Consider the following 115343-nt stretch of genomic DNA (forward strand, 5'->3'; position numbering starts at 1 on the left):
TGTTTGAGCCATGATTAGGGACAATGAATCTGAAGATTAATACCTTAGAAAAAATAAAAAACCTGAATAAAAAGACTACGCTACGGCATCTAAGTTCAAAAACCATTTGTAACATTTTGCTTTATACGTAATCAAAACATTTCAGCATAAACAACGAATATGAAATAAATATGAAAGTAGTGAGGACTCACACTTCGAACAAGAAAGAAAATATAACTTTAGTCATTCAAAATATTCACGTTTAATCCAATGAAAACAGATAGATAACGTGCTTCATTATCATTCACTCATTTCATCAAAAAAATATTCTTTAACAATTTCTCACCATCAACAATCAATGAAATAAATTCAACTCGAAGAATAAACAGATTTATAAAATTATCACGGAATCAATTAAAACGATATGATAATGTACCCTAAATCAGATATTTAAAACCAGAATCATGTGGATACAAAAAGAAATACAAATAAAACAAAAATCTCGCGGTTTTCATATTATTACCGATGAAATACTAAACAAACTCATAGAAATAAAAGACATTGAAGTTGGTTTAATGAATGTTTTCATCAAGCACACTTCTGCATCATTAACTATCAATGAAAATGCAGATCCAACGGTGCGTCAGGATTTCGAATCCTACTTCAATAAAGCAGTCCCAGAGAATGAGCCGTATTACAAACATACGCTTGAGGGTTCAGATGACTTACCTGCTCACTTAAAGGCTAGTATTCTCGGCAGCAGCCTAAACATCCCTATTACAAATGGCAGACTCAATATCGGCATCTGGCAAGGTATTTACTTATGCGAACACCGTAATATGGGCGGTTCCAGAAACCTTTTGATAACCCTGTCAGGCCAGAAGTCTGAAAATTAATACTTTTTTGTGAGAATTCATGATCAGGTTCTCGCAGTACATACATAAACGAAGCACTTAAGAAGAGAACTTGGATTAGCTACTCTCAAGTCACTCACGATATCTTTCGAAAACAGCTCAACAATACTTTGCGAAAGCCTTTTCAAACACTCTGCTTAAAGCTAAATTAAATTCACACCCCCCTACTTTGGAGCCTTTTTTTATAAAAACTTAATTTATAGTCAGCCTTAAATGCGCCTGCACTCGACCCGTTTTTACTGCATATAAAATTCTGAAGAGAAATTAATTTAACAGCTAGTCGGAATCCACTTTACCCATACAAAGCGAATATTTTAAAATCGGGATATATTCTATTCAATAATTCTAATAATAAATGGGTACCGCAAATGGACTTCAAAAAATACCTCCGCATTCTTGTCAAAAATGATGGTTCAGATCTTTACTTAACATTTAATGCGCCACCTTCTGCTAAATTTAATGGCGAGCTTAAAGCTTTAAGTCGAGAAAGAATGACTTCAGAACAGCTCCATGAAATTGCAGAGTTTCTAATGAATAAGGAACAGCTGGATCAATTTGAGCATAAACCTGAAATGAATCTCGCTCTGGATGAGCCAGACATTGGTCGCTTCCGTATCAATATATTCAAACAGCGTACAAATCTTGCGATGGTTATTCGTAATATTAAAGTCGAAATTCCGAATGCAGATGATTTAGGTCTCCCACAAGTACTCAAAGAACAAATCATGAAAAAGAGAGGCTTAATTCTCTTTGTTGGTGGTACAGGCTCAGGTAAATCTACTTCATTGGCCGCACTAATTGATCATAGAAATTCTAATTCTGCAGGTCATATTGTTACTATTGAAGACCCGATTGAATACGTTCATCCCCATAAAAAGTCTCTAGTCAGCCAACGAGAAGTAGGTGTTGATACAGATACTTATGAAGATGCCCTCGAGAATACTTTACGTCAGGCTCCTGATGTTATCTTAATCGGTGAGATTAGAACTGAAGAAACCATGGAACATGCCCTAGCGTTTGCTGAGACAGGTCACTTATGTCTATCGACCTTACATGCAAATAATGCGAATCAGGCACTTGATAGAATTATCAACTTCTTCCCTGAAGAACGTCACAGCCAGTTATTAATGGATATTGGTTTAAACATTCAAGCGTTTATTTCACAACGATTAATTCCGACTGTTGATGGTAAGCGGGTTGCAGCTATTGAAATTTTAATCGGCACTCAAACCATTCGTGACTTAATCATGAAAGGTGATGTATCAGCGATTAAAGAGATCATGGAAAAGTCGGAAGAACTAGGTATGCAAACCTTCGACAGCCACATCTATAAACTACATAAACAAGGCATTATATCTCTTGAAGAAGCACTCAAAAATGCCGATTCACCGAGCAACTTACAAGTTAAGCTGAATTTAGAAGACAGTACCTATTCTAATATGACTAGCGATGAAGACACGACTGAAGAAGAACAAGCTGCTATAGACCTGGCATTTGGTGATCTGGCATTAGAAGAAATGGATGACGGAAAACCAAAAATAGATGAAGAAAACAAAATTCTAAAAACACCACAAGAGCTGATGGAAGAAAAAATTGCCAGGCGCTTGCAAGAAGATGCTAGAAATGCAGAAGAATTAAAAAAGATGGAAGAGATTCTTCAAAAGAATATGTAAAACATAATTCAAAAATTTATATTCAAATGATGCTTACAAAAATTATTTCATATCAATAGCTGCAGAAATTAACCGATCCAATCTTGCAGTAACACCGCGGTGTTGCTGCATGAATTGCTCTGATTTTTGAACAAATTCAACTTTCTGTTGATTTGATAAATTTTCATCCAACCATTTACGTACTTCTTCTGTAAGCTCACTTTCAGTATCACAGACTGTCATCAAACCTTCATCCGCAAGTTGATGCGAGATATCATCAAAATTAAACATGTGCTTGCCGCTCACAACAGGAACATTCAATGCTGTCGCTTCCAATGGGTTATGTCCTCCTGTATTTACCAGGCTTCCACCGATAAAAACAACATCAGCCGTAGCGTACCAGGACTGTAATTCACCCATGGAATCTCCGAGTATCAAACTCACATTATTACCATCATAACTTTTCTTCAAACTATGACGCATATAACTGTTTTTATTATCAAAAATACTCATACAGAGTTGATCCACATCGTCAAAACGCTCTGGGTGCCTCGGGACGATAATTAACAATAACTCTGGCAGATCTTTTAGCAAACTCTGATGAATACGTAGAATTATCTCATCTTCACCTTTATGAGTGCTTGCTGCCACCCATACCGGTCGATTAGCACCCCAATACTGTTGTCGCTCCTTTCCAGCTTTGATTTGTTGCTGATTAAGCTGAACATCGAACTTTATGTTTCCAACAACTTCTATCTGCTCTGGTTTTGCGCCTAATGCTTTAAATCTTTGTGCATCTGCTTCTGCTCTTACTGCAATAGTATGTACTCTTAACAATGTCTCTTCGACCAATCCCCTGATTTTTGAATAAGACTGGGTAGATCGATCTGATAAGCGTGCATTCGCAATAATAATCGGGATAGATCGTTGCTGGCATTTTGCATATAAATTTGGCCAGATTTCAGTTTCCATCACAATCAATAAATCAGGTTTCATTGTGCGAACAAATCGAGCAACCGCGTCGGGCAAATCATAAGGAAAGTAAACATGCGACACTCTACTAGCAAACATTGATATAACACGATCAGAACCGGTCGGTGTCGTTGTGGTCACCAATAGTCGATGAGTGGGGTATTTTTCAAGCAGCAACTCAATCAGCGGCTTTGCTGCTATCGACTCACCTACTGATACAGCATGCAACCAAATAACAGGCAATTCTGATTGATTAGTGACAAAACCAAGACGTTCAGAAATACGTTTTCTGTAGGCGGGATTGGACCTACTGCGCCAGAATAATCTTAGGATAACAATCGGAAGAATCAGGTATAAAAAGACTGAATAAAGCGCGCGCCTAAACGACATTGAAACAAATCCCCAAGCTGTGCTTCAAAAAAATAAAAGGATACCACGTAACACTATAAATTAAGACGGATTTATGGCAGACTTCGTTCCCTTTAAAATCTCTGCGGAACGACCATGAAAATTAGCGACAATAAAATTGCTTCACTTACTTACACACTTAAAAACGACGACGGAGCAATATTAGATAAAGCTGACAACGAATCACCTTTTTTATATATGCACGGCACTGGCGGAATCATTAAAGGCCTAGAAAAAGCTTTAGAAAACAAAGAGGTAAACGATAGCTTTAATCTTATTGTTGCACCTGAAGACGCTTACGGTGAACGCGACCCTAACTTGACTGAAGCTGTTCCACGCACAATGTTTGAAGGCATCGAAGATGAAAATCTAGTTGCTGGCGCACAATTTCATGCACAAACAGCTCAAGGCACTCAAATCATCACTATTGCTGATGTAGAAGGCGATATGGTAAAAATTGATGCGAATCATCCATTAGCAGGCGAAACATTGCACTTTGATGTTGCTGTTTTAGACATACGTGATGCGACTGAAGAAGAAATTGCACATGGTCACCCACACGCTCCAGGCGGGTGTGGACACGATCACGCTTAAATAATAACTAACAAATGGATATGTTAATTTATTAACTCATCCATTTATTTTTAAATACACCCCCCTACTTATAGCGGTTTTTTTTGCATGAACGTTGCAATTAAAATCATATAAATAGTGGGGTGTATTTTTTTGCATTGGAATAACCCAATCCATAAAATTTTATTAATCTACATACGGTAACGCAATAACGTTATTGTTGGTTTCATCGCTAATTCTTAGAAATTCTTTTTCCAAATGCTCAAAGTCAGGCAATTTTTTCATACCTTGCCGATGAATATAGACATATCCTGCAGCAGCCCCGGCAACAAAACCAATCGGATTCTTTACCCCAATCAACGCTCGCGCACCAATACCTGCAGAATAAATCAACTTCCCGCGCTGTGACTGACTGCTCTTATGCCTACCTGAAATACACCACTCAACAAAGTGTTCACAGTTATTGTGTAAGATATGATATTGAGATTCGCCTAATCTTAAAGAAGCGCGAATAATTGCCTCATCTACTAGATACTTTCTATCCAAATGGGGTTTGATATGAATATCTTTATTTTGCGAAAACTCTTCTATCGTTATTTCCTCAATGACACCAGGCACAGTCAAATCATTTGCTAATCCAGAATAATGAATCACTTTATCGTCACCGATACCTAAACCGTGATGCGTATAAGATCCGGAAGCTTTTTTGATATATAGATGCTGTCCTTTAAACATAAGAATGAAATATCGATTTATTAAGATTTTGTTAAGTTGGTGTTAGGTTTTCTTCTAGTACAATCATATGATAAATAATGGTGTTTTTACGTCATTCTCTCATAATAAATAGAAATTAAAAAATAAGCCGACGTAACAGTATTTGCATGACTCAAAAGCCAATCATATCTTATATATTTGCACTTGCCGTGTTGATTTTAACACTACTTGCGGTTTATCTAGGCTCACCTATAGTCCCAAAAGTTATCACCACCGAAAGCGTCAAAACACAAATAAATTCTGTTATCTACAATGACAATTACTCCCTTAAATTAACTAACGAGGAAAAAGAGTATTTAACAGAAAACCCTGTTATTAAATTAGGTATAGACAGAGCATTCCCTCCTTTCGGATCAATCACTGCTGATGGAAATTACATTGGCTTCTCAGCTGACTATATGAGGATCCTCGAGCATCGCTTAAATATAACATTTGATATTTACAAAGATGCTCCATGGGCTAAAACCATGCAATTGGCAAAAGCTGGACAAGTCGATATGGTATCCGCTTTGGTAGAAACCAGAGAGCGCTCAGATTATTTAACCTTTACTCCACCTTTTGTACATAACCCAACCATTATTATTAACAATGGCATTAAAAACGGTTACATCGGCTCTCTTGATAATTTAAGAGGTAAAACAATAGCCATCGAGAATGGCTCTTATGCTTCAGGAGAAATTAGTAAGAAGTATTCAGATATTGATTTAATTCTCGTAAAAAACACGGCAATGGCACTTAGCCTTGTTTCTACAGGACAGGCCGATGCTTACGTTGGTAATGCAGTCACCGCGAGCTATGAAATAAAAAAACTTGGACTACAGGACTTATCTTTCTCAGGTGAAACTGAATACTCAAGCGACCATAGTGTTGGCATCAATAAAAACAAACCTATCTTAGCGAGCGCGATAAATAAAGCACTCTCGTCAATATCAAGAAATGACCGTGCGGCGATTAAAGAATACTGGTTTGGCATGGATATACTGCCCCAGGTTACGATTAAAACCGCTGTCTCTATCGGCTCAATACTGTTAGGCATCTTGTTTTTGCTACTTGCATGGTTAGTTAGTTTAAGGCACTCCCAATACAAACTTAAAAAAAGCCAGGAACTCATTAAAACCCAATCTGAAATTGATCATTTGACGGGGCTGGCTAATCGAAGAAAATTTTATAACATTCTTGAGTCATACATTAAAAGTAAACAAGAATTTACCCTGTTCTTCCTTGATCTGGACTTATTTAAAGAAGTTAATGATTCTTTAGGACACGCCATGGGAGATAAATTACTGGTAGAAACTGCTTCGCGAATAAACACCTGCATCAGAGATGGTGATACTAATGCAAGATTAGGTGGTGACGAATTTATGGTTATCCTACCAGGTATCACCGATGTGGATAAAATTGAAAATATAGCCAGCAATATCAGAACCAGTCTGAGCAAGCCATTTACTATTCAAGACAATCAAATCAACATTACAACCAGTATTGGCATAACAAGTTATCCCAATGATGCGAATAATGCAGAGCAATTAGTCATCTACAGTGACCAGGCAATGTACCACTCGAAGAAGAAAGGCAGAAACTGCTATTCATACTTCGATCACTCTATGCAGTCAGACTTACTCAATAAGAATAGCCTGATCAATGATCTAAAAGTGGCATTAGACAGGCAGCAGTTTGAGCTTCATTATCAACCGATTGTTAATCTCGATAATAATACAATTTCTAAAGCTGAGGCGTTGATTCGATGGAAACACCCAGCGCGCGGCTTCGTTTCACCTGAAAGGTTTATTCCGCTTGCTGAAGAAATCGGGCTTATCAACGATATTGGTGAATGGGTATTCCTAGAGGCCATCATTGAAACTGTTGAGGTTGTAAAAAACAATAAAAACTTCCAAATGAGCATTAACACCTCACCGCTGCAATACCGTAAAAATGGCATGAATATCTCTAGCTGGTTTAATCAATTACATGCATACGGATTAACGGGCAGAAATCTAGTACTTGAGATTACTGAGGGCGTTTTAATGGAGACCAGTGCATCGGTTAGAAAAAACCTTCATCAACTTAAAGATCTTAATATTGAAGTCGCTATTGATGACTTTGGAACGGGTTATTCATCGTTATCTTATCTCAAGAAATTTGATATCGATTACTTAAAAATAGACAAATCCTTCATCCAAAATTTAACTGAAGAGTCGGATGATATAGCGTTAGTAGAAGCTATTATAATGATGGCGCATAAACTTGGCTGTAAAGTCATCGCTGAAGGCATAGAAACAGAAACTCAAAAAAGAATTCTTGCTGATGCTGGCTGTGATTACGGTCAGGGATACTATTTCTCAAAACCCGTAAATGCTACACAATTTCACAAATTACTAGAAAGCTGGAATAGTAAGGAAGAACAATTATCGCGAGACACTAAAACCTTACCCTTATTTAAGGATAACCTGACACCTATCTCACGCAACCTTTGAATCAGGATTCACTCTGGGTTTGTTATACAAACCAAACCTGATTCGTCATCTGGCAATCTAATGAATCCAACGCCATATGTATCACTAAACCAACACCTATTAACCGTGTTTTGGGTATAAAACACATTCCAATATACACTACTATAGGCAACATCCGATGCAAAGGATGAAAGCCAATACTACAACGTGTAGCGTCATATATTGGAGTAGCCAGCAGATGATCAACATCAACGATCATAGTCATCATCATAATTGCATAGGCCATCTTCCAGTTCGATCGAAAGAACAAAAGTGTCACAATTGCAGGGACTATGAAATGCAAAGCCATGTGCATGATAAAAACCTTTCTTAAAAAATCCGCTGTAAGTAGGGGGTGGCTAAATAGTATTGAAGATTTATAAGTTACTTGAGCGCTAAACCTATTATTTTGTATAGCTCATCTTTAATATAAATAAATGGCATACGGTCTCTCATCCAGGGAGGTACACCCTCTTCCTGAAAAAGATTTTTTACACTTAAGTTGCCACGATTCGGTATTCTGATTTTCTCTCCGCCTTGACGAAATTTAACCGTAACACAAGAAGTATCCTCTGGTATTACGCCTGATAATTCATCGGGCTGTATGGTTAAATTTAAGGAATCAATGACTAAAGGCGCACTGAGATCCCATTTAATGACAATACTGGGATCATGATTTATTAGCGGCTGAGAAATATAGAGGTAATTCTGAAAACGCCTAAGCTGAACTCCCTGCCATTCCAACAAAGGTTGTGTATCATGATTGGCTTCAATCACATCTGAAAACAAATGTTGGAGTTTATTTTCTGAAGGATAAGAAAATCCATTTTCCGCAATCCAATAGCGCAAAACCAGTTTCTGCTTTGCTTTTGACAGCTTTTGTAATTGATCAATAGATAGGGCATTTTTGTTAAAATCACAAACGTGTTTTAATGTGACTTCAGCAATCTCATTTAAAATCTCTTTTGCTTCTGCCTGTATGGCAGCTGATCGAGAAATAGATTTATCAATACTCGGCCAGCGATTAGCCAACTCAGGTAGAATACGTTGCCGCAAGTAGTTACGATCAAACGACTCATCAAGATTACTTGGATCTTCTATGACGTTTAATTGATGTTGTTTTGCATAGGACCCCAAGGTACTTCTACGGCATGAAAGAAGCGGCCTAAGTAATTGGCGTTCTGATCCAGCAGGTCCGAATAATCTTGAAATAGGCATTGAAGCCAAGCCATCAACCCCTGCCCCACGAAATAAATTCAATAAGAAGGTTTCAGTTTGATCGTTTTGATGATGAGCTGTAAGTAATGATTCATTTTTGCCTAAAGACTGATGAAGCGCCTCATAGCGAGCGATTCGTGCAACTTCTTCTACACTTTGTCCTTTTTGAACACTGAGCTTGAGTGAAATTTGCGCGAATGGAATACCCAATGCCCGACATACTGTTTCGCAATGGCTAGCCCAGCTTTGCGAAGCTAATTGCAAACCGTGATCGATATGAATTGCCCTGACTTGACTTTGAGCATTTGGAATTTGCGAAAGTAAGTGCAACAGCACATGAGAATCAAGACCTCCACTATAAGCTATAACGAAAGTCTTTTCAGGAGCAAGCATCCTTAGTTGTCGATAGATTTCACTAACACTTATCATGACATAATCCTGCAATATAGCTTCAGAAAGCGCTTAAAACTATATTGCAGTTGATAGATATTTTACTGATAGATGATAAAACCAACTATCACAAATTAAGAATCAAACTGACCAAAACTCATAAGTTTCTGATAACGTTTTTCAAGAAGCTGATCAGTGCTCAATGCGCGCAACTCCCTTAAACTTGCTTCTAATGCTTCACGGATACTTGATGAGACAGCATCGTAATCTCGATGCGCACCACCCAATGGCTCTGTAATAATACGATCAATCAGGTTTAGTTTGCTCAGCTTGTCTGCCGTTATACCCAAGGCTTCTGCAGCTTCTGGCGCTTTTGCTGCATCTTTCCATAGAATAGATGCACACCCTTCCGGAGAAATGACAGAATAGGTACTGTATTGCATCATCATGACTTTATCTGCCACAGCAATAGCCAATGCTCCACCAGAACCACCTTCACCCATAATAGTAGATACGATAGGAGTTCTTAGCTTAGCCATCTCAAATAGATTTCTGGCGATAGCCTCACTCTGACCACGCTCTTCAGCACCGATACCTGGATAAGCACCAGGAGTATCGACAAATGTGATAACGGGTAAGTGAAATTTTTCAGCCATTTTCATCAAACGCAAAGCTTTACGATAACCTTCAGGACGAGGCATACCAAAATTACGTTTAATGTTTTCTTTAGTATCACGACCTTTTTGATGACCAATAACCATCACCGGATTGCCTTCAAAACGAGCCATTCCACCTATGATAGCTTTATCATCACCATAGGCTCTGTCGCCATGCAACTGTTGGAAATCGGTAAATATGCGATCAATTATATCAAACGTATAAGGACGTTTTGGATGTCTCGCTAACTGACCTATTTGCTTTGAGGTTAGTTTAGAGAAGATAGACTTTGTAAGTGTATTTACCTTCTCTTCTAAGCGCTCAACTTCGTCACCTAGGTTAACATCAGAGCTACTTACGTAGCGCAACTCGTCTATTTTTGCTTCTAATTCAGCTATTGGCTGTTCAAAGTCAAGAAAATCTGGATTCATATTATTACTTTTAGGTGTTGCGGTTATTTTTGTTCTTGGCTAGCAATTTCTTCGTGTACTTTTTTCATATCTACTTCTTGTACTTTGCTGATTACATCTTCTAATTGCTCTGCATTTAACATGCCTGGCTGAGAGAAAAGAACAACCTGCTCACGGAAAATCATCAACGTCGGAATTGAACGAATTTGAAAATGCCCTGCTAATTCTTGCTGAGACTCAGTATCGATCTTTCCGAATACTATGCCTTCGTGTTTATTTGAGACTTCCTCGTAAATAGGTGAAAAAGACTTACAAGGTCCGCACCATTCTGCCCAAAAATCGACAATAACAATATCGTTCTTCTCAATAGTTTCTTCAAACGTCTCAGCTGTAATATCGATGGTCGCCACAATGCGCTCCTATTCTAGTAATAAATTAATATGCTGGGGAATATAAGGTTTAGCGCAAGGAATAGCAAGTTGCCGTATGGCTTGCTAGTCTTTTATTTAAAATCACTTACGATCCCCAAACAGGTAAAATTTCATGAGGTATTTCCAGATGCTCAAGTATTCTGGCTACCATAAAGTTTATGATATCTTCAAGAGACTCAGGTTTATAATAAAAACCGGGGTTTGCAGGCATTATGACTACCCCCATTCTGGAAAGTTTTAACATATTCTCCAGATGTATGTCCGAGAAAGGTGTTTCGCGTACAACCAGTATGACTTTCTTGCGCTCTTTTAGCGCAACATCCGCGGCTCGCTCCAATAGGTTTTTACTACTTCCCATCGCGATAGACGACAAAGTCCCTGTCGTACACGGGCAAACCACCGTAGCATCTGCTACGCCGCTACCGCTAGCAACAGGCGCCATCCACTGCTCTTTCTCATACACCTTTATTTGATCAGGCTCCGCACCATATAGTTCACTAAAAAATACCTCAATCTCCGCAGCTCTTGAGGGGATTTTAATATCAGTTTCAGTGTTTATTACGATTTGCGCTGGCCTTGAAAGTAATAGCGTTATATTTTTTTTTGCTTTTACCAATTCTTCTAGTAAACGCAAACCATACTGGGCACCAGAAGCTCCAGTCATAATTAATGTAACGGATTGAGTTGGCATTAGTTTTTTAGGCTTTCTAATTGCTGTAAAAGTTTATCGTGAATACCGCCAAAACCACCATTACTCATAACAAGAATATGATCTCCAGCCTGGATAGTTGGGATAAAAGCCTTAATTAACTGATCAATATTACTATGCAAACTCGCCTTATCACCTAAAGCATCAATAACATCATGCATATTCCAATCAACGTTTTCAGGTTGAAACAGAATAACCTGATCAGCTTCTTCTAATGATTTTGCCAAGGTTAGTTTATGAACGCCCAATTGCATGGTGTTAGATCTAGGCTCAAGAATCGCGATTATTTTCTTGTCTGAAACATGCTGCCTTAAACCTTTTAAGGTAGTTTCTATGGCCGTGGGGTGATGGGCGAAATCATCATAAACTCTGACACCATTCACTTCCCCACGAAGCTCCATACGGCGCTTTATACCTTTAAATTCAGACAATGCTTCGATTGCAAATTTCGCCGGAACACCAGCGTGCCTAGAGGCAGCAATAGCTGCCAAAGCATTTGATACATTATGCTTACCTAGCAATGACCAATTCACAACACCTTGTTGCTGCCCATCAAAAAACACCTTAAATTCACTACCATCAGTATTAATATATTCCGCGGTCCAGCCTTTATCTGACGCAGTATCAGTGCCGTCATCTGCAGAAGCTGAAAAAGCTTCTAAGGACGTCCAGCAACCCTGCTCTAAAACATCTGAAATGTTTTCTTCTTCATCATTTACTACAATCAAACCATTCTGAGGAATCACTCGAATAAGATGATGAAACTGGGTTTTGATCGCATTCAAATCAGGAAAAATATCTGCATGATCATATTCCAGATTATTTATCACCAAAGTACGGGGGTGGTAATGGACAAATTTAGAACGCTTATCAAAGAAGGCAGTATCGTATTCATCTGCTTCTACAACAAAAAAAGGTGAATCTCCACTAAGCCTTGCAGAGACCCCAAAATTCTCTGGCACACCACCAATAAGAAATCCAGGACTCAAGCCCGCATATTCGAGTATCCAGGTAAGTATACTTGCTGTTGTCGTTTTACCGTGAGTTCCTGAAACAGCTAGAACCCACCTATCCTTTAAAATATTTTCATACAGCCATTGCGGGCCAGAGGTATATGGTAAATTCTGATTGAGTACATACTCAACCACGTCTTTACCTCTACTCATGACATTACCAACGACAACCTGACTTTGTTCACCAGCATCTAATTCAGATTCTAATTCGCTTAAATGTTCTTGCTTAAAACCTTGATCTAGCTTGATACCTTGTGACTCAAGCATGGTACTCATAGGCGGATAGACATTTTCATCCGAGCCACTCACTTTAACACCAGATTCTCTCGCCAATAAAGCAATACCACCCATAAAGGTACCGCATATTCCTAAAATGTGAATACTCATATTAAGATTAAGCCCTATCTAATCTACAGATCATCTAAACTTTCCAACCGATCGATTAAATCTGAAGCCGAATCTTTAGAGGATTTACCATCGGTAATTAAATAATCACGGCGTTGCAACCAGGCATCCCTAAGAGCCACATATTGGTCATTCGAGATATTCTCAAATGCTTTTTCCTCATTTAAGAGATCTGCTCTTTTATCAATCATTTCAAGCGCAAAATAATACAGGCTTTCATCAGAGTAATTAGTTACATCAGTCAATCTATCAACGGTAAATTTTGCACTTGCATCACGAACCGTTGATGGGCCTAAGAAAGGCAGCATGATATAAGGACCAGATCCTACCCCCCAACGCGCCAGTGTTTGTCCAAAATCCTCATTATGCTTTTCTAAGCCAGCTGCGGAAGCCACATCAAGCAACCCGGCAAAACCAAATGTAGAGTTAAACACAAATCGCTCAGTATCATTGATTGCATCACTGACTTTAAATTGCAGTAGGTTGTTGATTGCATTACTGACATCACCCAAATTTGAAAAGAAATTTGTGACACTGGTATCTACAAATTCGGGGGTAACAGCCTTATAACCCTTTGCAACCGGCTTTAAGAAGTAGTTATCCAGACCAACATTGAATGAATAGATACTACGATTGAATTTTTCTAAAGAATCTTTGTTTGATGGATTATTAGATGCAGAAACAACAGCAGAATCGGTAGAACTTACACCTTCGGCTTGTGTCGTTTTAGTTTGGCTACATGCCGTTAAAGACATTAGTAAGGCAACACTCAAAATGACTTTTTGAGTTGCGCTATTATTATTTAATCCCATTATTCTCTTCCTTAAGAGATAAGATTCATTTTCAATAAGTAGAGAATGAAATCGTAATTGTTTAATTAGGGGATTATAAATAATTTTCGTATTAAAGTATTATTATATTAAAAACTTAAGCTTTTAATTTGCTACCTTATCATCCACATGACTATCTAGCATGTGGTTTCTGATTACTATTTCCAATGGTCCAGGGCGTGCAATTTCATAACCTTGACCGTAATCAACACCCATTTCTCGCAACAGATGGATGATTTTCTCGTTTTCGACATACTCAGCAATTACTTTAAGGTTCATTGTATGCCCAACCTGATTAATGGATTGAACCATTGTTTTGGCCACTTCATCGTTGGCAATATTTTTCACAAAACTACCATCAATTTTAAGATAATCGACATCAAGAGATCTTAAATAACCGTAAGAACTCACACCTGTTCCAAAATCGTCTAATGAGAACTTACAACCCAATGCTTTCAAAGACGCCATCAATGCATTGATTAAGGTTAAATCTTCTACAGCCACTTGCTCAGTAATTTCAAAACATAGCATCTGTGGATCTACACCTGAGGCTTTAATCTCCTTCGTTACAAAGTCAAGGAAGTGAGGATCATTCAAACTTTGTCCTGATAAATTAATCGCAAAGACTGGCAGTGGGCTTTGTTCTGGTAATGCGCTGATTTGTTTCAATACATTTCTGATCACCCATTTATCTAACTCAGGCATCATAGAATAATATTCAGCTGCAGAGATAAATTCATCGGGAGCGATAGGATTGCCTTTCTCATCTGACAATCTAATCAAAAGCTCATAATGATAAAAAGGCTTTTTATATTCACTCGCTTTCAATGGGTGAATGGGCTGTGCATGCATGCGAAAGCGGTTTTCCTGAAGAGCTTTTTTGAGGATCATCACCCACTCAAGATTTCCTTCCATTTTCTGAATTTCAGAATCTTCTGACTTATAAGCTGAAACACGATTACCACCGCGTTTATTGGCCAAGTTACATGCAGTATTAGCCTCTGAAATTGCTCGAGTTGAAGAGGTAGTTTTCTGATCAACAACCACAAAACCACAACTCATTGTTATTGAGTATTGCTGACCTCGTGACATGAATTTGTATTCTGAAACATCAGTTAAAATCTCTTGAATTGTTTTTATCGCAGAAGTTAATTTACGCTCGCAGAAAACCACTGCAAATTCATTTGCCCCTACTCTTCCGACAATATCCAAGGGAGTAAACAAGTGATTCTTGATTTGCTCCCCCATGCTAGTGATTAGATTATCACCACTAGCGTAACCAATTGTATCGTTGATTACTTGAAACTGATCAATAGAGAAATAAGCCAATACATGTTTAGAGCTATGCTTGTGTGCATTATCGATGAGTTGCTTTACTGCTGCATCAAATGATTTACGATTTAACATACGTGTTAAACCGTCATAAGTTTCAAGGTTAGATAATTTTGACTCTAAAGCTTTACGCTCTGTAATATTATTAATGACAAGCAAAATATGATCTTGCTCTTGATCAGCAAAACGCCTCAATGGAATAAGATTTAGCTCGATCGAGACAGTCTGATTCATTGTTGTCTGCAATATACAATCTCGTGTCATTCTCTCAGTCAGGAATGCAGCATCACCACCTAAAACACCTTGCAGAACCCTTCCTGTATTGGGATTCAATAGCGTAAAAACATCACTGCAATCTCTACCCATCACACGTCTAAGCTTGCAACTGAGCATATTTTCAGCTTCAGGATTCAAGTATATGATTTTATTATCTATATTGAGTATAACGATAGGCTCAGGCAATAATTTATATGCATCTTCCTGACAATTATCTGTTGATTCCTCGAACTGAGGCTTGTGCTTTTTATAATAAAAAAACATATAAAGACCCAAAGCAATAATGATCAGCATCAAGCCGATTATCACTAGGGAAAGTATATTTATTTCTGTATTAGGCACGAATTTATTTTTATTTTTTATTAGAGACTAAATATCTCAATTTTATGATTATGTGCCCATATTTTCGCATAAGCTATCTGAATCCAAGCTGAAGTTGCACGCCTATTCATTGGAACTCAATTAGTTTGCATCAAATAAAAGCTAACAAATATGTAGACATAAAAAAGCCGCCTGATAGACAAGGCGGCTTCTTCAAAAAGTAAATAATTATACTTTTTCTTTGATTCTTGCTGCTTTACCAGTAAGACCACGTAAATAGTAAAGCTTTGCGCGACGCACATCACCTTTACGCTTCACTTCAATACCAGCGATAGTCTGACTATAAGTCTGGAAAACACGCTCAACACCTTCACCGTAAGAAATCTTACGAACAGTAAACGCAGAATTCAAACCACGGTTTCTAATTGCGATAACAACGCCTTCGAAAACCTGAATACGCTCACGCTCCCCTTCTACAACCTTTACTGAAACAGCAACTGTATCTCCAGGGTTAAAATCAGGAACTTCTTTGCTCATTTGTGCGGCTTCAATTGCCTGAATAATCGTACTCATTTATATACCTCTAAACCTATGTATTATTTCTTCAAATATTCATCAAGTAATTTCTGATCTTCATCACTCAATGCTCTGTTTTCTAATAAATCAGGACGTTTTTCAAAAGTTCTTCCTAACGCCTGTTTTCTTCGCCAAATAGCAATCGCCTTATGATCACCACTCTTTAAAACTGCTGGCACATCCAAGTCTTCTACAACCTCTGGCCTAGTGTAATGGCCATGGTCTAATAAATTATCGCTAAATGAATCCTGTTCTGCTGACTCATTGTGCCCTAACACCGATGGTAGTAGACGAGTTATTCCGTCTATTACTACCATTGCACCAAGTTCACCACCACTTAAAACATAATCACCTATCGACCATTCCTCGTCGACTTCCAACTCGATTACGCGTTCATCAATACCTTCATATCGACCACATAACAAAATCAGCGATTGCTCATTAACCGAAGTATCTAGCAACATTGATTGTTCTAACGGTTTACCTTGGGGACTCAAGTAAATTACTTTCGTCTTTTCAGGTGCACTTTTTTTAACTTCGCGAATTGTTTTCAACAAACAATCTGCTTTCATGACCATTCCTGGCCCACCACCATAAGGACGATCATCAACCGTTCGATGAACATCTTCTGTTTGATCCCGAGGGTTCCAACAGTGCAGCTCAATTAAATTACGTTTTTCTGCCCTTCCCGTTACACCAAACCCTGCAACAGTTTCAACCATTTCAGGCATCAGAGTAATCACGTCAAAGCGCATGGGAACCTAAAACTCTGGATCCCAATCAACAATCATCAAAGATTTTTCAAGGTCAATAGACTGTATAACATCACCCATTAAATAAGGCAGCATACGTTCTTTAACCTCTACACCGTCAGTATCTTTAACAACAAAAACGTCATTACTGCCAGTATCGAAAAGCCAGTCAATTTGACCTAACTTTTCACCTTCTATTGTTTCTACTGAAAGACCTATCAGGTCTCGCCAGTAATACTCACCTTCGGATAGTTTCTTTAATTGATCCTTGTGGATTGCAATTTCAGAACCTACAAAAGCTTCAGCTTGATCGCGATATTGGGTATTTTCGAGCAAAGCGATAATATTCTTACCTTGCTTTTTACCATCAATAATCTTAATCGATTTCCAATCATCGCCTCTTCTCTTGATAAACCACTCTTTATATTCAGTGATTTGCTCACGAGGAGACGTATGAGAAAAAATCTTAACCCATCCTTTAATTCCATGTACTCCTGAGATTTCGCCCAGAGTGATGTAATCGCTAGATTGGCTCATATAGCCTATCTATTAAGCAGCAGCTTTAGCTGACTCTTTCAATAAAGTAGCAATACGTGTAGAAAGTTGTGCACCTTCTTTGATCCAATGATCAACACGGTCTTGCTTAAGTTCTAAACGAACTTCCTGACCAGTAGCACGAGGATTAAAGAACCCTAGTCTTTCGATGTATCCACTGTCACGTGGTTTACGTGAATCAGTAACAACAATTTTGTAAAAAGGACGTTTCTTAGAACCGCCACGAGCCATACGGATTGTAACCATAATCTTAAAATCTCAATAAAATGTTAAATACTAAAAATATTTATTTACCTGTTTAAATAACCGACAAATAAGATACTCGAGCAACTAACTATATCACCCTAAGGCAACAGAAAAATAATCGCGCAATTCTACGCTTTTAAATAAAAAAAGAAAGTATATTTTGTACTGATTCAAAGAAAGTTAACAGTTTTCTATATTACTGGTCATTTTACGCATAAAAAAGACCTCTAAAACTGAAAACTCACATCGCATTACATACCGGGAAAACCACCGCCACCGCCCATTCCTGGAGGCATTTGACCTTTCATGCCACGCATCATTTTCTTCAAGCCACCGCCTTTAAATTTCTTCATCATTTTACTCATTTGCTTATGTTGCTTGAGTAAACGATTTACATCTTGAATTTGAAGACCGCAACCAGCTGCGATACGTTTTTTGCGTGAACCCTTAATGACCGCAGGAAAACGTCTTTCCTTTGGTGTCATCGAATTGATGATAGCCACCATGCGATTAACTTCTTTATCGCCAGCACCATCTTGAACAGCCTGAGTCATTTTACCCATGCCAGGCAACTTATCCATTAAGCCACCCATTCCGCCCATTTTCTGCATTTGAAGCATTTGATTACGCAAATCCTCCAAATCAAACCCCTTACCCTTATTTAGCTTTTTCGCTAATTGCTGGGCATCTTTATGATCAACTTTGCGCTGAGCTTCTTCTACCAAAGAAAGTACATCACCCATACCAAGAATACGTGATGCCATTCTTTCTGGGTGGAATGGCTCTAGCTCATCAATCTTTTCACCCATACCGATGAACTTGATTGGCTTACCAGTCACTTCACGAACAGATAAAGCTGCACCACCACGCGCATCACCATCAGCTTTGGTCAACACAACACCTGTAAGCGGTAATGCATCTCCAAACGCTTTAGCCGTGTTAGCAGCATCTTGACCCGTCATCGCATCAACGACAAACAGCGTTTCTACCGGTTTAACCGCGGCATGGATTAATTGAATTTCATCCATCATGTCTGCATCGACATGCAAACGACCAGCTGTATCCACTAACAATACATCGATATGATTACGCTTGGCATAATCTAAGGCAGCAATTGCAATATCCACAGGAGACTGTTCAATATCACTTTCAATGAAAGTTGCCTCAACCTGACCCGCGAGGGTTTGTAACTGCTTGATTGCCGCAGGTCGATAAACATCACAACTCACCATTGCGACTGTTTTCTTTTCTCTTTCTTGCAGAAGCTTGGCTAATTTACCCGCGGTAGTCGTTTTACCTGCACCTTGCAAACCCGCCATTAATACAACAGCAGGTGGTTGAGCATTTAAATCAAGAGACTCGTTGGCCTCACCCATGATTTTGACAAGCTCGTCATTAACGACCTTAACCAGTGCCTGACCAGGAGACAAACTCCCCTGCACTTCAACACCAATGGCGCGTTCTTTAACTTTATCAACAAAGGTTCTAACGACTGGCAACGCAACATCAGCTTCCAATAACGCCATGCGCACTTCACGCATAGCCTCTTTAATATTATCTTCTGTTAGTCGCGCCTGACCTTTCAGCTTCTTGACTGTATGGGAAAGACGATCACTTAAATTCTCAAACATTTATAAATACTCTTTTATGTTTTGTTCTTTTCTTTAAAATAGGCCTTTAGATTAGCCTTAAACAACTCTATAAATAAAAAGTTATTCTTTAATTAATTTTTTAAACGACAAGTAATCGCCTAGTATAACATTAGCTTTCATTACTCTATAATGAATATCTTAGTCGACACGCATTATAATTAGAGACGAACAAAATTTCATCCCGGTTAATCAAAGATATTTTTAAAGAGATCAAACAGACGATAACTCATGACAGCTAACTTATTGAACTTTGCGGCGATTATATTCTATTTAATCAGTTGGTACATGATAACTGCCTGTGTACGTGCCAGCATTGAAAACCCAGAGAACTGTAAGGAGAAAAGAAAATACTTTTTCTTAATATGGTTTGTGGCGTTAGCTATTCATATTACCAGCATTCATTTACCCGTAATGAACGGCGAACCCTTATCGTTTAGCTTTTTTACACTGTCATCCTATGTGATGTGGTTTATCAGTTTATTACTATTCATCACAACCATTAGCAGAAAGATTGAATCACTAGCGATCATCATATTACCGATCACTATACTTAGTATTCTTTTAAGTACCACCATTGGTTCAGGCTCCGAAAGAGTCGTGCACATGCACAGCGGTCTGGGCATTCACATTTTAATCTCGCTTTTGGCATACAGCGTATTAATGCTGGCATCATTCCAGTCGCTTCTACTGCATACCCAAAACAAACACTTACACAATCGTCAAAATAACGGCTTCATTCGCTCACTCCCATCACTGGAAGATATGGAGCACTTTCTATTTAGGTTGATCACCATTGGCGTGATTTTGTTAACAATCAGTTTAATTTCTGGTTTTTATTATCTGGAAAACCTATTCGGCTCCAATGTGGCGCATAAAACCATTTTGTCGATCATCTCATGGGTGATTTTTACTTCCCTGCTTGTTGGACGATGGAAATATGGCTGGCGCGGAAAAACAGCCGTGCGCTGGACACTCGCTGGCTTTCTTGTCTTGGCCTTAGCCTTTTTTGGCTCTAAATTCATTCAGGAATTTGTCATCGATAAAGACATCGCACAGATTGGCACCCCCCTACTTATAGACAGAAATAGTTAAAGCCTGTGAACATCAATGAAACTCCGATAGGAGTATTATTTCTATTGCTCGTGATTTTGTTTCTCATGTCGGCATTCTTTTCCGGAACAGAAACGGCATTAATGTCGTTAAATCGCTACAAGCTCAAGCACCTATCGAAAAAAAATAAAGGTGCGAAACTCGCGATGCAGTTACTGCAAAAGCCTGATCGACTGATTGGCGTGATTTTAATTGGCAATAATCTGGTCAATATACTGATTACCCAGTTAGCCACCTATCTAGGGTTTCGTCTCGGCGGAAGTGCAGGCGTAGCAATCGCCACCGGCTTATTAACACTGGCATTATTAGTCTTCGCCGAAGTAACTCCCAAAACCATCGCAGCGTTGCGTTCAGAACAAATCGCCCTGCCCGCATCCTATATTTATGTGGTCATGCTGAAGTTTGCCTACCCACTGGTTTGGGTAATCAATATCATTGCAAATACCGTCGTGCGTCTTGTGGGGGTAGACCCAAACGTCACCGACAATCAATCACTCAGCCCGGAAGAACTCAAAACCGTCGTCAACGAAGCCAGCGGATTAATCCCCGAAAACCATCAAGACATGCTAATGCGCGTGCTCGATATGGAATCAACCACTGTCGAAGACATCATGATTCCACGTACCGACATCAGCGGCATTGATCTTGCCGACGACTGGAATGATATTGAAGAACAAATTCTTCGCAGCAACTTTACCCGCCTCCTGATGTATCGAGGCAGCATTAATAATATCGTTGGCTTTTTACACTTACGTCGCATCTTGCCACTATTTCACGAAGGTAAAATGGATCGTGAACGTTTTGAAAACCTCATATCTCCTGCCCACTTCACCCCAGAAGGTGTTCCTTTGACGCAGCAATTGATTAACTTTCAAGACGAACGCAGACGTATGTCATTGGTGGTCGATGAATACGGAGACATTCAAGGGCTTGTCACGCTCGAAGATATTCTCGAAGAAATCGTTGGCCAATTCTCAACATCACCCGCCAACTTCGATTATGAAGCTAAAGTAAACGAAGACGGTTCAATCTGGATCGAAGGTGCGATGCATATCCGTGACATTAATCGTCAACTGAATATGGAATTACCTACCGACGGGGCAAAAACAATTAATGGACTAGTCACCGAAGAACTCGGCCAGATTCCCACCCCGGGAACCAGCATTCTGATTAACGACTACCCAATGGAAATCAGAAAAACACAGAATAATGTGATTAAAACACTGATTCTTTATCCACGCATAAATGATCACAAACGTACTGAAGAAACAGAATAATAAAACTACGATTTAAATCGACAACATTTACCCACAACATACACCTAAGAACACATACCAAAAAATAAGAGCAACACTCATGGCAAAACCTAAGACTGAATACCATTGCACCTCCTGTGGCACCGTTCACATTAAATGGGAAGGTCAATGCGGCGAATGCAAGGAATGGAACACACTTGAAGAAAGCGCCGTACAAAGTAGCTCAGCTGCCGGTACTGTGGCAGCCAAAGGCAGTCGCTTTCAAAGTTATTCGGGTGATGTCGGACAAATAAAATCGATTAAAGATATCGACCTGAAAGCCGTACCTAGAACCAAAACAGGCTTATCAGAACTGGATCGCACATTAGGCGGTGGATTAGTCCAGGGTTCCGTTACATTGATTGGTGGTGATCCTGGTATTGGCAAATCAACCATCCTGATTCAAACACTCGCCAGCCTGACTGACTTGCGCACGCTCTACGTCACAGGTGAGGAATCCTTACAGCAAGTATCGATGCGCGCCACGCGATTAGAACTCCCGACAGAGCCATTACGCCTTCTCACCGAAACCTGTGTCGAGCGTATTATCGAACACGCCATGCACGAAAAACCCGATGTGATGGTTATCGACTCGATTCAAACCATCCACACCGAAGAACTTAACTCTGCGCCAGGTGGTGTCAGTCAGGTGCGTGAAGCTACTGCAAGATTGACTCGCTTTGCCAAACAAACCAACACCTCATTATTCATCGCAGGTCACGTCACCAAAGAAGGTACCCTCGCAGGACCACGCGTGTTAGAACACATGGTCGATACGGTACTCTATTTTGAAGGAGACCCCGGTGGACGCTACAGAATTTTACGCGCCGTAAAAAATCGTTTTGGCGCAGTCAATGAACTCGGTGTTTTCGCGATGACCGAAAAAGGCTTGATTGGTGTAAACAACCCTTCCGCCATTTTCCTCTCACGTCACGAAGAACCAGTTGCAGGCAGTGTGATCATGGTTACTCGAGAAGGCACACGTCCACTGTTAGTTGAAGTACAGGCGCTCGTTGATGACAGCCACGGGCAACAAGCAAGACGAGTCGTCATCGGCCTAGAACAAAACCGCATCAATATGTTACTTGCGGTTCTGCATCGCCACGGCGGTGTATCCATGTTCGATCAAGACGTCTTCATCAATGTCGTTGGTGGCATGAAAATTACTGAGACTGGCGCCGACCTCGCAATGATACTTGCCGCGTTATCTAGCTTCCGCAATAAACCACACCCATCAGATTTAATCGTCTTCGGAGAAATCGGCCTAGCCGGAGAAATTCGTCCCGTACCGAATGGCGAAGAACGCCTCAAAGAAGCCGCCAAGCACGGCTACAAACGCGCGATTATTCCAAAAGGTAATATGCCGCAAAAGGGCATTCCGGGAATGAAAATCATGACTGCGCAACGCTTGGAAGATGCTTTGGATTATCTTTAGAGGGGCTTTGGGGCACTTTTACTTATTTAACAGTTTCGATTCCATGCCATTAATATCTATAAGTCTCTTATTAAGCTCTATATTTGTTACAGAAGAAGGATCATGAACTAATTTATTTCTAAAACTCGTCAATTTTTTGAAATCTTTATATACCCTGCTATTTTCTGGATCATTATCCATTAAGACTATAAGTGCATGCTGATGCCTAAATACATTGGCTTCATATTTCTTAGCCAAATCAATTATTTTATTTTGAAGTTTAGTCCATCGTTTTAAGAAATCACCGAGAGACTCAGATCCAATTACATTAACAGTTAAATGAGATTTGATTTCATCACAAATAATTTTTAAACCGTCATTATCTGGATATAAAGCTGTTTCAGGAATTCGGTCAAAACCATTCCCCCAGAATGAATCAGTATTAGGAATTTCAAATTTTGCAATTAATCTACGATTAAGGTCTAACTCATCCTTTGAAAGATAGTCAGTTGTTATATCTTCTGTACCTATCAAGAATCCTTCTTGAAAATATGGTCTTAATGCGGAGGGGGGTGTAATACTAAGCAGCCTTATATTTACCAAATCATGCTCTGAATTAATTGATATCCTGTTAGTGTAATAAGGCAAACCAAAAACATAAACATACGCCGTATTATTTCTATTATCTAATTGAGCGAAAGAACAAGCAACACGAAGGGACTGCGTAACATCTGATAGGGGAGTATCAGTCACCTCATAGTGCTGAAGTACACTCCATTGAATATACTTCTTTCTGTTTAATTCTTGATACCCCTCAATTTCTCTCGATTTAAATTCGTAACAAAGCATCTTGCTAGCACTTTCAAGTAAATCAAAACGATATTCTAATTCTTCCTTAGATAAAGGGTCTCCTCTATAAATTGTTGGATAAAAAGTTGAAGAATCAGCTTTATTTTTATAATCAGCCTTTTGCCCTCTATAAAACAATAAAAAGTCTTTGTTTTTATATGACAACTTAGCAACCTGTTTAACTAGCTCTTCATAAGATTTGACTTTGTAACCAGCATCAACACCTACAGTTTTCACAGTTGTATGGGCCGATAACTCTATTGTTAAATTGCCGTGAATTTTTCTCATTATTAAAGCCTGCTTTTAAGTTTTCTTAAATACGATCCATAAAATTAGATTATATATAACCTACAGTATAAATTTACAAGGTAAGAAATAATGGATCAGGATGAAGGTTGTTTCAGCGAAGAATGAGCGAGTTTCCTTCAGCCCCATTATTTCCCCCCTTCACTTAAAACTATGATGTTTTAAAATTAACAGCATTTCTTTGGTTACTTTCTTTTTGCTGTATTGAAAAGAAAGTAACTCGATGAGGTGAACCAATAAACGAGGAGAGCAATCAACCAACAAAGCAGCGAAAAAAAACCACTCAAGACCTAGTAACAAATTTAGCTTTCAAGATCGACCATCGTACGTCGACGATTCCTTACGGAATCTACGACGGACTTTCTTGGCTCTTGATGAGCCTAAGAAAGCCACCTCCCCACTTACAGGCACTTTTTTATGCAATGATTATCTAATCTTTAATTTCATTACCGCTCAATCACCAAGCATTAACTCTATAACATAACACCAATAATCTGCTTAAGCGCCAGCACAGAAAGCAGCACCAGGATTACCCGATCAAACACGACTGCATTCATTCGTCTGCCAATCATTTCACCGACAGGCAAACCTGCAAACAATGGAATAAAGGCAAGCAAACCTACGACAAAGGTTTGAACATTCATCAAGCCGTAGGCTATTAGTAATGGTATTTGAGCGACGCACATTGCGATGAAGAATACCGATATCGTAAAAATAAACACCGACCGGTTTAACTTAATAGCGTTAAGAAAGGTAAGCGATACAGGGCCTGAGATACCGAGGGCTCCTTGCAACACTCCTCCACTCAGACCTGCAAACCAGGCTAATTTTTTTGCACGTTCAAGCGGCAGTTGGAACACGGGCTTGGTCAGCCTTAATACGATATAGGCGATTACAATGAGCGCCATTAAGATATTCAGTTGATCTATTGGCACGTAGGCAAGCATCATCGTACCTAGTGCCGCGCCTAATAATCCGGCAATAGCGAAATTACGTGTGAATTTGGGTTCCAGATTGTAGTTTCGGTATTTATAAATCTGCAGTGTATTACTGAGGATGTTAGGAACAACCAGAATAGTGACCGCAAGACGTATATCATAGAACGCGGTGATCACGGGTATGGCAACTATGGGCATTCCCACACCCGTTGCGCCTTTAAGGACTCCACCTAAAAATATGGCAAAAAATATTGCCATAACCCCAAAAGAGTCTGTATTTGAAAGATTAGAAAACATTTTATTTCACTAGATTCTCTTAACAACATATTCGTTTTGCAGCTAAAACAGATTGTTTTATTTTAGATACAAATACTATCGTAGTAGCTATCCGTTGATTCCGTGGTTTTTTATATACATTTTTTTATTAACGTTTTTTATATACCGCTTTTTTATATACGGAAAGTACGACCTTAATACGTAGAGCTTCGCTTTTTTGATTATGCGATGAAAGTAGCAAGCTGAACGAGTCTGCCAGCATTTGCCGGTGACTCTGCCGCTATGAGCTCTGCATTCATGCCATCACTGGTCATAACCCTTTGTAAAGCCTGTTCTTCACTTAAACCAACGTCCACATGACGTTTCATCAATCGTCGCTTACATTCATCCACAGAGACATTCAGATACCATGCTTCATCAAATACTAAATCTCGTAATTGACTCCAGGGATCAGCATCCAGAAGCAAATAATTTCCTTCGACCAGCACAATCCGATGGGGTTTCAACAGCTTTATATCATCTTCAATAGGATCGCCGATGCGATGATCAAACGAGGGAAAGGAGCCCTCGCCCGAACGTTTAGCCTCAATGAGCTCATTGGTGAATCTGGCCGAATTGAACGTAAAAGGCGCACCCCTTCGCATGTGAGCCTCTGCGGGGTCATCCATTTGATCCAACTCGCTTCGATAGTAATGGTAGCCATCAAGAGGAATGACGAGCAACAAATCCACTAGGCGTTTTTGTAATTCTGCAGCAAGCGTGCTTTTCCCACTACCTGGGCTACCTGCAAGCCCTATCCACAGCTGTTCTCCTTCGACCATTTTATTGGCTCTGTCTCCAAGCTCTGCTGCTAGCTCATCATATTCTTGCATGTGTTCCAGACTCCTTTTTAATTGAAGAATAGTTGAAAAGCTTAAGAACACTGTTAAATTTTTTACGATTTTATTAATTAATAATAAAAATCCCCCCCCTTTTTTTAATAAAACACACCCCTCTGGTTTCAGGCGTTTTTTTTCTAAGCTATCATTCTGCAATCACTTAAACCAATGATAGATAAAACCAATGGCCCATTCCGATAGACCCAACCCTGAAACAATTACTCTGGAAAACGGCAACTTAGCCGCAACGCCCGATCAAGTGATCGCCGCTATTGAAGCGTTAAACTTCGAACAGGAAACCAAAGTCCACGAACCACTTTTTACTGTGGAACAATCCAAAAAAGTGACTTTCGACAAACCCGGTGCAAAAACCAAAAACCTATTCTTACGCAATAAAAAAGGTCGTATGGTTTTATTAGTGGTAGAACAAGATTGCATGATTGAGTTAAAAGAACTGCGCGACAAATTAGAACTCACTGGCGGACATTTATCGTTTGCCAGCACTGAACGTTTGGGTCAATATCTTGGCGTGGTGCCTGGTTCAGTATCACCGCTAGCGTTAATCAATGATCATTCAAACAGCGTACAAGTCTTTATTGAGAAGGCTTTAATCGAACAGGGATGGATTTATATGCATCCTTGCAGAAATACCCACACTACAAGAATGCGTTGCGATGATTTGCTCACATTGCTTGAAAGCTGGGATCATCCGGCTGGGATAATAGAATTTTGAATCAGCTGTTCTTGATTATCACTTTCCATTAATCGGTTCAAAAGGCGCAAACTTTTAATCACGGTATAATAAAGACTAAAATAATAACAAGGCGCTCGTCACGCCATAACTCGCTATGCCATATATAGAAAAACACAAACTAACCGCAATCGGAATTTACATCATCGTTGTATTATTCGAATGGTTTAGCGGCGGACAACAAAATGGATTGGCAGCCGCAGCCGTTTTGGGATTACTGCTTGTATTGATTGTATTCAGCGGTGTTTTTGCGTTTCTGGGAAGTTTTGGCTTTATGGAATCTTTCGCTAGCGATCACCGCGAAGGGCTTTCGACAAACTCGGTTTCATTCCTGGGCTGGATACTGTTTCTTATCGGATGCGCTTTTTTCCTGTTTAACTGGAATACTTAATCAGCGTTAATGTCTTAATTCGACGCATAAAGTGTTGAATCCACTCTTTTAAGTAAATACAAATTTAACAAACACACCCCCCTACTTTGAGGCGTTTTTTTACAAAGCATTTTTACAGAGATTTTTTGCAGAGCCATTTTGAAGACCTTTTTTAAAGAACCTGTTTACAGAAAGTTTATATACAGCTCTTAATTCATAATTATTTATTTGCATTTGCGCTATTGATTAGCACGACATAAAGTGTCGCTTCATTATCTCGAATTTCATTATGTCGAATATAAAAGCCGAATATAAAAACAGCCCACTGAAAAACATGCGATTACCTCCCTCAAAATTCTTTCTTTTTTTATTGTTTTTCAGCTTATGTTTGATGGTATTGCTTAGCATTATTGGACATTATTACGAAGAACAAATAATACAAAGCATCGGCGAACAACAAGCGGCTAAAATGGCAAAGCTTATCTTCGTTGTTATCGGAGGCATGTTTGCTATTTCCAGCATGACTTTGTTTATCCGTAACTTTCCCGGGAAGATAATAAAAGTCATCAGGATTGAAAACCCGGAATTGGCGACGAAATTATCAGCGTTATTGAACCCCTTGCGCTTAGACCGTTTTGCATTCTTGTTTAATGTTTTTATTATTTTGGGCTTACTTTATATCGCTTATGCAATCCAGAATGGAACTGTATAAATAGTATTTGGTAATAGCTTTTTTAGTTAGTGACTTTAAACGAAACTAGATGACAAACACCAGATAATGGCGCAATAAAAAAGACACCTCCCAACTTTTAAGCTGTTTACATGGGAGATGAAGCCCAAAAGCCGGAAGGTGTCATATTTATTCAAACCTGAACAGGTACCCTTTAGACCCATTCAAATTTGAATAAAACGGAAAGTTACGTGGATTCACATAACCTTTAAAACTTGCTATCTACAAAATTTTTTTATCAGAGAAACGAAAAATCAATCTGTCACGATTAATTTCTACCTCTGGAAATACGTTTAGCAACGTCAACCAAACCAACACGCTGTGCCACTTTGATGGCTGTCTCACCTGATTTATTTTTATGCGCCAAATCAAACTGTTTGGTTTCTATCAATTTATTGATGATTCTTTTATTTCGTCCTTCAAGCGCATGAAACAAGGCATTGTTACCAGAAGCATCAATCGCTGCTAAGTTGCCACCGCTTTTGAGAATCTGTTTGAACAGTGTCTCGTTTCCTTTTTTTGCCGCATAATGCAATGCTGATGCACCTTTGTTATCCTGCATATTGATGTTTCTGCTTTTCTGAATCAGCAAAGATGCAATCTCCTGTTTATTCGTTTTGATCGAATAAATTAGAGGTGTGGTTCCGGTGTTATCTGCCACATCAACCTTGGAACCGTGCTTTATCAAGCTTTCAACTATAGCGACCGTGCTAGTGTCTACTGCATGCATTAATGGTGTCGTGTTATAAACGGAAACATCCAAATTAGGATTTACGCCATTTCGTACTAAAGACTCGACTAATGGCTTATTCTGCGTTTGAATTGCATTGAGCAATTCGTCTGCTTTTGTGAAAGCAGAAGCGTGAGTATTCAGCGCAAAGATCAGTGATGCTGCAAGCATTTTAATTTTCATTTTATGATTCCCCAATCATGTTATTTGTCCATATTATGATCCTCCCACAAACCACAATTAGATTCTTGAGTGCAATCACTAGTGATTGCTGACAAGTTAGTAGTTGCCTATTTACATTAGGTTCATTTTAATTTTTTATAGGTGGGAGACTCTTGAAATCAGGGGTGTTTCTATTTTTCGATATTCTAAGTTTCATGTTATTTATCCGGTTTCAATGCGACGTAAACACAAGAATGATTAATGCTCTACTGAAACGACTTTTTTAAGGTAACCTTGTTAATCATATGAATAACACCCACAGCACGCATAAAAATCAACCGTTACTGCTTCTCATCGATTTACAAAAAGCCATCGATCATCCCGATTGGGGCGAGCGCAATAATCTTGATGCTGAAGAAAACATAGCAACGCTTTTAGCGCACTGGCGAAACAACGATTTGCCCATCATCCATATAAAACACACCTCTGTGGAACCCGATTCTCACTATCGGCCGCATCAGGAAGGGCATGATTTTAAAGCGGTTGCCCAGCCTGAAACACACGAAGAAGTTATCGAAAAACACACAAACAGTGCTTTTATAAATACACCTTTAGAGCAGATTTTACGTGCGAGAAATATTGAAGATGTCGTCATTATCGGTGTGATTACCAATAACTCGGTAGAAGCGACAGCGCGTATGTCGGGTAATTTAGGATTTAATACAACGGTCGTTTCAGATGCGACTTTTACTTTCGGTAAAAAGGACTATTCGGGAAAGTGGCACGATGCTCAGCAAATTCACGATATATCATTATCGAATATGGCTGGTGAATATGCGCAGATTATGAGCACCAAGGAATTACTTAGTTCTATGGATTAAAAACGAATGCATTTTAGATGACGACCTGATTCAGTCACTATTTTGCAGCGCTTCCAGACAGAAACATAAAAGGTATCGCTAACGGACCAAACACTAGGCCCATCACTGTCCAAAAAGCGGTATTTGCTCCTCGGTTTTTGGCTAAATAATGACAAACAACGCCACTTATTAAAAAGGGAATCGACCCTATCAGGTAAAACATAACACCTCTATTGCGTTTGATTTATGCACTTAAACTGCTCGGAATAATCGCTTCAGGATATCACTTAACACCACGATATCGGGATCTTGTTTGCGTTTCGTTTGATAGGCAAAGCCAACAGGTAGCTTGAATGAAGCCCCGGGCCAGACACAGATTTCACCTCTATCAAGCATGGGTTGTGCTTCTTCTTCCATAATTAATGCCAAGCCCGCTCCTGACTTTATTAACTCATTCACATAAATTTCAGAGGTCGCTTCCGTATTCCATTCGGGTGATTTCTCGATGCCTTCAAACAACCTATCCAATATATCAAGATAAGGACATTGAGGCGCAGGATAGATCCAGGGCAGATTAGCGAGACTTTCGATATCTTCATTCAATAACTGATCTTGCCATTTAATTGAACCAGCGATGTGAATAGTCGTTTCTGTTAGCTGGATACTTTCCAGATCTTTATCATCGTTTTGACCGAAGAAGAACGTCCCATCCAGAGAGCCATTGGATAATTGCTCCATAAGTACGGGGGTGTTACCCGCCACAATATTCGCTTTAACACTGGGGTGATGGGTGCGCAATTCGTCGATGAGTTTACCCAGCTTTAAAAACACCGCGTCAGCATTCAAACCAATACGTAATTGCGTTGATACTTTGTTTTGCAGCATCTTGGCCTGCAAACGAATCTCGTCACTCGACTCTAAAATCTGCAAGGCTTTAAGTTTTAGCGCTTCGCCATTTTCAGTCAGCTGCATACCTGTTGAAATTCGATTAAACAGTTTGATATCAAACTCTTCTTCAAGCGCTTTTATATGCGCACTGAGTGCAGGCTGACTGATAAATAAACGATCAGCGGCTTGAGTGAGATTGCCAGTTTCGGCAATCGTGATAAATGATTTTAGTTGATAAAGTTCCATTTGCTCATAGTGTCATCATTTTTTAAAGCGGACAATCGCATTTGCTGATCGGTGCGTTTTGAATTGCTTATTGATGTCGCTATTAATAAAACAGTTATGCCCCTACCGTTATGCCCCAATAAATGTACATCGACGATTCCTTACGGAATCTACGATGGACTTTTCTGGCTCTTGGTGAGCTCTCATTCCGAAAAAATTCGAGTCAGAATATGCATTAGTCTTATATCAATCAATGTACATCGACGATTCCTTGCGGAATCTACGATGGACTTTTCTGGCTCTTGGTGAGCCTAGAAAAGCCACCCACCTACTTTGGGGGCATTTTTTAATTCTCTCTCCGAAGATTCCGTTTATACTTAACAGCTGACTGATACCATTAGATCAAAACTAATGATTAGTATCGAATTAATAAAGATTTGAGAGAGCAGTATCCGTGAAATTAAGCGCAGAAGAATTTAACAAACTAGAACATAAGTCGATCACCCTATTGGGAATGTCGGGCGTGGGCAAAACCTTTTTGTCGAATATTTTACGCCAGAGCGGCTGGTTTCATTACTCCGGGGATTATCGTATTGGAACGCGTTACCTAAGCGAACCGATTCTGGATAATATTAAAATTCAGGCGATGCAGGTTCCTTTTCTGCGCGATCTATTGCGTTCGGATTCGATCTACATCAACAATAATATGACCTTTGAAAACCTCGATGCCGTGTCGACTTTCTTAGGCAAAATTGGTGATCCTGAGTTAGGTGGTTTATCGCTGGAAGAATTCAAGCGCCGTCAAAACCTGTTCTATCATGCAGAGCATGCTGCAATGTCAGATGTGCCGGAATTCATGAGCAAAGCACGTCAAATTTATGGTTTGAATAACTTTATCAACGATGCTGGCGGCAGCCTGTGCGAAATAGAAGATGACGCGCTACTTGATATGTTGGCAGACAACACCATAATTTTGTACATTCAGGCGAATAAAGATGATGAAAAACGTCTTATCGATCGTGCCAATGCATCACCTAAACCGATGTATTACCGCGCCGAATACCTGGATGAACAACTTGCCATTTATATGGAAGAAAACCAGCTAGAATACGTAGCGATGATAGACCCAGATGAGTTCGTACGCTGGGTATTTCCACGCCTATTCTACAATCGCATTCCCCGCTATGAAGCGATTGCACAAAAGTACGGTTACACCATTAAAACGGAAGATTTATACCAGATTAAAACCGAATCTGATTTTTTAGAATTAGTGAAAAAAGCCATGACGGAGCAGGCTTAGCCTTTATTAATCTACCGCGTTTTAACGATACCCGGTTTTATAAAGTAGCTAGCCAACAACAAAAATGCCATTAGTCGAACATAGTAAATTACCCACGTTTCAACGCCTTCGCGATGAAGGACAAGTTGTACTGCGCCCCGGACAAGCATCTAAACAGGATATCCGCGCACTGCATATTGGTATTTTAAACATGATGCCTGATACGGCTATGCAGGCGACTGAACGTCAATTTTATCGTTTGATTGGTGAGAGCAACCCAATCGCACAATTTCATGTTCATCCATTTAGTTTGCCCGTTTTCGAACGAGGCAAAAAAGCACAAAAACACATTGATAAATACTACAACACCTTCGAAGAAATCAAAGAAGCGGGTATTGATGCACTGATCATAACCGGCGCAAATGTCTCTCAACCCAAGCTTCCACTAGAACCTTTTTGGGAGCCACTGAGCGAAGTATTTCAATGGGCGCATGAAAATGTAACATCGACACTATGCTCGTGTTTGGCAACCCATGCCGCGCTCGAACTGCAATACAATCAGGCTCGTTATGGTTTGGGTTATAAGCGCTGGGGTGTATTTAGTCATCGCGTTACAGACAAAAATCATCCTTTGGTTAAGGGCATTAATACGCGTTTTGATGTGCCTCATTCACGCTTTAACCAAATCGACCGCTCTCAGTTTGAAGCGGCTGGTTTACATGTTCTGGCTGAAAGCAAAGAAGCCGGCGTACAAATGGCGGTTAGCCCGGATGGGTTCCGTACCGTCTATTTTCAGGGACACCCTGAATACGACAGCATTAGCTTATTGAAAGAATACAAACGTGAAGTCGGTCGTTTTGCTGAAGCAATGCGAGCAGGAGAACAGCTGGATTATCCCCCTTTTCCGCTGAATGTTTTTGACATCCACACGCAGGCGATATTGAATGAATTTCGTTATCGCTTGATTGAATCGATCAATAATAACAAGGAATTACCTGCTTTTCCTGAAGCATTAATACTCGATCATATTGATAATAGCTGGCACGATACTGCTGCGGCTATCCTCGCTAACTGGATGGGTTTGGTGTATCAGGTGACAAATGTCGATCGCAGATTGCCATTCATGGACAGTATCGATCCAGATAATCCGCTGTCACTTAAAAATATCTCTGACACTAAATAATCTATAGGCTACGCTTTATTCTTTAGCCTTTTCGAACCTAATTTTCATATCTATCTGCCTATCGTTTTTCTGTATTTTCTGGATTACATTTTGCACCTAGTTTTATAAGAGTAATTGTTGTGAACGCTGTACCTTTTAAAGCAAACCATACCGCCAAATGGCACTTGATCATTCTCGTCTCTTTAATGTCCATGGTTGGCCCCTTTAGTATCGATACCTACCTGCCTGCTTTTGAAAGCATGGAAGCTGATTTAGGTGTAAACAGGATTTTGATGACCAAAACCCTGGGCGCTTATCTGATGGCTTTTGGTGCTTCGACATTGGTTTGGGGTGCAATCACCGACTGGATTGGGCGCAAACCGGTGATGATTATTTCACTCGGTAGTTACTTTATTTCATCAGCAGCTTGCGCATTAGCCAGTGATTTCGACCATTTATTATGGTTAAGAGTATTTCAAGGCTTAGGGGTTGGCGGCGCACTTATCGCTGGTCGTGCCATGGTACGCGATGTACTTGATACCAAAGATGCACAAAAGGCGATGGCCTATGTGATGATGTTATTTTCTGCCGCGCCTGCACTCGCACCAGTAATTGGTGGGTGGCTGCACGATTTCTTTGGCTGGCGTTCTATATTCTGGTTTCTAGCCATTTACGGCATTGTGGTAATGGCTTATGCCGTGATAGTTGCGCGCGAATCTCTGCCTCATGAAAACAGAAGCTCAATACGAATTCAGGAAGTTAGCCGTGTTTATTTAAGAACTTTACAAAGCCCTCGCTATTTACGTTTGGTTTTTATTCTCGCGTTTGCCTTCGCTAGCTTCTTTGTGTTTATTGCCGGAGCACCGACACTATTATTTGATGTATTAGGCTTAGAAGCGAGCAGTTTTTACGTGTTGTTTGTGCCGATGGTTTCAGGAATTATGCTCGGCGCGGTAGTGTCCAATCGTCTGATTCACTTTTTAAGCTCAATACAAATACTGACTATTTTCATTACCTTGATGCTGGCAATATCCATTTTTAACTGGAGTTTAAATTACTTCGCTGAGATATCCATAGTGCGCGTGATCGCCCCTCTCGCGCTGTATTCATTCGGTCTTGCCGTCATCATGCCTGTTTTAACCATCGAAATTATCAATTGTTTTCCAAATAATCGTGGCTCTGCAACCGCAATGCAGAGTTTTATTCAAATGGTTTTCAATGGTATTACCGCGAGCTTTATCGTCGCCAGTCTGGGAACAGTACTGAGCAACTTTATTATCACGCAAATCGTATTAATACTGGCTGCGGTGGCGCTCTGGTTGTACGAACTCAGAGTGAGATAACATCGAACATGACACCTCACGTTTGAATGATAACTCGTTTTTCAATCGTTAAAACGTAAATTGAAAACATACGGAGTTAGTCACTTTGCTTTCATTCATTGTCATCTTAAAATAATCAAAAATTTCATTTCCAGTTCACAAAATTTTTACAGTCATCAGCATACTCTGCGTAGGCGGTACGAAGATTCGTACACTAACTATACGGAGATACATGAAATGAAAAACAAGTTAAAGTCAGGTTCAAAATCAAAGATAAATGCCAAACTATTAACAGCAGCAATTGCGACCCTATTTGTATCCGTGCCAATGATGGCATCAGCGAGTGATTGTGACTATTCGAAAAAAATGAAGTCTGCACAATCCAAGCAACATTCGATGCAAGGACAATACAACCACGCAGTAAATAAAAGCCCAATGGCTCAAGGTAGTTTTATTAAAGTCGGTGCACACAGCCCAAAAGCAGACATTGTTGATACTGCAGTTAAAGCAGGAAGCTTTAACACCTTAGTTACAGCGGTTAAGGCAGCTGGATTGGTAGACACGCTTAAAGGTAAAGGACCATTTACGGTCTTCGCCCCAACCGATGAAGCCTTTGCAAAAATACCAGCAGACGTACTGAATGGCTTACTCGCAGACAAAGAGGCATTAAGAAAAATGCTGCTTTATCACGTAGTCGCCGGAAAGGTAACAGCCGACCAAGTAGTTAAAGTGAAATCAGCGGCAACTGTTCAAGGTTCAGATGTGATGGTTGATGCGTCTAATGGCGTTATGATCAACAACGCGAAAGTAGTCAAAACCGACATCATGACGAGTAATGGTGTAATTCACGTCATTGACACGGTATTAATGCCAAAATAAAACGCATCAAGCTCTACACAAAAGGCTCTCTTGAATTTATTTCTCGAGGGCCTTTTTTATGAGAGTAATTTAACAGCGACTATCCTTAAAGTTCATCCAGCCTAAACCTTCATTTGTAGTCGCTCTTGGGCGATATTCTGCACCTACATAACCCGTATATCCCAATTCATATAACCAGCTTAATAATCGGCCATAACACACTTCACCTTCATCGGGTTCGTGTCGTGATGGCACTGCGGCAATCTGAACATGTTGAATATATTCAAGATATTGCTCGAGTTTCTTCATCAAATTTCCTTGCGCGACTTGAATGTGATAACAATCGAACATGATTTTGATATTAGAACGACTTAAGCAGGCAACGGTTTCTACAGCCGTTTCAATATCTGAAAGATAATAGCCCGGTATATCCTGACGGTTTATAGGTTCTATCAATATACCGATGTCGTGATCAGCCGCGAGGTCTGCCGCGTAATTTAAGTTACTCAAATAGACATCAAAACAGGATTCCAAATAACCATTAGACACCCCCCCACTTTGGAGCACTTTTTCTGGTATCTTGCCCGACATCACATGGACGTGTTGTGCGTTTATCTGTGCAGCGTAATCAACAGCTTGCTTAATGTATTGACGAGCTTCGTTTTCTCTTTCTGGAATAGCGCATACGCCAAAGTCGCCTGCGCTAAGATCGCCTGGTAATGTATTTAAACTCAACATTGGCAAACCTGTCTCTTCCAAGGCTTGCTTGACGTCTTCTGCGGGAGTTTCAAACGGCCAGTGACATTCCACTGCATCAAAACCTGCGTTAGCAGCAGCATGAATACCTTCTACCAAGCTGAGTTCCTGCCAAAGAAAGCCAAGATTTGCTGATAGCTTATTGGAAGGATTAATGGACTGATTTATTGATTGATGTGTAGTTGTCTTAATCAAGTGAGAATCCTATTAACTTGTTTGTGTTTTCCATGGGTGACTCTTACCCAACTTTAATTTTAAAACGACACCAACTAATAACAACAATGATGCCCATGCAATAACCGCAGGAACCATATCGTGACTGTGCGAAATCTGCCCCTGAACATCAATGTTAAACGCTGAAATGAGGTAATCAACAAGAAATCCTGTGATTAAAGCAACAATCGTTACCCCAGATAAATAAGCAATCAATGAGCGTCTACCCAGCTCTTTGCCAATTACGCCAAGCGTTGAGATATTGGTCGCCGGACCCGCCATTAAAAACACCATCGCTGTACCCGGAGAAACTCCTGCAAGCAACAAACCTGCTGCGATAGGTGTCGAAGCGGTTGCACACACGTACATCGGAATGCCGACGACTAGCATCAACAACATTGCAGGTAAGCCACTTCCCCATTCTGCGAGGAAAGTTACCGGCACAAAGGTTTGTACCAGCGCCGCAAATACCAAACCAATCACCAACCAGAACAACACCTTATCAAACAGTTCTGTAAATGAGTAAACAACACCATTCCACGCTTTGTGTATAAAACTGTCTGGATGAGATTCCATGGGGATCTCATTAGAAGATCCATTTGATGAATCACAGCATGACTTTATTTCTTTTGGCGGTTTTGAAGCTTCATCGCTACTGCTACAACATGAAGTTGTTTTTTCTACAGGTTTAGATACTGCCTCGCTGCCACCGCAACATGACACTTTTGCAACTACCTTTTCTGATTTTTCTGATCCACAACAGCTAGCTTCCGCTGAACTCGTAGTAGCGATAGAAGCCGCCATATGAGATTCGTTTTCTTCTGCCTTACCCACCAAAAGACCCGCTGTGATAGCTGATATTATCGCTGCTATAGGTCTGACAATTGCCATAAATGGGCCCAGTAAAGCGTAAGAAACACTCACTGAATCGATCCCTGTTTCAGGTGTTGCAACCAAAAAAGAAACGGTTGCCGATTTTGAAGCACCTGCACGACGTAATCCCAATGCAGCAGGAATGACACCACAAGAACACAATGGCAATGGCGCACCAAACAACGCTGCTTTGACGATCGATGGCGCACTATTTCCACTCAGATGCTTTTGCAATAAAGATGTCGGTATCAGCGCTTTAATCAAGCCACCAATCACTAAACCCAAAACTAACCACGGGGCTGCTTCTAAGCATAATTCTAATAAATTGTTTAAAAATTCCATAACCTATCCTTGTTCCTCAAACTAAGCTTAAGCAAAACGTTAGTCGTCGGTATTGTCTAATGCGTTTAAAATCGTACACGAGGTTGCAGGTTCTGCCCCACCACAACACGCATCAGTAATTTTATGTAATGCATCACGCATTTTATTTAACTCATTGATTTTACTTTCTATCTGCTCTAGTTTTTGCTCTGCGATAGTTTTAACTTCAGAACAACTATGTTGATCCCTTTCGACACGCAAAGTGAGTAACTCTGAAATCTCATTCAATGAGAAACCCACTGACTTCGCCTGTTGGATAAAGTGCAACTGCTTGAGAGATTCCTGATCGTATTCACGATAACCCGACTCGGTTCTTCCTACAGGCGCTATCAAACCCTGCTTCTCATAGAAACGTAGTGTCTCAACTTGAAACCCTGTGTTTTTCGAAAGCTCACCAATTCGCATTTTAATAACCTTAATTACTATTTATGTTTTTAGTATAAACCCTAAAGTCTACTTTAGGGTCAAGCGTAGACTTGAAATAAGCATTTATTAGATACAGATCAATTTACTGCATGGAATTCAATTAGTAATTCCCCTATCGAATAAGTGCAGCCACATACAATTAGCTTAAATATTTGGAGAAAAACAGATGGTTTGGGATGTTAACTTAGGATGAGATATAGTTTTTTTTACTATCAAAAAACGGGCTGAAAGGTGGGGGGGTGCCTTTTTCATTCAGAATAATAGCTCGTTTGAATGAGTCATTAGAACAGACTCTATATTCAACGTTCTAAAGTCATTTACTAAAATCAAATATTACAAATAGTTTTCAACGAGTTCTTTATAAAGTTCAATATCACTCTCATAAACGGCAGATTCATATTTTTCGACAAAATCAGAATCAACGAAGGGGGAAAAAACCGTGAATATTTGTATGGGTGGTTCAGGCAAATTAAGCACCTTGAATTTATCCTCCATACCCAGTTTGGTTATTTCACTGGTGAGTGAGATATAACAGGGTAAATAGACCGCATCTAAACGGTTAAACGCTAATTTTTGAAGGTTCTTTCCTGGCGACTCTACGCCCGGCAAAGGTTCTAGATCAACCGCATTTCTGGTTAACATCGGGGAGACAAAAGAATTCTGGATAGTACCAATCTTGAATCCTGTTAAATCAGCTTCTGATGACACCTGATTTAATGCAGAGGATGAATTTACCACTATGCCTGATTTGATTTCTGAATATGGGAGTTTGGGGTATTGAAAGATTAATTCTCTTTTTGGATTTTTTGCCAAAAACAGAGCAGCATCCAGTGACGCCTCTTCCAGACGTTGCACTAAGCGGCTTAATGGATACTCTTCAAACACATAGTCTGTCAGGCCCATACGCTTTGCGACGATTTTGAAATAATCAATGGCTGCGCCTTTCGGCTCGTGATTTTCATCCAGAAACATATGTGGATGTAAATTAACAATACCAAGCTTTAATGTCTCCGCCTGAAGACTTGTCGATAGCACCAAAGACAAACCGAATAACAAACGTGTAATAAGCGTTAAAAATAATCGCGGTAATTTATAGGCAACAGCTGAAATATCGACAGATTCTCTGCGGATTAATTTTGTGGAATAGTTGTACAGATTGATAAAAACACCCTCTCCTAGTAGCTTAAAATAACTTTTAAAATTGAGGCTTAGATGTGCTTTTTTGGGCCATAGTTAAATGTAAGCGATAATATTTTTTATTTTCTCCCACTTATTATTATTTTTATTATTTTGTGAAGAAGTTATACCTATCACAATCGACTTTATAAAACGCCTTGTTTATATGGCTCCTTATAAAATGACATCATACTGATAGACATACAGTTTATACCTATTCACTATACTAGAAATATAATTGCAGACAAATTATTTTTATTTATCATGAGCTTTATTAATTTAATTAATTGATTGTCAATAAAACCTCTTGTAAATCATAAATCGTTAGCGAGAATCTGATTTCTATTCAGAGACTCTCTTCATTCACAACGCTTTTTACGACGCTTTTTACAAGACTGTTTGCATTTTCAATATTCTCTGATCAAACCGTAAATTACCGTTAGTCAATCAAATTGGTATGAACTTCATATAAAGATTCTAATACCAACGTTAAGTAATGCCAGACGGTTTAGCGTTTTTAACCTACACTTATGGCGTTTAAAATTGTTATGGGCAAACATTCATTCCGCCCCACATATATTCAAAGGAGAACAAAATGGACGCTATTGATACGATTAAGATATTAGGTAGTCTTCTTGGCAACGGTGCATTATCAAAAGGCTCAGGAGGAAATGTCTTAGGCAGTATCCTTGGTTCAGCGTTAGGTGGAGCACAAAACCAGCAAACACAGGGCGGCGGCGCACTAGGTGATATTCTGGGTGGTCTAATTGGTGGAAACCAACGCACTACTAGCGGCGGCGGTATGGCTGATATTCTGGGTGGTTTACTCGGTGGTCAACAACAGCAACAACAAGGCGGTGGTCTTGGTGATTTATTAGGAAGTCTAACTGGTGGTGGACAAAGTGGCGGCGGACTAGGAGACTTACTAGGCAGCTTGGCAGGTAGTCGCCAACAGCAGGCACCACAAAGCGGTGGCATGGGCGATTTACTTGGTGGATTACTCGGCGGCGGTCAAAGCGGTGGCATGGGTGGCGCTGGTGGACTAGGTGGTCTTCTTGGTGGAGCGCTCACTAAATACGCTCAAAACCAGAACAGCACTGCCCCTAACCCGGGTGTCGATGATAGTGACCTTTTGCCAATGGGTATTGATCAACGAGAAGCAACAGATCAGGCAACCCTTATCATTCGTGCAATGATCAATGCAGCTAAGTCAGATGGTAGCATCGATGAAGCTGAGCAGGAAAAAGTGATCAATAAATTGGGCGATGTGACTCAGGCAGAAGCTGACTTCGTACGTAATGAATTCCGTCAGCCACTTGATGCAGCAGCATTTGTACGTTCAATCCCACGTGGCATGGAACAACAAATCTACGCTGTATCGTTGATGGCGATTGATCTGGACCACAATAAAGAAGCTAAATATCTTGATGAATTAGCACGTGGTCTTAATATTCAACCTCAACTTGCTAATCAGATCCACGAGCAGTTAGGTGCTCCAAAGTTATATGCATAAGCAAGTAGTGTATTCGTAAGAATTACTCAACAAAAAAAAGCGACTCATCGAGTCGCTTTTTTTTGTTTGTGAATCAGCTAATTAATCAATTTAGCAAAGCTTTGGACTTCTTCTCTTTATATTCTGCCCAATCCGTAAAGCCAAAAGGAGTCTTTTGTTGACCCGTAATTCTGCGTTTAAGTGCTATCAACTGGATATTCAATTCCGATGAAGATTTAACAAAATGAACCTGCTTACCGCTATCTACATGTCCTTTAAAATAGATCATGGCGTTATTTTTATAAGCGATATGATCAATATAGAATGTGACTTGTTTTCCCTGATGTTCAATCTGAATACCTGCTTCATAATCATCATCCAGAGATTTGTGTAGATCATTAATCCAAACTACAACGTCTGTGTTATTAATGTTTTTAATTAATTTAGCACTGATTAAAATCTGACAATTAGAAACCGCTTCCTGACTTTTTAATCGGATCGTATTAATAATATCTTCTTTTTCAAAAATTCTACAAGTAGCATCCATGCCATCATCCTTACTTATTATTCTTCCTATCTAAGTAAGTGAAACAAAACCACGCTAAGTTCATAATTTTTATTAGAAAATTAGTTTGTTTACCCTGTAGCACCATAACATAGCGTAAAAATGCACTAGTTAGGCATTCATTCTTTTAAATTGCTGCCTGTTATTCCTATACATTTCTCCATTGGCTAGTTACTTGCTCTATTTTATAGCATTTAATCCTGAGTCTTTTAACCTGCTCTTAAGTCTAATTATTTCTGATACCCAAGCTACTAAACATAATACGCTATAGCTCTAATTCATTGAGAAGATTGGTAATTTCTACCTAAATTGCTAAAAAATGGTATAAAAAGTCCTCTTTTTATCCAGCTTTATATTAAATCGTTTGTGGCAATCTCAGGCCATTGCCGATAGCTCATTGAATATATTAAATTTCCCATGCTACAATCGCGCCTTTTTTCGCTGAGCTGGCTAATCACATAGCGCTAATCGATTGTTCTCATTGAAGGTATTCCCTTGTTCTCTCTCACAAAATTATCACTCATAACCCTTTTATTACTATCCTGTATCAACCCGGCATTTGCATCATCCGCTGCCAGTATGATTCCGCATGATTTCACAACAAAAACATTAAGTTGGGTGGCTATTGCAATCTTTGTTATAGCGTATACCTTTGTAATTCTGGAAGATGTGATTCACCTAAGGAAATCAAAGCCTGTCATTGTGGCAGCCGGTTTAATCTGGATCATTGTTGCAATGTCTTACGCGGGCATCGGACGCTCTGATCAAGTCGATGCTTTTCTTAGCCATAACGTTCTGGAATACGCTTACCTGTTCTTATTCCTGCTGGTGGCGATGACCTACATCAATACCATGGAAGAACGTGGTGTGTTTGATGCGCTCCGAGGTTGGTTAATCTCCAAAGGTTTCACCCTTAAAGGTATTTACTGGATTACCGGCGCACTGGCTTTTGTAATCTCGCCGTTAGCAGATAACTTAACAACGGCATTATTGATGGCCGCGGTAGTTATATCAGTCTCGGGGGGTCGCTCAGCGATCATGGCAGACAAAACTTTAAAAGGTTTTGTGGTATTAGCCTGTATCAATATTGTGGTAGCAGCGAATGCAGGCGGCGCATTTAGCCCGTTTGGTGATATCACCACCTTAATGGTGTGGCAAGCAGGTAAAGTGCCTTTCGGTGGCTTCCTCGGTCTAATGCCAGCTGCCTTGGTAAACTGGTTGATTCCGGCAGTCATTCTTTCTTTCTTTTTACCTAATGCCAAACCTGAGCCTAAAAAAGAAGAAACGCGCCTCAAATACGGTGCATTTGTCGTCGTTGGTTTATTCATCTTCACAATCGCGCTTGCCGTTACCTTCCATAATGCGTTCCATCTTCCTCCGATGCTGGGCATGATGACTGGCTTAGGATTTTTGCAGTTGTATGGTCATCACCTTAAAAACACCGATAAATCACACGTTGATGATAATCGCATTGGTCGTTTTGATATCTACAACCAGTTACAACGCTCGGAGTGGGACACCTTGATGTTTTTCTATGGCGTTATCTTATGTGTGGGTGGTTTAGGCGCATTGGGCTATCTTGCGCAAGTTTCAGGTCTACTTTATGGCGTTTTAGGACCTACCTATGCCAATATTCTAGTGGGTGTGATGTCAGCGATTGTAGATAACATTCCGGTAATGTTTGCCGTGCTCAGCATGAACCCTGAACTAACACAAGGTCAGTGGTTATTGGTGACATTAACCGCTGGTGTTGGTGGATCATTACTTTCTGTTGGGTCTGCAGCAGGTGTTGCACTTATGGGTCAAGCACGTGGCATATACACGTTTATGTCACACCTTAAATGGGCATGGGCAATTGCTTTGGGATATATCGCCAGTATTGGCGTTCACATGGTTATTTATGATCTTTCGTTTTAATAGTTGGGTATAGATAAAAGTAGTAAACCCACCCCCCTACTTTAAGCGACATTTTTGTAACAAAATAAAATCACAGCGCTAAACGAGAACCTCTACAGTAATCGTATAGCGCTGTTTATTTTTTTATTTCCGTGCATCTTTTATATACATAACCGAGCCATCATTCCTCATTTCTATATCAAATAACTCGCTGGCTCTTATCAAATCACCTAGCTTTCTGTAGCCATAGTTTATGGATGAGAAGGAGCTGTTATTGGAAATATAGTGACCGACGTGACTCATGTGTGCCCAACCATCATCTTCTGATGATTGCTCAACAGCGGTTCTTAATAACTTCACCAGTGCGTTATCACGTCTAAGTTCAGCTTTACTTTTCTTGGCCTTTTTAGTGGAGGTATTGTCTGTTTTCTCTTTTTCTTCTTGGGCTAGATTTTCTGTGAAGATAAATGGCGAACATGCATCAACGAATGGCTGCGGCGTTTTCTTTTCACCAAAACCATAGACAGGTAGGCCACTCTCAAGGATTCTTAGCACCAATGGGGTAAAGTCACTGTCGCTAGTCATCAACGCAAACGCATCGATACTGCCACTGTAGAGCAAATCCATCGCGTCGATAATCATCGCAGAGTCAGTCGCGTTTTTACCTTTGGTATAAGCAAATTGCTGCATCGGCCTTATGGCATTTGGATGTAAACGATTAATCCAGCCAGATAACGATGAGTTGTTCCAGTCCCCATGTGCATGTCGCACATTGACCATACCGTACTTCGCTAGTTCTTCTAAAACCCCTTCTATTGAATTGTGACTTACATTATCGCAATCGATAAGTAATGCTATTCTTTTTCTTTCTGACACAAAAACTCCCAGTGTACACACTCTAATGATTAAACATGACGCACAAACAGTCAGTTTGTTACGTCATCTGATTGTAAACACATCCCCACTGCTTTTGAAAGACAACTCGTTTTTAGTTAGTAAAAACGTGTTGAATTTATACAGAGTCAGAGGCTTGTTTCATCCTAATCATTAGAATTTTCATTCTTTTGATTGTTTTTCTTATGCTCATTGTTGTCATCAGAAGACGAATCGTCTCCTTCATACACCACAATTTCTACTGGCTTATGGTAGATCAAATTACTAACATCCACGGTATCACCATATTTTTCTTTGATTGCCTTGATGGCTCTAGCGCGCTTGTCGAAGAAGTGTGCAGCACCGATTTTCTTATATAAACCAGAACGTTTCAGTGCATCTTCTACTTTGAATTTAATCCGTGAAATATAGAATTCGATGCCCGCTTCAGCTAACCGTTCAGACATATGGCTCAGCATTTCTTCACCCGTTGCATCAATCTGATCAACCGCTTCCAGATCTAACACCAGTACTTTCAGCTCAGGTTTATCTGCGACTGCATTCAACATTTTACGTTCGAGATAACCAGCATTGGCAAAATACAAATCGCCGTCATATCGATAGAAGGCAACCGTCTTACTGGTTTTAAGCGCATTCAATCTGGCATCACGATAAACACCTTCTTCGGTGAGTGACACCTCGGCAAAATGAGGTGTCATGGTGCGGTATAAATAGAACAACAGTGATAAACCGATACCAATAAAGATGCCCCATTCAAGATGCGGTGCAAAATAAAGCGTAGAAGCAAACACCGCCAGCGTGACAAAACCATCGTGCGGATTGACTGTCCATGCGTGTTTGAAAGGCTGTAATTGAATCAGGCCGATAACCGCGATAATGATTACGGCTGCCAGCGTAGCAACCGGCAAATGGTATAAAAGTGGTGTTAAGAACAACAAGGTAATACCAACAATAATACCGGACACGATTGCGGCAAAACCCGTTTTTGCACCGGCATCAAAAGCCACTGCCGTACGTGAGAAAGAACCAGAAACCGCATAACCCTGGGTTACACCAGCGACCAGATTTGCCAGACCTTTACCAACCATTTCCTGATCAGCTGATAAATGCTGGCGCGTTTTAGAAGCCACCGCTTTTGCAATAGAAAATGCTTCAACAAAGCTCAATAAAGCAATCATAAATGCAGGTAAAAGTAAGTTAGATAAATGATCTGGATTGATTGATGGCGCTTTAAAAGCGGGTAAACCACTGTTAACTTCAGCGACAATTTTACCGCCCATGCCTTCAAAACCAATCGCCCATGAGACTAAAATCGAGATCACTACCGTGAATAAAATACCGGGTAATCGTGGTGTGAATTTCTTGAATCCGAGTAACAATAATAAAGAAAACGCACCCATCATTAAGGTCGGCATATGTGTTTCATTGGGAATCGCTTTCAATAGATTCCACAGGGTTTCGTACAAATGACTACCCGATTCGACATCGATACCAAGTAATTTGCCTAGTTGTAAACTACTTATCACTATCGCAGCCGCATTGGTAAAACCAATCACCACCGGATGCGACAGGAAATCCACCATCACGCCCAGGCGCAATAAACCTAGAACAACTTGCATAATGCCCGCAAGAATCGCAATCATCGCGGCATAGGCAATATATTGTTCGGGCTCTAATCCCAGTGGGATCAGTGCAGCTGCAGTCATCAATGAGATGATAGCCACCGGGCCATTTTGTAATTGCCGAGATGAGCCAAATAAAGCCGCTACTATAGGCACCAGGAATGCAGCATATAAACCCATTTGCGGTGGCAAACCGGCTAACTGCGCATACGCCATGGACTGGGGTATCAACACTAGGGCAACGGTAATGCCAGCGATTATATCTGCCCTTAATATCTCTGGTTTCTTCAGTTCAAAGATCCAGTCCAGAAACGGCACAAAACGCTTCTTACCATCGTTTACTAACTGTATTAAATAATCGTTCATTATTCCCCTATACGGTCTCTTTTATTATCTTTGCTGTACTTTAGTTAGTACTTTAATTAGCACTTTAAATAGTACTTTTTTTGAGTGAGTCAAAAACTATGATTCATAGTATTTCATTATAATCATAAAGATAGCAGAATCTGATTAACAGTTTTCTATAATCTATTTTATTTATGGATTAATTAATCATATTTAAGGCTATTCAAAACAATAGCATCACATTTAAGTATCACATAAGAGGAAAAAGTGCCCCAATGTACGGGGGTGGCTTAATAGCTAAACGATAAAAATCCTTATTGTCTATCAGGTCTTAACAATGTCTTTGCGAAACTTATCGCTGTCGTTAATGACAGTCATGAACTGGCAGGAAGTAAAAACATTCGTTTAGCCGAGTTAAAAAATGAAAAGTTTATTATTTATTAATAGAGATCAAGCACTTGGACTATTTGATGAAACCCTCTCACTATGCAAGGAATCCGGTTTTTCACCCAATATCATTAGCCAGCCCCCGATACATGCAAACCTTAGTCACAGAAACAGCGGCAGGTATAGGTGTAGCGATTGCCCCCCTTTTGTATGAGTAAGTTATATAGCCAAGGCTGTCACTTTCTTAACTTAGAAAAAATAAATATGAAAATTCCATTATAGCTTCAATATAATAAAAATAACCACGCCGCAACAATCAAAGCATTTGTGGATATAGCTTTAAATGCTAAGGTCGAAATACAACAAAGCATGAAACATTAAGGCTTAAAAATTCAATAACCAACTAAGAGTTAAGTAATATGAAATCAGGCTTATCTATTCAAACAACTATCATTTCAAGTTTATTTGCAGTTTCGATATTCTTTATTTTTGCAAGTACACCTGCTTCTGCAGAAACTCATAACATATCTAATACTTCAAACACATCTGCAACAAAATCCGACTCTATTAATAGATCGATAGATTTATTTGGGCTTAAATTAGGTCAATCCATTACTGAGGTAAAAAGTATTCTGACAAATACCTTCAAAATCAAAAAAGAAATGATTAAAGAAGGCCGTTGGTTTCAACCAGAAATTGAAGGTTTAGATGTTGATGCTTTAACTATTAGTAATATCGAGCTACCGTTACAATTTAAACCTGATAGTCCCCCTATTTCAGTCAAATTAGAAAAACTTGAAATATTATTTACCTTGAAGCTCCCGATATCTGAGCCCAGAAGATCTGCATCAAAATTTATTGTGTTCTGGTTTGAGAAAACCCCTGAGGTACAAGCCTTGGTTAAGGATTACGCATTAAATAAACTGGGTAAGCCTTTAATTGATAATGAAGACGGTTATCAGTGGTGTAATTATATAAGCGAGGACAAACAGTCTTGTATCACCAGTTGTGATTTATCTAAGCCTGATCAATTTTGTCCACCCAATCCGTCCATTGGCTTGATGGAAGCTTCGTCTAAAATTTATTCACTCGCTATTACAGATTACTCTATGGATACTAATACAGGAAATGCTTTGAAGGTATTGAAATCTAAATCAAAATAATTAGTTTAACCCTAAACTTAGCTTGTTCAATTCATCTGCAGAAGAATTAAAAAAATGCCCGTAAGTAGGGGGGTGTAAAAAAACCGTCATTATTATTCTTTTTACGAGGCTAATGTGCGTTTAACCATTCATGAACAATAATTAATGTAAAAGACCCATTTTTGTGTCCAATTCAACGCCAAAATAGTATCTAATCTTTCATTACAAAATCATCAATAATCGCCGAATAAAGGTCTGATTATTTCAAAACTTATATACCCTGTTTAAAGGTAAATCATGACAACATTAAAAGAACAAACCGACGCTAAGATTGAAGAGTCTCGCCGAGCTAACCCTGAGTTTATGAAAGGCGTCGAAGATGTTATTAAGCAGGCAAAAGACTTCCAACAAGGTAGCAACGCTGTTGAAACGGGTACGCAAGCACCTGGTTTCGAATTACCAGATCCAGAAGGTAAATTAATATCGTTGCCTGATTTACTGGCAAAAGGCCCTGCCGTAGTGACTTTTTATCGTGGTAGTTGGTGTCCTTACTGCAATTTACAGCTTAGAGCTTTGCAAGCACGTTTAGCTGATATTCATGCGCTAGGTGCTGAATTAGTTGCTATTAGCCCACAAGTACCTGATGGGTCGATGACAGAGAATGCGATTAGTGAAATGGACTTCATCGTACTCTCTGACCAAAACGCCAAGGTAGCTGCTGAATATGGTGTGGCTTGGGAAGTTCCAGAATTTCTTGTGGAGCATATGAAAGTAGACCGTCAGCTTGATCTCGAAGAAATCAATAATGGAAATGGCAGCATACTTCCAATTCCTGCCACTTTTGTTTTAGATACTGATGGTGTCATTACATGGCGCTTTGTCGATGTTGATTACCGCACGCGCTCTGAGCCTGAAGATATTATCAAGGCGCTACAGAAGTTGTCTTAAGCGATTCTTACGACCTCATTAGAATACAGGTTTAATAGTTACCTCATTGATCGCCAACCCTATGAAACAAATTACCGATATTACACTGATAGAAAGCCAATCTGCTCAAAGCGCTTTGTTTATTCTCTTTGGTGGTCCATCTTGCGGCGTTTGCAAAAGTATTCGCCCACAACTTGAGTCTATGCTGAAAGAACACTTCCCTGAAATTCAAAGCGCTTATATTGACTGCGAAACATCACCTGAAATCTGCGCGCAATTCAGTGTATTTAGTCTGCCAGTGGTGAAAGTATTTATTGAAGGTAAGCTAGTCGCGGAAGAGTTTGGTGCTTTTAGTCTTTCTCAACTACGCGATAAATTAGAAAGATACTATTCTATGTGGCTTAGCCAATAATGTGGCTTGGCGAATAGTATGGCTTAGCGAATAGTCGTTGATGACAATCAAGTGCGCTAAGTTTATATTACCCGTTATTTTAGCCAGCTAATTTCAAAATAAGGATACTCAAATGACAGACACTCAATCGCGACCGCCATTACCGGATAGACTTTCGGGGAATCCTCGCAGCCCTCATCATGTAGAAGAAATCTTCCAGCACGAGATAGGCATTTTATTTAACAAAAAAGAACGCAACGATGTTGAAGAATACTGCATTAGTGAAGGCTGGATAAAAGTGGCTTCGCCTAAAGCTCTGGATCGTCGTGGACAACCACTATTGATTACATTGAAAGGAACGGTTGAAGCCTTTTATCGTTGAGTTTTCCTCCCGCTTTCGGTCTTGATATCCCTATCTATAAGACATCCTCGTAGCCAAAATAAGTAATAAGTGCAGAAATAAGTAGAAGTTATAAGTAGAAGTAATCAATAAATGTTTGAAGTTTTCATTTTAGCCATTGCCCTGAGCATGGACGCTTTCGCCGTTTCTATCGGCCTTGGTTCTAAACACTTAACAAAAACAAAATCACTTTCGATTAGAGCTGCGATCTACTTTGGTGTGTTTCAAGGCATTATGCCTTTGATAGGGTTTATCGGCGGCAAAAGTGTTTTCGGATGGATCAATCATTATGCGCACTGGATCGCTTTTTTACTGCTGATTCTGATTGGTGGAAAAATGATTTATGACTCACTCACTGATGGCATCGAAGAATTTATCTCCGATATTACGCACAAAGTTCTACTCGCTCTGGCTATCGCAACAAGCATCGATGCCATGGCAGCGGGCTTCACCCTAACGCTGCTTGAAGTCAATCCTTTCCTCGCTTGCATAATTATTGGCTTCACCACGTTTCTCTTTAGTGGGCTTGGTGTCTTTATTGGCGCCAAGAGTGGCACCTGGTTAGAAAGTAAGGCAGAGCTTGTTGGTGGTACTGTCCTTATTTTAATCGGTTTTAAAATACTACTCTTTTAGATGACGTAAAAAAGTGCCTATAAGTAGGGGGGTGCCTTAAATCATAAGAAAGAGAATCGCAGTAGAAATCATTAGGCTAATCATTAAGGGGATGTATAGGCTGGTTTTTCAGCACCATTAAATGTTATGTTTGTCGCCATGATTATCGCTAGATAAGTCTTTATAAACGCGAAATCATTCCAGAAAAACGAGTGCACTTATGAACAAAGGAACCTTAACTTTTTTCTGCGGGAAAATGGGCGCAGGAAAATCTACCCAATCGATTGCGATTGCACAACAAAGTAATGCCATCCTACTTTCTGAAGATGAATGGTTAAGCTCACTATTCCCAAATAAAATTTCGACTCTAGAAGATTATATAAAATACTCAAATCGACTGAAGCCACAGATTAAAAAGCTTGTTCAAGCGCTATTAAATACAGGAACAGATGTGGTTATGGACTTCCCTGCGAATACCGTTTCTCAAAGAGATTGGTTTCGCCGTATTTTTGAAGAAGTGGATGCTCAGCACAGAATGATTTACATCGACCTACCCGATGAAGTCTGTTTAAAACACATAGAAAAAAGACGTTTACAACAGCCTGAAAGGGCGCAAACTGATACTGAAGAGATGTTTCATCGAGTGACTCAATATTTTGAAGCCCCAGATTCGTCAGAAGGCTTTACTGTTGAAGTCAGTCAATAGAAAATATCAGGAACACTTAAAAGCTTAGCCAAAAGGACTTGGCAAAGAATCAATAATTTATCAATCGTCAGGAAATCAGATGAGCAAAGATTTTTTTAAACAAAAAGCGGGCATTTACGAGACAGATGAAAAGCGTGTTTCCAATGTCGATAATATCGCCAATACCGTGCTTGAAAATGTCAGCCTGAATCAGACTATGCATTTGATGGATTTTGGCGCTGGTACTGGCCTACTGCTTGAACGCATTGCACCGTATGTTAAAAAAATAACGGCAATCGATATTTCGAAGTCGATGATTGAGCAGCTCGAAAAAAAGCAAGACAGTCTTGAGTGTGAAATAGATATTCGACAGATTGATTTAGTTACAGAAAATATCAGCGATTCATTCGATGGCATCATATCGTCGATGACGATGCATCATGTGGATGATATTGAGGCAATGTTCTCCAAATTCTATAACTTATTAGAAGATGGTGGAGTCATTGCCATCGCAGATCTTGATGAAGAAGACGGCAGCTTCCACACGGAAGATACAGGCGTTTATCACTTTGGTTTCAAACGCGATGTCATTGCAAATGCCGCCAAACAAGCAGGCTTCCAAGACGTTGCAGTCATTGATGCGAGCGTGATGCACAAACCTTATGGTGATTTCCCGATCTTTTTACTGACCGCCGGAAAACCACCCTGCATAGCTTTAGGCATCTCGTTATATAGATTAAGTGATTAGCTTTTCAACTAAATGACTTCTTCAATAATACTTACCAATAACGCTTTGATTTCTTTGGTTTCCGGAGCTCTCGGATCTGGCTCTCTAAAGCTAAGATAAACCGTTTCTGGCTCGTCATGCAAAACATAGATAGCAATCGCATAAGGGCATAACACGATGTTGTGTGGATTTGCACCTACCAAGGCGTGTGATAAATTCGCCTTACAAAACAGTAATATTTCGGCATCATCATAGACAGGGGTAGTTACACCAGCGATTTCAGCGGTGTTTTCTAACATGGTTTTAGCATGCGATGTGTAACTGATTACTAAACCTTCCGCCGATATGGCAGCCAGTAAATCTTCTTTAGCATCAGCAAAACTGGATTCTGTACTGAAAACATTGGCAAATTCAGGGTACTTAGCCTTCTCGCCTGATGCAGACTCGGTTTTTGATGGCGTTGCCGCATTTACAGCTGCATCACCGTTTAGGTTTTTAAATAACTCCGATGCTGCGATACCGCACACAACAAACAAAACCAAGATGAATATTTTTTTCATTTAACTACCCTATTCCAACATAAATCATGTTTTTCTATCAATTTATAAGTATAAACCTAACGCATCCAGGCTGTTTAAACATTTTTTTGACACCCCCCACCTTTGGGGCTTTTTTTTAAATCGAATACCTATATAACTATTGATAATTAGTGATAACTAGCGAGAACAGCTAACAATTCATTAAATGATATATATCACTGATCCGCCGCTTATAACTTTTCAGCCTGAATAATTAAGCGCAAGATAGAATTATGAAGAAGGTAGAGAAAATTCAACTTAAGCGCTGTTTGAGTTTAAGCGAAATCGTTATCTATGGCGTTGGACTAATACTAGGCGCTGGCATCTATGTGCTGATTGGTTCTGCGGCAGGTATTGCAGGCAATATGTTGTGGTTGTCTTTCACCTTGGCGGCAATTGTGGCGAGTTTTACGGCGATGAGTTATGCCGAACTCGCCGCTATTTTCCCCGAGGCCGGGGCTGAATATATCTATGCCAAAAATGCGTTTGGCTGGGATAAGATGGCGTGGGTGTTTGGCTTTATCGCTATTGTGATTGGCTTTACAACTGCAAGTGCGGTAGCCCTTGGTTTTGCGCGTTACCTCTCCTATTTCATCCCGATGAATCAGGTGATACTGGCCATTGGTTTGTTAGTGCTAATGACTGGCATCAATTTCTGGGGTATCAAAGAATCCGCACGTTTTAATGCATTAGCGACCACGATCGAAGTCGGCGGTTTGGTATTGCTGATTGCCATTGGTGGTTACTTCATCTTCAAGGGTGATATCCCGTTAGCAAACCTGACTGAATTCCCCCCTCTACAGGAAGGTAGTCCTATAAGCTGGTTACCTGTGGTGTCTGCCAGTGCCTTGATTTTCTTCGCTTATATGGGTTTTGAAGATATAGCGAATATTGCCGAAGAAGCAGAAAACCCGGCGCAAACCTTACCCAAAGCTTTTATTTATGCCTTATTAATTTCAACCATCATTTATATTTTGGTGGCAGTTGTTTCTGTGAGCGTTATCCCCTTTTCTGAGTTGGCTAAAGCTGAGCAACCTTTGTCGATGATCATGTCAAAATTAATCGGTGGTTTCAGCCCTGAACTCATCGCTTTGATCGCATTATTCGCCACGGCAAACACCGTGTTAATTACACTCATTGTGTGTGCCAGAATGATGTATGGCATGGCAAAATCAAACTCTTTTCCTCGGATCTTAGCCAGCGTGCATAAGACCCGTCAAACGCCTTATGTTGCGATCATAGTGACAGGTTTTATTTCAATTATCTTTTTATTTTTCAAAAAGGTAGAAGTCCTTGCTGCGATTTCAGATGTCGGTATTTTTATTCTATTCTTCATCGTTAATCTTAGTAATATTGTGTTGCGATATCGTCGACCCGATATCCACCGAGTGTGGCGAGCACCTTTCAATATTGGACGTTTACCGGTGCTCTCAGTGCTCGGTGTTCTGAGCTGCCTTTTCATGCTGGTCAATATCAATCACCCTGTTCATCTTGGCGATAAAACCTACTCAGCGCAGTTGGTAGGTATGTGTATATTTGCCTTGGCTATTCCCTTGTCATTTGTCTTTAACCGTAGACCCAAAGTCTAAAAACGTATTTATCTGTTTTTTGATTTTTGTCTGGATGCTCAGAATAGTCTGCTGATAAACTAAAATCATAAATAATAAGAGGACTTAAGAATGCCTTCAAAACTAAGAGAGTGGTTCGACGAATTAGGTCATTTAAATCATTTAGACAAGAAAGATATTACCTTGCAGAGAGCCTTTGCAGTGGTGATTTATCATGTTATCAACGCCGACAAAGTAGAGACTGAAAAAGAGAAAAAACGCTTCAGTAGCTTCTTTAAAAACGATTTTTCTCTGGATAATCTAGAAATCGATCAATTGCATCGGGAAGCTTCACAATTCGATAAAGATTTCGACACGTATCTGGATGTCTTAAAAGAGAAAATTGGCGCTTATCCAGAAGTTGAATTGAAATTGATGCAAACCTTAAATTCCATCATGGTGACTGAGGGTTTTAATGAAAAAGAATTTTTAGAATTTGAAAAGATTCGGGATGCTTTGTTTTAAATATTGTTTTAAATATTTTTTTAAAATATTTAAATTAACTTTAACTGAATTTAATTGCCTTTAAGCCCCTTTTTAGCGCGTTTATTCAGTTCTATTCATTATCAGTTAAGTCACGAAGAGTTAATATCAGGCAATCCAATCCAATGACAAAAATAAGGATTCCGTTGCGATGAAATACTGGTTTGACAAAAGTGCTACAAAAAATAATATCGTTATTCTCACGAGTAAAGCACTTGTAGTAGCATCTGCGGATGAAGCCTCTCAAGATAATGTTGAAACTCAATTAAAAGCCAATAGTCATCCCAAAACGATATTTGGCCCAAAAGGTTTTAAAATTATTTCATTTGTCGCGATTAAGGATTTAAAAAGTATCAGTGTCGATGGCAACCTGGAAATAAGTTATCAAACGCCGAAACAACTGATCACAGAAAATATTAGCTTTGATAGTGCCAAATCAAAATTAGAGTGCATGGGTTACATTAAAAAGCTTACGCTTAAAAACGACGCATCCAGTGAAAGCAATAAATCGTCAGAGGCTAAAAGTACCCCGGAAGCAAGCCCAGAAAGAGATAAAGATGGAATACCAACATCTACCGCATTCACAGTAAAAACCAATAAAGAAGTCAAAAAGAAGCCTAGATTCAATATCAACTTTCAACCGCTTATATTGCCATTAATTAGTCTAGCTATGGCAATTGGAGCCGCCTTCCTCCTCTACCCCAAGTTAAACGTCATTGCATATGCGCTCGGTGGTATTTGGGCATTGGCTAGCTTGTTTTTCTTATATCTTGGCTTCAAAAAACCATCAGAAGATGATGAAACTTATGTTGAACCGGCAAAAGATGATGAAGCAAATCAATCAGCACTGGCAAAACTATCAGAGAAGATATTCAGCGTATTAAAACCAGCCTATGTTTTAGGACTAGCCGCTATCGCCGTTGGCGCGCTATATTTTGTTATACCTGATGAACTACGCGGACCTTCATCACTTTATCAAGCCGTTCAAACGCGATTAACCAGCGGTGCAGATGGGTCATCTATTCAGAGTTATTTAGACAAAGGCGCTGATATCAATTACATGGCTGAGGATGGCTCGACACCACTTATTACGGCATTAAATTTCAGTGAAGAGAATTTAGCAATCGAGCTAATTAACAGAGGTGCTGCCTTAAGCACCCAATTCGTGGGTCAAACACCCTTGGATTTAGCGATTGAAGCTTCTTTAGATAAAGCCGTAAAAAGCATGCTTAATAAAGAAATGGTCACCAGCAACCCACAAGATTTATTGATACGTGGCATTTCAAGCGGATTAAACTACGAAAACCTTAAGATCATTGCTGATTCGGGCATGGATATGAATCATATGGATGAGGAAGGTTTAACCGCATTGGGAATCGCACTTCTATTCGGGGCAGAACCAAAGGTTGTGAAATTACTTCTGGACCGTGGCGCATCTATTGACATTAAAGTCGGCGACATTACCCCTTTAGAATTTGCAAAATTACGCGGATATACCGAAATCACTGCGATGCTGGAACAACATAGCTCTTAATCTAGTTCTTACGCTAGTTAATAACCCAGATATTCATTACGTAAAAAAAGTGCCCCAAAGGTGGGGGGTGCCTTTGTATTTAATTTAATTTAATTTAATTTAATTATTACTAGTTAAACTAAACCTTAGCAGCAGTCAGAAATGATTCTAAACCAATGACTTCTATACCATTTTGTCGCGCTATCTGCTGTTGACTGGAAGTATTGTAACCCCAATCCACCAATTGCAGTTTGACTGACGATAAGGCGGGATTTTCTTGAACACCTAATAAAGTTGGCAAGCGGTCCTCGACAAAGATAATCTCTCTTTCGGGATATTTTTCAACCAGCTTTTCTAGCACCGCCTGTTTTGATAGTTTTCTATCTAAACCAAACAATCGATCATCAGCCAATTCGATATGATTGCCTTGCAGGGTTTTCTTTACGAAGCGCTCTTGTTTGGTGGTGATGATTAACCAGTCTTCCTTATTCAAGTTTCTTAATTTATCTGCAACGCCATCAAACAAAGGATTCTTTGATAACCACTGCGTTTCGTCCTGTTCAATCAAATTATCGCGGATTCTGCCAAACAGCATTTGTAACGCATCTTTATTGAAGTCATTTTCTGTCAGTAGATTTTGCATTTGCGCATGATAATTACTGCATTCCACATCCAAATCGATATTTTGATGGAGTAAACGCATAATCAAAGGCGCTTCGTATCCAACTTCCAGACATGGGCGCATTTTCACAAACGCTTCAATACGGGCTTCTGTAATGGCTTCATCTTGCATATCAGGCCATAGCGCTTGAGCTGCCATCCATGAAGTACCAGCTGTTTCAATTGCGCTGTGGCAAATGACCCCGTCAAAATCGAGGGCGTAAAGTGTATTTGAATTCATACTAATAATTATAGAGTGGTCGATAGATAATGACACCCCCCTACTTTGGGGCACTTTTTTTATTTTAGAAACAGAAGTATTGTTTACATTGTAAGAATTCGCTGGTGAACTGAATAACCACGTGATTTAACAACGAATTGATCAAACAGCTAATTGATTAAACAAATGAGAGTCTTTTTTGTTAATCTGGTCAGTAACCTACTCATTAGAAACCCTATGAAAGTGACTCAATGATAAAAAACACAACCACAAAAATGTTTATTCATTCCTTTTTGCTGTTTGGACTCATTTTATTACTATCATCTTGTAAAACTGACACAGAAACACAGACTATTCCCAGAGTGGTCGCTGAGAAACAAACTTACGATTTTCAGCAACACGTTAAACCCATCATCGAACACAAATGTATCTCTTGTCATGCCTGCTATGACGCTCCCTGTCAGTTAAAAATGCAATCTGCAGAAGGAGTTGATCGTGGCGCTAGCAAAATTAAAGTCTATGATGGCGGACGCTTAGAAAATGAATCACCTACCCGTTTATTTGTTGATGCTCAAACCACTGAAGAATGGCGTAACAAAGGGTTTATTTCTGTTTTGGAAAAAAGCATATCTGCAGACAAGACACAAAATAATTCGTTATTGCGCAATATGATTGAGCTTGGTCAGAAGAACCCACTACCTGCGAATAAGCAAATACCAGATTCGATCGAACTAGGCTTAAAACGCAAGAATTTTTGCCCAACGACAGGTGAGTTTTCAGAGTACGCCGATGATAATCCACATGGGGGAATGCCTCTGGCAGTGACAGGGCTCTCTAAAAAAGAAACGAATATCCTGACCACCTGGCTTGATGAAGGCGCCAAAGTTACGCCTTTATCCATAAAAATTTCTGAATCTGAAAAAGCATTGATCCAGCAATGGGAGACATGGCTTAACAGTGACGACAAACGTACTAAATTAGTGGCGCGTTATGTATACGAGCATTTATACCTTGGCCACTTATATTTGCAAACAGATGACACAGAGACTGATACTACTAATCAAACCACGCAGTTTTATACCTTAGAACGCTCTTACACACCCAGTGGTGAAGCCGTTATACCGGTGAAAACAGTGAGGCCGTTTGATGATCCCGAAAAGCCTTTTTACTATCGATTGACTCCGATTACAGAAACCATCGTGCATAAAACGCACATTATCTACCCATTTGATCAACAGCGTTTACAGCAGTATCAAGACTTGTTTCTTCAAGCTGAGTGGACGGTAAATAAGCTCCCTGGTTACAGTTATCAGGAGAAGTCGAACCCCTTTATCACCTATCAAGCGATACCCGCCAAACTCAGGTATCAGTTTTTATTGAATGATGCCGAATATTTTGTACGTAACTTCATTCGAGGTCCCGTTTGCCGCGGTCAAATAGCCACCAACGTTATTCGCGATCAATTCTGGGTGATGTTTGAAAACCCCAAATACGAGATTTATACCAATAATGACGAATACCAAAACTCAGTAAATTCATATCTGGGTTTACCGGGTGAAAAAACATCTCTTAGTGACTTAGGCACAGAATGGTTTAAATACAGTGAAAAGCGCAATAAGTATCTGAATACCCGGGAAAAACAATACCGCAAAACCTATCCTGAAGGTGCGACGACACAACATATCTGGAATGGAGATAAAACCAACGAAAATGCATTCTTGAGTATTTTTCGACACCATGACAGCGCATCGGTAACGACAGGCTGGTTAGGTGAAATACCGCTAACCACATGGATGATGGACTACCCTTTATTTGAGCGCACCTATTATGAATTGGTTGCCAGTTTCGATGTCTTTGGCAATGTTTCTCATCAGGCACAAACGCGTCTTTATTTTGATTTAATTCGCAATGGCGCAGAAGTGAATTTTTTACGATTACTTCCTCCAGAATCCCGCGAAAAAACCTACGAGAGTTGGTATCAGTCAGCGGCGAAAATTAAAACAGAAATCACCTATCATGAACTTGATGATAAATCACCGACGGCCATTCGTTACAAGACTAAAGATACTTACTCAGAAGTTTTGCAGTCACTATTAGATCAATACCCTCGATTAACCCAAAAACAGGATACGATTAACCGCTGTGATACAGCGTGTAGAGATGCGTTAAGTAAAAAATCAACAACAGATAAAATCAATTTAAGTTTGTCTCAAATTGCAGCAAAGCCAGCCAAAAAACTGGCTGCTATTGAATGGCTACCAGAGGTGAGCTTTGTTCGGGTAGAACTGCCTGATCAACAAGTGCAAAGCTATTCACTATTAAGAAATCGACGCCACAGCAGCGTGTCATTCATGCTTGGTGAGGAATTACGTTATCAGGAAGAATTAGATACGTTAACCATTTTACCCAAGCTCATTGGTAGCTATCCAAATTTGATGTTCAATCTCAAAAGCACCGAGATTGATGCGTTCGTCGCACAACTCGAAAAAGTAGGCTCGGAAAAAGCCTTCAATCAACTGATAGAAAAATGGGGAGTGCGACGCATGAGCCCTGATTTCTGGAATGTGTTACACGGATTCACCGAGAACATGCTAACAGAGCAACCCTTAGAGTCAGGCATTTATGATATTAATCGCTATGGTCGATGGTAACGAGTGCCTAAGATTTACTCCCTTTTTTACTCTTTTTAGCCTCAACCTCTTCGCCTTTTTTATCGGGAACATAGCTAATCACAACACTGAAATCATCTGCATCCAGATCTTTATCCCACGGATATAATTGCACGTGCCCTGCTTCATCCAGAGCCGCTATTAGCATCGTTCCTTCTGGTTTGTCTTCTAACACATTATCGATACCGTACTTTTCTGTCAGCGGGGTACTTTCAAACTGCCAGCCATGCGCAAACGAATCTCTAAATTCTTCATAAGAGATTTGACCATCAAACAAACAATCACCACGAATTGATTGACTAGGCACTTTCCTCGAGTCTTTTTCCTTGCCATCCCCTTCTCGTACAATATTTTTCCAACCCATTTCATAGACATTATGATGACCGAGTTCCGGCGCAAAGCGACTACAAATCAAGGTGTTATATGCTTCATTGGGGGTTACAGCGACCAGTTTGGTAATATTAGATAATTCCAGAACCTCTTCGGTGGTTTCAGATAATATTTCGCCATAATGGGTGGGTATATTTTGCATTCTGGCAGCTTTCAAATGTTTCCAGCGGGTATCAATCAACATCACTGGAACATCGTTTTTCTGTAATTCAGCGGCCAAGCCTGTACTCCAGAGTGAAGCTCCAACAATCAAGATTCCATCAGGGTGTGCCGAAGCCAGATTCAATTTACGCGCAATCCAGCCAATGCTTAGACCGTGCATGGTGACGGTTAAAATGATCAGAGCAAAAACCAGAGGCAACAAGAGTTCTGCACCTTCATACCCTTTTTGCGCCAGTTGAGAACCAAATAAACCTGCAACCGCTGCGGCAACAATGCCTCGTGGAGCAATCCACATAATCAATAATCTTTCTTGTTTACTAATATCTGTGCCAATGGTTGAAATATAAATAGCCAAGGGTCTAAATACAAATATCACCAGCGCCAGTAACACCCAGCTTTGCCAACCCAAACGTTGTAAAATTTCAGGCTGGATATCGGCGGTAAGAACAATGAAAGTCGAAGACACAAGCAAGATGGTGACATATTCTTTGAAGCGTTTCAGTTCATGCAAGGTGCTCAAATTCTGATTCGCAAGCGTGATTCCAAGTATCGTGGTTGCCAATAGACCTGATTCGCTTTGTACTCTATTAGCGATGGTATAAACCAAAACAACAGCGATTAAAATCAACGGTGACTTTAAGTATTCGGGCACACTTCCCTGTCGAAAAGCTCGCGCGATAAACAAACCAATGCCAACACCCAAAGCGACGGAAACGACAAGGCTAATTGCCAGTCCACCCAGAATACCTGTAGCTAAGGTATCACCTTCCGATTGCACGTAATAGCCATAAATCAGCACCACTAGCAACGCACCAATGGGATCGTTAACGATGCCTTCCCAGCGTAATAGTGCCGCTGGTTTTTTCCTGAGATTTGCCTGTTTTAACAAAGGCATGATGACGGTAGGCCCAGTGACAATGATAATGGCACCAAACATTAACGCCACCGTCCATGACAAGCCGACCAGATAATGTGCAGCCAGACTACCAAACAGAAAGGTTAAAACGACATTCCACGTGACTAGACGATATATAACATGGGTGTTCGCCTTTAATTCATGCCAACGTAAATTCAAGCCACCTTCGAATAAAATAACGGCAACACTCAATGAAATCATGGGTTGCAGTAAATCACCAAAATCTTCACTGGGTTTCAGCCAGCCAGTCAAAGGCCCCATGATGAAGCCTGCAATTATCAACAAAATCAGCGCAGGAATTTTTAAGCGCCAACCTATCCATTGCAGAGCAATTCCTACGATAAGTATAGAAGCGATAATTTCAGCGAGATGATGATGCATAGAGTTAAGTTAACTGATTATAGCGAAGCTGTGATAGTAGCCGCTTAGTGCTTTTATGATAAAAAACCCCTCAAAGTGGGGGGGTGTATTTTCAATGATCTACATACTGATCTTACAAAATGCTATTATTTTTTTATCTTGTAGACGTATCTCGTCCACTAAAGAAATGCTTTACTCGTTAGGTGCTTGTTCACTCAACAGGTTTTGCTGATCGCCTTCAGCAAACTCCTCTTCTATTTGATCGATAGCGGTATCATCTGGCTTTAAATCAACCGTTTCATCACTAATACGTTTAGCTTTAGTTGCAGGTTTTATTGTTTGTTTTTTCTTGGTTGATGATGCGCTGGTATTGTCTGTCATCCGCACCTGATAAATTGGTTCTGGCATAATGATATCGGCATCATCGAAGGCCTGTTTTGATTTCTTAATCGCTTCACTGCGGACCTTGGAAAAACTGAAATGATCCTGATCGACCCAGCCATATATGCGCAAAAGAACATTAAAGTCACCTAATTCTTCGATTAACGCCATTGGCTTAGGATCATCAAGAACGCCTTCTATTTGAATCAGGGTATTAACCGCTAGTTGTTGTGCTTCAGTTAAATCCTGAGCTGCATCGACACCGATATCAAATGTAAAACGCCTTTCCGAATTTCGGGTAAAGTTTACAATCACCGCTTTATACACTTCAGAATTTGGTATGCGTAAATGATTTCCATCAGCTGTAATCAAGATGGTCGCTCGAGAAGTTAAGCGCGCAACGCTCCCCTGATTACCATTGATATCCACAAAATCTTTAACCTGAAACGGATTTCTCAAGCTTAATAAAATACTGGCAATATAGTTTTCAACAGTGTCACGAACGGCAAAACCAATGGCCAAACCAAAGATACCTGCGGCCCCCATAATGGTGCCCAGTAAAGCTGTCGCATCGAGTAGAGACAATGCCAACACCAACCCAATGACGATAAAAATCAGGTGAGTAATCTGACCTAAGAGATTGGCAATAAAGGCATTTTTGGTGAAGTAGCTATATAACTTTTCCCGGCGAGATATCCACCGTCCAATAAACCACATTATGATGAAAACCGTAAACGCCAAGACTAATAATGGCAATGCGGTGATAATTTTATTACCTAATGCGGTACTTTTATTCCAGGTGGTTTCCAGACGTTTTTCAACGCTTTGGGTGACGGTAATCTCATTTTCAACTTCGACAACGCCTTCAACTTTTTTTGCAAGGCTATTGGCTTTTGCCTCAACCGTAGAAGAAGAAACTTCACCGCTGAGTGTTACTACACCTTTATTGACGTCTATGTTTAATTTATCGAGCGTTTCCAGTTCTGCAAAAATTTCACTTAAACGGCTGCGGATTTTTCTATCACTGACACGGGTATCATCAGTAGTTATGACTTTAGTACTGGTTTCTTCCTCACTACTCGTCGCTTTTGCACCACCCAGTAAATCATTGATAGCATCCGCGTGTATTGAGCTTGCTGAAAATGTTAAGCCTAGAAATATAACGATCAACAAAATACAGCGAGATAAAAAGGAATGTGTGGTTTCTGTCATATAAGAAGCTAGTTATAAAAGAAGATCATTATAAAAGATCAGTTAATAATGTTTGTGATAAGCGTTAACTGTAATTGGTAAAAGCCCCCTACTCGTGTCATACAAGTAGGGGATTAATTGTTGTAAAAAATTATAACTATTTTGTATTGGTCTACTAGTTATTGGTCGATTTACATGCCACCTTTTTCATAATCTTTAACTTTGCGATTGAAAACACTCCGTTTTATTACTTTATTCTTATTGTAATTATTACGCGGTACATATCGGGCACGATGCACGCTATGGTTTAGATAAGGCTTATCTCTTGATTTTACTTTTACTTTTACGCGTTCCTTATGATTCAAACGATAGTTTTTAGGAACACGTTTAGTACGCTTCCAAGACTTACGACCTGGGTAGTAGTAATACCCGGATTTTGCATTGTAATAAACCCTTGATCCCGGGTAATAGTAATAATCGTAAGTGCTTTTTACCTTAACCTTAGTGCGATTCTTGTATTTGTTTTTATCACGGTAATAACGCTGGTCACGATTATATCTGCGTGGTACATATTTCTTGCGGTGTTCACTATGCCTAGCATAAGGACGGTCTTTCGACTTGATTCGAATCTTTACACGATCTCTACGATCAAGGTGATAACTACGAGGAAGTGACCTGACTTTTCGCCAGCGGTTTTTATAAGGGTAAAAATAATAACCCGTTGAAATATTCAGATAGATTCTGGATTGTGGGTAATAGTAGTAATCGTAAGGCTGATAATAAGACGAGCCATAAGAAGGCGATCGGACCGTTGTGTCATCACACGCTGTTACTCCAAACAACAGAATAACTGCCAGTAATGTAGTACTAAGAGATTTAAACCACTTATTCATACTTCCTCCAACTTCGAATTTGATAAACGAGACTGTAACATCGATTAAACTTGTTCTCTTCTACATGTTCTCTTCTACTTGTCTCCTCTAATAGCTTAGATGAAAATGTAATTGATTTGTAATTTACTTTTTATAAATAACTGTAACGCCTAACGATTCAAGTGTGAAATCGATAATTTCTTCACAACATCTAACTAACCCGACTCTCTACAAAATCGGATTAGTCTATGAAAAGATGACATATAAATGACAAATAAAAGTCGAATAAAAGATCTAGTTTTAACGCCTACGGTAGTTTTTGTACCTGTTAAGATTGGCATTACGTTCAATTCTATCTCTTCTAGGATCAACCCGTACCCTTGAACGTGGAACATATTGTTTGCGATGAACATTATGGAATCTATACGGTGGTTGATTCGTTTTTAATCTAACCGTTACGCGATTTACTGGGTTTAAACGAAAATGAGGGGGTAACGTCCTAACCTTAATCCAGTTAGTTCCATCCGGGTAATAGTAATAACCCGTTGAAATACTGAAATAAACTCGAGAATAAGGGTAATAATAATAGTCGTATGGATAATAATAAGGAGCAGGCGCAGCGGCTGTCACGACGGTGCTACCGCTACCATTACTACAACCAGTCACAGCGCCAAGCATCGTCGCAGCGATTAAACCACCGCCCATAAGCTTAACCACCGTGGTCGTTATTTTAGTATTTTTGGTATTAGATATGGGTTTATCAAGAAATTGTTTTTTCATCATTAAATCCTCTACTTTTCAGACCTACAATCGGGTACTGAATAATTAAAGGATAGCGCCACTAAAGGTTTTAAAAAATGACAAATGTCTATAATCGGTAGATTAGTCTGTTGCAAAATTATTGCTTCTATTCAGTACTCTGCCACCAATTTGCAATGACCTGACTGACTTTATGATTGATAAGATAGCCGTAGGAACGGTGACAATTTAAACCTGACTCATCATGAAAATAGTTATAAACACCTTCTGACTGGTCTTCAATGGCTTCTAATATTCCGTAATCGACCATTCTTTTATAATCATTAGCCAGAAAGCGATCAAGCGCAATCAAGTCGCCGTCTGCAGCGATATTTATCCAATAGCGAATATTGCTAGGGTATTTATGCTCGCCAGACATGTGATTACCCATTAAACGGGATTGCACATAATTCATTCCCAATGGACTGCCCAGGGTTAAAAACAAATCAACCTTGCCCGGCAAATGTTCCAGATTAGACAATGCCCACAGTGTGTCATAACTAATGATGGTGCCCATACTATGGCCAATGAGTAATACCTTATGACCCTTTTCTAATAATGGCCTAAGTTCTTCTTTAAGTTGTTCGCGAATATGACTCGCTATTTTGTCTTCATTTTCAAAATAACGATTCGTGTCTAGCGCTGTCTCTTTTAATTTACCCCGCAACAAGCGTAGTAAAACTGGCGAACTGTCCACCGTGTTGTACATAAACATATCAAGACGATGTCGCCAGGCATTTGCCTGTTCTATATCCAGATCACTGGGGCCGCCCTTCTCCAGCATTTTCTCAACCCAGGGTCTATGTGTTTCGATATCTTCGCGGCTTTGATAATAAGTGTAATTCCAGTTGATGAATTTGAAATATTCATCGTGTGCAGCTAGATCTTCAGCCACATCTGGTTCCACTCTTCTGACGCCTTCGACCAATGTTTGCCAAAGCAAATTCTGATGAAGATCAGCAGGAGGTTTAGGATTCTTCCCCGGTACAAAAACAATATGTCGCTTACTCATTCATAACCAACTACATTTAAAATTATTATTAAATTGCCCATACCTATCTGTCATTTAATTTTCTGGCTTAAATCGATAGGTCATTAAAATAGATCATTAAAAATAGATCATTAAAAATAGATCATTAAAAATAGATCATTAAAAATAGATCATCAAAAACGGTGATTAAAAACAGTATAGAACCAGATTAATAAAAAAGGCAGAAAATCAATCGATCTCAGGATTAAATGGCTCAGAAATACTTATAAACTGTTTGAGTTTTAAAAACGACCTGAGCGTTTAAGCAGATTCTGATTTGTTTAACTTGAAAAAATTAAATACGTTAAATACGTAATAAAGGTCGAACACTAAACCACAAAACCTTATTTACAAATATCCAGGTCTTTCTCAGGTAAGGTTTTTGCCATATCTTCAGTTTTCTTAGCCAATGCATAAATATCATTCACATCCGCTTGCGCCGGTTTGTTATCAAAAGACGTTAACTGTTCTACGATTTCGTTGGTGTTATCTCGATACGCCTGAGATATCTGGCGCTGCTTCTCACACTGATCAATAGCAAATTTAGGGATGAGGCTTAAGGCGCCATCTATCTGGCTAATCCCGAGCTGATGCTTACTAGGATTAGTAATCATGCCATCTTTAGACAAAGCTTCCTGTAAATTTTTACCACTCTCATTGAGCATTACTGAGCCTGCAAGAATGTATTCTTTGCGCGAAGGTTCTAATACTGAAATAGCATTTGAGATAGATGCCGAAATGATACGTGAAGCCTGTGTGATTTCATTTTTTTGTTGGCGAATACTATTGTCATTACTGTTGCGGGTGTAAATCTCAATTGTTTCTGGTTTGGCTAGTTGCTCCAGTGACTCTTTGAAGGGTTTGATATTATTATTTCTAAAAACCAATTCGAGAGAATCATAAATAGCTAACACATCTTCGTTGATACTCGCAGCGGCGTGATTACTCCATAAATTTACATCGCTATCACTCGCCTGACTACTCAAAAACGTCGATGTATTGCGATAACTAATCGTAGCCGCATTAATTTTACCCAGCGCAATCAGTGCTTCGATTTTGTTAATGGCAGGGTGATCTTCTGATACAAAACCAAAATCCTGACCATGCCAGGTTTTTATTTCATTTGGATCATTGTGTTTTTCTGTGTTGTTATTGCTCTGATCTGTAGTCGAATTAACAGATGTGGATAGTAAAGATTGAGGCTTGGCGGTGTGACTATCAGAGTCTGCGCTACTATCATCATTGTTGCAGGCACTTATCAAAAGTGCAGACAGGAATATGCCCAAAATATGGCCATTCTTTATTCCTTTAATTTTTTTATTATTAATTAACATCTGCTGAAGTTTTACCAAAATCCCTGTGATTTTTTATATTTGTCGTACAATATAATCTTAGTGATTGATTTCAGTGGATTTGTTCACAGAATGTTGTTTTTTTTCGACTAAACCTCAAATTAATTAAATAATTCAATAATTAAGCAAGGGAGCGATATGAAATACCACCCCCCTACTTACAGCTGTTTTTTCTATAGGTATCTGAATTTGATAATAAATTATCTATTCAACGCCAAGTAATTCAACGTCGAAAATCAAGGTAGCATTAGGCGGAATAACGCGCCCGGCACCACGTGCGCCATAACCCATTTCTGGTGGAATAATAAGGGTTCGTTTTCCGCCAACTTTCATTCCTTCAACACCTTGATCCCAGCCTTTGATAACGCGACCGCCGCCTAAAGGAAACTGAAATGGTTGACCACGATCTACAGAGCTATCGAATTTCGTGCCATGATTATCAGAAGCGTCAGGCTCGAATAACCAGCCAGTGTAATGAACAGAAACTGTTTGCCCTGCGGTAGCGACTGACCCATCACCCACGACAACATCTATTTTTTGAAAGCTGGCAGAGCTATTAGCTGTAGATGCTTTTTGCGTAACAACCTGTTTGATTTCATCCGTTTTAGTGCCACCACAACCGATAAGTAGCACACTAATAGCTAGAGCTGAGATAAGCCCTTTTTGTGAATTAAGCTTCATTTGATCCCCTTTTATATCAAAATATCCATTAAATTAATTCCCGAGATTATGCCCATAATTACTTATTTTTACAGTATTTATATACTTAATCTATTTTTACAATCCGACAGCGCGAATACACCCTGTATTTATGAGCTGAAAATAACCGAGCGGGAAATATAGAAAAACAGCTTAGAAAAGAGGTTTTGAAATGAGTTAGAAAAGGATTAGAAAAGGATTAGAAAAGGATTAGAAAAGAGGCGTATCAAAAATAAAATACACCTCTTTGTTTTAAGTAAACCTCAATGAGTGTTTGTATTGCAGTGTTTGTATTACATCTTTTACTTGAGGCTTAACTTTCTGAAACGTCTGATTAACAGTAATCCCAATAATGAAATCAAACCCATAGTATTCAGGCTTCCTCCGCCAGAACTACTCGACTCCGAATCCGAATCCGAATCCGTTGTATTTGAATCCGCTTTTACAGAAATAGTAAATACAGCCTCATCATTACAACCATTGCTATCCGTAACGGTGTAGTTGAAAAAATCCGTTCCCACAAAATCTATTGCGGGCGTATAAGTAAAGGTACCGTCGCCGTTATTGGTAATCGTCTGACCATTAGCCGATGTCGTATCAGCTGTTGATACGGTTAATGTATCACCATCAGTATCGGTGTCATTCGCCAATACACTGGCAGTTGTTAGAATAGTATTTACCAATGTGTCATCGGCATCATCAACGGCAACACATGTTTCTGCCGGGCTTAACTTAGGTGAATTAGTGATTAGATAGGGCTCTGGATCAACATAGCCCAGGTAATCAGTACATGCGGTCGAAGGTGTATAACCTTCCAGACTTGGCGATGAATTACTAATACCAAAATGTAAGTGTGGAAGCGCACTGCCACCCGATGTATAGGCGCCAACTTCTGCTATTTTTTGTCCACCGGTTACCGTATCCCCCACGTTAACGGTGAAGTTTTTGATATGACCATATAAGGCGTAAAAGAAAGTATCGTCTGATTTGGTATATTTAATGACAACCACACCACCTGGCGTACCATCATCGCCCCCATAAAAAGGGATTGATGTAGAAGTGCTTTCCACCACACCTAAACCGACGGCATAGACGGGACTTCCTTCTGCCAGATTATAATCGTTTGCTAGATGGCATCGGTTTCCGAAATTTACATTTGCATCGCCGAAACCAATATAACTCGATTCTGCGTGAGTTTTATCACTGGGATAATAAAATCCAGAACTGGTGCGTAGTGTTGCTGCTGCGTATGCAACAACAGGTATCAACAATAGAGCTAAACTGATGTGCTTCTTTTTCATCTTATCCTCACGTTAAAATATAAAGGTAAGAACGCCTCAAGATTGAGATTTAGTTGCTGATTAAAGTGTATCTTTTCTTAATAGCGCCCAGTTTTTATAGATTTAGAATTATTATATTGTTCGGGCATTATATATTAACCACAAGCTTCTTGCAGGCTAGGTTTTTTCGAAGCGAGTTTTTTCACATAACGATCAATGACTTCCCCTTAATCTTCTTCCATATCCTCTAAAAATTCAGCCAAATACTGAATTTTATCGGGTACGCCTTCCCATTCTTCGGCGTCTTCAGGCGCAGGAATCATGCCTTCGATCACCGGCCATTCGGCGGATAGATCTGCGTTTATTTTTATAAATTTCAATTGATCATCGGGTAAGTCGACTTCATCAAAAATAGCATCGATCGGGCATTCGGGCACACACAAGGCACAGTCGATGCATTCCTCTGGATCTATCACCAACATTTCGGGGCCTTCGTGAAAACACTCAACCGGACAAACATCGACACAGTCAGTGTATTTGCATTTGATGCAATCTTCTGTCACTACAAACGTCATTATTCGATTCCTTCTAGATGTTTAAAGTTCTTACTTAAATGGCTTATACACCCCCCTACTTTGAGGCGTTTTTTTTAATGACAAAAGCCATGATTACCCAATAACGTATTCAGAATAACCGTTACAGCTTAAGTCTATAGCGGCCAGGCCAATAAAATCAATGGAATAGTAATGACAATAATCAGAATTTCAAGCGGCAAGCCCATGCGCCAGTAATCACCAAATTGATAGCCACCCGGCCCCATCACCAGCGTATTGGATTGATGCCCGACGGGAGTCAAAAACGCACAAGACGCCCCGACGGCGACTGCCATCAAAAACCCATCGATATTTACTCCCATGGTTTGTGCCGCGGCAACCGAAATTGGCGCCATAACCAAGGCAGTGGCGGCATTATTCACCACACTGGAAAGTAACATGGTGATGATTAAAATCAGCGTCAAAACAATGATTGGAGAATCCGTACCCACAAGATCCAGCATGGTTTCTGCAATTAGCTTGGTAGTATGGGTTGAATCCAGAGCATTGCCGACGGGAATCATCGCCGCCAATAACACCAGCACCGCCCAATCTATCTGCTCATAGACTTCACGCACGCGAACAATACCGGTTAACACGTAAACCATCACGGCAAGTATAAAAGCGATCGGTAAGGAAACCAGATTGGTCATCGCCAAAATAATCGCACCGACAAAAGTCGTCATTGCCAATACCACCTTTCGACTTCTATCCAGCTCTATCGCACGTGGCGCTAATGGCAATAAACCGATCTGGGTGAATTGTTCATCGATGGTTTCTTCGTGCCCTTGTATCAGCAACACATCTCCTGACTTGAATACCAGTTGACGGAGTCGACTCACCACGCTTTCGCCGTCTCGTGCCAAACCAACCAGCGCGATAGAACGTCCCGATAAACGTCTGAAGTAACGGATATCTCGCCCTACCAGAGGAGACCCGTGCGTAATCACCCCTTCCATAAGAATGGTTGTATGCTCGTCTGGCTCGTCGTAGATATGCGTCGCGCTATTGAGTAACTCAAAATCGTGGTTATCCAGCAGCGGCTTGATTTCTATTGGATCAGCACGGATGATAAAAATATCATCTTCGGCAATTTTATAGGTCAAATTTACATTGCGCGCATAGGTTGACGGTGTCGCCACGCCGAGGATTTCAGTTCTATCCTGCCCTTTGAACATGGGTAAATCTTTCAGTCTGGAGCCAATGTACTTGCTGTCTTTTTTTACCTGAATTTCGGTGAGATAAGAATTTATTTCAAATAGATTTATCGACGCGTTTTTAGTCATTCGACCAGAAGGAATTAAACGCCAACCAATAAATACAATAAACAACACACCTGCTATAGCAACCGGAACACCGACAGGTGAAAAATCGAACATGGCGTATTCTTCGCCTGTTACTTTTGCCCGATAAGCCGCGATAATAATATTCGGTGGCGTACCAATCAGTGTGGTCAATCCACCCAGAATACTGCCAAACGCAAGCGGCATGAGTAAACGCGCAGGTGGAATATCATATTCCTTCGCTGCCACCATCGTAATCGGTAGCATCAACGCCAGTGCCCCCACATTATTCATAAATGCAGAAAGTACCGTAACAACCGCGGTTATTGTGGCGAGTAAGGAAAAAGGAGTAAATCTGATGAGTTTCATCTTCTCGGTAATTAAGCTCACCACCCCAGCGTTCTGTAAACCTTGTGACAAAATCAGCACCGCCGCTACCGTAACCACAGCCGAATGGCCAAAGCCGGTAAATGCCTCCTCTTCAGGAATCACACCAAACAGAACTGCCACGATCAAACAGAACATGGCAACTAAATCATAACGCCAACGCCCCCAGGCAAAAAGAAGCAGTGCGACTACTAAAATGCCGCTTATTATCATTTGATCAAATGTCATAAAACTCCGTATCTTTTTTTTAGATGTATAGATTTCCCATACTAATGAGTTTAGTCATATTAATAAAAGAAGATGAAATTAATATTAATAATCAAACAGAGATTTTGCGAGCGGACTTAATACAGCGCAATATACAGGACAATAAATAGCGCTAACCGTTATGAATTTTTTATATTGGCACCCCCCTACTTTGAGGGCTTTTTTTACAGAATGACTGGCTAGATCAATAAAAACATCAATAAAGACATTAGTAAAAACATCAGTAAAAACATCAGCAAATGTAACCCCGTTCTATTGTTATTTCCCTATGATTTTTTTTCGTGATTTATTTCACAGAATCAGCAGAAAAAACATTCTATTCTGTTTAACTGGGTTGATTCCATTATCTCAGCGTTAACCCGCATGAAAATATTCCAATATTTTCTAGTGTGAGAAAGCCCCATAAACACAATATTTTGAGTGGAGACCATCATGACCGCAAACTCGTTTGCTAATTCTGCGACACCCCAATCGCCAATCTGTAAATTATTCTTCATCGTCTTTTTCAGTTTATTTAGCCTAGCGACGAGTGTTTCTGCAAATGCAGAAGATAAAGCGATCATCGTTTTTGATGCATCGGGCAGTATGTGGGGGCAATTAGATGGTAAAACAAAAATAGAGATAGCCAAGAAAACACTGTCAGATGTGGTAACAAACTGGGATGACGAAAAACAGCTGGGCTTACTTGCCTACGGACACCGCAGAAAAGGCGATTGTTCAGACATAGAAACGCTGGTTCCTGTTGGCAAAAACAATAAAGCGGCGATGATTTCTAAGGTGAACAAAATTAATCCCAAGGGAAAAACCCCGATTAGTGCCTCCATTAAAATGGCTGCTAATGAATTAAAATTCACCGAAGATGATGCCACCGTCATCCTCATCAGTGATGGCAAAGAAACCTGTAATGCCGACCCGTGTGAAACAGCGGCTGAATTGGAAAAGCTCGGGGTTAATTTTACCGCGCACGTTATTGGTTTTGGTGTCGACAAACAAACCAGCGAACAACTTCAATGTATTGCGGAAAATACCGGCGGCCTGTACTTCCCAGCGGATAGCGCAGAACAACTCAGCGTTGCCTTAAAGCAAATTGTAGTCAAAGCCAAAGTCATATCAATACGTGCGATAGATGAGAAAACCGGTGAGGTCTTCCCAAAAATAATCGACTGGAAACTCATCAATCAATACACCGAAGAAGTCATCAGTCTAGAAGGCTCAGGCGCTGGTGTAGAAATACTCTTAGCAGGCGATGAAACAGACAATAATAGTAAAAATATCGTCACGACAGAAAAATCCATCACTGCCGGAAAATGGCTAGTCAGTGGAACAAGTGGAAATTATTCAGGCGAAGCGTCCGTCAACATCGAAGATAACGATCAAAAGATCAGCATAAACTTCAATAAAAAATTACCCAAAGTTGTGATTAATGCGGCAAATGAAGCAATCACAGGCACAGAATTAGATGTTAGCTGGGAAGCACCCAAAGACTTAAAAGGCTTAATCAACCTGCAACTCAGCGAGGACGAACCGAAATACCACGCCAGCCCGTTAAAACACACAAAAGGCATTAGTGAAACCACACTACGGTTACCCTCTGTCGCTGGTGAATACGTACTGCGCTTCTATGACAACCAGGACAGAATGGTATTGGCAGAACATCCGATTACTTTAAAAGAAGCGGAGATAGTCATCAACGCGCCAGAAGAAATTGGCACCGGAACCGAGCTTGAGCTTTCGTGGATAGCACCCAAAGAAGCCAAAGCAAAAATCAATCTGGAAGCGGCGGATGACAAACCGAAATTCCACCGCAATCCGCACCTCTATGTCAAAAATAAGAAAAAAGAAGGAGTCATGCGCATGCCTGCAACCGCAGGCGATTATGTACTGCGTTGGTATAACCAAAGTGATCGAAAACTAGTCACCGAAAAACCGATCACACTTGTCGAATCCACCATTACCTTGAATGCTCCGGATCAGGCAGGAACAGGCAGCGAGTTGGAACTATCCTGGGAAGCACCTAAAACAACAGAGGCCAAAATCAATCTGGAGCTGGAAGGCGATAAACCAAGGTTCCACAGCAATCCGCATCTTTCTGTTGATGACAGGAAAAAACAAAGAATTATGCGAATGCCAGCAACCGCCGGAAATTACATACTGCGCTGGTATAACCGTAGCGATCAGAAAATCGTTCTGGAAAAACCGATTACATTAGTAGAGTCAGTGATTACCATCAATGCGCCTGATCAGGCTGAAACTGGCACCGAAATCGATCTATCGTGGGAAGCTCCGAAATCAACCCAGGCTGTTATCAATTTACAACTGGCAGATGAAAAACCCAAATACCACAGTCGTCCTTATCTTAATACCAAGGGTAAAACATCCGCCACCATGCGCATGCCGGCAATTGAAGGTGACTATGTACTGCGTTGGTATAACATTAGTGATCAAAAGATTGTCGCTGAGCACCCGATTAAATTAACAGCAGCAGCGATCACTATCACAGCACCTGATGAAGCCGGGGTTGGAACCGAAATCGATTTATCATGGGAAGCGCCAAAATCATCCAGAGCCGTTATCAATTTACGATTGGCAGATGAAAAGCCCAGCTATAACAGTCGCCCCTACCTTTATACAAAAGGTAAAACATCGGCCAGTATGCGCATGCCTTCAGAACCCGGAGAGTATGTACTGCGTTGGTATAACGAGAGTGACCAACAGATTGTCACTGAACGTCCCATTAAACTAACGCCAGTAGCAATCACCATCACAGCACCAGATGAAGCACAAGCGGGAACCGAAATCGATCTATCGTGGGAAGCGCCTAAAACATCCAAAGCAGTGATCAATTTACAACTGGCGGATGAAAAACCGAACTACAACAGTCGTCCCTATCTATATACCAAAGGGAAAACATCCGCCACAATGCGCATGCCATCTCAAGCCGGAGAGTATGTATTGCGCTGGTATAACGAGAGTGACCAACAGATTCTCGCTGAACGTCCACTCAAAGTAACACCGGTGGAAATCACCATCACAGCACCTGATGAAGCACAAGCAGGAACCGAAATCGATCTATCGTGGGTGGCGCCTAAAACATCCAAAGCAGTTATCAATTTACAACTGGCAGATGAAAAGCCCAGCTACAACAGTCGTCCCTATCTTTATACCAAAGGGAAAACATCAGCCAGTATGCGTATGCCTTCAGAAGCCGGAGAGTATGTATTGCGCTGGTATAACGAAAGTGATCAACAGATTCTCACTGAACGCCCATTAAAAGTAACACCAGTTGAAATCACCCTAAGCGCCGATGACGAAGCCATCGCAGGCACAGAAATCGAAGTAGCCTGGGATGCGCCAAAAGGTCTGGATGCTTTCATCAATGTTCAATTGGCCGATGAGAAACCAAACTACAACGCAAAAAATTACATCTATACCAAAAAGAATACTTCGGACTATCTACGACTCCCCTCAGAAGCGGGAGATTATGTATTGCGCTGGTATAACAAAAATCATAGAACCCCAATCGCAGAACGCCCGATAAAACTCATCGCGCCAGACATCACAATCAACGTACCCGATGAGATAAAGGCAGACACAGAAATAGAAATATCCTGGGAAGCACCAAAAGGATTAAATAATCCGTTTATCAATATCCAGCCAGAAGGTGAAAAGCCAAACTACAATACAAAAAAATATATCTATACCAAAAACAAGCAATCAGACTACATGAAAATGCCCGCAAAGCCTGGTGTATACGTGCTGCGCTGGTATAACCACGGCGTAACCAAACCCATCATAGAAAAGAAAATTACAGTTAATTCGAATGAATAAAAGGAAATGACGAACGGTTCAGTTTCAATTCAGCGACACCCTGTAGAATTGACCACGACTTCAGATAAACAGCCACAGACGTAATAATAATAATATGGCCGGGCTAACAATAATAATAAAGTTATGTGGGGTCAAAATACCACCCGGTTGAGGGTTTCCTCAATCGGGTATTTTTTTACAAATAAAAACAGTTTTCTTCTTGCGTAATTTCTAAAGCTTTAATAGAATGCACCGCGTCGCCGCAATAGCTCAGTTGGTAGAGCAACTGACTTGTAATCAGTAGGTCCCGAGTTCGACTCTTGGTTGCGGCACCATTTATATCAAAGGCTTGTAGCGTTATTCGTTACAGGCTTTTTTTATGCCTGTTATTTATAGCGATCTATCACTCAAGAAGCTTTACCAAACAGTAAGTTAGAAGCGATTAGCGTAGTTTTATACGCTCGCTTTGTAAACTCGTCATAACCTAATACAAAGTTATTCCAAGCTTATAATGGGGTTTGACAGCCCATCCTGTGGGTTTTCATCAAAATACTCCAACATTATCCTGGCTGACTATTTTACCTACAACATGTCAACTTTGATTTAACCCAGTTATAGCTCTGGCGTTAATTGAGGAAAATAAAATGCCTCTGCATGTTCAGGTATTTCCCAGCGTAATGGTGACTTGCTACTTGTTTCGCTTAACAAACCATCCTTTTTTAACTGGCTTAATAAACGTCTCGCACTGCGTTCTGGCATTGCACATAATTCCACTGCCTGAGCACGTTCAAGTTCACCCTGAATAAATGCAGTATGTAGCACTAAAGCAGCATTTGTTTTTAAACTCTCTGTCATGTTAGGCACGCGAAAGTCATTTCGGGCTTGAATATACGCATCAATACGCTTACGCAAAAGACTAAGATCAAGTAAGTGACTAATATATGAAACCTGATCAATCGCTGTGGCCAGCATGTAATCACAAAAACCAAGCAAGCCTTTTTCAGTCAAGACACCACGACCATCAAGATCACCCTGACGAGGTGCATCAGCAGTTGCCAGCAAGGCTTTATAATTAACTGAACTCTTAGCCAAACCTCTGCTCAAAAACCATGCACCATAACTATCTAAACCTACCGCTTTTAATACAGCATCGGTTAACAATCTCCCTACACGCCCATTACCATCTATGAAAGGATGAATCCAAGTAAAGCGGTGATGCGCAGCCATTACAGCAATCAACTTACGATCACCCTGGTATTTTTTGGAGTGGTAGATATCACAAAAACCCTCCATTAAATCATTAACATCTTCATGGTCTGGGGCAATATGTCGACCTACATCTACTTTGCATGTTCGCCATTCACCAGGTACTACCTTATCAACAACATCCCCCTTCTCATTTTTAATCAACCATAAGCTTTCGGGTATTTGTTGATAAAAGCGCATGTGTAATTCTTTGATAAACGCCGTACTGTAAATTGTATCTACATCAGGGCTTTTCTCACGTAACCATTGTTGTACCGAAATATGGGCTAATGACTCCTTCTGTAAATCACGTTTTATCGGATCATCACTATATTCTTCTCGTTGTGCCGCCCTAATTTCATGAGGCCGAGTAGCATTACCCTCAATCAAGTTAGAATAAAACGAGTTAATCACTGACATATATTGCGATAACGTAGCAAGAGTAATTGGGGATATTTGCCCCATCAATCCCGCAGACAGTTTATTTAACTCTACAGCCTGATCAGGCAGTGATGATTTACCTAGTGCGTTATCACTAGGTAAATAGGGCGTTAACGCTGAAATAGATGTACTCATAGTTTATATTTCACTCTTTTAAATCAACTCTGGCTTTTTATTACTATGCACCATAAAAATGGCCGGATTATTGGCCACTATAAATATAACATAAGTAGCTGTTTTATAAAACAATACAAATATATTATTAAGAATAATAAGATAGTTTTGGCCGTTTCATTGGCCAGATAGAATACAGTGTAAGCGCTACTGATTAGAACTATTAGCGTAATTCTATAAGTTTGCTTTCATCTCGTTTTAATCTTATCAAAAGCCACCCCCCTACTTTGAAGCCATTTTTTATTAAGACTTATTTAAACAAATGAATACATCTCTTTGGGGATTCTTTTCTATCAAAATGATTTTTAGAGAGTAAATCGAAGCCCGATATAAAAATCTGCCTCTCATTGCGCATTTAAAAAACAACTCATACAAAATACATCATGAGTATTCAGAAACTTCTCTTCAATCGTAAAATAAAAAACTTGATTATTTTTTTACGTCAACTTGTCCACAATATCTGTGGATAAGTCTGTGTATATCACTGTGCATTATGTCGTCAAGCCTTGCTACACACAGGCGCTTTACTAATTGCTTAATTTTTAACCACTTACTATTAATCTATAATATTCAATAACTTACAGAGACTTATTAAGCAAGAAAAGCAAAAATAGAGCGGATGTTACATTTTTATGACATTTTAATGCTTGCTTTTTTACTTGTGTATAAATCGGAAAAAATACAAATTTAAACTGCGATTTCGCTAAGTCATTGTTAAGTTTAGATTAAGGCAGTTTGGTGCAGAGAAAATTGAAATAGTTATCAATGATTTATCGAAATAGAAATCATTTTAATCAGAGATGTTTACAAAGCACAGATTATAATTATCGATGAGAAAATATATCTGCTGAACGTGGAATTTGAATTTATCTAGAGTGCGACCGTTTTTACACATATTTTTAAAACTCTATTTATAAGCAACTTTATAAACTGAGTTATAAACTGAGTAATAAATAGAAAGACGCTGAACTCTTTGATTTATTATCGATCAGATAATGGGCATCTTATTTTTCAGGTTGTTAGTGGTGCTGGCCTTTTTATATCCAACTCTTTATACATTGATGATTCTTTATACGTTGGTGCACCTTCAAACGTTAATGACACTTTTAATAGTTGATGACTCCTTACAAAAACAACCATAAAATAGATTCCACATAATGCAGAACTTAATCGATAAACTCCCCTTTAACCCTGAATGGTTAATAGCACTTGCTGTTGCCTCTCTGGTGTTATTCTTACTATCCCTGATTTTTATTCCATGGTTAATCACACGCTTACCCAGCGATTACTTTACCGATGAAACACGTCATATTTCGAAAACCCGAGACACACACCCATTAATTTATTATTCGATACGACTTACGAAAAACATACTCGGAGGGTTCTTAATCATTGCAGGCATATTTATGCTAATGCTTCCAGGACAGGGAATTTTAACTATTTTAGTCGGCGTCGTATTCGCTGACTTCCCGGGGAAATTTAGATTATTACGCAAAATCGCACAACAGCCCCCCGTTTTCAAAACGATGAACTGGATACGTCAAAAAACGAATAAAGAACCACTGCAAGAACCAATCTAGAAAAAAAGTAGGCATGGCTTTAATGTAATGTCACCCCCCTACTTTGGGGCGGTTTTTTTATATGCCCTTCTGGCCAGTACAGCTAAATAACGAAATTGTTATTTCAAGTGCTTGCCCAAACATAGATCCTCAACCGTATAGTCACGGATAGTGCGATCATAAGTTGCAATGACAACATTCATATATTGGCCTACAACTTTGATAGCTTTTGCCGTTTCGGCCCATTTCACGAGCAATCTTTTAGTGTCTTCACACCAATCTTTAGCGCTGATAGACCAGTATTTATTTGGATAAAGCCTTACGCGAATAAAACCTTTATCCAACAACTGAAAGATGATCTCTTCTCTGGCTTTTTTCTCAGTCCATAACTTCTCATTATGCTTTTGGTAACAGTCTTCAATCTCTTTACGACTTAAACCAAAATCCTCAGGGTTTTTAGTCACCAGCGATATATGGGATTCTGTTCCAAGTTCTCTAATTTCACCATTAGGAAACAGCCAATAAGCATTACTGTAAGTCATTACTGTTTTCAACACAGTCAACCTGCACAAACTGACTATTCGATAGACTTGTATCACCCGCATTCCAGCGATAACACACTAATTTCTCTTTATTAGCGACACTGTAGTCGAGACAAGCAACATTACTTTTAAGTTTTTCAGGTTCACCAGTAAACCAATAATGCCCCACAAAAACAGGCTTATTAGTTGCTACATACTCAGGATCAATAGTGGCTTCAGGCAAGACTATGTCAGGGATATTATGTAACTGATTTTTAGGAACTTGCGAATAATCACGATAGGTTTTAGCACCTTCTTTCCACCACTTGATTCTCGTCCTTGTTCGTACTTTCCCACGTTTATCCGAGAATTGAAAACCATCTGGCAGAGATATTTCTATACCTTTAAGAAGTATTTCGATAGCATCATATTCAGCGCTATCCTTTTCACTGGCTTTAATGAACAGATCATTTGATAAGGTATTGTCTGGATTAAGGTGAGGCTTAATCTCCTCTAGTGTATCTTCATGCCAACATGCATGAATAGCACGAAAACCATCCAGCTCAAGGTAGATCGGCAGTGTTTTAAACCAGTTAATAACCTCAGTAGTTGTTTCCTCTCCTAATGGATACTCAGCCAAAAACGCCTCATGCTCATTGGTTCTATCATAATTATGCTCTCGCAATGGTTCACCTGTTTCCGGATGATTCGTGTGATAACAAATCGCATTAAACTCATGGTTTCCCATAACTGCGAAAGCGTGACCGTTATCAACCATAGGTTTTACAGTATTTATCACCAATGCCTCTTCCGTACCGCGGTCTATAAAATCACCAAGGAATACAACTTTTCTTTCTTGATGAAAGAAAACACCCTGTTCATCCCTTTCATACCCCAAGTCTGTAAGTAGCTGAATCAGCGTACTTGCATGGCCATGAATATCGCCAATAATGTCGTAATTTTCGTTTGTATTATTCATTGTTTAGATCCTTTTATTATTGATTACTTGGGAATACTTTAAATTTTTTACACGCTTTATTGATACAGCCTGGATCAAATGGAAAAACAGGGATATGAGAACTGCAACCTGATGAACAAATAACATCTGACCCCATCGGATAATTAATGGGTGAACCACATTTACTGCACTTTCTTTCTCCACAGACCTGACAAAACCACGGTTGATTACCATCTAAATAATCAGCTTTCGCTCTTTCAATCGCCTCATCCGTCCACTTGTTCTTCTCTCCCCAGAGCTCCAAATAAATGTTTTCATTTTCAAAAAGCTTAAAATATCTTTTTGGATTATGTTTAGTAAAGCGACTGTTAGCTTTATCAGTTTTAGATGATAAAGCAACACCCCTAAATTTCTGAGAAATTAAACGACCACCACCAATGTCATCAAGGGGTTTGTCGCATATTGCGCAGTTTTCAGCAGGGAGTTTTTTTTGTAACAAGAAAGTAGACATTTTTATCTCCAGCCCCAAAAAGAAAAAATGTTAGCAAGAACATCTGGGGGCAATGAAGATGGTCACGCTTTACCAGAATTGTTTTAAATCGCGCTGGAAGTTGTTTCATTAAACCCACGATTAGTTAAATCTTATACTAGATATAAATTGAAATCTCAAAATTTAGATAAACAGTAAATACTTAATTAAATTAACTACCTTACGTTTCTATTTTCTTATTATTATTTCTATGAAAACTAGTTACCCTGCCCCCGCTCTACTTTTAAGCGATTTTCATATTTCCTACATTTCATTTTAATGAACGTCACGGCTATCTTAAGTTACAAAAAGAGGCGGTTGCTCATGGTTTAACAATTGAGAATGCATACAAGGTCGGTATAACGAGAGACCTAACTTCTTCAATTAGCAAATATAGTCCTGTAAAAATATTTGGTATCAACTTTGATTCGAACAGAAAAGTAGCATTCTTATATGGGATTGGTTACTTTGTAGAAAAATGCCATATGTCTTATTTTTAATATATAAAATTTATAAGCATTATTTATTGTTAAACGGTTCTTATTGTGAAGAAAATTTCATCTGCCTTCTGAAATTCATCTTTATAACATTTTATTATTTGATGCATGTTGGACGATAGAGCTAATTGAATCTTTCCACTGTGGCGCATCTTGATTAGCTTTAGCGCGACATTCAATTAATATCTGACGCAATATATTAGGCATTTCACTCATTCTATCGCGCCCAGAAACTAATAAATCTTTGAAATCAGAGAGTGTAAGCGGAATAATATCGAGTGATAATTTAGTATCATCAGGCAAGTACCAGTCACCAGAACGAAATGTGTGTGCTGTATTACTATCAATTTGAACAGCTATAAATAGACCATAAACGGGCTTATTGGTTGACTCCAAAAATTGCGCAACATGACGGCGTACTGGTTCACCTTCTGCAGCTTCTTGCCTTGATGATGATGTCAGAGTAACTTCGGCAACTATAATTACCTCCTCAAATTCAAAAATCATATCTGCACCTCCGCCAGGTGCATGATGGACAGGTAAAAAATCTTGATCTATTTGAAAACGTCGAGCTTCCCATGGTGTATTAGATAAAGAATTTATTGCTAAAAAAGCCCTCCATACAGCCCATTCAAGATATGCGGGTGCTTCTCCTTGTGGAACAGAAACAGTCTCCCCATTAGGTAATTTTGCGGAACCTCGTTTTGGTATCGCTTCTAACCATGCAATTATTTCATCGAGTTGTTCTGATTGATCATTGGCATATTCTTGTTCTTCAAGCTGTAATACATATACTTCAAAGGTGTGCCTTATGTTTTCAAGGTCAGGAAGTGGAGTGGTCGTTGATGGAATATCTACGAGAATTCCCCTTTTTCTGAGTCGCCCAGCAAGATCAGTTATAACGGAATAAGATGCGGCAGCATTATCCGTTGGTAATTTTGAACCTCTCCATAAAGTAGATAAGTAATCCTCACTTGAGAGCTTTGGGTGTTCCTCTTCTCTCAATAACTCCGCGAGTGCAGCACGAGAAGGAGAAAGGGCTATACCGCGCCCTGCATTCCGGAATATTCCTGTGGATTTTAAATAACGAAATGAAAGATCCGTATAGTCATTAAGTGTTGCTGCTTTTCTATCTATTCGTGCTGCTACTTTGTTATAAATAACTCTATCATAAGCTCTTACTTTACCTTTTGCTTGTTCTCTCCCTTCACGAAACTGGATAATACTTTGAACTATTAAATCTAATCCATCTGCAGGTGTTGAGGTTTGTACGAAAAGTGCAAATTCCTGAAAAGTAAGTATTTCTCTCTGACCGTTGTTAGCAAGATCGCGCATGATACAAAGCACAAAATGTAAAGGAGAAAAGGCTTCGCATTTATAATTTCCTTCCATAATAGAAGGAATTGTATAGATTGCTAATGACCTCAAAAAACATTCTTGTTGAGCGGTGATGATCTCAGCTTTAGCCAAACGATAGCCGTTAGGCGTAATTTCATATGATCGCCCTGATAACTCTTCAATATGTTGTATCGAAGGTAAAAGAGCAGGATCAATCATACCGTTTTCAGTTCCACGAGTTAGTTGTGGAGTAATGAATCCTAATTGTGATAAAGCTACTCGCCATTTACGGCCAAGGTCAGAAGCATCTTCTCCTGCTTGAACACGTGGCGCATCGAGTACGCCCTCGTTATGTAACAAAGCAGCAAAAGCATTCTCTTGTTCTTTGCCTGATAAATTCCCATTTAAAGGAGAATTTTCTAAGGCAAGAAGAGCATCATGTAAACGATATGGTGTTCTAACAGTTGTATTTGCAATATGCCAAAGCATTTTTTAGAACCCCTCAAAAAGATATTCTTGTACTTTGTTACGAACACCATGCTTTAGATTAGCAAAACTATATCTGTAGTCAATATCGATTACTTCCACATGCTTTTTGTACTTAGACATTATTACCTACTCAGCATAAAATAAGTATTCTTGTGCATTAGAGTTTCCCTTACCCACATTCGTACCTTGGTTGCCAAACGAATATGTGTAATCAATTTCCATTAATGAAACCTGTTTTCCAATTTGTTCCATCATAGAAAATAGCTCATCTTTATCCGGGAGACTATTTGACGAATAGGACACCAAAAATTTTGAATCTTTATATTTATCAAATATAAATTTAAAAGCCTCATAAGTCCCATCTTTGGTATGAAATGGGCTGTAGTATTTCTTGAATTTCTTCGTCTTAGTATTTTCCTGTATATCAATTCCCTCCCAATTCTTACACAAACCCTCGATGAAATGATATCTTCTAACATAATCATTATCAGAGAACTTAGAGAAGTATGGAGGATCTAAATAAACCAAGTCAGGTGATGGTATTTCTAAATCCATTATTGATTTATTATAGGAAATATTTTTTTTCTTATTATCAAAAACTGCCTTATTGAACTCGTTAATTGAAAATATAAAATGCTCTCTTAAAGAAAAAGATAAATCCTTTCTACCATCATCATATTTAAAACCAACATAGGTAAAAATACCTCTGGGTCTTCTTTTAAGGCAAGCTCTAGCTATAGCAGACAATGCAATTGCCTTCTTATATTTACATGAAACCTCAGCAATATTTGCGAGTGTATTATCCAAAAATTCATTATCTTTATCAGAGAAATACAAATCTTTAAAAGTGGTTTGGATGAATTTTTTAGATCGCCTATTTCGACTTAATAAGGCTGATATATCATCGGCATCTAATATTATTGAATTATTCTCAACTAAAGCTGTAGTGACAGATGATGAATAAGTAAGAAAATCGTTTGAAGTTACTTTATAGCCTAATTGCTTCAAATGATAACTGACAACTCCACTCCCACTAAAAGCATCAAGAACAGTCTTTGATTTATCTTCTTTTAATACTTCTGTAATATAAGGAAGCAATCTACTCTTACTTCCCATATATCTCGTTGATGGGAAAGATATCTCCGTTTCTCTTTTAGGTAAAATTAAAAGCTCTTCAACTTTTCCTCTTTTCTTAGGATCCTTATTTATAAACCTATTAGCTAAAACCTTTTCCTGTTTAAAATCAGAATAAAGCCTTTCTGTGAGTTCAGCAGATGAATTAGAAAGAATTGCATGCACCCCTTCATCAACCATATCCTTATATATTCTTGCTAAATCAATATGATTACCTACTCGGAACTTATCAGCTGTATACCTATCAAAATCAGAATATTCAGATAGAGGAATATACGGGGGATCAATATATACAAAGCTATTTTTAGATACATGCTTCTTTATAAATTCCGCATAATCCATTGAGAACAACTCTACACCCTGAAGTGCCTCACTGCAGGCATATATATTCTCTTCATCTACAATCCCAGGATTTTTATAGCTACCAATAGGGACATTGAATCCCCCTTTTTTATTAACTCTATAAAGGCCATTGAAACAAGTTTTATTCAAATAAATAAATCGAGCTGCTTTTTCAACATCACTTAAATTATCAGAATCGATAGACCTTATTGAGTAGTAGTATTCTTTATTATGATTGAGTTTGTGTTCTAACAAATTTACTAATAATAATTTAGGCTCATCACGAACAGTCTTGTATGTATTAATTAGATCCAGGTTAGAATCATTCAATTTAGCCTTAGTTGGTCGTAACGCAAAAAACAATGCTGCACCACCTAAAAAGGGTTCAATATAATCACCATATGTTTCAGGGACTTTTGTCATTAAATCGGGGAGAAGTTGTGTTTTTCCTCCTGCCCACTTTATGAAAGGTTTTGCTTTATTAGAGGGTATGTGACGTTGTATGTCCTTGTAGTTATAATAGCGATAACCGTTGGCTCCTCTGTGTGCTACTAACTGTTTACTATTATCCCATCGTCTTAATGTTTCAGTACACACACCAATTATTTTTGCTGCGACATCCAACCGAACTAAATCATCCATGAGTAACCTATTATTATGAACCGAAACTGATAGGAAACATTATACACAGTTACGACATAATGATGGGATATTATAGGTTTTTTGAATAAAGTTATTCTAATGCTCATCGATATTATCCATTTTGTTTATGGTATAAATGAAAGTAAGAAATGTAATGTATCAGTGGAGAATCAAACACAGTGCCAATTGAAGATTTTTTTAATAATTATAGCGATAAAGGATACGTTTTTTCTGATGAGATTTTATCTCGATATGCCTTATCTTTAGCAAGTAAACCATTTGTTATTTTATCTGGTATTTCAGGGACAGGAAAAACCAAAATAGCGCAATTATTTGATATTCCAAATAACCCTGTGCCTGCGCAACCTGAGGAAATACCTGACATTGCAGTTAATAATGGCTATATCCTCTTAACAGTCACAGATGGTTTGGCTAATGGAGATGGTAGGGCTAATTTGAAATTCAACCAACTATCCTCAGTACTTGAAGATGATGACATGCAAATGATTAATCAAGCAATTCAAGAAAAAAAGACTGCCAATGACGGTGGTAATATCTGCGATCCGATAAATTTAAAAATAATCTCACATGATAATCAAGAATTAGATATGGGGCTTTATCTTCAAAGAGCAAACAGTCCTTTAGTACGCATAAGAGCTAAGTCAAAAAGAGGTGAGATAAACGAATATGACAGTAGAGGGTATTTTGCTGCAAACTTCAACATAGGCGATGTAATTAAGTTAGAAAAAGTTGAGCATCACGTGCTTAAAATTACTTCTGTAAATGATGAAAATATCATTCAAGAAAATCAAGTAAATGAAAGAGAAGTAATTAATAACATAAATACAAAATGCTTTATATCGGTAAAAAGCAACTGGACAGACTCATCTGAGTTATTTGGTTACTTCAATCCCTTAACTCAAAAATACAACATAACGAAGCTATTAAAGTTTATGCTGCTTGCCGCTGACCATCCTGAAACCCCATTTTTTGTCATTCTAGATGAAATGAATTTATCTAAAGTTGAACATTACTTTAGTGATTTTTTAAGCTGCCTTGAAAGTAGAGATAAACAACTTGATGGGACTGTAACTCAAGAAGGTATTAACTTATATGCAGGTCATGATTTTATACCAACTGACGATCAAGAATATGATGAGATATCATCGACTATAAATATTCCCCTAAACCTCTATGTTACGGGTACTGTTAATATAGATGACACTACATATATGTTTAGCCCCAAAGTACTTGACCGTGCAAATGTATTAGAAATAAATGAAGTCTATTTTGGTGATGAACCAATTGAAGGAGGCTTAAAACTAACAAGTATTCCTGATTACTCTAAATATACTAAGTCCGAACTAATTATGTCAGCCGAACTTGAAGCTGACACACTAGCATTGATCAAAAAGACTCTTGGAATACTTAAAGAGTTCAATATGCATTTTGGATACAGAACTATTGCTGAAGTCTCTCACTTTATTATTAATTCTAAAAGTCATGCTACTTGTGCGGGCAATATTGAAACTGTTGCTTTAGATATACAAATTGTCCAAAAAATACTACCAAAATTCCATGGAAACTATGAAAAACTTAACAAACCCATCCTTAAGCTAATTCATGCTCTGTCTGGTAGTGATGTTGATGAAAATGATTTTGATCTCGGTTCTATTGAAAACATTATCGTAGACGATACTGATTTTCCAAGGAGTTTAACAAGACTTATCCGTATGTATAACAATTTAACCACTCAAGGCTTTGCAAATTTCATTGAATAAATATATTTATGTTTAAATTATATACAGATATAAAAACACATGAGGAAGTTACTGATTATGGACTTATTGAGAATAGATCATATTTTATCGAGTTAGAATCACCTGAAGAAATTGAAGTTATCAGCTTCCTAACAAACTCAAAGATAAGTCAGCACTTGAACTGGATAAGAGGCAATAAAACAGCCGAATTAAAAATTCAAAATTATATTGGTCAAATTAGACTTTTTGACAAAGAGTATGATGTAAGGTCAAATAAATTTAGCCCAGAATTGTCAGGAAAGGAACAATTAGAATTAGTCATTTCCGACTTGAATTTAATTTCAAAAAAAATATCTTTTTCATATTCATCAACAGCTTATGCTGCAAGAACTACTGATTGGTTAGAAATAGAAAAAGATAGCATCAACAAATTAATTTTTTTACATCAGGTTTTTTTTAGCGCCCCAAAAGAAAAATGTATAAAAACCCATTTCCAGAAAATTAAACAAAATCCATCTTTGAAAGCAGCATCAAAAACCAAAACAGATTTCATTTGGAATGTGCGAAGTGTTACGCCTTCAATATTACAAACTCTAAATAAAAAAGGAATGTTGACTAATGATCCAAATAACGTTGTAAATACTAGTGGTAATCCAAGAATAGAACTACCCATCAACTATCTAAGCTACAACTCTCTAGAAAATAGGTTTATTAAATTCTTTTTCCAATATACAGAGCAGATATCACTCAAAATAATTACCTCGAAATCTTCTCTCTCAAATGAAATTAAAGAAAAGGCTAATGAACTACTAAAGCAAGCCAGAATTTATTTGAACGATGCTTTTTTTGCAGATGTTACTACTTTAAAAACACTGAGTACTAACTCTACTGTACTCTCAAGCCGAGATGGTTATAGAGATATTTTCTCTACCTATATAATGTCTTTGTTTTCAATTAAGCATATTTATCAAGATTATTCTGATGGGCTAAGTGTAGATTTAAAGAAGATATCAACACTTTATGAAATTTGGTGTTTTTACTTAATTTCATATCATATTCTTGGTGAAGCAATTACTGTTACAAGAAGTCAAAGCATCATTAAAAATGGAGAGATAAAAAATTCAACTATATTCAAAAATGATGAATATGAAGTTGCTTATAATAAAACCTTTTCTAATACCAACACTGGAAGCTACTCAACCACACTCAGACCAGACATTAGTGTTACAAATATTGAAACGGGTAAAATTACACACTTCGATGCCAAATATCGAACTGAATCATTTATAAACTCAGATAATGATCTAATTAAAAATTTCAAAAATGATGATATATATAAAATGCATACGTATTTAGATGCGATATATAACAGTGTTTCTTCAATAGTCATGTACCCAGGCAACACTTTTTGTTTTTTCGAGAAGGCAGAACCTTCAAGAGAAATTAGAGACTTAGTGCAAGAATTTACTTTAAATGGGGTGGGTGCTATCCCTGCAGTGCCAGGTGAAAGCAATGAAATACTATCTGGTTTTCTGAAGCGCTTTTTTACTTACTGAAATAAACCTCTTTTTAAGACACTACTTTTATAAGATTATTAAATATCGAAAAGCCCCGACATCAGTCGGGGCTTACTATTAGACCTTACACTTCATTTACTAAATATTTGTAGGCCGTAATTTCTTGGCTTAAGATATATATTTTAGTGCTTAGTTCAGAACAGTTTATTGTTTTAGGAACCACAATAAATATCTTTTAAATTACCACACTCAAAATGAAAACCACTGTAACCACAATTAAAATACTTACTAGAGTATTCTCGTTTAAGATTTTCTACCTTATTCTTTAAATCGGTTTCTGCATCTATAGCGTCTTGATATTTACTGTGACTTATTTCACCTGCTTTGTAACTTTGGTTTGCAACTCGCTTCTCCTCCAATAAAATTGCCAATTCACCTTTATATTTTTCATCAATTTTTTGATGATGTTCTTTGATGATGGTTTTGTATTTTTGGATAGAGTCTCTATTAAAATAATTGTGTGTCACTCTAGCCACAATATCGTCATGGATATTTTTCTCACAGTCTTGATCGACATTTGAATTATCATGTTCTAGAACATAGGTTTTGATCGTTGACATCCAGGCAATAAGCCCTGTCCTGTAACAGTTGATAGTTTCCATACCATCGGGTATTAGTACATTAGCATCCCACGTTCGTGGTAGCTTATTGTCATGTGTGTAGGTTACGTCGACAATAAATTCTATATCGTTTTGAACGAATTGAATCTGTTTAGTAGTCGTTCTAGGTTGAACATCTGTTTGCGAGCTCATGAGAACACCTTCAACCCTACCAATTCACCATCTGGTTGAATAAAATGAATGATAGATTTTGAAAATTGGACTTGTTCTGTATCTAGATCCCACAATGACCAATCTTTTAAACCTATGGTTACAGAGTGATTGATAAGATCCTGTCGCATAGACAAGCTGCCAAAAGCGCTCGACATTTCAGGTTTGGTTTGAATAAAGTTAGACATTTCTAATCTCCAGCCCCGTTTAAGAAAATGTTAGCAGGAACATCTGGGGCAATGAAGACGTCACGCTTTACCAGAATTGTTTTACATCGGCTGGAAGTTGTTAAGTTAAACCCCGATGTTCATATTATCGCATATTTTTTCCTGATTAACATAATGACCTATTACTGTACTTTAAAAAAAAACATAACGATTACTCCGTCTTTCACCACTTCGTGATGAGTTGTAAGAATCACCACTAAAAATCCTTGAACGTGATAGTCCGCATTAACAAGTTAAAGAGCAGTTTAAAAACTTTGTTGAGACTTTCTCTCAGGGAATACAATAAGCTCAATATAAATATTAAGAAGCCACCTCCCCACTTACAGGCACTTTTATAAAAAACTGCCCCAAAGGTGGGGGGTGGCTTAAAGTTTAATCTAAGTCTCACCCTAAAAGGTCGTCGTACCAACATTGTCTCGCAAACGTTCGGCTGGTTCGATTTCTTTTGGCCATGCAAAAGAAATGAACTCGTAGCTCCGCTACGAAACAACCACCTACCTCAATAAACTAATCGCCGTTAACTTCCGACAATTACTGCTTGAGCAACCACTCGGATTAAAAGAAGAATTGCTCTTAGCCCACAGCTTGAGCTGCTTTCCTGAACCAACTGCCTCTGTCGCAAGCTTCAGTGCATAATTGAATGAATCATAATCATTTATGCTGACACTAAAGTAATAAATATACTCATCCCAATAGTGGCCAGTTTCCATCGGGGTCGTACATTTAATATGTAATCGTGAATTAAAGAACACACTAACATCGGCTGGTGTACAGACCTTTGTTTGTGTTGACGGGACGGGATCATCTGCTTTCGCTGATAGACTGAACATTATGGTCATGATTAGACATACTTGAACGATTATTTTACGCATTTTTTTCTCCATTTTGAGTTACAGCCCTAGTGTCAGATTTGGATACCGTCGACAAACCAGGACCTTATATATAAAAACCAATTTCCTTAAAGTTGGTTGAAATAATGTAACTGCTACTTTGGATAAAGGCTGTGAAGAAAGTCTCATTTTTAAGAAAAAGATAAAACAGAATGCGCAGAAGCGTTACAAACCAAAAAGCTTCTCACTACTAGTTAACTTCATCCCAAGCGCTAACCCTGTACGTCGACGATTCCTTGCGGAATCTACGACGGACTTTTCTGGCTCTTGGTGAGCCTAGAAAAGCTACCTCCCCACTTACAAACACTTTTTTAAAAAACTGCCCCAAAGTCGGGGGGTGTCTTAAAGCTTAATCTAAATATCGATTTTAACGTCTAGGTTTGATCCAAGACAATCTCAAGAAACAATGGGCTAGGATGAAGGTTGTTTGAGCGAGTAGGAGGCTATCTAAGGATAGTCTAACCTACTGCGATTAAATCTTATTATGTATCTTTCCCAATCAAACTCGTTAAATAGCTACGGCTATTCGCCTCGTCTGATTGAAAAATTTACATTAATCATATTTATTCTCGTAACGGTCGCAATCCTTAGAAAGTCTCCGGAGCGAGTTCCCTTCATCCCCATTGTTTCCCCTAACACTTACCGTATTAGTACGTTGTAAAATTAACGGCATTTTTGGGGTTACGGTGTACTCTAGTTACCTATTATTTAGAAATACAGAGCTAATCCAAAGCTCACAAGACGAGGCATGGTTTGAAGATAATGGTGAGTCCTTATCAATAACCATAACGACGTATTGTGGGCTTTGGATTGCTCCCTTTGGGCGAATCAAGAAATATTCATCCACGTTGTTGTGACACTTGGAAAGGGAACTCCATTTCCTGCATGTCACGCCTAGTGGCTAAACATTTATTGAATCGCTGAAGTCCTAAATAATAAGTAACTAGAGTACTGTGTTGCTGTAGACAAAAAGGTAACTCGTAGCTTCAGCTACGAAACCTTAACTCCACCCATAAAAAAAGGCCCAAACATCAATAACATTGTTATCTTTGTTCGGGCCTTTCTGAGAGTAATTTTTCTAAATTTTTACGCAGCTTTGCTGCCAAGCTACTATGCTACTATGCTACTAAGCTGCTATATCTTGCTGCTTTTGTTCTTGCGCTTGCTGTGCCTCATTACCATTCGCGATATTTCTAATCGCTTCGATATCGAGCAATTCGATATTGCGTAGGTATTTTTTCAACAATCCGCGTTTGCAGAAAGTCGCTAATTCACGGCTTAGGGTTTCAACTGCCATGCCCAGGTATAGTGCGATGTCTGTGCGCTTCATCGGCACGGTGAATTCGTTTGCTCTTTGTCCGCGCTTCTTTAGGCCATCTGAATAGTTGATTAAAAACCATGCGAGTCTGCGATCGGCACATTGCGATAACATCATTGAGTATTCGATATCGTGATTAAAATTAACGCCTAGCTGATGGATGAAATCAGGGTAATCGAAGTTTTTGTCTCTGTTTAGATCTTTATTGAGTATGGATTTAAATGGGATCAGTGTCAGATTAGACGTTTCTAGTGTAACAACGGTAGATCGGCTAAATCCATCGGCTAAACCATCTAATCCGATGAGGTCACCTGGCATACAAAAACGGATGATTTGGTCATTGCCTGCTTCTGAGGTTTTGAAGATTTTAACCGAACCTGAGTTTACTCGGTAAATGCCTTCTAGTTGATCCCCCATTTTAAAAAGGAATTCATGTTCTCTTATAACAAATGCGTTCGAATCTTTTGCGCCATTAATACCTAGGCTGTTGATGTTATTGATTTGTGTATTGTTGTGTAGATGACTCATTTTATTTCCTCTCCTTCCGATGTGTGATTGCAATTTATCTAATTCGCACTGCATCGGGTATCCGTAGATTCAGAACAGGCTATGCGTATAAATACCTATACCTTTTGATAAGCACATGATATTCATCAAGTTATACCTTATTAAAAATTGCATTTATTTTTAATAAATTGACTGTTTTTTTATTTATTTTTTGTTTTTATAAAAAATAGCCTTACTCTTTACTAAGCTTTCGATTTTATTATTTAGCTAGGCTAGAATATTCTAAAATTCTAATTTTTATATTCATCACTATATAAAGACAGAGAGAACCCCAACTTGCATAAACAACTACTGATTACAGGCAAAAAATGACTGCAGAATTCCTGGTACATATTGTCGATGATGACTTTGCAGTAAGAGATTCTTTAGTAGAACTTTTAGATTCGGTAGGTATTAAGGCGGTTGGCTACGAGTCTGCCGATGCTTTTTTAACTGAACATAATCAGGAAATGGCTGGTTGTCTGGTGCTGGATATCAGAATGCCTGGCATGAGCGGTTTAGAGCTACAAAAAAATCTTAAAGAACAAGGCTCTACCCTACCCATCATTTTTATTACCGGTCATGCTGACGTGCCGATGGCAATAGAAGCGATAAAACACGGCGCTATTGAATTCATTCAAAAACCGTTTCGTGATCAGGAGTTGCTAGATTGTATTCACACCACGATGGAATACGCGAAAAAGTCTTACGATAAGAATATTGAAAAGAAGTTGGTACTGGATAATCTTAATTCTCTGACAGATCGTGAAAAAGAAGCGCTGGAACTGGTCTCTGAAGGCCACCCCAATAAGGTGATTGCTTCGATGATGGGAATTAGTCAGCGCACGGTAGAAAACCATCGCGCGAAATTACTGGAAAAGATGAATGTGAAATCGACGGCGGCTTTGATTAAAGTGTTGTTGCTGGCAAACTCTTCTCAGTAGCATTCTTCTGGTTTTATTTTTGCCGCTTTTTTACCTCTTTTTTCTGCCGCTTTTTTTACTATAATTCATTTAACAGCTAACTAAGTGCTATTAATTAAGTGCTGTTAGCTAAGTACTATTAACCAAGTACTGTCAGACAGTAGTCTACATCACTGATATCCATTCATTATTAAAGAGACTATATGTCAAAAAATCCTGAAGATACCCACTTAAACCAAACCATCAATGAATCACCAACCAAAGACCGTGTCTTCGATTTAAGTACGGTTTTGGAAGATTCTCTCAATGAATTTTTTATTTTTGATGCCTGCAATTTAAGTTTTATTCAGGTTAATCGAGGTGCGCGTCAGAATTTGGGTTATAGCTCGGAAGAGCTGATGACGATGACACCCGTCGATATAAAGCCCGAGCACGATTACGACAGTTTTATGAAGGTGCTAGAACCTTTATCGTCAGGAAAAGAACAAAGAATTCAGTTTAATACCACTCACCTTCGCAAAGACGGGAGTACCTATCTGGTAGAAGCGCATATACAGAAACTGCACTTTCAAGATAGATCGGTATATGTCGCCATCATTATCGATATCACCAAACAAACACAGAACAATGTTGATTTGATAAAGGCACACGCGTTTCTGGATTCTGCACCTGATGCGACGGTGATTGTTGATGATTCTGGTGTGATTCAGGTGGCGAATAAACAAATGGTAAAACTGTTTGGCTATTCCAAAGAAGAAATGAAAAACATGAGTGTGGATATGTTGGTGCCTAGCCGCTATCGAGACAGTCATGCCAAACACCGCAAACACTTTTCTGATAATCCTAAAACGCGCGGTATGGGGATAGGTCTGGATTTATCAGCGACGACTAAGGACGGCAAAGAAATACCCATTGAGATCAGCCTTAGCCCGATAGAGACGGTAGAAGGTTCGCTGGTTGCAGCAGCAATCCGCGATATTTCTGCAAGAAAAGCATCCGAAGAAGAACTTCAACTCGCGAGAAAAACAGCGGAAGATGCGACCGCCGCTAAAACGCGTTTTCTAGCGGCTGCCAGCCATGACCTTAGACAACCATTGCAGGCGTTAAGGCTTTATCTTTCTGCGCTTAGCAGCAAGCTGGACCAACCTAAAGCGATTCAACTAAGTCAGAAGATGAATCTGTCTCTGGATACCATGGGCGAATTGCTGGATGCCTTGCTGGATATTTCTACGCTTGAATCTGGTTCTGTTACTGCAGATAAACGTGACATTAGATTATCTGAAGTCCTTAATAAGCTGATAGCAGACAATGCCCCACTCGCCGAAGAGAAAGGCTTAGTGTTTTTGTGTGAAGGACTGGATTGCATGATTCACACTGACCCTGTGTTGCTACAGCGGATCATCGAAAACTTTATTACTAACTCCATTCGTTATACCGAGACAGGCAAGATCACGGTCAAAGGTATTCTTGCCGATGGTGTTATTCGTGTTTCTGTCAACGATACGGGCGTCGGTATACCCGATGAAGCACTGGAAAGAGTGTTTGATGAATTTGTGCAGCTGGATAATGCCGTACGCAACCGCAGCAAAGGCTTAGGGCTTGGGCTATCGATTGTAAAGCATATTGCGCGTTTGCTGGAGCTACCTGTTTGCGCTGAATCTGTGGTTGGAGTGGGTTCTACTTTTAGTGTCGATATTCCTTTAAGTGACTCGCAAGAAGTGATTGATACGGAACAGGAAACGATTCACTTTAATTCTTCTACAGAAATAGATCCGACAATACTTATTGTGGATGACGACCCTGCTATTGTTGATGCGATGATGGAATTGCTGACCGCTTTTGATGTGAATGTCATCACGGCCAATAATGGACCTGAAGCTTTAACCAAGCTTGATGAAGGTATTAAACCAGACTTTCTGGTATCAGATTACAATATGCCGGATATGAATGGCGTCGAATTAATCACCAAAATTCGCGCTAAATATAATGAAGATTTGCCCGCGGTCATTATGACGGGTGAGACTTCTGCAGAAAAAATTAATGATGAGAACTTGCCGAATTACACGGTGTTGCATAAGCCCATTAATATCAATCAATTGCTCTCTCTGATTGAGTCTATCAGGACGTGAGTTGTCTGTGAGCTGTCTATACGAAGGTATTTATAGCTTTGTATACTTTACTAATACTAGAACTATATCTGAACTAGACCAGGATACGTTCTACATGCTCGATAAGGATTTCAGCGGTAATCGGCTTAGCCAAGACTTCCACTACGCCCAATTCCTCTATTTCAAGAGTTTCCGGCGCTTTGGGGTATGCGGTTAAGATAATGATGGGGATGGTTTTATTCAGGCTTTTGATAGATTTGACCACTTCTACGCCCCTAAGACCGGGGAAGTGTGCATCCAGAATAATACAATCAGGCTGATATTGGCCGAAATCAGCAAGGAACGCACTACCACTGATATACGTTTGCGTATCCCAATGCTGGTTTTCTAACACCATTTCAAGGGAATCTAAAATTGACTCATCGTCGTCGACGATAGCAATGGAAGGAAAAGTTGTAGTTGCGAGCATTCTCAATATCTCATCGATTGATGAATGAGATTATATGTTGTTGCTAAAATCTTAGCTTGATAGACGTCAAGTAAACTAAATACTGTACAAAATCACTTCTCAGCTAGCTTGGTCCAGATTAAGAGAGAGAGATAGAGAGGGATTGTATTGGCACCCCCCCTACTTATAAGCCCTTTTTTTTAAAAAGGATTGGAACCTTATGCTTTGGTTTTACTGGCGGACTGCTGAATCATAATCCCAACAATAATCAAACCTAAGCCCATAAAGGTCATCCATTGCAATGGTTCGCCAAGTACCTGATTGATAATAAATAAGCTGACGAAGGGCGACAGGAAGATCAGTGTACTAATACTGCTGACTTTATCGGTTAGGTGTAATGCCATTTGCCAGCACATAAAGGCCAAGCCCATTTCGAATAAACCGATGTAAACAACACTCATTAACTGTTTAGCATTAACGCTTTGCGGCAATCCTTCAAATATCAGGGTGATGATGATTAAGATAGGTACAGCGAAGGTAAAGCTCTGGAATAGTTTAACCACAGGTGGCCTTGTATCTCGCGCGTTTAATAACCAGTAACCCGCCCAGATAATGGTACTGAATAAGGCTAAAAATACGCCGAAGTAACTTAATTCGCCTGAAATGCTTTTGCCACTGATGGATATAAACACAACACCGACATAACCTAGCAGAATCGCGATTATGTCTTTCTTATTCAGCTTATGACCTAACAGCGGCACGGATAAAATAGTCAGCGTTATCGCCCAGGTATAATTCAGTGATTGCGCCACCTGCGCTGGCAATAAATCGTAAGCTTTGAATAACACCAGATAATATAAAACAGGGTTGAGTAAGGCCAAAACCAGAATAGCTTTGACGTTTTTAGGGATTGTGCTTATCGCCGTTTTTAACTCACCTTTCCAGGTTAAAAAACTGCCCAGAGTTAACCACGAGAAAAAACTCGCACCCATCAGCAATTGCAATAATGTCATCTGCTGTAAGCCTAGTTTGAAGGCTGTTGCGACCGTCGACCACATTCCTACGGCTAATAAGGCATAAATAACTGCTAGCTTATTTTTATCCATTTTTATCTACTTATACCTAGAGCCATCGCACTCTGTTGCGTTGCATTTCTTACTTTAAGTTTATATTGTTAAACAAAGACGTTTAGCCAATTGATAATTCACTAAAAGGCGTAAATTGAATCAAATCACCCTTTGAGACTAGCGTTTGAGCCGGCACAAAAGCGAATCCATTCCCCCAGCTTGCCGAAGTTAGCACTCCTGAACTCTGGTTGGGATATAGCGTGATACTTGCCTTACCTGCATCGTCATAATCGAGACGCGCACGTAAATACTCATTACGTGTTTCTTTTTTGTTGATTTCAAAACCACTTTCTACCATAAAGCTCTTTGGTGGCTGTTCGTTTGAGCCCTGCTTTTTAAGAATGTAGGGACGCGCAAAAATACAGAATGTGGCAAACACCGAAACGGGGTTTCCTGGCAATCCCATAAAGGCGGTATTTCCTGATTGATGGTGTATTTCACCAAACACAAATGGCTTGCCCGGTTTGATATTGACTCGCCATAAACCAAGCTCACCATTGGCTTCTAACGCTTTTCTGATATGGTCTTCTTCACCCACCGAGACACCGCCACTGGTCATTACCAGATCCGCTTTTGCTGCCGCCTCCAGTAAGGCTGCTTCTGTCGCGGCGAGGTTATCTTCGATAATACCCAAGTCGATGACTTCGCAATTCAGGCTTTCCAATAAGCCATTTAAGGTGAAACGGTTAGAGTTATAGATTTGCCCTGGCCCCAGAGTTTCTCCCGGTTGGCGTAATTCATCACCGGTAAAGAAAATCGCAACCTTTAAACGTCGTTTAACGGATAACTCTGATATGCCAACCGAGGCGACCAAACCTAAATCTTGAGGGCGTAGTTTGTGCCCTGCTTTTAGAATCACATCCCCTTGTTTGATATCCTCACCTGCTTTGCGAACATTCGAGCCCGCCTGTGGGATTGACTGGATGACGACTTTATCGCCCTGTCGATCGCAGTTTTCCTGCATCACGACCGTATCTGCGCCGGCTGGAATGGGGGCTCCGGTAAATATTCTGGCTACTGTGCCTTTATTGAGTGGCTCACCAAAATCACCCGCACAAATACGCTGGCTAACATCAAAGCCATCTGCTGATGTTGTAGCTGCGTCAGCGATATCTGCTGCATTAAACGCATAACCATCCATGGCGCTATTGTCCGCGGGTGGTACGTTGATCGTAGACGTTATATCTTCCGCCAGAATACGAGTACGCGCTTTGAGGACGGATATTGTTTCAACGCTGTTAACGGTTTTTGCTTTATCGCGCAAAACGTTTAATACATCATCGATAGCCAGTAGTGTTTGCTTGTAGTCACAAGAATCATCGGCACTGGTTGCGACATTAGTAGCAGCATTAATAGCTGTTTGATTTTTCTGCAAATCTGACATATTACTTTTCTTTAAACCTTGGCATCATTTGTACTAAGTTACATGGCATTACACGTACATCTAATTGATGTTTTATGATTTCTTGCCAGCCGTCTTTACACGCACCCGGCGACCCTGGAAGGGTGAAAAGCACTGTGCCATTCGCCAACCCTGCTATCGCGCGAGACTGAATGGTAGAGGTTTTGATAAGGTCATAAGAGATCATGCGGAATACTTCGCCAAAACCTTCGATTTCCTTATCGTATAAAACCTTCATCGCTTCCGGGGTGACATCTCTACCCGTTAAACCGGTTCCGCCGGTGGTGATAACCGCATGCACATCAGGATCAGCAATCCATTGAGAGACAGCCGCTCTGATTTCGTAAATATCATCGATCACAATCTTTTTTTCTGCAAGATTATGCCCATCAGCGGTGAGTAATTTTTCTAACATTTTCCCTGACTTATCATCACTTTCATCGCGTGAGTCTGAGACCACCATCACGGCGATATTAAGCGGAATAAAGTCTACATCTGGATTGATTTTAGCCATAATTTGATATTGTAATTTTATGTAAAGTTTGAGAAAAAGTTCTCTATAAATCTATAATCTTTAAGTAGTGAATATAGAGCAATTTAAGCGTTTCAGAGTATATATTTAATTATAAAAAGACACCCCCTACTTATAGGCTGTTTTTTAATCGAACGGCTAAGTAGTGATTAAGAGAAATGACTTAATTATAGTTGGATGATAGTACACAGTGTTAAAATTGCAGCAACCTTAGTCTTAATCAGGATATTACATCTAATGCCCCACCGGATATCACTCAATTTTTTGATCGGCATGCTTGGCTTAGTAATAATGATTACAGCCACGAGCATTACACCAGCAACTGCTGCCGATAAGAAAAAAGCGATCCATTTGGTCGAGGTAACTCAAGCCGAGGCGACAAAATCCAATACTGCGAATAACTGGTACGGCTCGCTGTATTTTAATGAACTGGTAAATATCTATAATCAGGAAAAAGGCCGCATCGATTCTTTTCCCTTCAAAGAAGGCGATTACGTTAAGAAAAATCAAGTACTGGTGCATCTGGATGATCGTTTATTACGCGCAGAAAAAACCAGATTATTGGCACAAATTAGCCAGGCAAAGACCGACTTAAACCGTATTCAGGTACTGGTCAAAAAACAGGCTTTGGGGACTAATGAGTTAGATCAGGCAAAAACACAACTCGCAATTTATAACGCAGAGAAAAACCTGCTCGACATCCGTTTAAGTTATTTTACGATTAACGCCCCATTCTCAGGAATTGTTACCGACCGCTTTGCAAACGAAGGGGATGCCGTTTCGGCTCAGCAACATTTACTTACCCTGAGCAATGACAACTCGTTGGTGGCTAAAGTGCAGATCAGTGAAACCGCCCTGCCTAGCTTAAAAATGAATGCACCTGCGACCATCATTATCCCGTCTTCTGGTGAAAAATATGCAGGTAAAATTTCACGTATCTACCCCAAACTACACCCTAGTACACGACAAGCGACCGTAGAAATCACCTTCGACAGCATTCCTAAGAATCTGTATTCAGGGCAATCGGTACTCGCCGAGATTAAAGGAGCGACCAAGGATCGAATCCTGATCCCTCTTGCGGCACTCAAACGAGACGGTGACGGTGAGTATGTTTTCTTGTTAAAGGAAGATGGCAAAGCACATCGACAGGCTGTCACCAGCTCTGCCTATATCTCTGGAAAAGTTGAAATTACCAGCGGCATAAAACTCAACGACAAAGTTATTACACGCGGCTTTTTAGGTTTGCAAAATGGTAAAGCGGTGAAAGTATCTGGAGAGCTCGATACCTCTGAAGATACCGCGACACAATCTGAAACACCCAATAATAAACCAGCGACTAAGCCAGATAATGCGAACACTTTCAGTGGTCGCCTGAGTAAAACATGGAACAGTACCTTGAACAAGATTAAGGACATGGTTAACTGATGAAGCACTCGGCAGGCATAGCTGGCTGGGCGATATTTCACCCGATTGGTGTGATTATGTTGATGTTGACTATCATCATCCTTGGACTATTTTCACTCAGTAAACTCAATATCGATTTGTTACCAGAGATTATCTACCCCGAAGTGCGCACGCGTATCATCGACGCTGGTGTGCCCGCAACGATCATGGAAGATGAGATCACACGCCAACTGGAAGAACAACTGGCGATTACTGAAGGTGCTATTTCAGTTATATCGACTACACAGGAAGGTCGTTCTGCGGTTGACCTGTCATTTGCCTATGGCACCGATATCGATGTGGCGCTGCGCGACGCAAGTACTCGACTGGATCGTGCAAAACGCTTTTTACCTGATTCGATTGATCCGCCCGTTATTTATAAACGTGACCCTTCGCAACGCCCTATTGCGGAGTATGTATTGAGTTCACCCACGAGGACATCGGTAGAACTGGATGACTGGGGCAATTATACGCTGTCAAAATGGCTGTTAAACCTGCCGGGTGTAGCCTCGATTGAAGTCGGTGGTGGCAGGCAGCGTGAAATTCAGGTGATTACCGATTCGAATAAACTGGCCGCCTATAAACTTGATATCACCGACATTTCGGAAGTCATTCAAGAAAATAATCAAGACACACCTGCGGGCCGATTTTATTCTGAAAGTGGCGAGATAAGCGGGCGAACTGCATCGCGCTTTAATTCGGTTAATGATATTGAAAACCTGCCCTTACCCGTCACCTCTGATTCGGCCGATAATATTTTACGCATCAAAGACGTGGCGTTTGTACAAGATGGTATGGCGGATGAAAAGGTTCGTATTCGCCTGAACGGTGAGCCTGGCTTAAAAGTCTCCTTACAAAAACAGCCTCAGGCAAATACGGTAAGTGTTTATGACGGGGTTGCGAATGAGCTTGAGAAATTAGCCGAGCGCGGCCAAATACCCGAAGACATCACGATCAAACGGGTTGATGATCAGGCACAGTATATTCGCCAATCGTTAAAGAATGCTTCCTCATCTGCGCTGACAGGTGCAATCCTGGCAATGCTGGTGGTGTATATATTTCTCGGCAATATTCGTCGTACGCTGATTATTGGTAGCGCGATTCCGATTGCGGTTTTAGTCACGATGATTTTTATGTCTATGGGCGGCTTGACCCTCAACATCATGACCTTGGGTGGCTTGGCTTTAGGCATTGGTATGCTGGTTGATAACACCATCGTGATGCTCGAAAATATTTATCGACACCAGAAAGAAAACGAAGATTCACTCGATCAAGCGGTGGTTGCGTCCTCTGAAGTTAATAGCGCAATCATCGCTTCGACAACGACCAATCTGGCGGCGGTACTGCCCTTTTTATTCATCGGTGGTTTGATAGGTTTATTGTTCCGTGAGTTGATCTTCACAATCTCATCCGCAATCGTTGCATCGTTATTAGTCGCGATTACCTTAGTGCCCGCGCTGGCGGCCAGAGTGCCTGCGAAATCCAAAGAAGGTATTTTACGTCGCGCGTTTGATGCCACTATCAAACTTTTACAGAACGTTTATGGTTGGTTCTTGAGCATTGCACTCAAAATGCCATTACTGGTTATCATTCTGTTTTTAGCCGTCTTCGCCTTCAGTATTCCGGTTTTTCAGGACAGCAAGTTTGAGTTCTTGCCTAAAATGGAGAATGGTGAAGTCTCTATTCGCTTAACGGCTGATCCGGGTATTTCTCTCGATGAAATGGATACCTTAACCAAAAAAATAGAGTCACTGATTACGGAACTACCTGATGTCGATTCGCTGTTTACCTTGGTTGGCGGTGGTGTTTATGGGCGTTCGACCTATGAAAGAAGTAATCGCGCAGACATCAAAGTGTTATTAGATAAAAGTGAAAAAGCGATAGCGGTAGACCAATGGATAAAACTCGCGAATGCAGCCATCACTAAAGAAGAACTCGCTGGCGTTAAAGTAAGAATCAGAAATCAGGGTATTCGTGGAATTCGGGTTTCGCAAGGTGAAGACGATCTTAACCTGCGTATTAAAGGCCAGAACCTACTGGTTTTAGAATCCCTGGCTGATCAGGCGGTTGAGTCGTTAAACGGCACTGCTGGTATTCGTAATGTGCAACATTCCAGTGAAGGTAGTGATCAGGAACTGACGATTAAAGTAGACCGTGAACGCGCCGCACAACTAGGGCTATCGACAGAAGAAATAGGAAATGTGATTCGCTTTGCAGTGGGTGGGCGAACGGTCACAGACTTTATTCAAAACGATAAAAGTATTGATGTGTTGATGCGGCTCGATAGAAGCCAGTTACGCAACCCGGATGATTTGGGTGAGATTATTCTGTTTACCAATACAGAACCGCGACAACCGGTTCGCCTGTCTGAGGTTGCTAATCTTGAATGGGAGAAAACACCCGCAAGCATTATGCGCGATCGTCAACAACGTGTGATCGAAATTACCGCGAGTCTCACCGGGGATTTAACTCTGGAAGAGGCTTATGCAAATATCGAAAAATCGCTTGAAAATGTCGATTTCCCTGCGGGATATTCAATCTACGAAGCTGGCGAACTCGAGGCGATAAAAGAAAATCAAAGGACTTCGCAAATCTTATTAGGGCTCGCGATGTTCTTAGTTTTTGTGGTGATGGCTGTACATTACGAATCTTTGCGTGATCCCATCATTATCATGTTAAGTGTGCCATTTGCGGCGATTGGTGTGGCCCTGGGCTTGCTGGTAACGGGTATTCCTTTATCCATGCCTGTGTGGCTGGGCACCATCATGCTGGCTGGCATCGTGGTAAATAACACCATCGTGTTAGTAGAAACCATTGAGCTTAAAAAAGAGCACGCTAACTCAATGGTTGAGGCGATCATCGAAGCTGCGAAAGTTCGCTTACGCCCAATTTTGATGACAACCCTGACAACTGTCGTGGGTATGATTCCTTTAGCAATGGCGCTGGGTAAAGGTTCTGAAATGCTACAGCCATTGGCGATCAGTATTGTTGCCGGCCTTAGTTTTTCTGTATTGGTTACGCTGTTTTTTGTGCCTTCAATTTACAAATTGATTTATAGGGCTTAGCGTTAAATCTAGAATTGCTGATGTTAAAACTATTTCTGTCAATGATCGATCATTGTACGTCTACGATTCCTTACGGAATCTATGACGGACTTTCTTGGCTCTCGGTGAGCGTTAAATCTAGAATGGTTGATGTTGAAATTAATTCCGCCAATGATCGACCTTTGTACGTCTACGATTCCTTATGGAATCTATGACGGACTTTCTTGGCTCTTGGTGAGCGTTAAATCTAGAATGATTGATGTTAAAATTATTTCCGTCAATGATCGATCATTGTACGTCTACGATTCCTTATGGAATCTATGACGGACTTTCTTGGCTCTTGGTGAGCCTAAGAAAGCCACCCCCCACCTTTGGGGCACTTTTTTTAAGAGTCTTTATTATCTGCCGGATTACTCGGTGAGCTTTTAGCTTTATTCAATAAACGCGCAAGTTCGGTTTTTTCAGCATCGGTTAAATGCGCCAGTTGTTTTGATTCTGATTCTTTCAATGGCAAGTAGGCGGATTCAACCAACTGAATTCCAATGTCAGTTAGCTTAGATCTGACCACTCGTTTATTCTCGACATCACGTTCGCGCGTTATCCAGCCTTTATCAACCATACGCTCTAAAAGGCGCGTAACATCAGGAACCCGGGTATATAATCGCTGCCCTATTTCCATGCTAGGTAAGCCTTCTCCCTGACTATCTTCCACATACAAAACTTTCAAAGCATTGTATTGCAACGCGGTCATTCCCCAGATTGAAAGCAACTTGTTTGACTCTGATAATGCCTGATCTCCAAGCGCAACCGCAGACATGAATATACCTTCTTCCAGATATGGCTTTCCTATTATGGCTTTACGATTCTGACTTTTTGACATATACTTGTTATAACAACTGTTGTTTGAACGTTTAATTATAGCTAATTATACCCTTTCACAATAGTGATTAAAGTGTAATAAAAATTCGGTAATGCTCTTACTCAATATTTGATGAATGAAAGTATAAAAAGTATAGATCATATCGGCTTCGACCAAATAGGAGACACCATGTTTGATAAACCATTTACTCAATCACGTCGTAATTTTTTAAAGAGTGCGGCATACACCTCCGCTTTATCAGTAGGTAGCTTATCCGGTGTCGCTATGGCAGCGAACTCAACGTTATCGACAGATGAGGCTTTATCAGCCGATGAAATTGCAAGCGCATCGAAAAGTGCAAATAAAGAAACCGTTATTTTATTCAACCAAAGCGGCGAAACCGTCGAACTGGATGCAGCAAACCCAGTCAGTCTGGAATTATTGAATGGTTGGGCTGTGGTAAAAATAAATAAACACACAGATAGTAATCAGCCATCTATTCGTCTATCCCCTGGCGAACGCCAAGGTTTTTCTGTCGATTCCGTTTTAGGCCCGTTATTAGATACCACCGGCAATTACATTGTGATTACTAGTGAGTTTACAGCCTTGAATAATATCGTACCTATTTCAACCGTTGATGTAGCTGTCGCTTAAATTTAATTCTGCGAACACTTTTATTCTGCAAACAGTCACCTGAGGAACCCATCATGACTAATAAAACTTTCACTAAATCACGTCGTAATTTTCTTAAAGGCGCGGCTTATACTTCTGCCTTATCTTTAGGCGGCCTATCTGGCCTGGCTTATGCAGCTAAAAGCACAGCAGCAGGTAAAATGACAAGTACGAAAGCATCCGCTTTTATGGCTAATTCTGGCATCAGCATCATGCAACAAAAAACGCTGACCGGTGAAACAGTTACCTTGATCAACCAGACCGACAAAATAGTGATGCTAGATGCATTAAAGCCAGTTTCCTTAGAGCAATTTAATGGTTCGATAATTGTTAGAGTGAATCAGATCGAATCTGAAGCTACCAACGGCCTGATCGCGATTTCACCCAGTGAACGCATTACATTTGATATCAAGTCATTAGATTTTAACGAGAGTTATGCCGGCGCACTTCAGTCATCTCATACTGATCAAAATCATGTAAACATTAGCAGTGAACACTCGATATTTAACAGAGTTGTGCCTGTTCAAATGGCATAAATCAGGCTGTTAATAGCAAACAAGCTGAGATTAAAAACCAACAAGGAAACTAACATGTCCAATACAACAAGACGTACATTTTTAAAAGGGCTTGCTTATGGCTCAGCGCTTTCAATTGGAGGCCTATCAAGCGTAGCTATAGCTGCTAAATCAAGCGCTAAGGCTTCTCTAATGGGAGCTGCTCTGCCCTCGTGTGACATCCACCTATTACCGACTCAACATATCGGTACTGAAAAGCTCAGTTTATTCAATCACACGAATAAGGCTGTGACGATTGAAAATATTACGCATCATAATCTGGATAACGTGAATAAATTTTTAGCGATCAAAGTCAATAAGCTGGGTAAACATGCTGATCAAAGTAGCGTAACGCTCGCTCCCGGGGAATCAATGGAATTTGTTGTTGCTGCTATTAGTAGTGATAACTATGGCAATACCGCTCACAACAGTTCTTTATCGATTCCAAATGTTTTAGCTGGACAACTGAAAGTCAGTAGTAACCATCTAGATTTCAGTGGCGTTATTCCTGTGACTGTATTTGATTCACAAACCGCTTAATAAGACCGCGTTTAAAAAGATTTACAAAGGTAAAAAGAGATAATCCAATAACAATAATAAATAACGCTACACGCTGAAGTGTATTAGCCCGCCTTGCGGGCTTTTTTTCTGCCTGAAACTAAATCTGATATTGTTTTCTATTCGCGAAATTATTCACGTTTACGCTGAATGTCGGAATGCTCAATGTATCAACGACGAAACCCTCTATAAAATACACAATTGATGCCGGAATAATCAAATAAAGTCACCCCCCTACTTTGGGGCGTTTTTTTGGGGCTTATTTTTATCTTAACGTTCTATTTTTAATTGCAGCACACCTATCCCAATACTGATAAATACACTGCCTAGAACTCGATTAAACCATTTGGTTCTTTCACCTTCAGCAAACCAGCGCTTCGCTTTGGACGCAAGCAAGCCATAGGTCATCAAGGCAATAAACGACATCAGCATAAGCGTCAGGGTCATAATAAAAAACTGCATCGACAGTGATTCCTGAGTGTTTAAAAACTGCGGAAATAAAGCGGTGAAAAATAGAATCGCTTTAGGATTCGTCATCGCAATAAAAAAGCCTTCCAGATAATAGCGCTTGATGGATTTAGGCTTTACGACACTTGTTTGGGGAATAGTTCCATCAAAGAAATTTGCTTTGGTTCTCCATTGCTTAACTCCCAGATAGATTAAGTAAGCAGCGCCAATCACTTTAACAATAAGAAATAAGGTTGTAGATGTTTTAAGCACCGCACCCAAACCAAAAATGGCAGCAATAGATAATAAAAACAAACCACTGACATTACCTAACGTCGATAGAAATACTTTGCTTAAACCAAAACGAACGCTGTTTGAAATCGCCAGAAGAATAGCGGGACCAGGGCTCATTACCGCCGCTATGGCGACGGCGACAAACAATAACCAACTTGAAAATTCCATAAAAAAGCCCCGATACAATTCAATAAAATGTGTTCGAGGCTTTATTATAGTGAAAGGCGAAACAAAGATGAGTAAATGATGCTTAAATAAAATAAAAACTATTCCACTCTATCTAACCATTCTTTGTGTAACTATATTTTGTTTAACTATTTTTACTATTCAATCTAGCAGTTATAGATTAATCTTCAGCTTCTCTTCTAACCACCATCACAGAACAATGTGCACGGTCTGTAACAGCTAAGGTTGTAGAGCCCAAAAGCCTTTGTTCATCTCGAGAGTTTTTACGTCGGCAACCTAACATCACCAAGTCTGGAGTTGTTTCTTCTACAACTTTCAGAATAGCATTAACGCGTTTAGGACCTTTGATTACCGATATTTTTACGTCAGTGGTAATATATTGCTCTGCCAGTTCAGTGACTTTTTTACGGGTTTCTTCTTTGATCTGATCCTGTGCATGCTCAGGAAAAAAGCTAGCGACTAGTGGCATGCCGTAGTCAGGAATGACTGAAATAATTCGAATTTTTGAATCAAATTTTAACGCCATTTCATTGGCAGCCTCTAACAATGCTTTGGTTGTTAAAGGTGTCGCAATATCAACAGGAACTAATATTTTATTTAGCATGGGTTATTACCTTTGTCAGATTTAATCGATTATGCATTTTTCACCTGTAGGCCTTCTTCCTTGCGGATTCGTCCTTTTTGCGCAAACCAAACTACGGCTAATAATGCCATTGCAATTAAATAGAACCATTGTTTTGCTGGTCTGTCTGTATTCTCGATTTTAACACTGGCTATTTCCCAATCGAAATCTAGTTTTTGTTTTTCAGCCACGCCACCGAAAGCCAGATTATCAATGATCAACTTGCCTTCTTCTTCACGAAGCTCAAGGCCAGCAGCTTTAGCTAATCTTGCTTTACCATCACCATCAGCCTTTGTTCCGACTGGCAACATCACCACTTTATCAACCGCTTTGCCTTCAAGCGTTTCACCTTTAACCTGAAGACGTATTTGAGCATTGTCAGGTAATGCGTCTGTTACTTGGTAGATGGTGCTTGCTTCCACTTCATTAAGTGGCGGATAGATCTTATCCATGAAGAACCCTGGTCTGAACAACAAGAACGTCATAGCTACCAGCGCTATCGTTTCCCACCATTTATTTTTCGTCAGGAACCAACCCTGAGTTGCTGCGGCAAACAACAGCATTGCAATGGTGGCGGTCACCACCACCGTTAACAGATGAATTGGTCCTGTTATGCCTATCATCAAGAGTTCGGTATTGAAGATGAACATGAAAGGCAATATGCCGGTTCGAATGTCGTACATAAAACCTTGGATACCGGTTTTAATAGGATCACCACCCGAAATTGCCGCCGCCGCATAGGCGGCCAACCCCACGGGCGGGGTATCATCCGCCAGAATACCAAAGTAGAAAACGAATAGATGTACTGCGATTAATGGAACGATTAATCCTGATTGCGCACCTAAAGTAACAATCACTGGCGCCATCAACGATGAAACCACAATATAGTTTGCCGTAGTCGGTAAACCCATTCCTAATAATAAACTGATACCCGCCGTGAGCATCAGCATCACGATTAGGTTACCACCAGAAATAAACTCAACAACTTCTGCCAGTATCAGACCAACACCCGTTAGCGTTACTGCACCGATAATTAAACCAGCAGCTGCAGTTGCAATGCCGATACCAATCATATTGCGCGAACCGGCAACCATGCCTTCTTTAAAATCATTCCAGCCTTCAGCGATATGTTGAGCAGGGTTATGATCTTTTCGCATGATTCCTTTCAGATATTTATGCGTCAGCAAGACAAATATCATCGCCAAAGAAGCCCAGAATGCCGAAAGCGCAGGAGACAATCTTTCTACCGTTAATAACCAGATTAAGGTAACCACAGGAAGTAAGAAATAAAGACCAGATTTAACGATAGGTCCTGGCTCAGGTAGTTCATCAATCTGATCGCTACGTCCTAAATCTGGGTATTTCACAGCAATTTTTAATAGGAAAAAATAAGCAACACAGAATAAAACACCAGTTATCCAAGGTGTTGCATCCCCTGCAACATCTTTTAACCAACCTAGACCGTAATGCATGCCCATAGATAGCAACATGATGCCGATAACAACAGTCATAAAGGTAAATAGGCTTTGAATAAACGTCTTCTTTACCTTTCTAGGTAATCCAACTAATCCTGCTTTACACGCTTCTAAGTGAACAATATAAACCAAAGCAATATAAGCGATAATTGCTGGTAAAAAGGCGTGTTTGATAACTTCGATATAGGAGATACCAACAAACTCAATCATCAAGAAGGCTGCAGCACCCATAACTGGTGGAGTTAACTGACCGTTAGTGGATGACGCCACTTCTACCGCTCCGGCTTTTTCAGAAGAAAAACCAACGCGTTTCATTAGTGGAATGGTAAAGGTACCAGTTGTTACAACATTGGCGATTGAAGAACCAGAAACCAGACCTGTTAATGCAGAAGAAACAACGGCAGCTTTTGCTGGACCACCCTTAAGGTGTCCCATTAAAGTGAATGCAACCCAGATAAAGTAATTACCTGCACCGGCCTTTTCTAATAAAGAACCAAATAGTACAAACAAGAAAACCATACTGGTTGAAACACCCAAGGCAACACCGAATACACCTTCTTGTGTGATCCAGAGATGGCTCATAGCACGAGAGAACGACGCTCCCTTCCAAGACATCACATCAGGGCCAAGGTGCCCAAAGAAGACATAAGCGAGGAAGACCATAGCGATGATCATTAGTGGTGGACCAAGCGCGCGTCTAGCGGCTTCCAGCACTAGCACTACGCCTATTCCGGAAACGACCAGGTCTAATGTAGTTGGTAAGCCTGCTCTGTCTGCTAACTCTCTAGCAAACATCCATAAGTAGAGCGTGACCACAATCGCAATGATTCCCATAATCCAGTCCTGGATAGGGATACGATCTCGCGGCGAGGATTTTAGGGCAGGATATGCCAGAAAACCTAAAAACATGGCAAAGGCTAAATGAACCGAACGTGTCGCCGTGTTATTTAAAACAGGAATTATGTCCGAAAACATGTACATAAAAGGTGACGCGATCCAAAGCTGAAAAACAGCCCAGGCAAAAGCCACCCAAAACATAAACTTGCCAACACCACCTACCGGGTTTCTTGCACCAGTATCGGTTTCGGCAATCATCTCCTCTAATTTTGCTTCATCTATCTCAAAATTATCAGCCTTTGTTTCAGCCATACTTACTCCTTATAAATTTCCGCTAATATTTTTCCTTTCTATTTACTCTTTTGCTTACTTTTCTGCTTTTAGGTTGTCTAAAAAAGCTAAATAGAAAAATAAATAGAAAGAAAAACGATTCCAGATGTTTTCAATTATTGATGACACAAAAAAAGCGAGGCTAAGCCTCGCTTTTTTTGTTAGCTGATTTATTTTATCAAACCAGCTTCTTTGTAGTACTTCATTGCGCCATCATGTAATGGAGCAGAAAGTGCCGCAGAAACCATTTCCGATTTCTTTAGGTTTTTAAATGCAGGGTGTAACTTTTTGAAGTCATCAAAGTTCTCGAAAACTGCTTTAACTACTTCGTAGATAACGTTTTCAGGTACTTTTGCAGAACTTACGAATGTTGCACCAACACCCATAGTTTTTGCTGCTGTGTCGTTACCTGTGTACATTCCAGCAGGAACTGAAGCATATCTGTAGTAAGAATTTTCTTTTACAAGCTTATCTACTGCAGGACCATGAATGTTTGCAATTTTTGCATCACACGTTGTCGTTGTTTCTTTGATCAAACCAGCTGGATGACCAACCAGGATGAAGTAAGCATCAATCTTGTTATCACATAATGCCTGACCCATTTCAGAAGACTTAAGCTCTGCAGCAAGTTTTAAATCTGAACGTTTAATGCCGTATGCGTCTGCAATAACGTCATAAGTCGCAACCGTACCTGAACCAGGCTGGCCAACGTTTACTCGCTTACCTTTAAGGTCAGCAAATTCCTTGATACCTGAATCAGCACGAACAACAAGTGTCGCTGGCTCAGCATGTACCGAGAATACTGCACGTAAGTCTTCAAATTTACCTGCATCTTTGAACTTAGATGTGCCGTTGTATGCGTGATACTGCCAGTCAGACTGTGCAACACCCATTTCTAGCTCACCTTCACGGATTGCATTGATATTAAAAACAGAACCACCAGTAGACTCAACAGAACAACGAATGCCTGTTTTCTTACGGTTCTTATTTACTAAACGACAAATTGCACCACCTGTTGGGTAATAAACGCCTGTTACTCCACCTGTACCAATAGATACAAAAGTTTGTTCTGCTGCCATTGTTGATGATGACAGCGTTGCTCCAAGTAACAATCCTGCTGTAGCTAGTGCAGTAGTTAAGTGTTTTTTCATAATTATGAATTCTCCAAGTGATGTTAAATAATTTCTATTTGTTTAAAAAAGTTAACTAGGTCCGTAAATTGTAATTTTCTTTCCTAAACCATATATAGAAGAACAATCTTATACATGCAAGGATAAATGACATAAAAATGAGATTCGCTGATGAAACAGTCAAAAAACGGTGTAGAAAACAATTTCTCTTTGATAAATAAGTATTTAGCAATCAGTAATAGGAAAAACACACCCCCCTACTTTGAGGTACTTTTTTATAGTACTTAAGAGATAGAAAGAGTGCAAAAAAGACAACTGATCACCTCTTTTTGAGAGTTAATTACCGGGTTTAGTTTTGACAGAAAACTAGGTGAAATCAGCAGTATTTAAAAAGCGACTAGTTAGCTCTGCAACTTCTTTAGAAAATAACAGTGCCGTGTGAGATTTATCGACCAAGATGTGTGCTTTTTGTTTTGGATGATGGGTTTCTTCGACGAGCACAGTGCCGTCACTTTCTTCAGGTAATCCACCGGTCAAAAACCCCAGACCTAGACTTTTTGTACCAGCGATCATTCCCCAGTCCCGATCAGTTTTCCATTCTGGCACATCTACACCCGATAACGCACTAGGCATACTCTTCGCCAATAAAGGGGAAATGACTGGCCAATCCTGCACTTTTTGAGCCATCCAACTGCCATTTACGGGAGAACCGAGCATAACGATTCGGCCTTCTGGTATATCATCCGTTTGATCAAACAGATGCATCAAAACAACGCCACCCAAACTATGCCCGACCAAATGCAGATCTGGCAGATTCAGCTTGGTTATTTTGTCGTGAATGACTTTTGCATTTTGCTCTGGGGTTTTAAGAACCGATTGGTAATAGACATAATGCACATTGAAACCCAGCTTCTCTAGCTGTGTTCCCAGATAACGCATCTCTAGAGGGTTCATCAAGATGCCGTGAATGAGAAGAACGTTTGGTTTCAATGTAACCTTTTATGTATCTAATTAATCTTATAAATTTACTTATCTAGCCATTTTCTAGCGCTAAGTGTTAAACCTTTTATTCATCTTCTACAGCATAAGGAAGGTCTAAAAAGTGTACGCTAGCTTCTTGATTACCAACAGAAACAGTTAACGCTTTTGTTGCTTCAGCTATCTTTAGAATAACCAGCGCTTCAGCCTTGCCTTCGGGGCTTATCACTGAGGTTAACACTTTTCCAGCTTCGGTATCTTTTTCACTTTTAACTGCCGAGCCTACTGCTAACGCCGATGCTGTATCGGCAACAATATGATACATACGACGTTTGGTTTTACCCAGATAATTCAAACGAGCAACTACTTCCTGCCCCGGGTAACAACCTTTTTTAAAGTCTACACCGCCGATATGAATATAATTCACCATTTGCGGAATCCAGGCCTCAGTACTCTCCGCTGATATCATGGGGATACCCGCTTGTATGTTGAGATAATCCCAATGTGTGCTCGGTGCAACGACGGCATCGTAATTAAGTTTTTGCCAGAGACTTTTGCAGTCTTCTACTTCACCAAAAATATCAAAACGAGTATTCGCTCCAGCGATAGCTAATACGCTTAAAGAACCTGACTGAATTGATTCGGTAGGTGCTTTTGGCAAATCACCCAGAATATTATTCAATTCTGTATCGGCACCCTGCCCTGAATAACTGAAATGCACTAAAGAATCTGAAACATCATCAATAGTCACTTTTGACATCATTACATACATACGTAATTTTTTTATTACGTGTTCAAGAAGATCAGCAGACAAATCCAACAAGAAACTATCACCGCGCTTAAACACCCGAAAATTAGCGATAATGCGACCTTTTGGAGAACACCAGGCGCTTTCCTGATGTGTCGTTTCATTCACATTACGAATATCATTGGTTAACTGGTTTTGTAGAAAAGTTTCAGCATCCTCACCTGATACTTCCAGTAAACCTCTACCTGAAAGATCCGCTAAAACTTTAGTGTCAGAGGAATAGCTAGAGTTCTTACTGTCATCAGATAAGGCATCGTGTTCAGTTAAAAATGTTTTCCAATTTGGGTTCATAGCTAGAAAAACCTATTATTTAATATCGTGAATGTAAAATAAAAAAACCCAGAGTTTGAAGAATCACACTCTGGGTTTTAATTGTAGCATCTGTAGGAAAAAGACTGAGTTTTAGTCTTTCTTCTCTTCAGCTTTTTCTTCTGTTTTTGCTTCAGCTTTCTCTACTTCTGGAAGCGTTAGCTTGATATCTGCATCTTTTTTCAAGTTTTCCATATATGCCAACATCTGCTTCTGTGAAATAACTCGAGTTAACTGAGGCTTTAATGACTCAAGTGTTGGTAGTTTTGCATCACGACTGTCTTCTAGTTTAATTACGTGATAGCCGAACTGTGTTTTAACAGGCTCTTTTGATACATCGCCTTTAGACATTTCTTTTACTGCATTTGCGAAAGCAGGAACCATTGTCTGTGCTTTAAACCAACCTAAAGAACCACCGTTTGAGCCTGAAGGACCGGTTGATTTCTCTTTAGCAACTTTAGCAAAATCAGCACCATCAGCGACTTCTTTAATTACTGCTTTAGCTTCATCTTCTGTTTTAACTAAAATATGACGTGCGTTAAACTCTTTGCTTGCTAGTTTGGTAACACGCTCATCGTAGGCAGCTTTGATATCTTCGTCTTTGATATCAAAAGATTCTACTTTCTCTTTTGTCCAGGTTTTTAGCAAGATGTTACGCGTGAAATCACTGATTGCTTTTTTCGTTTCAGGACGCTCTAAAATATCTGTTTTCTTTGCTTCTTGAAGTGCAATTTCAGTAGCTACTAAATCGTTAACGGCAGCTTCCTGATCACCTTTACCTGATTTCTTGAGGATTTCCATGTAACCGTCAAGTGTGCTCTTCATGATTTTATCGCCGTTTACCGTAGCGATAACAACATCAGTTTCTGCTTTTTCATCAGCGTGTAAAGTAAACATGCCTGCCATTGAAATCGACAGTCCAAGTATTGATGTTGCAAGTAATGATTTTTTCATAGTTAACATTTTATCTAATTGTCCTTTCCGTAAAATTATTCTAATTTATTTATATGTTCCCGACTATTCGGGTCGCCCTATGGCAAAACCTTCTTAAATGGTTTCACCGTAACTTTTTGATAAACGCCAGCTCCAATATAAGGATCTGCATCAGCCCAAGCTTGCGCAAGTTCTAATGTGTCGAATTCTGCAACAATGAGACTACCAGTGAAACCGTTAGTTCCGGGATCCTCACTATCGATTGCAGGGTGCGGCCCTGCTAACACTAATTTACCCTGATCTTTTAAATCATTTAAGCGAGCAATATGCTCCGCTCTCACAGATAAACGCTTTTCCAAGCTATTTTCTACATCTTCCGAAATTACAGCATATAACATCTGCTTCTCTCCTTCATTTATTATGCATTACTATTTTATTAATTTTTGGTAATACTCTTGTACCTAATATTCTGTGCTTTTGATGCAGACGACTAGAACAGAGTAAATTCAAATCAGTGTTTATATCTTGTCTTTAGATGCTTCTTCATCGGGCTCATTTTCCGCATGTTTCGCCAGGTAAACACCTTGCGCAATCATAAAAACAAACGTCATCCCCAGAACACCAAACATTTTAAAATCGACCCAGATGTCTTCACTAAAGTTGTAGGCGACATAAATATTCACAAAGCCTACCAGAGCAAAAAACACTCCCCAACTCAGATTAACACGCTTCCATATTTTTTTGGGAACATCAATCGCATTAAACATCATTCGTTCTATCAGCGACTTACTGCCGATGAATTGACTGCCTATAATAACCAATGCAAACACCCAATTGAAGATACTTACTTTCCATTTGATAAACAATGGGTCTTTAAAAGCCAGAGTCAAGGTTCCAAAAGCAATCAATATGCCTAAGGAAATCAAATGCATTTTTTCTAATTTTTTGAATACAACTCTATGCACAATATTCTGAACAATCGTTGCCAGAATTATCAACACGGTCGCGAAGTAAATTGC

At 39.7% G+C, this 115343-nt stretch carries 103 protein-coding genes and 1 tRNA gene (1 of these 104 cut by a window edge); 41 read left to right on the top strand and 63 right to left on the bottom strand.

All coding sequences use genetic code 11. The annotated features are described in order from the left end of the window. The first annotated feature begins 443 nt into the window (after nt 1-443). Nucleotides 444-875, top strand: a complete 432-nt coding sequence (locus tag EV695_RS10695) for a secondary thiamine-phosphate synthase enzyme YjbQ (RefSeq protein WP_131905910.1) — start codon at nt 444-446, stop codon at nt 873-875. A 386-nt stretch (nt 876-1261) separates the two neighbouring features. Continuing rightward, the gene (locus EV695_RS10700) at nt 1262-2566 is read left to right on the top strand and encodes a PilT/PilU family type 4a pilus ATPase (RefSeq protein WP_131905911.1); all 1305 of its coding nucleotides are present in this window, start codon (nt 1262-1264) and stop codon (nt 2564-2566) included. Between the two features lie 42 nt (nt 2567-2608). Here EV695_RS10700 and waaA read toward each other — a convergent pair whose 3' ends face one another. Further along, nucleotides 2609-3907, bottom strand: a complete 1299-nt coding sequence (gene waaA / locus EV695_RS10705; RefSeq protein WP_131905912.1) for a lipid IV(A) 3-deoxy-D-manno-octulosonic acid transferase — start codon at nt 3905-3907, stop codon at nt 2609-2611. Between the two features lie 114 nt (nt 3908-4021). Here waaA and EV695_RS10710 point away from each other — a divergent pair, with 114 nt between their 5' ends. Continuing rightward, nucleotides 4022-4519, top strand: coding sequence for an FKBP-type peptidyl-prolyl cis-trans isomerase (locus EV695_RS10710; RefSeq protein WP_131905913.1), 498 nt, complete (start codon nt 4022-4024; stop codon nt 4517-4519). A 165-nt stretch (nt 4520-4684) separates the two neighbouring features. Here EV695_RS10710 and EV695_RS10715 read toward each other — a convergent pair whose 3' ends face one another. Continuing rightward, on the bottom strand, nt 4685-5233 hold the full coding sequence (locus EV695_RS10715) for a lecithin retinol acyltransferase family protein (RefSeq protein WP_131905914.1): 549 nt from the start codon (nt 5231-5233) through the stop codon (nt 4685-4687). A gap of 146 nt (nt 5234-5379) precedes the next feature. Between EV695_RS10715 and EV695_RS10720 the strand changes: the two genes are divergently transcribed. Beyond that, nucleotides 5380-7746, top strand: a complete 2367-nt coding sequence (locus EV695_RS10720; protein WP_131905915.1) for an EAL domain-containing protein — start codon at nt 5380-5382, stop codon at nt 7744-7746. A 22-nt stretch (nt 7747-7768) separates the two neighbouring features. On the opposite strand, the gene EV695_RS10725 is transcribed toward EV695_RS10720, so the two are convergent. From EV695_RS10725 to ffh, 13 genes are all read right to left on the bottom strand, one after another. Beyond that, nucleotides 7769-8080: a DUF6122 family protein gene (locus tag EV695_RS10725; RefSeq protein WP_207907046.1), complete on the bottom strand. Its 312-nt coding sequence runs from the start codon at nt 8078-8080 to the stop codon at nt 7769-7771. A 68-nt stretch (nt 8081-8148) separates the two neighbouring features. Beyond that, nucleotides 8149-9411 (bottom strand): tRNA lysidine(34) synthetase TilS, encoded by a 1263-nt coding sequence (tilS, locus tag EV695_RS10730; protein WP_131905917.1) that lies wholly within the window; start codon nt 9409-9411, stop codon nt 8149-8151. Between the two features lie 95 nt (nt 9412-9506). After that, on the bottom strand, nt 9507-10460 hold the full coding sequence (gene accA / locus EV695_RS10735) for an acetyl-CoA carboxylase carboxyl transferase subunit alpha (RefSeq protein ID WP_131905918.1): 954 nt from the start codon (nt 10458-10460) through the stop codon (nt 9507-9509). Between the two features lie 23 nt (nt 10461-10483). Beyond that, nucleotides 10484-10849, bottom strand: a complete 366-nt coding sequence (gene trxA / locus EV695_RS10740; protein ID WP_131905919.1) for a thioredoxin — start codon at nt 10847-10849, stop codon at nt 10484-10486. Between the two features lie 106 nt (nt 10850-10955). After that, entirely contained in the window at nt 10956-11561 is a 606-nt protein-coding gene (locus tag EV695_RS10745; protein WP_131905920.1) for a flavin prenyltransferase UbiX, read from the bottom strand. Further along, nucleotides 11561-12979 (bottom strand): UDP-N-acetylmuramate:L-alanyl-gamma-D-glutamyl-meso-diaminopimelate ligase, encoded by a 1419-nt coding sequence (gene mpl / locus EV695_RS10750; RefSeq protein ID WP_131905921.1) that lies wholly within the window; start codon nt 12977-12979, stop codon nt 11561-11563. The genes EV695_RS10745 and mpl overlap by 1 nt, the downstream gene beginning before the upstream one ends. Nucleotides 12980-13002: 23 nt before the next feature. Next, nucleotides 13003-13809, bottom strand: coding sequence for an MlaA family lipoprotein (locus EV695_RS10755; protein WP_131905922.1), 807 nt, complete (start codon nt 13807-13809; stop codon nt 13003-13005). A 123-nt stretch (nt 13810-13932) separates the two neighbouring features. After that, on the bottom strand, nt 13933-15699 hold the full coding sequence (locus EV695_RS10760; protein ID WP_165874683.1) for a sensor domain-containing protein: 1767 nt from the start codon (nt 15697-15699) through the stop codon (nt 13933-13935). Between the two features lie 285 nt (nt 15700-15984). Continuing rightward, nucleotides 15985-16329 carry a 50S ribosomal protein L19 gene (gene rplS, locus EV695_RS10765; RefSeq protein ID WP_131905924.1) on the bottom strand — a complete coding sequence of 115 codons (345 nt, stop codon included), beginning with the start codon at nt 16327-16329 and terminating at the stop codon, nt 15985-15987. A gap of 23 nt (nt 16330-16352) precedes the next feature. Continuing rightward, on the bottom strand, nt 16353-17087 hold the full coding sequence (gene trmD, locus EV695_RS10770; RefSeq protein WP_131905925.1) for a tRNA (guanosine(37)-N1)-methyltransferase TrmD: 735 nt from the start codon (nt 17085-17087) through the stop codon (nt 16353-16355). A gap of 6 nt (nt 17088-17093) precedes the next feature. Continuing rightward, entirely contained in the window at nt 17094-17621 is a 528-nt protein-coding gene (gene rimM, locus EV695_RS10775) for a ribosome maturation factor RimM (protein WP_131905926.1), read from the bottom strand. Between the two features lie 12 nt (nt 17622-17633). Continuing rightward, nucleotides 17634-17885, bottom strand: a complete 252-nt coding sequence (gene rpsP, locus EV695_RS10780) for a 30S ribosomal protein S16 (RefSeq protein ID WP_131905927.1) — start codon at nt 17883-17885, stop codon at nt 17634-17636. A gap of 251 nt (nt 17886-18136) precedes the next feature. Further along, nucleotides 18137-19516: a signal recognition particle protein gene (gene ffh, locus EV695_RS10785; protein ID WP_131905928.1), complete on the bottom strand. Its 1380-nt coding sequence runs from the start codon at nt 19514-19516 to the stop codon at nt 18137-18139. 249 nt (nt 19517-19765) lie between these two features. Here ffh and EV695_RS10790 point away from each other — a divergent pair, with 249 nt between their 5' ends. The 3 genes from EV695_RS10790 (at nt 19766) to radA (ending at nt 23377) form a co-directional block, all read left to right on the top strand. After that, complete coding sequence (locus tag EV695_RS10790; RefSeq protein WP_131905929.1) at nt 19766-20629, top strand: cytochrome C assembly family protein; 864 nt, start codon at nt 19766-19768, stop codon at nt 20627-20629. Nucleotides 20630-20634: 5 nt separating this feature from the next. Then, nucleotides 20635-21924 (top strand): HlyC/CorC family transporter, encoded by a 1290-nt coding sequence (locus EV695_RS10795; protein ID WP_207907047.1) that lies wholly within the window; start codon nt 20635-20637, stop codon nt 21922-21924. A 79-nt stretch (nt 21925-22003) separates the two neighbouring features. After that, complete coding sequence (radA, locus tag EV695_RS10800) at nt 22004-23377, top strand: DNA repair protein RadA (protein ID WP_131905930.1); 1374 nt, start codon at nt 22004-22006, stop codon at nt 23375-23377. Nucleotides 23378-23395: 18 nt separating this feature from the next. Here the strand turns inward: radA and EV695_RS10805 are convergent, their stop codons facing one another. The 3 genes from EV695_RS10805 to EV695_RS10815 form a co-directional block, all read right to left on the bottom strand. Beyond that, the gene (locus EV695_RS10805; RefSeq protein ID WP_131905931.1) at nt 23396-24493 is read right to left on the bottom strand and encodes an FRG domain-containing protein; all 1098 of its coding nucleotides are present in this window, start codon (nt 24491-24493) and stop codon (nt 23396-23398) included. A 491-nt stretch (nt 24494-24984) separates the two neighbouring features. Beyond that, the gene (locus EV695_RS10810; RefSeq protein WP_131905932.1) at nt 24985-25746 is read right to left on the bottom strand and encodes a sulfite exporter TauE/SafE family protein; all 762 of its coding nucleotides are present in this window, start codon (nt 25744-25746) and stop codon (nt 24985-24987) included. Between the two features lie 200 nt (nt 25747-25946). Next, nucleotides 25947-26759 carry a nucleoside/nucleotide kinase family protein gene (locus tag EV695_RS10815; protein WP_207907048.1) on the bottom strand — a complete coding sequence of 271 codons (813 nt, stop codon included), beginning with the start codon at nt 26757-26759 and terminating at the stop codon, nt 25947-25949. A 28-nt stretch (nt 26760-26787) separates the two neighbouring features. Here EV695_RS10815 and EV695_RS10820 point away from each other — a divergent pair, with 28 nt between their 5' ends. The 3 genes from EV695_RS10820 to EV695_RS10830 all read left to right on the top strand — a co-directional run bounded on the left by EV695_RS10820 (nt 26788) and on the right by EV695_RS10830 (nt 28436). Further along, a complete protein-coding gene (locus tag EV695_RS10820; RefSeq protein WP_131905933.1) occupies nt 26788-27336 on the top strand; it encodes a prolyl-tRNA synthetase associated domain-containing protein in 549 nt (182 codons plus the stop codon). A gap of 115 nt (nt 27337-27451) precedes the next feature. Continuing rightward, entirely contained in the window at nt 27452-27745 is a 294-nt protein-coding gene (locus tag EV695_RS10825) for a hypothetical protein (protein WP_131905934.1), read from the top strand. A gap of 268 nt (nt 27746-28013) precedes the next feature. Next, nucleotides 28014-28436 (top strand): hypothetical protein, encoded by a 423-nt coding sequence (locus EV695_RS10830; RefSeq protein ID WP_131905935.1) that lies wholly within the window; start codon nt 28014-28016, stop codon nt 28434-28436. Between the two features lie 286 nt (nt 28437-28722). Here the strand turns inward: EV695_RS10830 and EV695_RS10835 are convergent, their stop codons facing one another. After that, on the bottom strand, nt 28723-29367 hold the full coding sequence (locus tag EV695_RS10835; protein WP_131905936.1) for an ankyrin repeat domain-containing protein: 645 nt from the start codon (nt 29365-29367) through the stop codon (nt 28723-28725). A 284-nt stretch (nt 29368-29651) separates the two neighbouring features. On the opposite strand from EV695_RS10835, the gene EV695_RS10840 reads away from it, so the two are divergent. Further along, nucleotides 29652-30227 carry a cysteine hydrolase family protein gene (locus EV695_RS10840; RefSeq protein ID WP_131905937.1) on the top strand — a complete coding sequence of 192 codons (576 nt, stop codon included), beginning with the start codon at nt 29652-29654 and terminating at the stop codon, nt 30225-30227. Nucleotides 30228-30264: 37 nt separating this feature from the next. On the opposite strand, the gene EV695_RS20165 is transcribed toward EV695_RS10840, so the two are convergent. Next, entirely contained in the window at nt 30265-30429 is a 165-nt protein-coding gene (locus EV695_RS20165) for a hypothetical protein (protein WP_165874684.1), read from the bottom strand. Nucleotides 30430-30458: 29 nt separating this feature from the next. After that, nucleotides 30459-31340, bottom strand: coding sequence for a LysR family transcriptional regulator (locus EV695_RS10845; protein ID WP_131905938.1), 882 nt, complete (start codon nt 31338-31340; stop codon nt 30459-30461). A 433-nt stretch (nt 31341-31773) separates the two neighbouring features. Here EV695_RS10845 and EV695_RS10850 point away from each other — a divergent pair, with 433 nt between their 5' ends. The 4 genes from EV695_RS10850 to EV695_RS10865 all read left to right on the top strand — a co-directional run bounded on the left by EV695_RS10850 (nt 31774) and on the right by EV695_RS10865 (nt 35961). Then, the gene (locus EV695_RS10850; protein WP_131905939.1) at nt 31774-32619 is read left to right on the top strand and encodes an ATPase; all 846 of its coding nucleotides are present in this window, start codon (nt 31774-31776) and stop codon (nt 32617-32619) included. A gap of 64 nt (nt 32620-32683) precedes the next feature. Then, the gene (gene metA / locus EV695_RS10855; protein WP_131905940.1) at nt 32684-33781 is read left to right on the top strand and encodes a homoserine O-succinyltransferase MetA; all 1098 of its coding nucleotides are present in this window, start codon (nt 32684-32686) and stop codon (nt 33779-33781) included. A 119-nt stretch (nt 33782-33900) separates the two neighbouring features. Further along, nucleotides 33901-35103 carry a multidrug effflux MFS transporter gene (locus EV695_RS10860; protein ID WP_131905941.1) on the top strand — a complete coding sequence of 401 codons (1203 nt, stop codon included), beginning with the start codon at nt 33901-33903 and terminating at the stop codon, nt 35101-35103. 216 nt (nt 35104-35319) lie between these two features. Continuing rightward, nucleotides 35320-35961, top strand: coding sequence for a fasciclin domain-containing protein (locus tag EV695_RS10865; RefSeq protein WP_207907049.1), 642 nt, complete (start codon nt 35320-35322; stop codon nt 35959-35961). A gap of 69 nt (nt 35962-36030) precedes the next feature. On the opposite strand, the gene EV695_RS10870 is transcribed toward EV695_RS10865, so the two are convergent. From EV695_RS10870 to EV695_RS10885, 4 genes are all read right to left on the bottom strand, one after another. Further along, on the bottom strand, nt 36031-36891 hold the full coding sequence (locus EV695_RS10870) for a hydroxypyruvate isomerase family protein (RefSeq protein WP_207907050.1): 861 nt from the start codon (nt 36889-36891) through the stop codon (nt 36031-36033). 12 nt (nt 36892-36903) lie between these two features. Continuing rightward, nucleotides 36904-38124, bottom strand: a complete 1221-nt coding sequence (locus EV695_RS10875; protein ID WP_131905942.1) for an SO_0444 family Cu/Zn efflux transporter — start codon at nt 38122-38124, stop codon at nt 36904-36906. Nucleotides 38125-38163: 39 nt separating this feature from the next. Then, the gene (gene zntR, locus EV695_RS10880) at nt 38164-38568 is read right to left on the bottom strand and encodes a Zn(2+)-responsive transcriptional regulator (protein WP_131905943.1); all 405 of its coding nucleotides are present in this window, start codon (nt 38566-38568) and stop codon (nt 38164-38166) included. A gap of 354 nt (nt 38569-38922) precedes the next feature. Then, nucleotides 38923-39624 (bottom strand): substrate-binding periplasmic protein, encoded by a 702-nt coding sequence (locus EV695_RS10885; protein WP_131905944.1) that lies wholly within the window; start codon nt 39622-39624, stop codon nt 38923-38925. Between the two features lie 736 nt (nt 39625-40360). Between EV695_RS10885 and EV695_RS10890 the strand changes: the two genes are divergently transcribed. Then, nucleotides 40361-41278, top strand: coding sequence for a tellurite resistance TerB family protein (locus EV695_RS10890; RefSeq protein ID WP_165874685.1), 918 nt, complete (start codon nt 40361-40363; stop codon nt 41276-41278). Between the two features lie 85 nt (nt 41279-41363). On the opposite strand, the gene EV695_RS10895 is transcribed toward EV695_RS10890, so the two are convergent. Beyond that, on the bottom strand, nt 41364-41804 hold the full coding sequence (locus tag EV695_RS10895) for a DUF6173 family protein (protein ID WP_131905945.1): 441 nt from the start codon (nt 41802-41804) through the stop codon (nt 41364-41366). A gap of 597 nt (nt 41805-42401) precedes the next feature. Between EV695_RS10895 and nhaD the strand changes: the two genes are divergently transcribed. Then, nucleotides 42402-43739: a sodium:proton antiporter NhaD gene (gene nhaD / locus EV695_RS10900; protein WP_131906187.1), complete on the top strand. Its 1338-nt coding sequence runs from the start codon at nt 42402-42404 to the stop codon at nt 43737-43739. Nucleotides 43740-43862: 123 nt separating this feature from the next. On the opposite strand, the gene EV695_RS10905 is transcribed toward nhaD, so the two are convergent. Beyond that, entirely contained in the window at nt 43863-44594 is a 732-nt protein-coding gene (locus EV695_RS10905) for an NYN domain-containing protein (protein ID WP_131905946.1), read from the bottom strand. Nucleotides 44595-44758: 164 nt separating this feature from the next. Further along, nucleotides 44759-46600: a SulP family inorganic anion transporter gene (locus EV695_RS10910; RefSeq protein WP_131905947.1), complete on the bottom strand. Its 1842-nt coding sequence runs from the start codon at nt 46598-46600 to the stop codon at nt 44759-44761. A gap of 785 nt (nt 46601-47385) precedes the next feature. Here EV695_RS10910 and EV695_RS10915 point away from each other — a divergent pair. The 7 genes from EV695_RS10915 to EV695_RS10945 all read left to right on the top strand — a co-directional run bounded on the left by EV695_RS10915 (nt 47386) and on the right by EV695_RS10945 (nt 51871). Then, the gene (locus tag EV695_RS10915) at nt 47386-48129 is read left to right on the top strand and encodes a hypothetical protein (RefSeq protein ID WP_131905948.1); all 744 of its coding nucleotides are present in this window, start codon (nt 47386-47388) and stop codon (nt 48127-48129) included. 276 nt (nt 48130-48405) lie between these two features. Beyond that, nucleotides 48406-49056: a peroxiredoxin-like family protein gene (locus EV695_RS10920; protein ID WP_131905949.1), complete on the top strand. Its 651-nt coding sequence runs from the start codon at nt 48406-48408 to the stop codon at nt 49054-49056. A 61-nt stretch (nt 49057-49117) separates the two neighbouring features. Next, the gene (locus EV695_RS10925) at nt 49118-49447 is read left to right on the top strand and encodes a thioredoxin family protein (protein WP_131905950.1); all 330 of its coding nucleotides are present in this window, start codon (nt 49118-49120) and stop codon (nt 49445-49447) included. A 112-nt stretch (nt 49448-49559) separates the two neighbouring features. Next, nucleotides 49560-49808: a DUF3297 family protein gene (locus tag EV695_RS10930; protein ID WP_131905951.1), complete on the top strand. Its 249-nt coding sequence runs from the start codon at nt 49560-49562 to the stop codon at nt 49806-49808. Between the two features lie 111 nt (nt 49809-49919). Beyond that, nucleotides 49920-50459 (top strand): manganese efflux pump MntP, encoded by a 540-nt coding sequence (locus tag EV695_RS10935; RefSeq protein WP_131905952.1) that lies wholly within the window; start codon nt 49920-49922, stop codon nt 50457-50459. Nucleotides 50460-50658: 199 nt separating this feature from the next. Continuing rightward, nucleotides 50659-51144 carry a P-loop nucleotide/nucleoside kinase family protein gene (locus EV695_RS10940; RefSeq protein ID WP_131905953.1) on the top strand — a complete coding sequence of 162 codons (486 nt, stop codon included), beginning with the start codon at nt 50659-50661 and terminating at the stop codon, nt 51142-51144. 79 nt (nt 51145-51223) lie between these two features. Then, entirely contained in the window at nt 51224-51871 is a 648-nt protein-coding gene (locus EV695_RS10945; RefSeq protein ID WP_131905954.1) for a class I SAM-dependent DNA methyltransferase, read from the top strand. Nucleotides 51872-51879: 8 nt separating this feature from the next. Here EV695_RS10945 and EV695_RS10950 read toward each other — a convergent pair whose 3' ends face one another. Next, complete coding sequence (locus tag EV695_RS10950) at nt 51880-52410, bottom strand: hypothetical protein (protein WP_131905955.1); 531 nt, start codon at nt 52408-52410, stop codon at nt 51880-51882. Between the two features lie 251 nt (nt 52411-52661). Here EV695_RS10950 and EV695_RS10955 point away from each other — a divergent pair, with 251 nt between their 5' ends. From EV695_RS10955 to EV695_RS10965, 3 genes are all read left to right on the top strand, one after another. Next, on the top strand, nt 52662-54017 hold the full coding sequence (locus tag EV695_RS10955; RefSeq protein WP_131905956.1) for an APC family permease: 1356 nt from the start codon (nt 52662-52664) through the stop codon (nt 54015-54017). Between the two features lie 90 nt (nt 54018-54107). Further along, nucleotides 54108-54500 (top strand): TerB family tellurite resistance protein, encoded by a 393-nt coding sequence (locus tag EV695_RS10960; RefSeq protein ID WP_131905957.1) that lies wholly within the window; start codon nt 54108-54110, stop codon nt 54498-54500. Nucleotides 54501-54669: 169 nt separating this feature from the next. Then, complete coding sequence (locus tag EV695_RS10965) at nt 54670-56052, top strand: ankyrin repeat domain-containing protein (RefSeq protein WP_131905958.1); 1383 nt, start codon at nt 54670-54672, stop codon at nt 56050-56052. Nucleotides 56053-56170: 118 nt separating this feature from the next. On the opposite strand, the gene EV695_RS10970 is transcribed toward EV695_RS10965, so the two are convergent. After that, nucleotides 56171-56932: an HAD family hydrolase gene (locus EV695_RS10970; protein ID WP_131905959.1), complete on the bottom strand. Its 762-nt coding sequence runs from the start codon at nt 56930-56932 to the stop codon at nt 56171-56173. A gap of 230 nt (nt 56933-57162) precedes the next feature. Here EV695_RS10970 and EV695_RS10975 point away from each other — a divergent pair, with 230 nt between their 5' ends. Beyond that, on the top strand, nt 57163-59562 hold the full coding sequence (locus tag EV695_RS10975; RefSeq protein ID WP_243651555.1) for a fatty acid cis/trans isomerase: 2400 nt from the start codon (nt 57163-57165) through the stop codon (nt 59560-59562). Between the two features lie 7 nt (nt 59563-59569). On the opposite strand, the gene EV695_RS10980 is transcribed toward EV695_RS10975, so the two are convergent. The 10 genes from EV695_RS10980 to EV695_RS11025 all read right to left on the bottom strand — a co-directional run bounded on the left by EV695_RS10980 (nt 59570) and on the right by EV695_RS11025 (nt 71502). Further along, a complete protein-coding gene (locus tag EV695_RS10980) occupies nt 59570-61429 on the bottom strand; it encodes a cation:proton antiporter (protein WP_131905960.1) in 1860 nt (619 codons plus the stop codon). Nucleotides 61430-61600: 171 nt separating this feature from the next. After that, nucleotides 61601-63001: a mechanosensitive ion channel domain-containing protein gene (locus EV695_RS10985; RefSeq protein WP_165874686.1), complete on the bottom strand. Its 1401-nt coding sequence runs from the start codon at nt 62999-63001 to the stop codon at nt 61601-61603. Nucleotides 63002-63171: 170 nt separating this feature from the next. Further along, nucleotides 63172-63873, bottom strand: a complete 702-nt coding sequence (locus EV695_RS10990) for a hypothetical protein (RefSeq protein ID WP_131905961.1) — start codon at nt 63871-63873, stop codon at nt 63172-63174. 279 nt (nt 63874-64152) lie between these two features. Continuing rightward, entirely contained in the window at nt 64153-64632 is a 480-nt protein-coding gene (locus EV695_RS10995) for a hypothetical protein (RefSeq protein WP_131905962.1), read from the bottom strand. Nucleotides 64633-64759: 127 nt separating this feature from the next. Next, nucleotides 64760-65662, bottom strand: coding sequence for an alpha/beta hydrolase family protein (locus tag EV695_RS11000; RefSeq protein ID WP_131905963.1), 903 nt, complete (start codon nt 65660-65662; stop codon nt 64760-64762). A 362-nt stretch (nt 65663-66024) separates the two neighbouring features. Then, nucleotides 66025-67014, bottom strand: coding sequence for a hypothetical protein (locus EV695_RS11005; protein WP_131905964.1), 990 nt, complete (start codon nt 67012-67014; stop codon nt 66025-66027). 222 nt (nt 67015-67236) lie between these two features. Further along, nucleotides 67237-67713 carry an FKBP-type peptidyl-prolyl cis-trans isomerase gene (locus EV695_RS11010; protein ID WP_131905965.1) on the bottom strand — a complete coding sequence of 159 codons (477 nt, stop codon included), beginning with the start codon at nt 67711-67713 and terminating at the stop codon, nt 67237-67239. Between the two features lie 320 nt (nt 67714-68033). Beyond that, the gene (locus EV695_RS11015) at nt 68034-69032 is read right to left on the bottom strand and encodes a cadherin-like domain-containing protein (RefSeq protein ID WP_131905966.1); all 999 of its coding nucleotides are present in this window, start codon (nt 69030-69032) and stop codon (nt 68034-68036) included. 206 nt (nt 69033-69238) lie between these two features. Next, on the bottom strand, nt 69239-69586 hold the full coding sequence (gene fdxA, locus EV695_RS11020; protein ID WP_131905967.1) for a ferredoxin FdxA: 348 nt from the start codon (nt 69584-69586) through the stop codon (nt 69239-69241). 134 nt (nt 69587-69720) lie between these two features. Beyond that, nucleotides 69721-71502: an SLC13 family permease gene (locus EV695_RS11025; RefSeq protein WP_131905968.1), complete on the bottom strand. Its 1782-nt coding sequence runs from the start codon at nt 71500-71502 to the stop codon at nt 69721-69723. A gap of 471 nt (nt 71503-71973) precedes the next feature. Between EV695_RS11025 and EV695_RS11030 the strand changes: the two genes are divergently transcribed. Continuing rightward, nucleotides 71974-75369, top strand: coding sequence for a vWA domain-containing protein (locus EV695_RS11030; protein WP_131905969.1), 3396 nt, complete (start codon nt 71974-71976; stop codon nt 75367-75369). A gap of 238 nt (nt 75370-75607) precedes the next feature. Then, nucleotides 75608-75683 (top strand) — tRNA-Thr (locus tag EV695_RS11035). 277 nt (nt 75684-75960) lie between these two features. On the opposite strand, the gene EV695_RS11040 is transcribed toward EV695_RS11035, so the two are convergent. Beyond that, nucleotides 75961-77169 (bottom strand): Fic family protein, encoded by a 1209-nt coding sequence (locus EV695_RS11040; protein ID WP_131905970.1) that lies wholly within the window; start codon nt 77167-77169, stop codon nt 75961-75963. A 1196-nt stretch (nt 77170-78365) separates the two neighbouring features. On the opposite strand from EV695_RS11040, the gene EV695_RS11045 reads away from it, so the two are divergent. Further along, a complete protein-coding gene (locus tag EV695_RS11045; protein WP_131905971.1) occupies nt 78366-78788 on the top strand; it encodes a PGPGW domain-containing protein in 423 nt (140 codons plus the stop codon). Nucleotides 78789-78886: 98 nt separating this feature from the next. Here the strand turns inward: EV695_RS11045 and EV695_RS11050 are convergent, their stop codons facing one another. From EV695_RS11050 to EV695_RS11070, 5 genes are all read right to left on the bottom strand, one after another. Next, complete coding sequence (locus EV695_RS11050; RefSeq protein ID WP_131905972.1) at nt 78887-79309, bottom strand: hypothetical protein; 423 nt, start codon at nt 79307-79309, stop codon at nt 78887-78889. Beyond that, entirely contained in the window at nt 79296-80267 is a 972-nt protein-coding gene (locus tag EV695_RS11055; protein ID WP_131905973.1) for a metallophosphoesterase, read from the bottom strand. Before EV695_RS11055 ends, EV695_RS11050 begins: the two co-directional genes overlap by 14 nt. 16 nt (nt 80268-80283) lie before the next feature. After that, complete coding sequence (locus EV695_RS11060) at nt 80284-80757, bottom strand: hypothetical protein (protein ID WP_131905974.1); 474 nt, start codon at nt 80755-80757, stop codon at nt 80284-80286. Nucleotides 80758-81356: 599 nt separating this feature from the next. Then, a complete protein-coding gene (locus tag EV695_RS11065) occupies nt 81357-83099 on the bottom strand; it encodes an AlwI family type II restriction endonuclease (RefSeq protein WP_131905975.1) in 1743 nt (580 codons plus the stop codon). A 126-nt stretch (nt 83100-83225) separates the two neighbouring features. Continuing rightward, complete coding sequence (locus EV695_RS11070; protein WP_131905976.1) at nt 83226-85217, bottom strand: Dam family site-specific DNA-(adenine-N6)-methyltransferase; 1992 nt, start codon at nt 85215-85217, stop codon at nt 83226-83228. 179 nt (nt 85218-85396) lie between these two features. Here EV695_RS11070 and EV695_RS11075 point away from each other — a divergent pair, with 179 nt between their 5' ends. Further along, nucleotides 85397-86998: a hypothetical protein gene (locus EV695_RS11075; protein WP_131905977.1), complete on the top strand. Its 1602-nt coding sequence runs from the start codon at nt 85397-85399 to the stop codon at nt 86996-86998. Nucleotides 86999-87006: 8 nt separating this feature from the next. After that, a complete protein-coding gene (locus EV695_RS11080) occupies nt 87007-88533 on the top strand; it encodes a DUF2357 domain-containing protein (protein ID WP_131905978.1) in 1527 nt (508 codons plus the stop codon). A 173-nt stretch (nt 88534-88706) separates the two neighbouring features. Here the strand turns inward: EV695_RS11080 and EV695_RS11085 are convergent, their stop codons facing one another. The 3 genes from EV695_RS11085 to EV695_RS11095 all read right to left on the bottom strand — a co-directional run bounded on the left by EV695_RS11085 (nt 88707) and on the right by EV695_RS11095 (nt 92287). Next, nucleotides 88707-89306: a hypothetical protein gene (locus EV695_RS11085; RefSeq protein WP_131905979.1), complete on the bottom strand. Its 600-nt coding sequence runs from the start codon at nt 89304-89306 to the stop codon at nt 88707-88709. Then, nucleotides 89303-89512, bottom strand: a complete 210-nt coding sequence (locus EV695_RS11090; protein ID WP_131905980.1) for a hypothetical protein — start codon at nt 89510-89512, stop codon at nt 89303-89305. The genes EV695_RS11085 and EV695_RS11090 overlap by 4 nt, the downstream gene beginning before the upstream one ends. 2055 nt (nt 89513-91567) lie before the next feature. After that, the gene (locus EV695_RS11095; protein WP_165874687.1) at nt 91568-92287 is read right to left on the bottom strand and encodes a Crp/Fnr family transcriptional regulator; all 720 of its coding nucleotides are present in this window, start codon (nt 92285-92287) and stop codon (nt 91568-91570) included. A 347-nt stretch (nt 92288-92634) separates the two neighbouring features. Between EV695_RS11095 and EV695_RS11100 the strand changes: the two genes are divergently transcribed. Further along, nucleotides 92635-93249, top strand: a complete 615-nt coding sequence (locus EV695_RS11100) for a response regulator transcription factor (protein WP_131905982.1) — start codon at nt 92635-92637, stop codon at nt 93247-93249. 182 nt (nt 93250-93431) lie between these two features. After that, a complete protein-coding gene (locus EV695_RS11105; protein WP_131905983.1) occupies nt 93432-95357 on the top strand; it encodes a PAS domain-containing hybrid sensor histidine kinase/response regulator in 1926 nt (641 codons plus the stop codon). 73 nt (nt 95358-95430) lie between these two features. On the opposite strand, the gene EV695_RS11110 is transcribed toward EV695_RS11105, so the two are convergent. The 4 genes from EV695_RS11110 to moaB all read right to left on the bottom strand — a co-directional run bounded on the left by EV695_RS11110 (nt 95431) and on the right by moaB (nt 98827). Then, on the bottom strand, nt 95431-95805 hold the full coding sequence (locus EV695_RS11110; protein ID WP_131905984.1) for a response regulator transcription factor: 375 nt from the start codon (nt 95803-95805) through the stop codon (nt 95431-95433). Nucleotides 95806-96002: 197 nt separating this feature from the next. Continuing rightward, the gene (locus tag EV695_RS11115; RefSeq protein WP_131905985.1) at nt 96003-96890 is read right to left on the bottom strand and encodes a DMT family transporter; all 888 of its coding nucleotides are present in this window, start codon (nt 96888-96890) and stop codon (nt 96003-96005) included. 82 nt (nt 96891-96972) lie between these two features. Then, entirely contained in the window at nt 96973-98295 is a 1323-nt protein-coding gene (locus EV695_RS11120; RefSeq protein WP_131905986.1) for a molybdopterin molybdotransferase MoeA, read from the bottom strand. Nucleotide 98296: 1 nt separating this feature from the next. Then, nucleotides 98297-98827 (bottom strand): molybdenum cofactor biosynthesis protein B, encoded by a 531-nt coding sequence (gene moaB, locus EV695_RS11125; RefSeq protein WP_131905987.1) that lies wholly within the window; start codon nt 98825-98827, stop codon nt 98297-98299. 309 nt (nt 98828-99136) lie between these two features. Between moaB and EV695_RS11130 the strand changes: the two genes are divergently transcribed. From EV695_RS11130 to EV695_RS20170, 3 genes are read left to right on the top strand one after another with little or no spacing between them, the layout of a single operon-like run. After that, entirely contained in the window at nt 99137-100270 is a 1134-nt protein-coding gene (locus EV695_RS11130) for an efflux RND transporter periplasmic adaptor subunit (protein WP_165874688.1), read from the top strand. Beyond that, complete coding sequence (locus tag EV695_RS11135; protein ID WP_131905989.1) at nt 100270-103353, top strand: efflux RND transporter permease subunit; 3084 nt, start codon at nt 100270-100272, stop codon at nt 103351-103353. Before EV695_RS11130 ends, EV695_RS11135 begins: the two co-directional genes overlap by 1 nt. 20 nt (nt 103354-103373) lie before the next feature. Next, nucleotides 103374-103547 carry a hypothetical protein gene (locus EV695_RS20170; protein ID WP_165874689.1) on the top strand — a complete coding sequence of 58 codons (174 nt, stop codon included), beginning with the start codon at nt 103374-103376 and terminating at the stop codon, nt 103545-103547. A gap of 170 nt (nt 103548-103717) precedes the next feature. On the opposite strand, the gene EV695_RS11140 is transcribed toward EV695_RS20170, so the two are convergent. Next, on the bottom strand, nt 103718-104212 hold the full coding sequence (locus EV695_RS11140; protein WP_131905990.1) for a MarR family winged helix-turn-helix transcriptional regulator: 495 nt from the start codon (nt 104210-104212) through the stop codon (nt 103718-103720). A 168-nt stretch (nt 104213-104380) separates the two neighbouring features. On the opposite strand from EV695_RS11140, the gene EV695_RS11145 reads away from it, so the two are divergent. The 3 genes from EV695_RS11145 to EV695_RS11155 are packed head-to-tail and all read left to right on the top strand — an operon-like array spanning nt 104381 to nt 105957. Continuing rightward, the gene (locus EV695_RS11145; protein ID WP_131905991.1) at nt 104381-104845 is read left to right on the top strand and encodes a hypothetical protein; all 465 of its coding nucleotides are present in this window, start codon (nt 104381-104383) and stop codon (nt 104843-104845) included. Between the two features lie 53 nt (nt 104846-104898). Further along, the gene (locus EV695_RS11150) at nt 104899-105399 is read left to right on the top strand and encodes a hypothetical protein (RefSeq protein ID WP_131905992.1); all 501 of its coding nucleotides are present in this window, start codon (nt 104899-104901) and stop codon (nt 105397-105399) included. A 54-nt stretch (nt 105400-105453) separates the two neighbouring features. Beyond that, nucleotides 105454-105957 carry a hypothetical protein gene (locus EV695_RS11155; RefSeq protein ID WP_131905993.1) on the top strand — a complete coding sequence of 168 codons (504 nt, stop codon included), beginning with the start codon at nt 105454-105456 and terminating at the stop codon, nt 105955-105957. 288 nt (nt 105958-106245) lie between these two features. Here EV695_RS11155 and EV695_RS11160 read toward each other — a convergent pair whose 3' ends face one another. The 9 genes from EV695_RS11160 to EV695_RS11200 form a co-directional block, all read right to left on the bottom strand. Next, nucleotides 106246-106884, bottom strand: coding sequence for a LysE family translocator (locus tag EV695_RS11160; RefSeq protein ID WP_131905994.1), 639 nt, complete (start codon nt 106882-106884; stop codon nt 106246-106248). Nucleotides 106885-107062: 178 nt separating this feature from the next. Further along, nucleotides 107063-107506: a universal stress protein gene (locus tag EV695_RS11165; protein WP_131905995.1), complete on the bottom strand. Its 444-nt coding sequence runs from the start codon at nt 107504-107506 to the stop codon at nt 107063-107065. A gap of 29 nt (nt 107507-107535) precedes the next feature. Beyond that, complete coding sequence (locus tag EV695_RS11170) at nt 107536-110148, bottom strand: TRAP transporter permease (protein WP_131905996.1); 2613 nt, start codon at nt 110146-110148, stop codon at nt 107536-107538. Between the two features lie 188 nt (nt 110149-110336). Then, complete coding sequence (locus tag EV695_RS11175; RefSeq protein WP_131905997.1) at nt 110337-111317, bottom strand: TAXI family TRAP transporter solute-binding subunit; 981 nt, start codon at nt 111315-111317, stop codon at nt 110337-110339. Nucleotides 111318-111662: 345 nt separating this feature from the next. Then, a complete protein-coding gene (locus EV695_RS11180; RefSeq protein ID WP_131905998.1) occupies nt 111663-112286 on the bottom strand; it encodes an esterase/lipase family protein in 624 nt (207 codons plus the stop codon). A gap of 76 nt (nt 112287-112362) precedes the next feature. Next, nucleotides 112363-113373, bottom strand: coding sequence for a CAF17-like 4Fe-4S cluster assembly/insertion protein YgfZ (gene ygfZ / locus EV695_RS11185; protein ID WP_131905999.1), 1011 nt, complete (start codon nt 113371-113373; stop codon nt 112363-112365). A 111-nt stretch (nt 113374-113484) separates the two neighbouring features. Beyond that, a complete protein-coding gene (locus EV695_RS11190) occupies nt 113485-114354 on the bottom strand; it encodes a peptidylprolyl isomerase (RefSeq protein ID WP_131906000.1) in 870 nt (289 codons plus the stop codon). Nucleotides 114355-114422: 68 nt separating this feature from the next. After that, nucleotides 114423-114722 carry a YciI family protein gene (locus EV695_RS11195; RefSeq protein ID WP_131906001.1) on the bottom strand — a complete coding sequence of 100 codons (300 nt, stop codon included), beginning with the start codon at nt 114720-114722 and terminating at the stop codon, nt 114423-114425. Between the two features lie 120 nt (nt 114723-114842). Further along, nucleotides 114843-115343, bottom strand: partial view of a septation protein A gene (locus tag EV695_RS11200; RefSeq protein WP_131906002.1) — the 3' portion only. It continues 138 nt past the right edge of the window; only the last 501 of its 639 coding nucleotides appear in the window; the start codon falls outside the window, past its right edge; its stop codon occupies nt 114843-114845.

It is taken from the genome of Cocleimonas flava, assembly GCF_004339015.1.
GTDB classification, from domain to species: domain Bacteria; phylum Pseudomonadota; class Gammaproteobacteria; order Thiotrichales; family Thiotrichaceae; genus Cocleimonas; species Cocleimonas flava.

Bases quoted from the DNA above. Each gene is read 5' to 3' on its own strand.
- EV695_RS10695 (WP_131905910.1), top strand. From the start codon at position 444: ATGTGGATACAAAAAGAAATACAAATAAAACAAAAATCTCGCGGTTTT.
- EV695_RS10700 (WP_131905911.1), top strand. From the start codon at position 1,262: ATGGACTTCAAAAAATACCTCCGCATTCTTGTCAAAAATGATGGTTCA.
- waaA (WP_131905912.1), bottom strand. From the start codon at position 3,907: ATGTCGTTTAGGCGCGCGCTTTATTCAGTCTTTTTATACCTGATTCTT.
- EV695_RS10710 (WP_131905913.1), top strand. From the start codon at position 4,022: ATGAAAATTAGCGACAATAAAATTGCTTCACTTACTTACACACTTAAA.
- EV695_RS10715 (WP_131905914.1), bottom strand. From the start codon at position 5,233: ATGTTTAAAGGACAGCATCTATATATCAAAAAAGCTTCCGGATCTTAT.
- EV695_RS10720 (WP_131905915.1), top strand. From the start codon at position 5,380: ATGACTCAAAAGCCAATCATATCTTATATATTTGCACTTGCCGTGTTG.
- EV695_RS10725 (WP_207907046.1), bottom strand. From the start codon at position 8,080: ATGCACATGGCTTTGCATTTCATAGTCCCTGCAATTGTGACACTTTTG.
- tilS (WP_131905917.1), bottom strand. From the start codon at position 9,411: ATGATAAGTGTTAGTGAAATCTATCGACAACTAAGGATGCTTGCTCCT.
- accA (WP_131905918.1), bottom strand. From the start codon at position 10,460: ATGAATCCAGATTTTCTTGACTTTGAACAGCCAATAGCTGAATTAGAA.
- EV695_RS10745 (WP_131905920.1), bottom strand. From the start codon at position 11,561: ATGCCAACTCAATCCGTTACATTAATTATGACTGGAGCTTCTGGTGCC.
- mpl (WP_131905921.1), bottom strand. From the start codon at position 12,979: ATGAGTATTCACATTTTAGGAATATGCGGTACCTTTATGGGTGGTATT.
- EV695_RS10755 (WP_131905922.1), bottom strand. From the start codon at position 13,809: ATGGGATTAAATAATAATAGCGCAACTCAAAAAGTCATTTTGAGTGTT.
- EV695_RS10760 (WP_165874683.1), bottom strand. From the start codon at position 15,699: ATGTTTTTTTATTATAAAAAGCACAAGCCTCAGTTCGAGGAATCAACA.
- rplS (WP_131905924.1), bottom strand. From the start codon at position 16,329: ATGAGTACGATTATTCAGGCAATTGAAGCCGCACAAATGAGCAAAGAA.
- trmD (WP_131905925.1), bottom strand. From the start codon at position 17,087: ATGCGCTTTGACGTGATTACTCTGATGCCTGAAATGGTTGAAACTGTT.
- rimM (WP_131905926.1), bottom strand. From the start codon at position 17,621: ATGAGCCAATCTAGCGATTACATCACTCTGGGCGAAATCTCAGGAGTA.
- rpsP (WP_131905927.1), bottom strand. From the start codon at position 17,885: ATGGTTACAATCCGTATGGCTCGTGGCGGTTCTAAGAAACGTCCTTTT.
- ffh (WP_131905928.1), bottom strand. From the start codon at position 19,516: ATGTTTGAGAATTTAAGTGATCGTCTTTCCCATACAGTCAAGAAGCTG.
- EV695_RS10790 (WP_131905929.1), top strand. From the start codon at position 19,766: ATGACAGCTAACTTATTGAACTTTGCGGCGATTATATTCTATTTAATC.
- radA (WP_131905930.1), top strand. From the start codon at position 22,004: ATGGCAAAACCTAAGACTGAATACCATTGCACCTCCTGTGGCACCGTT.
- EV695_RS10805 (WP_131905931.1), bottom strand. From the start codon at position 24,493: ATGAGAAAAATTCACGGCAATTTAACAATAGAGTTATCGGCCCATACA.
- EV695_RS10810 (WP_131905932.1), bottom strand. From the start codon at position 25,746: ATGTTTTCTAATCTTTCAAATACAGACTCTTTTGGGGTTATGGCAATA.
- EV695_RS10820 (WP_131905933.1), top strand. From the start codon at position 26,788: ATGGCCCATTCCGATAGACCCAACCCTGAAACAATTACTCTGGAAAAC.
- EV695_RS10825 (WP_131905934.1), top strand. From the start codon at position 27,452: ATGCCATATATAGAAAAACACAAACTAACCGCAATCGGAATTTACATC.
- EV695_RS10830 (WP_131905935.1), top strand. From the start codon at position 28,014: ATGTCGAATATAAAAGCCGAATATAAAAACAGCCCACTGAAAAACATG.
- EV695_RS10835 (WP_131905936.1), bottom strand. From the start codon at position 29,367: ATGAAAATTAAAATGCTTGCAGCATCACTGATCTTTGCGCTGAATACT.
- EV695_RS10840 (WP_131905937.1), top strand. From the start codon at position 29,652: ATGAATAACACCCACAGCACGCATAAAAATCAACCGTTACTGCTTCTC.
- EV695_RS20165 (WP_165874684.1), bottom strand. From the start codon at position 30,429: ATGTTTTACCTGATAGGGTCGATTCCCTTTTTAATAAGTGGCGTTGTT.
- EV695_RS10845 (WP_131905938.1), bottom strand. From the start codon at position 31,340: ATGGAACTTTATCAACTAAAATCATTTATCACGATTGCCGAAACTGGC.
- metA (WP_131905940.1), top strand. From the start codon at position 32,684: ATGCCATTAGTCGAACATAGTAAATTACCCACGTTTCAACGCCTTCGC.
- EV695_RS10865 (WP_207907049.1), top strand. From the start codon at position 35,320: ATGAAAAACAAGTTAAAGTCAGGTTCAAAATCAAAGATAAATGCCAAA.
- EV695_RS10875 (WP_131905942.1), bottom strand. From the start codon at position 38,124: ATGGAATTTTTAAACAATTTATTAGAATTATGCTTAGAAGCAGCCCCG.
- zntR (WP_131905943.1), bottom strand. From the start codon at position 38,568: ATGCGAATTGGTGAGCTTTCGAAAAACACAGGGTTTCAAGTTGAGACA.
- EV695_RS10890 (WP_165874685.1), top strand. From the start codon at position 40,361: ATGGACGCTATTGATACGATTAAGATATTAGGTAGTCTTCTTGGCAAC.
- EV695_RS10895 (WP_131905945.1), bottom strand. From the start codon at position 41,804: ATGGATGCTACTTGTAGAATTTTTGAAAAAGAAGATATTATTAATACG.
- nhaD (WP_131906187.1), top strand. From the start codon at position 42,402: ATGATTCCGCATGATTTCACAACAAAAACATTAAGTTGGGTGGCTATT.
- EV695_RS10910 (WP_131905947.1), bottom strand. From the start codon at position 46,600: ATGAACGATTATTTAATACAGTTAGTAAACGATGGTAAGAAGCGTTTT.
- EV695_RS10915 (WP_131905948.1), top strand. From the start codon at position 47,386: ATGAAATCAGGCTTATCTATTCAAACAACTATCATTTCAAGTTTATTT.
- EV695_RS10920 (WP_131905949.1), top strand. From the start codon at position 48,406: ATGACAACATTAAAAGAACAAACCGACGCTAAGATTGAAGAGTCTCGC.
- EV695_RS10925 (WP_131905950.1), top strand. From the start codon at position 49,118: ATGAAACAAATTACCGATATTACACTGATAGAAAGCCAATCTGCTCAA.
- EV695_RS10930 (WP_131905951.1), top strand. From the start codon at position 49,560: ATGACAGACACTCAATCGCGACCGCCATTACCGGATAGACTTTCGGGG.
- EV695_RS10935 (WP_131905952.1), top strand. From the start codon at position 49,920: ATGTTTGAAGTTTTCATTTTAGCCATTGCCCTGAGCATGGACGCTTTC.
- EV695_RS10940 (WP_131905953.1), top strand. From the start codon at position 50,659: ATGAACAAAGGAACCTTAACTTTTTTCTGCGGGAAAATGGGCGCAGGA.
- EV695_RS10945 (WP_131905954.1), top strand. From the start codon at position 51,224: ATGAGCAAAGATTTTTTTAAACAAAAAGCGGGCATTTACGAGACAGAT.
- EV695_RS10950 (WP_131905955.1), bottom strand. From the start codon at position 52,410: ATGAAAAAAATATTCATCTTGGTTTTGTTTGTTGTGTGCGGTATCGCA.
- EV695_RS10955 (WP_131905956.1), top strand. From the start codon at position 52,662: ATGAAGAAGGTAGAGAAAATTCAACTTAAGCGCTGTTTGAGTTTAAGC.
- EV695_RS10960 (WP_131905957.1), top strand. From the start codon at position 54,108: ATGCCTTCAAAACTAAGAGAGTGGTTCGACGAATTAGGTCATTTAAAT.
- EV695_RS10965 (WP_131905958.1), top strand. From the start codon at position 54,670: ATGAAATACTGGTTTGACAAAAGTGCTACAAAAAATAATATCGTTATT.
- EV695_RS10970 (WP_131905959.1), bottom strand. From the start codon at position 56,932: ATGAATTCAAATACACTTTACGCCCTCGATTTTGACGGGGTCATTTGC.
- EV695_RS10975 (WP_243651555.1), top strand. From the start codon at position 57,163: ATGATAAAAAACACAACCACAAAAATGTTTATTCATTCCTTTTTGCTG.
- EV695_RS10980 (WP_131905960.1), bottom strand. From the start codon at position 61,429: ATGCATCATCATCTCGCTGAAATTATCGCTTCTATACTTATCGTAGGA.
- EV695_RS10985 (WP_165874686.1), bottom strand. From the start codon at position 63,001: ATGACAGAAACCACACATTCCTTTTTATCTCGCTGTATTTTGTTGATC.
- EV695_RS10990 (WP_131905961.1), bottom strand. From the start codon at position 63,873: ATGAATAAGTGGTTTAAATCTCTTAGTACTACATTACTGGCAGTTATT.
- EV695_RS10995 (WP_131905962.1), bottom strand. From the start codon at position 64,632: ATGAAAAAACAATTTCTTGATAAACCCATATCTAATACCAAAAATACT.
- EV695_RS11000 (WP_131905963.1), bottom strand. From the start codon at position 65,662: ATGAGTAAGCGACATATTGTTTTTGTACCGGGGAAGAATCCTAAACCT.
- EV695_RS11005 (WP_131905964.1), bottom strand. From the start codon at position 67,014: ATGTTAATTAATAATAAAAAAATTAAAGGAATAAAGAATGGCCATATT.
- EV695_RS11010 (WP_131905965.1), bottom strand. From the start codon at position 67,713: ATGAAGCTTAATTCACAAAAAGGGCTTATCTCAGCTCTAGCTATTAGT.
- EV695_RS11015 (WP_131905966.1), bottom strand. From the start codon at position 69,032: ATGAAAAAGAAGCACATCAGTTTAGCTCTATTGTTGATACCTGTTGTT.
- fdxA (WP_131905967.1), bottom strand. From the start codon at position 69,586: ATGACGTTTGTAGTGACAGAAGATTGCATCAAATGCAAATACACTGAC.
- EV695_RS11025 (WP_131905968.1), bottom strand. From the start codon at position 71,502: ATGACATTTGATCAAATGATAATAAGCGGCATTTTAGTAGTCGCACTG.
- EV695_RS11030 (WP_131905969.1), top strand. From the start codon at position 71,974: ATGACCGCAAACTCGTTTGCTAATTCTGCGACACCCCAATCGCCAATC.
- EV695_RS11040 (WP_131905970.1), bottom strand. From the start codon at position 77,169: ATGAGTACATCTATTTCAGCGTTAACGCCCTATTTACCTAGTGATAAC.
- EV695_RS11045 (WP_131905971.1), top strand. From the start codon at position 78,366: ATGCAGAACTTAATCGATAAACTCCCCTTTAACCCTGAATGGTTAATA.
- EV695_RS11050 (WP_131905972.1), bottom strand. From the start codon at position 79,309: ATGACTTACAGTAATGCTTATTGGCTGTTTCCTAATGGTGAAATTAGA.
- EV695_RS11055 (WP_131905973.1), bottom strand. From the start codon at position 80,267: ATGAATAATACAAACGAAAATTACGACATTATTGGCGATATTCATGGC.
- EV695_RS11060 (WP_131905974.1), bottom strand. From the start codon at position 80,757: ATGTCTACTTTCTTGTTACAAAAAAAACTCCCTGCTGAAAACTGCGCA.
- EV695_RS11065 (WP_131905975.1), bottom strand. From the start codon at position 83,099: ATGCTTTGGCATATTGCAAATACAACTGTTAGAACACCATATCGTTTA.
- EV695_RS11070 (WP_131905976.1), bottom strand. From the start codon at position 85,217: ATGGATGATTTAGTTCGGTTGGATGTCGCAGCAAAAATAATTGGTGTG.
- EV695_RS11080 (WP_131905978.1), top strand. From the start codon at position 87,007: ATGTTTAAATTATATACAGATATAAAAACACATGAGGAAGTTACTGAT.
- EV695_RS11085 (WP_131905979.1), bottom strand. From the start codon at position 89,306: ATGAGCTCGCAAACAGATGTTCAACCTAGAACGACTACTAAACAGATT.
- EV695_RS11090 (WP_131905980.1), bottom strand. From the start codon at position 89,512: ATGTCTAACTTTATTCAAACCAAACCTGAAATGTCGAGCGCTTTTGGC.
- EV695_RS11095 (WP_165874687.1), bottom strand. From the start codon at position 92,287: ATGAGTCATCTACACAACAATACACAAATCAATAACATCAACAGCCTA.
- EV695_RS11100 (WP_131905982.1), top strand. From the start codon at position 92,635: ATGACTGCAGAATTCCTGGTACATATTGTCGATGATGACTTTGCAGTA.
- EV695_RS11105 (WP_131905983.1), top strand. From the start codon at position 93,432: ATGTCAAAAAATCCTGAAGATACCCACTTAAACCAAACCATCAATGAA.
- EV695_RS11110 (WP_131905984.1), bottom strand. From the start codon at position 95,805: ATGCTCGCAACTACAACTTTTCCTTCCATTGCTATCGTCGACGACGAT.
- EV695_RS11115 (WP_131905985.1), bottom strand. From the start codon at position 96,890: ATGGATAAAAATAAGCTAGCAGTTATTTATGCCTTATTAGCCGTAGGA.
- EV695_RS11120 (WP_131905986.1), bottom strand. From the start codon at position 98,295: ATGTCAGATTTGCAGAAAAATCAAACAGCTATTAATGCTGCTACTAAT.
- moaB (WP_131905987.1), bottom strand. From the start codon at position 98,827: ATGGCTAAAATCAATCCAGATGTAGACTTTATTCCGCTTAATATCGCC.
- EV695_RS11130 (WP_165874688.1), top strand. From the start codon at position 99,137: ATGATTACAGCCACGAGCATTACACCAGCAACTGCTGCCGATAAGAAA.
- EV695_RS11135 (WP_131905989.1), top strand. From the start codon at position 100,270: ATGAAGCACTCGGCAGGCATAGCTGGCTGGGCGATATTTCACCCGATT.
- EV695_RS20170 (WP_165874689.1), top strand. From the start codon at position 103,374: ATGTTAAAACTATTTCTGTCAATGATCGATCATTGTACGTCTACGATT.
- EV695_RS11140 (WP_131905990.1), bottom strand. From the start codon at position 104,212: ATGTCAAAAAGTCAGAATCGTAAAGCCATAATAGGAAAGCCATATCTG.
- EV695_RS11145 (WP_131905991.1), top strand. From the start codon at position 104,381: ATGTTTGATAAACCATTTACTCAATCACGTCGTAATTTTTTAAAGAGT.
- EV695_RS11150 (WP_131905992.1), top strand. From the start codon at position 104,899: ATGACTAATAAAACTTTCACTAAATCACGTCGTAATTTTCTTAAAGGC.
- EV695_RS11155 (WP_131905993.1), top strand. From the start codon at position 105,454: ATGTCCAATACAACAAGACGTACATTTTTAAAAGGGCTTGCTTATGGC.
- EV695_RS11160 (WP_131905994.1), bottom strand. From the start codon at position 106,884: ATGGAATTTTCAAGTTGGTTATTGTTTGTCGCCGTCGCCATAGCGGCG.
- EV695_RS11165 (WP_131905995.1), bottom strand. From the start codon at position 107,506: ATGCTAAATAAAATATTAGTTCCTGTTGATATTGCGACACCTTTAACA.
- EV695_RS11170 (WP_131905996.1), bottom strand. From the start codon at position 110,148: ATGGCTGAAACAAAGGCTGATAATTTTGAGATAGATGAAGCAAAATTA.
- EV695_RS11175 (WP_131905997.1), bottom strand. From the start codon at position 111,317: ATGAAAAAACACTTAACTACTGCACTAGCTACAGCAGGATTGTTACTT.
- ygfZ (WP_131905999.1), bottom strand. From the start codon at position 113,373: ATGAACCCAAATTGGAAAACATTTTTAACTGAACACGATGCCTTATCT.
- EV695_RS11190 (WP_131906000.1), bottom strand. From the start codon at position 114,354: ATGTTAACTATGAAAAAATCATTACTTGCAACATCAATACTTGGACTG.
- EV695_RS11195 (WP_131906001.1), bottom strand. From the start codon at position 114,722: ATGTTATATGCTGTAATTTCGGAAGATGTAGAAAATAGCTTGGAAAAG.